We start from the raw sequence: 110747 nt of genomic DNA on the forward strand, positions 1-110747 counted from the left end.
AAGATCGTCTTCATGATCCTGCGGCGGGTGGTGAAGAACCGCGACGTCTTCTGGCGCGGCGTGGTCGAGCGGGCGCGCAAGAAGCTGCGGGTCATGATGATCCTGATCGGCATCGGCATCGGCGTGACCGTCTCGCCGATGGATCCCGCGCCGTCGGCCGACATCCGCGAAGTGCTGCGTTTCCTGTTCGTCCTGACCCTGGGCTGGCTGGCCTCGGGCCTGCTGGACATGTGGTCGGTGATGCACCTGAAGCGGTACAATATCGCCGTCGAGGACAATCTGCTCGCCCGCAAACACCTGACCCAGACCCGCATCCTGCAACGGGTGGCCAAGGTGATCCTGTTCATCGTCACCGTGGGTCTGGCCCTGATGACCATCGCCGGCTTCCGCCAGTGGGGCGTCAGCCTGCTGGCCTCGGCGGGCGTGGTCGGCATCATCGCCGGTCTGGCCCTGCAGCCGATCCTGACGAACATGGTCGCGGGCATCCAGATCGCCCTGACACAGCCGATCCGCCTGGACGACGCCGTCATCGTCGAGAATGAGTGGGGCAATGTCGAGGAGATCACCGCCACCTATGTGGTGGTCAAGCTGTGGGACTGGCGGCGGATGGTCCTGCCCCTGTCCTACTTCATCTCGACGCCGTTCCAGAACTGGACGCGAGAGAACGCCCGCCTGATCGGCTCGGCCTTCTTCTACGTCGATTACGAAGCCCCGATCGACCGGCTGCGCACGGCGTTCGAGGGGATCGTCAAGGCGTCCAAGCTGTGGGACGGCGATGTCCAGGTGATGCAGGTGACCGACATCACCGCACGAGTGCTTCAGGTCCGCTGCCTGGCCAGCGCCCGCTCCGCCGGCGTCGCCTTCGACCTGCGCTGCGAAATCCGCGAGAAACTGATGGCCTTCATGCGCGACGAATGCCGCGAAGCCCTGCCGCGCGACCGGCTGGAATGGCCGCAGGGTGAGGAGCGGGCCGTCAGTCCTTCAGCGCCGCTTGACCCTGAAGGATCGCTTCGTCCAGCCTGAGGGTCTCGCGAGCAGCAGCCTCCCCGCACGCCACGGCCATCAGTTCCGCCGCGTCTCCGCCCGGCGCGGCTTCATAGGGCGGGGCGGGGTCGGGCGTCGCCGGGCCTTCGGTTCTGTCGGCTTTCAAGGACGCGAAGTCGAGCCGGTCCGCCGTGCCGGCGCGGCAATCGAAGGCCCAGCGCGACCAGCCGCCGACATAGGTCACGTCCCCGACCTTGAACCCGGCCTCCGTGACCTGAAGCTCGCGCATATGGGCCACGTCGCCCGTGCGTTCGATGGAGGCGACATCGGCATAGACGGCGAAACGGCCGACGCCGGTCGGGACCAGTTCAGGATCTGCTCCAGTCAGCAGGAAGGCCAGCAGCAGGGGGATCATGCGACCAGTTTCTCCACCTGGTGCAGGTCCACGCTGACCAGCTGGCTCATGCCGCGCTCGGGCATGGTGACGCCGTACAGGCGGTCCATGCGGCTCATGGTGACGGGGTTGTGGGTGATGACGATGAAGCGGGTGTCCGTGCGTGACCGCATCTCGTGCAGCATCTTGCAGAACCGGTCGACGTTGGCGTCGTCCAGCGGGGCGTCCACCTCGTCCAGGACGCAGACGGGGGCGGGGTTGGCCAGGAAGACGCCGAAGATCAGGGCGGCCGCCGTCAGGGCCTGTTCGCCGCCGCTCATCAGGCTCATGACCGACAGCCGCTTGCCGGGCGGGCAGGCGTAGATCTCCAGGCCCGCCTCCAGCGGATCGTCGCTCTCGACCAGTTTCAGCTCGGCCTGGCCGCCGTCGAACAGGGCCTCGAACAGGGCCTTGAAATTGGCGTTGATGACGTCGAAGGCGGCGACCAGCCGTTCGCGGCCCTCGGCGTTCAGTTCGTCGATGCCGTCGCGCAGCTTGGCGATGGCCTGGGTCAGGTCGATCCGCTCAGACTTCATGCTGTTCAGCCGGTCGCCGTATTCGGTCGCCTCGTCCTCGGCGCGCAGGTTGACGGCGCCCAGGGCCTCGCGTTCGCGCTCCAGCCCGTACAGCAGGCTCTCGGCCCCGGCGGCGTCGGGCGGGCGGGCGATGGCTTCGTCGGTCAGCTTGCGGGCCAGGTCTTCCGGCGACATCTGGGCGGTCTCGCGGACGGTGGTCTCGGCCTCGGTCAGCTTCTCGGCGGCGGCCTCGGCGCGGGCGGCGAGACCGGCGCGGGCTTCGCGGGCCTGGGAGGCGGCGGCGTCGGCGGCGCGGGCGGCGCGGTCGGCCTCGGTCGCGGCGCTCTCGGCTACAGCCATGGCGTCTGACGAGGCCTGTTTGCGCTGTTCGGCGGCGGTCAGGGCATCCAGCAGCCTGGTGCGCTGTTCCGCAAAGCCCTGGGGCGCGACCTCGGCCTGTTTCAGCTGGGCGGAGGTTCGCTCGGCGTCCGTGGTCAGGGCGGCGACCCGGGCGCCGCTGTCCTTGGACCGGGCGATCCAGCCGTCGCGGGCGCGGGTCAGGCCGCCCAGGCGTTGTTCGCGGCCCTGGCGGTCGCGGGCCTCGGCGTCCCGGTCCGACCGGGCGGTCTGGGCGGCGATGCGAGCCGCGTCGGCGCCGGCGCGGGCGGCGGTCAGATCGTCACGCAGGCCGGACAGGGTCTCGGACGGGGCCTCGACCGTCTGTGCGGCAGCCAGAGCGGCTTCGGCCTCGGCCACTTCGGCCGCCAGACGCGCCAGGGCCTCATCCAGAGCCTGGGCGCGGGCCTCGCGGCGGGTCTGATCGCGGGTCAGGCTTTCGACGCGGTCGCGGGCGGCGGTCACGGCCTTGTCGAGGGCGAAGGGTTTGAGGCGGGCGGTCTTCACCACCTCCTCGGCGGCGCGGAAGGCCTCGGCCGCCCCCTTCTGCTGGGCCTGGGCCTGTTCGAGCGCCGGCTTGCCCTTGTCGATCTCGGTTTCCAGCTCGGCCAGGCGGGTGCGCTGGGCCAGGCGGACGGCGGCGGGGCGGGGCGCCTCGGCGCGGCTGACGAAACCGTCCCAGCGATAGAGGTCGCCCTCGGGCGTGGCCAGACGGGCGCCGACGGGCAGGGTGCGAGCGAGATCGGCCGCCTGGGCGCGAGGGGCGACGCCGCACAGAACCAGGCGGGCGGCCAACTGCTCGGGCGCCTGGACGTGGTCGGACAGGGGCTCCACCCCCGCGGGCCAGACCGGCGGGTGTGGCTCGGCCCCGCCCCAGTAGGCGGCGGCGCGGGCGTCCAGCGCCGCGTCGAGGTCTTCGCCCAGGGCGGCGGCCAGGGCGGCCTCATAACCCCGGTCGGCGCGGACCTTGTCGAGGGCGGGGGGATGATCGCGCTTCCCCCCGACCAGCAGTTGGGCCAGGCCGCGCGCCTCGGTCTGGAGCCGGCCCAGCCGGTCCTCGGCGGTGCGGGCGGCGGTGCGGGCGTCCTGTTCGGCGCGGGCCAGGTCGCCGCGTCTGGCCTCAGCGGCCTCGACGGCTTCGCGGGCGGCGGACAGTTCGGTCTGGGCCGTCTCCAGCGCCTGACGGGCGGCCTCCAGCTCGGGCGTTTCCAGCGGCCCCAGGGCGTCGCGTTCGCGCTGCGCCTGATCCCGCTGGGCGGCGACGCGGGTGAGGCGGGTCTCGGCGTCTCGGCGGCGGGCGGCCTCGGCGTTGGCGCGGGCCTCGACGGCGGCGAGGGCGGCGGCCAGGCGTTCGACCTCGGCGTCGGCGGCCTTGCGGGCCTCTTCGGCGGCGGCCAGGGCCTTGTCCAGTTCGGGGCCGCGTTCGGGGGCGGCGGCGATCTCGGCCTGGAGCCGGGTCAGTTCCTGGTCCAGCCGGTCCAGTTCGCGCCGGGCGTCGGCGGCCATATTGGTCTCGCGCTCGGCGTCGGCGGCGATGCGGGCGGCCTCGGCCTTGAGACGGTCCACCTCGGCGCGGGCGGCCTGTTCGGCCATGTCGAGCCGGTCGCGCTCCAGGCTGGCGCGGTGCAGCAGGGCGGAGGCGACGGCGTCCTCCTCCCGCGCCGGCTTCAGCGCCTCCTGGGCGGCGAGGGCGGCGGTCTGGGCGGCGGCGGCGGCGGTCGTCGTTTCCGCCACCGCGCGGTCGGCGGCGCGCAGTTCCTCGGCGGCGGTCTCGGCCGCCAGTCTGGCGTCGTTCCAGCGGACGTAGAGGAGCGCCGACTGGAGGGCGCGGATCTCGGCGGAGATCTTCTTGTACTTCTCGGCCTGGCGGGCTTCGCGCCTCAGCCGGTTCAGCGCCGTCTCCAGCTCGCGGCCGATGTCGTCAAGGCGTTCGAGGTTGGTCTCGGCCGCCTTGAGCCGCAGTTCGGCCTCGTGGCGGCGGGTGTGCAGGCCGGCGACGCCGCCCGCCTCTTCCAGGATGCGGCGGCGGTTCTGGGGTTTGGCGGCGATCAGTTCCGAGATCTGGCCCTGGCGGACCAGGGCGGGGGAGTTGGCGCCGGTCGAGGCGTCGGCGAACAGCAGCTGGACGTCGCGGGCGCGGACCTCCTTGCCGTTGATCCGGTAGGTCGAGCCCTGGCCCCGGTCGATGCGGCGCGACACCTCGAGCACCGGGCTGTCGGTGAAGGGCTGGGGGGCGCGGCGCTGGGCGTTGTCGATGGTCAGGCTGACTTCGGCGTGGCTGCGCGGCGGGCGCCCGGCGGCGCCGGCGAAGATGACGTCGTCCATGCCCTGACCGCGCATGGCCTTGGCCGAGTTGGCGCCCATGACCCAGCGCAGGCTTTCAAGGACGTTGGACTTGCCGCAGCCGTTGGGGCCGACGACGCCGGTCAGGCCGGATTCGATGTGCACTTCCGCCGGATCGACGAACGACTTGAAGCCGACGAGCCGGAGGCGCTGGAACTGCATCGGTCCTGGCGGTTACCGGCGCAGCAGCGGATCGACGGCGGCCGACAGGGCCTCCAGCGAGTGGTCGGCGACGGGCTTGCCGTTGACGAAGAAGCTGGGGGTGCCCGCCACGCCGGCTTCCTGCGCGCCTTCGATCTGGGCCTGAAGCGCAGCGCCGGTCGCGGGGTCGCCGAGGCAGGTCTCGATCTGTTCGCGCGTCTTGCCGCTGGCGGCCAGGCCGGCGTCGAACCAGGGCTTGGCGCCGGTGGTGCGCAGATTGGCCTGGTCGCGCATGAAGACCTCGGCCACGTCGAAATAGCGGCCGGGCGCGGCGCAGATGGCCACGGCCGCAGCAGCGGCGGCGACATTGGCCGGGGCGGTCGGCAGGTTGCGATGGACCAGGCGGACCTTGCCCGTGTCGATATAGCGGGCCTTGAAGGCCGGCAGGACGTCGTTGTGGAAGTCGGCGCAGTGCGAGCAGGTGAAGCTGGCGTATTCGATAACCGTCACCGGCGCGTCGGCCCGACCCAGGACATGATCCAGGGCCGTCACGGGCGGCGGGGGCTCGGCGGCGAAGGCCGGCCCCGCCAGTGTGGCGGTCAGGAGGGCGAGGGTGAGGACGGCGCGCCGGATCATGGCTTATTTCGCCAGTTCGGCGTCGATGGCCGTCGACAGGTCGGCCAGGCTGGCGCCTTCGCCGCCGGGGGTGACGACCTGGGTGTCGTTGACGTAGAAGGCCGGGGTGCCGGTCACGCCCTGGGCCTGGGCGGCCTGGACGCGCTTCTCCATGGCGGCGACGGCGTCCTTGTCGGTGACGCAATCGTTGAACTGCTGCTCGGACAGGCCGGCGGCCTGGGCGGTGCGCAGCAGCCAGTCGCGCGGCGAGGAGGTCAGCATCTCCTGCTGGGTGGCCATCAGCTGGTGGACGACGTCGAAATACTTGTCCGGGCCGGCGCAGCGGGCGACCAGGAAGCCGGCGGTGGCGGCGTCGACCGGCGGGGTCGGCAGTTCGCGGAAGACGTAGCGGACCTTGTTGGTGTCGACGTATTTGGCCTTGAACGCCGGCCAGGTGTTCTTCTGCCACAGGGCGCAGTGGGGGCAGGTGACCGAGGCGTATTCGACCACGGTGACCTTGGCGCCTTCCGGCGCGCCCAGGCCCATGTCGCCCTCGGCCGCGCCCTTGGATCCGCCGCCGCAGGCGGCCAGAGCCATGGTCGCCATGGCGGCTCCGGTGATGGCCGCACGGCGGCTCATGCGGGCGAAGCGGGTTTCGAAGTTGGCCATGGGACTTCCTTGGTCGGAGCGTTGCCGGATGATCGCGCGATTCTCTCGGAACCACGGAACCCTAGATTAGTCGAGACTGGGTGCGGCTTTTTCCGGGCCGCGACTGTCTGATAACGCGAAGTTCGCGGGGATCAAAGATCGTTGGTCGTACGTCGCTCTGGTCGTTTCCTGTCACGACTGAGCGTCAGCTCGATAAGGGTCGATCCGATCGAGACGATGAGGGCGAAGATGACGCCTGCGGGCGCCTTGTCCATCAAGGTCGTATCAAGCGGGATCAGGATCGCTGCGATGGTGAAGCCAATTCCGGCGCCCAGGAATGAGCCGACAAAAACCCTGAACCAATAGGCCTTTCGATTCTTGCCACGCCGATCCATCAGCCCATTTCCTTCGCCTGGGCCCAGAAGGTTTCCGGAGCGAAGATTTGTCAATCGCGGTCGTTTGAACGCGACAGGGTGGCGCGGCCGAGGCGAGCCAGGGCGGCGCGGAGTTCGTCGGGGACGTCGGCGATGGAGGCGGTCAGATCGGCCTCGGCTTCGGCGGCCAGGGGCGGGGGGTTGACGGCGCGTTTGGGCCGGGCGGCGGCTTCTGTCAGGGGTTTGATCGGGCCCTGGGCGATGCGGAGGCGGTCCACCGAACCGGCGCCGAGGAAGAGGTTCACGCGGGCCAGGATATCTTCGGACTGGTGCTGGACCAGCAGGGCGGCGGCGCCGGCGACGCGCAGCTCCAGCACGCCGGGCTGGCCGGCCTTGCCCTTGGTGAGCTTCTGGGGGCGGGTGACGCGGGCCAGGCGGTCGCCGACGATCTCGCGCCAGCGGGGCTCCAGCGCACCGGCGCCTCGACCGAACTTCTCGTCCAGTTTCTTGATCAGCGGCGTCAGGGCCTGGCCGGCGCGCGGGGCCGGGCGCGGCGCCGGGCGGGTGCGGCGGCGCGACAGGATCTCGCGGACCTCGGCGTCTGTGGGCAGCGGGCGGCGCATGGGGCTATATAGCGTCATCTCATGACCCCCGTCTCTCCCAACGTCTCTCTGATCCGTTCCGAATTGCTGGCCTGGTACGACGGCCATGCGCGCAGTCTGGCGTGGCGCGCGCCGCCGGGGGCGGAGAGGCGGACCGAGCCCTATCGGGTCTGGCTGTCGGAGGTGATGCTGCAGCAGACCACGACGCCGCACGCGACGCCTTATTTCCAGAGCTTCACCGCCCGCTGGCCGACGGTGTCGGATTTGGCGGCGGCCGAGGACGGGGAGGTCATGGCCGCCTGGGCGGGGCTGGGATATTACGCCCGGGCCCGCAATCTGCTGGCCTGCGCCAGGGCTGTGGCGGGCGAGCATGGCGGGGTTTTCCCGGATACGGAGGCGGGCTTGCTGGCCCTGCCGGGGGTGGGCGCCTATACGGCCGCGGCGGTGGCCGCCATCGCCTTTGATCGTGCGGCCAATGTGGTCGACGGCAATGTCGAGCGGGTCATGGCGCGGCTGTTCGCGGTCGAGACGCCGGTTCCGGCGGCGCGGCCCGAATTGAGGCGGCTGGCGGGTCTGTTCGTCACCGATGAGCGGCCGGGGGATTGGGCTCAGGCCTTGATGGATTTGGGGGCGACGGTGTGTCGGCCCAAGTCGCCGCTGTGCGGCCAGTGCCCGGCGGCGGATCAGTGTCTGGGCCTAGCGAGCGGGGCGCCGGAGCGGTTCCCGGTAAAACTGAAGAAGGCTGAGCGTCCGCATCGCCAGGGCGTGGCCTTCGTCATGATCGATCCCGACGGACAGGTGGCGCTGGAGCGGCGGCCGGACAAGGGGTTGCTGGGCGGGATGCTCGGCTTGCCGACGTCGGACTGGGGCGCCGCGCCCGATCCGACGCCGCCGGTCGCGGCCGACTGGCGCGAGGCGGGGGCGGTCGAGCATGTCTTCACCCATTTTAGCCTGACCCTGACGGTGCGGGTCGCCCATGTCGGGCCGGCCGGCGACTATCAGTGGCTGGGCTTCGAGGCGGCGCGGGCGGCCCTGCCGACCGTCTTCGCCAAGGCGCTGGATCGGGCCGGCGAACCGGCCCTGATCTGACGGCCTATTGCATCCCGGCGCGGACCTCGGCGCGGAGGGCGTCGATGGACTTCAGGCCTTGGTCGGTCTTGAAGCGCCAGTAGGTCCAGCCGTTGCAGGCGGGGGCGTTCTCGAACAGGGCGCCCAGCTTGTGGATCGAGCCGGTCATCGAGCCGGACACCAGGGAGCCGTCGGCGCGGACGCGGGCCTCGCGCTCGCCCTTGGGGCAATACAGGCGGTCGCCGGGGTGCAACAGGCCGGCCTCGACCAGGGCGCCGAAGGGCACCTTGGGCTCGGCGCGCTTGGAGCCCATGACCATCAGGTCTTCGGGATTGGCGGGAATGACCGAGGCGATGCGGGTCTCGGCGACCTCGGCATAGGTCTCATCCCGTTCGATGCCGATGTAATGACGGCCCAGACGTTTGGCGGCGGCGCCGGTGGTGCCGGTGCCGAAGAAGGGGTCCAGCACCACGTCGCCGGGGCGGGTGGCCGACAGCAGCACCCGGTGCAGCAGGGCCTCGGGCTTCTGGGTCGGATGGGCCTTCTTGCCGTCGGCGTCCTTGATCCGCTCTTCGCCGGTGCACAGGGCGAAGGTCCAGTCCGAACGCATTTGGGTGTCTTCGTTGAAGGCCTTCAGGGCGTCGTAGTTGAAGGTGTAGCGCTTCTGCTCGCGCGACCGGGCGGCCCAGATCAGGGTCTCGTGGGCGTTGGTGAACCGGGTGCCCTTGAAGTTCGGCATCGGGTTGGACTTGCGCCAGATGATGTCGTTCAGCACCCAGAAGCCCAGATCCTGGATCGCCGCGCCCAGGCGGAAGACGTTGTGATAGGAGCCGATCACCCAGATCGAACCCTCGGGCTTGAGCACCCGGCGGCATTCGGTCAGCCAGGCGCGGGTGAAGGCGTCGTATTCGGCGAAACTGTCGAACTTGTCCCAGTCGTCATCGACGGCGTCGACCTTGGAATTGTCGGGACGCAGCAGGTCGCCGCCCAGCTGGAGATTATAGGGCGGGTCGGCGAAGACCATGTCGACCGAGGCGTCGGGCAGGCTTTTCAGCACGGCGATGCAATCGCCACGGTGAATGACGTCCTTAGCCAGGGTGGGCTTATCCAGGGTGGGGAGCTTCAGATCGGACATGCAACGCGGCCTCGGAACAGTGAGACGGGCATGGTGAATCCTTACGGTTAAGGCAGTGTTGATTCCGGGGTTTTCTTTGCGCGCCGTGACGCGGGCGAGCGGAGGCGCCGACGCGCTTTCGCTGCGAAGTTTATGTAGGGCAGGACGGAGCGCCGGGCCTCGCCCGGAGTTTGATCTAGAAATACCGTTCCGACGAAGGTTTGACGCCCCGCGCGGTTGGTTGGCCTGCAAGCTCGGCGCGCCGAGCGGTGGCGGTCTTATCGCCTAACCCCATAAGCCTGCGACGGGTCGGCAGGGTCTGCGAAAGCCAGTCCCGAGTGCGATCGAGTATCCCCCTCGACCCTCCGACGGCGTTTTGAGACGCCGTCGGCGCGGAGGGATCACACCCCCGCTCCCGTTCCATCCGCTCTCGCCGCCGCAAGATCGCAGGCCAAGCGAGCCCTCCAAGCGACGAGACCGGGGCGGATTATAGGGGACGGGGAAACCCTGGCGGGGAAGTCGGGGTGAGAATCTGACAAGGGATTGGAATCGTTACGGCAGGACCAGCGTCATTGTGACAGTTGGCGCCGTTCGGGCCCCCTCCGTCTCGCCGGCTTCGCCGGCGATCCACCTCCCCCAAGGGGGGAGGATTTTGGTGTTCGCATTCCTCCCCCCTTGGGGGAGGTGGCGCGGCGCAGAGCGCCGTGACGGAGGGGGCGGTGAGGTCAGCCGCGCACCACCTTCACGCATCCCGCCGCCTCGCGCGCCCGTTCGCGGGCCTGGTCCGTGTCGGCGCCGCGGGCGGTCGCGACGCCCATGCGGCGGCGGTCGAAGGCTTCGGGTTTGCCGAAGAGACGCAGGTCGGCGGTGGGGACGGACAGGGCTTCGGCCACGCCTTCGAAGGCGGTGCCTCGCGCCTCCAGGCCGCCGTAGATGACGGCGCTGGCGGCGGGTTCGCGCAGGGTCACGTCGACCGGCAGGCCCAGGATGGCGCGGGCGTGGAGGGCGAACTCGCTCATCGTCTGGCTGGCGAGGGTGACCAGGCCGGTGTCGTGCGGACGGGGCGAGACCTCGGAGAACCAGACCTGGTCGCCCTTGACGAACAGTTCGACGCCGAAGACGCCGAGACCGCCCAAGGCGTCCGTGACCTTGCCGGCGATGTCCTGGGAGGCGGCGAGGGCGGCGGGGGTCATGGCCTGGGGCTGCCAGCTCTCGACATAGTCGCCCTTGACCTGGCGGTGACCGATGGGGGCGCAGAAGTCCGTGCGGGTCGAGCCGTCGGCGGCGCGCGAGCGGACGGTCAGAAGCGTGATCTCGAAATCGAAGTCGATCCGGCCCTCGACGATGACGCGGGCGCCGGCGACACGGCCGCTATCCTGAGCATAGGTCCAGGCGTCGGCGATTTCATCGGGGCTTTCGACGAAGGATTGCCCCTTGCCGGACGAGGACATGACCGGCTTGACGAAACAGGGGTAGCCGACGGTCTCGGCGCCGGCGGCCAGTTCCTCGGCCGAACCGGCGAAGGCGTAGGGGCTGGTGGGCAGGCCCAGTTCCTCGGCGGCGAGGCGGCGGATGCCCTCGCGGTTCATGGTCAGCTGCACGGCGCGGGCGGTGGGGATGACCACGGCCACGCCGGCGGCCTCGATATCGGCCAGGACCTCGGTGGCGATGGCCTCGATCTCGGGCACGATGATGTGCGGGGCCTCGGCCAGGATGACGCCGTTCAGGACCTGGGGGTCGGTCATCGGGATGACGTGGCTGCGGTGGGCGACCTGCATGGCGGGGGCGTTGGGATAGCGATCAACGGCGATCACCTCGACGCCGAGCCTTTGCAGCTCAATGGCGACCTCCTTGCCCAGTTCGCCCGAGCCGAGGAGCATGACGCGGATGGCGGTGTCGGAGAGGGGGGTGCCGAGATTCATCGTCTGCTCCAACGTCCCTTCTCCCCCTGCGGGAGAAGGTGGCCCGGAGGGCCGGATGAGGGGTCGGTGGATGGTAGGCGTCGAGATCGGTGTGACCCCTCGCCCGACCGCGCCAGGACGACGGCTTCGCCGCCGTGCGCGGTCTCCCTCTCCCGCAGGGGGAGAGGGAGGTGAGAGGGGTTAGAGCCGGGCCTTGACCGCCGCGACGACGGCGTCGGCGGTGATGCCGAACTTGTCGTAGAGGACTTCGGCGGGGGCGGAGGCGCCGAAGCCGGTCATGCCGATGAAGGCGCCGTCTTCGCCGATGAAGCCTTCCCAGCCCTGTTTGATGGCGGCCTCGACGGCGACGCGGATGGTGCCGCGGCCGATGACCGAGGCCCGGTAGGCGGCGTCCTGTTGCTCGAACAGTTCGAAACAGGGGACGGAGACGACGCGGGTCGGGACGCCTTCGGCCTCAAGGGTTTCGGCGGCCTTGAGGGCCAGGGCCAGTTCCGTGCCGGTGCCGAACAGGGTGGCCTTGGCCTCGCCCGAGGCGGGCTTGATCTCATAGGCGCCCTTGGCGGACAGGTTTTCCGTGCCGGCGACGGTGCGGACGGCGGGGGTCTTCTGACGCGACAGGGCCATGGCCGAGGGGGCGGTCTTGGTCTCCAGCGCGATCTTCCAGCATTCCATGGCCTCGACCGTGTCGGCGGGGCGGAAGACCAGCAGGTTGGGGATGGCGCGCAGGGCGGCCAGGTGTTCGACCGGCTGGTGGGTCGGGCCGTCCTCGCCCAGGCCGATGGAGTCGTGGGTCAGGACGTGGATGGCGCGGACCCCCATCAGGGCGCCCAAACGGATGGCCGGGCGGCTGTAGTCCGAGAAGACCATGAAGGTGCCGCCGTAGGGAATGATCCCGCCGTGCAAGGCGAGGCCGTTCATGGCCGCGGCCATGCCGAACTCGCGGATGCCCCAGTTGACGTAGCGGCCTTCATACGACGGCGCGTCCAGGATGGGGGTGCCGGCGACGAAGGTGTTGTTCGAGCCGGTCAGGTCGGCCGAGCCGCCGACCAGTTCGGGGATGGAGGCGAAGATCTGATCCAGGGCGGCGCCCGAGGACTGGCGGGTGGCCTGGGCGGGCTGGGTCTCGATCAGTTCGGCGATCTTGGCGTTCAGGGCGTCGAAGGCGCCCTCCGGCAGGTCGCCCTTCATGGCGCGGGTGAAGTCGGCGGCCTGACCGGAGGCGGCGAGGCGGGCCTCCCACTTCTTGCGGTCCTTGGACCCGCGACGACCGACCTTGGCCCAGGCGTCGGCGATGGTCGCCGGCATTTCGAAGGGGTCGTGATCCCAGGCCAGGCCCAGACGGGTGGCGGCGATCTCGGCCGCGCCCAGGGCGGCGCCGTGGGTCTTGTGGCTGCCTTCCATGGTGGCGGCGCCCTTGCCGATCTTGGTCTTGCAGGCGATCAGGGTGGGCTTGTCCTGGCGGGTCGCCCATTTGAGGGCGGACTTGATCGCGTCCATGTCATGGCCGTCGATGGCCTTGACCGCCCAGCCGGCGGCCTTGAACCGGGCCTTCTGGTCGGTCGTGTCGGACAGGGAGACCTTGCCGTCGATGGTGATCTCGTTGTCGTCCCACAGGACGGTGAGCTTGTTCAGCTTGTAGCGGCCGGCCAGGGCGATGGCTTCTTGGCTGACGCCTTCCATCAGGCAGCCGTCGCCGGCGATGCCCCAGGTGCGGTGGTCGACCAGGTCGTCGCCGTATTTGGCGGCGAGGTGACGCTCGGCCATCGCAAAGCCGACCGAGGTCGCCAGGCCCTGGCCCAGGGGGCCGGTGGTGACCTCGACGCCGGGCATGTGGCCGTATTCGGGGTGGCCGGCGGTCTTGGAGCCCCACTGGCGGAAGTTGGACAGTTCTTCCTTGGTCGCGGCCTTGTAGCCGGTCAGGTGCAGCAGGGCGTAGATCAGCATCGAGCCGTGGCCCGCCGACAGGATGAAGCGGTCGCGGTCGGCCCAGTCGGGGCGGCTGGCGTCGAACTTCAGGAATTTGGAGAACAGCACCGTGGCGACGTCGGCCATGCCCATGGGCATGCCGGGGTGGCCCGACTTGGCCTGTTCGACGCCGTCCATGGCGAGGACGCGGATGGCGTTGGCCATCTGCTGGGGCGTGGCCTTGGGGGCGGATTTGACGTCGGTCACGAGGGAAGACCTTTCGGCGGAAGCGGAAATTCAGGGGCGCGCCGCTTTACCCCGGCGCGTCCTCGGGTTCTATACGGAATTTACAAGGAGCGACCGATGGCAGACGCCACCACGGCCGCACGGGCCCGTATCGACCGGGCCCTGGCCGAACTTGAACGCAAGATCCTGGAGCTGAAGGCCCGTCCGGCCTCGGCGCCGGCGATCGCCGACGACGACCTGTTCGCGCCCCGCGTTGAAAATGGGGCGGATGCGGTGCGCGTGGCCGAGTTGGAGGCCGCCGGGCGTGAGGCGTCGCATGCCCTGGCGCGGGCGGCGGCGGCGGTGCGCGAGGTGCTGGCTCAGGACGATCTGGCTCAGGACGAGTTGCGCCAGGACGGCGAAGAGACCGAAAGCGAGGCCCGCTGATGGCGACGGTGACGGTGGAGGTGAACGGCCGACCCTATGCGGTGGGCTGCGCGGACGGGCAGGAGGAGCGGGTCCGCATCCTGGCCAAACAGTTCGACAATCAGGTGCGCCAGGTGGCCCAGGACGTGGGTCATGTGGGGGACCTGCGGCTGTTCCTGATGTCGGCCCTGATCCTGTCGGACGAACTGCACGAGGCGCGCCTGAACGGGGGCGGGGGTCCTGCGCCGCAGACAGCCGCCGCGCCGCCGACCAGCGACGGGGTGGCTGAGGCGCTGAACGCCGTGGCCGCGCGGATCGAGAAGATCGCCCAATCTATCTGATCACGGCCGATCTGATCACGGCGCTTGAGAAGGCGGGGCGCAGCGCCTATCTTGTTTGACGGCGGGTCCTGCTGCGGCCCTCGTCGAAGGCATACATTTCCTCGCGACCTTAATTCACTCAAAGGGATCTGTCCCTGTCCGGGCTCGAGGGCCTGGGCATATGGAGCCCACCTGGCTACCCAGGTTCGAGAGGATTTAAACGCCCTTCACGGTTCTTGCGGCGCCGCCAACTTCTCTCTTTTTTGTCGCTACCGCTCGCCGCGCGGCGGCTCGCTGCTTGAGCGAGTCCGGCATGCGAGGCGCATGGTCTCTGTGCGGGGCCGAATGGGGCGTGTAAGCCCGCGTCATGACCCTTGAGAAGCATGAACTCCGGTCGGCCGCCCGCGCGCGGCGCAAGGCTCTGGCCGAGGCCGATCCGATGGCCGCCCGGCGCGCCGCCGACCATGCCGAGGCCCTGCCGCCAGGACAGGTGGTGGCCCTGTACAGCGCCATGGGGTCCGAGCTGGACACCGAGGCCCTGGCCGTGGCGCTGGAGGCGGCGGGGCGCCGGCTGTGCCTGCCGGTGGTGTTGGAGCGGGACGCGCCGATGATCTTTCGCGCCTGGTCGCCGGGCGAGCCGCTGGAGATGGACGCCGCAGGCTGCCCCGCGCCCCTGCCGCTGGCCGAGGTGTTGGAGCCGGATCTGATCCTGACGCCACTGCTGGCGTTCGATGCGGCCGGCGGACGGCTGGGGCAGGGCGGCGGGTTTTATGATCGCACCTTTGCGGCGCGGCCCGAGGTGATCCGGGTCGGCTTCGCCTATGCGGGACAGGCGGTCGAGGCGCTGAGCCTGGAGGCGCACGACATGCGGCTGCACGGGGTGCTGACCGAGGCGGGGTATCGGGATTTCGGCATATCCCATTGACATATACGTTAGTCGGGCCGATAGCGAACTCATGAGCCCGCCGCTGAAAGCCACAGTCTTCAAGTCGAACCGCTCGCAGGCGGTGCGCCTGCCCAAGGCGGCCGCCTTTCCGGATGACGTGAAGGAGCTGCGCGTCATCAAAGAGGGCAAGAGCCTGCGCCTGGTGCCGGTCAACGCCCTGTGGGACGACTTCTTCGACCGGCCCGGCATTCCAGACTGGCCGGATCGGGATCAGCCTGAGATGCAGAAGCGGGAGGAGTGGTGACCGGCTTCATGCTGGACACCAGCATCTGTATCGAAATTCTGCGGGGCCGCAGCGCTGCGCTGAATGATCGTTTGAAGAGCGAACAGGCGCCGTTGCATGTTTCGACGGTGGTCGTCATGGAATTGGCGGTCGGCCCGAACAAGCTGGCCGATCCGCGACGACACGATTTGCTGGAGGCGTTTCTGGCGCGTCTGGAAATTCTTCCGTTCGATGAGGACGCCGCGCGCCACGCGGCGGAAATCCGCGCCGTGCTGGAGCGCCAAGGGCGGCCCATTGGACCCTATGATTATCAGATCGCGGGCCACGCCCGCAGCCAGGGGCTGACCGTGGTCACCCGCAACATCGGCGAATTCGAGCGTGTAGCCGGCCTCAGGGTCGAGCACTGGTCGGATCCTAGTAAAGGCGTACACGAATGAGACTGGCCTTCTTCGGCGACGTCATCGGCAAGTCCGGCCGTGACGGGATCAGCGATCATCTTCCGGGCCTGAAGCGCGACCTGAAGCTGGACTTCGTGGTGGTGAATGCGGAGAATGCTGCGGGCGGGTTCGGCATCACCGAGAACACGGCGCGCGAGCTGTTCATGGCGGGCGCCGACTGCCTGACCCTGGGCAACCACTCGTGGGATCAGCGCGAGGCCCTGACCTATATCGTGCGCGAGCCGCGCCTGATCCGGCCGGCCAACTATCCGCGCCTGATGGATGCGCCGGGCGCCGGGGCCAATCTGTTCGAGACCCATTCGGGCCGCACCGTCCTGGTGATGAATGTGCTGGGCCGGGTGCATATGGACCCGATGGACGATCCGTTCGGCGCCGTCGAACGCGAGCTGGCGGCGGCGCCCCTGGGGGCCGTGGCCGATGCGGTGATCGTGGACATGCACTGCGAGGCGACCAGCGAGAAGATGGCCATGGGCCATTTCTGCGACGGGCGAGCGTCGCTGGTGGTCGGCACCCATACCCACGTCCCGACCGCCGACTGCCAGATCCTGCCCGGCGGCACGGCCTATCAGACCGACGCCGGCGGCTGCTGCGACTATGACAGCGTCATCGGCAACGAGAAGGAAGAGCCGCTGCGCCGCTTCACCACCCGGATCTCGGGCGGGCGCTACATGCCGGCGTCCGGCCCGGCGACGGTGTGCGGCGTGTTTGTCGAAACCGACGACAAGACCGGTCTGGCGACGCGGGTCGAGCCGATCCGGGTCGGCGGGCGGTTGAGCCAGGCGGTGCCGGTTCTCTGACGTCAGGCCAGGTTGAGCGTGTTCGATCCCGCCTCGACCGCGAAGGTCTGACGGGTCGTCAGCGCGCCGGAGCGGGTCGAGACCTTGTCCAGGACCTTGAACTGGGTGGTCCAGAGGTTCGGGGTCGCCTCGCAGATCAGATAGCCGCGCTGGGTGTTGCGGAACTTCAGCTGGGGATTGGCCGACAGGAAGCGGTCGTAGTCGGAGCCGCGGTCCGAGCCGTCGCCGCCGGAGCTGATCGAGGTGCCGACGAATTCGACGGCGATGGGGGCGCCCTCGGGCTGGCTGCCGTCCAGCCAAAGGCCGCCGGCGTAGTTCTGATGCTCGTCGCCGGTCAGGACCACGACATTGTCGATGCGGCGGTCGCGGATGTGGCGCAGCAGACGGTTGCGCGGCACGCGATAGCCGGCCCAGCTGTCGGTGTTGACCCCTTGGCCGCCCGAGGTGTTGCGGTTCAGGTCCATCATCATGACCTGCTGGGCCAGGGCCTTCCAGCGCGCCTTCGAGCGGTCGAGATTGGTCAGCAGCCAGGCCTCCTGGGCGTCGCCCAGCACCTGGGCCGTCGTCGCCTCTATGCCGGGGCAGGTGGCGTTGTAGCGGTCGCCGCAGGGCTGGTCCGTGCGGTACTGGCGGGTGTCGAGGAAGGCGATGTCCAGCAGGTCGCCGTACTGGGCCCGGCGATAGGCCTGCATGCCCGCGCCGCGCGGGAAGGCCGACTTCCGCATCGGCATGAATTCGTAGAAGGCCTGCATGGCGGCGGCGCGGCGCAGCAGGAAGACTTCAGGCGGCGCGCCGTCCTGGTCGATGTCGCCGACCCAGTTGTTGTCGACCTCGTGGTCGTCATAGGTGCAGAACCAGGCCGCCGAGGCGCGCGAGGCCTGAAGATCCACATCCATCGTGTACTGGGAGTAGCGGCGGCGATAGTCGTCGAGGCTGTAGATCTCGCCGCCCAGGTGGACGCGGGTGTTGTCCTGCGGGCCTGAACCCGACTGGTAGATCGGGTTGCCCCGGCCTTCGTAGATATAGTCGCCGTAGCAGAAGATGAAATCCAGATCCTCTTCCGCCATCTTGCGGTGGGCGGTGTAGTAGCCGCTCTCATAGGCCTGGCAGCCGGCGACGCCGAAGCGGACGGCCGAGACGGCGGCGCCGGCCAGGGGGGCGGTCTTGGCGCGGCCGACGCCGCTGCGTTCGGTCCCGCACTGGAAACGGTAGAAATAGAGGCGGGCGGGCTCCAGTCCCTCGACCTCGACATGGACGGAATGGCCCAGTTCGGGCCGGGCGATCGCCTCGCCGGACCGGACGACGGTGTTGAAGCCGCGGTCGGCGGCGACTTCCCATTTCACCGCGACGGGCGCCTTGGGCATGCCCGAGCCGTAGGCGACCGGGTCGGGGGCCAGACGCGTCCAGATGACGAAGCCGTCGGGCAGGGGGTCGCCCGCCGTCACGCCCAGCCGGAAGGGGTTCACGTCGAAGACCGCCTGGGCCAGGGCGGGGCCGGTGTTCGACAGGGCCAGGCCGCCGCCGAAGGCGGCCAGCATGGACCGGCGGGAGAGGGCGAGCATGGTCATCGAAAATCCCCGAACTGAAGCCCGGCTCTATCGCGGCGATGTGACAGATTTTCCAGCCGTATCCGCATCCGCCGGGGCTCGGCACGCCGCCTTGGGCGTCAGGCGGCGAGGCGACGTCCCGACAGGACGACAGCCTTGCGGATCTGCTTCAGTTCGGCGGACCGTTGTAGGGGTGAGTGGACGTCCATCACATGACGCTGTCCGGCGCGCGCCAGGGCTGTGCGTTCGTCCGGGTTGCGGATCAGGCGCTCCATCGCCTCGGCCAGGCTTTCGGGCGTGATCTCGTCGACATAGAGGGCATGGTCGCCGCTGGCCTCGCGCAGGCCGCCCCGGCCGGACGAGATCAGGGCCGCGCCCGCCGCATGGGCCTCGACCGCCGTCAGGCCGAAGGGCTCGTCCCAGACCGAGGGGGTCAGGGCGATGGCGGCGGTCTTCATGATGTCGCGCACCTCCGACAGGGGCGCCGAATGCAGGACGACGACCCGTGCGCCGTATCGCTCAAGCGGGGCGAGGTGGGGCCCGGCCCAGGCGGCGTGCCTGTCCCAGTCGTTCAGCATCAGCACCGCACGCCAGTCGGGGTGGGCGTCGAGCACGGCGGGCAGGGCGGCGCACAGGACGTCCAGACCCTTCTCCGGCATGGCCCGACCGGCGAAGGCGATCACCCGCTGCCGGTCGTCGGGCGAGGCGAACCAGGCGGCGGCGTCGATGGGGTTGGGCAGGGCGTAGGCGCGGTCGGCCAGGCGGGGATAGGTGCGGGCGAAGGCGTTCCGCTCGGCGGCGCTGACGAAGATGAAGCCGTCCATTCGGCCATATCGGGCCGCGTAGCGCCAACGGTCGATCCGATGGCGCGCAGGCTTCAGCGCATTATGCCGATAAAGAACATGGACGGCCTGGGGGAAGCGTGACGATACGGACAGGGCCTGTTTCACCTGCTGGTGGTGTTCGATCAGATCCGGCCCGAAATCGCGCAAGGCGTCGATGAGACCTTGCTGTGTATTGCGGCGCGGGAGGGTGGTCACCATGCCCGGCGCATTATGATCCTGGGCGCCCTCCAGGCAGAAAATTCGCGTGTCTGCGTCGCCGTTGAAGAGGGCGAGAGTCCGCACGACCGTCTCCATGGAGTTGGGGCGGGCCTCGGAGAAGAGCGAGCCCGGAGGCAGCAGAATGGCGGTGCGCAGCGCGATGTCCCCGGAGATAATTAGCCAGCGAGGGCTCGCCTGATCGGCGAGACCGACTGTCGAACGCTCCAGGTCGGGAAATCCGTCGCCGAAATCGTCAGCGTCTGCGCGCTCGCAGCCGCAACCGCATCGCCTCACGGCTGCGAAGGGTGATCTGATGCACCGGCCGGGGTTCGACCGTCGTGACGGGCTCGATCTCGGCGGCGCGCAGGATGGAAGCCAGGGCGATCACCGCCTCCTGGATGGCGAAGGCGGCGCCGATGCAGACGCGGGGACCGGCGCTGAAGGGGATGTAGGCGTAGCGGTCGATGGACTTGCGGTTCTGCGGCAGGAAGCGTTCCGGCTTGAAGGCGTCGGGGTCGTCCCACAACAGGCTGTGGCGCTGCAGGATCCACGGCGAGATGATGACGGTGGCGCCGGCCTTGATCGGCTGGCCGCCGATCTCGTCGTCGGCCAGGGCCTTGCGCGCCATGGTCGGGGCGGGCGGGAACAGGCGCATGGTCTCGTCCAGCACGGCGCGGGTCCAGGGCAGGGCGTCGGCCCATTTGGGGTCGGAGACGTCGAAGGCGTCGGCCTCGGTTTGCAGGCGGGCCAGGTATTCGGGCTGGCGCGACAGCAGGTGCAGGGTCCAGCCTAGGGCGCGGGCGGTGGTCTCGTGCCCCGCCAGGATGAAGGTCAGGATGTTGGAGGCGACCTCTTCGTCAGACAGGCCGGGTCCGCCGTTCTCGTCGCGGGCCAGAAGAAGGGCGCTGAGCAGGTCGTCGGGCGGCGTATCGCCGGATTCGATGCGGGCGCGGCGGGCCTCGACCAGTGTGGTGACGCGCTGTTCGAAGAAGCGGGCCGAGCGGAAGCTGGCCAGACGGCCCAGGCGAGGGGCCCAGTCCGGCGCGCCCAGCACGTCCAGCGGATCGATACGGGCCCCATTGGCCAGGAACTGGTTCAGGGCGCGCTCGAACCCGCGCGCCTCGCCGCCCAGCTCGTCCGAGAACATGGTGGCCGACAGGATGTCGAAGGTCAGGCCGGACATCTCGCTGTCGACATCCAGCACCCGGCCGCGCGCGGACAGGGACCAGCCGGCGACGCGGGCCTGGCAGACCTCGGCCATGCGGGCGTTCAGGGTGGCCATCTTGGCGGGGGTGAAGAGCGGGGCCAGGATGCGGCGGGCGCGGCGCCAGACCTCGCCCTCGGTCAGCAGCAGGCCCTCGGCCAGCATGGGGCCCAGGACGCGGCGTTGCAGGTCGCCCTTGACGTAGTTGGCGGCGTTCTCGGTCAGGACGTGACGGACGCCTTCGGGGTGGCTGACGACCAGGATTTCGCCGAAAGCGCTGTTCCCGTGCAGCTGCGGCTCGGTGAAATGCCGCTCGGACCACATGCGGATAGGGTCGCGCCAGCTGATCCACAGGAAGGGCAGCAGGGGCAGGGGACCGCCCGTGCGACGGGGCGGGATGGCGGGGCGGAAGATGGCGTCGGCGGTGGTCGCGTCCATAAGCCGCTCCTGTTCAAATCGCCCGTCAGCCGGGCGCGTCGTCCCTAAAACGCGCGATCTGGTGCATGCGTTCATGAAGCACCGTCACTATCCCGACGGAGCCGTCAGACATCAGACGCCAGTAGACATAGTGATGTTCGCATCGAATGTAGAATCCGTCGACACCGAACTCGGCGGGGATCGAACGCCATGCGACCCGGCGCTCAGCGGCGAGCGTTGCGAGCGAACACGGCGTCGGCGTCCAGAGCCGTATAACTGGACTCAGGCGCAGCGAACGCCGTCGTCAGTTCGGCTTTGAGCCGTTCGAAAGTGGCAGCCTCGACCCGCTCGCGGTCGCGTCTAGAGTTCGGCATGACACTCTCCTCGTTCCTCAATATGAGGACTATTGAGGGTGCTGCAAGCGGGGTGTGGCCTCCCAATGAGGTCAGCGAGGGCGTGACGTCCTGCCGATGGCGCCAAGCAACCGCACCATATCCTCAGCACTCAAATCCTTCGAGCCCTGACCTGAGGTTGCGGGCTTCAAAACCGGGGGTGTCGGCGCCGCTTCACCCGATTGAGCGGCTCTGCGCTTTTCGCGTCGCTCGAACAGAAAGCGTTGAAGACCCCAGACAAGGTGAGGCGTCCACGGTTGGCCGCAGGCGGTCATCTTCCCCAATTTGTTCAGAAGGCCGGCGATCTCGTTGGGCCGGGTGAAGCCGTTCTTGAAACAGGCGCGGAGCCACGGATCGAGCTCATCCAGAAACGCCTCTTTGGATAGACCGCGAAAACTGAAGTGCTTCAGTTCGTCTCTCGTGATCTGTGAAGGCTTGGACGGCGTCCGTGCGGCAGGCCGCCCCGGCTTCCGCTCGGCAAGACGTCCCGTCGGCGCAGTTTTGGAACCGGGAGAACGCGCCCGTTTTCCGCCGCCGGGATAGGATCCTTTAGCCATGCTCAGTTCGCCGGAGCGACGGTCGGCGCCCAGGTCTTCAGCTCGCCGATCTCACGAGTCCGAGTGTCGATGACCATCTGGGCCATGCGCCGGATTTCCGGATCGCGGCTGTCGCGAAGGGCGACCCGGGCCGTGGCGACGGCGCCCTCGTGGTGGGCGATCATCTTGGCGACATAGGCCTGATCCGCAGTCTGGGCCGCTGCCTGCATTTCGGCCGTGGTGCGGGTCGCCGCCGCCTGGTTGGCGGCCGAGGTTTCACGCAGCGCCTGCTGGACCGGGTCGCCGCCGCCGTCGCAGGCTCCTAGCACGAGGAGCAGCGCGATCGGCGGGGCGGCGCGGATCATGCGGCGTCGCCGAGCCAGCCCGGCATCCACCCTTCGTGCCATTCGCGCAGGTGGGCGACGGGGATGCTGAACAGCTCGCCCTTGTCGCCCTTGGAGGCGAAGGCGTCGCCGCCGGCGTGGCCGACGACCGAGGCGTGCAGGCCGGCGGCCTGGGCCTTGGCGATCAGGGCGTCGGCGTCGGGCACGGCGACCAGGTAGCGGGCCTGGTCCTCGCCGAACAGGAAGATGTGGGCGTGGGCGGCGCTGGAGGCGTCCAGGGTTACGCCGACGTCGGAGGCCAGGACCAGGTCGGCGGCGGCGCCGATCAGGCCGCCGTCCGAGAGGTCATGGACGACGGTCAGGTCGCCGGCCTCGATCAGGTCGCGCACGAAGTCGCCGGTCTTCCTTTCCAGCTTCAGATCGACGGGCGGCGGGGCGCCGTCCTCGCGGCCCAGGACCTCGCGCAGATAGATGGAGGCGCCCAGTTCACCGACGGTCTGGCCGATCAGGACCAGGGTGTCGCCCGCCGCCATGGTCGAGAAGTTGGTCACGACGTCATAGTTGGGCAGCAGGCCCACGGCGCCCACGGTCGGGGTGGGCGGAATGGCGACGCCGTTGGTCTCGTTGTACAGCGACACATTGCCCGAGACGACGGGGAAGGACAGCTCGCGGCAGGCCTCGGCCATGCCGTCGATGGCGCGGACGATCTGGCCCATGATCTCGGGGCGCTGCGGGTTGCCGAAGTTGAGGTTGTCGGTGATGGCGATGGGGCGCGAGCCGACGGCGGTCAGGTTGCGCCAGGCCTCGGCCACGGCTTGCTTGCCGCCTTCGTAGGGGTCGTTCTGGACGTAGCGGGGGGTGCAGTCGCTGGTCACGGCCAGACCCTTGTCCGTGCCGTGGACGCGGACCACGCCGGCGTCGGCGCCGGTGGCCGAGTCCTGCAGGGTGTCGGCCATGACGTGGCGGTCGTACTGTTCCCAGATCCAGCGCTTGGAGGCCATGTCGGGGCAGGCGATCACCTTCATCACCGCATCGGCCCAGTTTTCGGGCGCGGGAATGTCGGAAGGGTTCAGCCTGGGCTGCAGCTCGGGCTGGACCCAGGGGCGGTCGTACAGGGGGGCGTCGTCGAACAGGGGCGCAAGGGGCACGTCGCAGACGGTCTCGCCGTGATGCTTCAGCACCAGACGGCCGGTGTCGGTGGTGACGCCGATGGTGGCGGCGTCCAGGCCCCATTTCTTGAAGATGCGTTCGCCGTCGGCCTCGCGGCCGGGCTTCAGGACCGCCAGCATCCGCTCCTGGCTTTCCGACAGCATCATCTCATAGGCGGTCATGCCCTCTTCGCGCTGAGGCACGGCGTCCATGTTCAGCTCGATGCCGACGCCGCCCTTGCCGGCCATCTCGACCGAGGAGGAGGTCAGGCCCGCCGCGCCCATGTCCTGGATGGCGGCGACGGCGCCCGAGGCCATCAGTTCGAGGGTGGCTTCGATCAGCAGCTTTTCGGCGAAGGGGTCGCCGACCTGGACGGTGGGGCGTTTGGATTCCGACTCATCGTCGAACTCGGCCGAGGACATGGTGGCGCCGTGGATGCCGTCGCGACCGGTCTTGGAACCGAAATAGACGACCGACAGGCCCGCTGAGGGGGCGGCCGAATAGAAGATGCTGTCGGCCTTGGCCAGGCCGACGCACATGGCGTTGACCAGGATGTTGCCGTTGTAGCCGGCGTGGAAATTGGTCTCGCCCGCCACGGTCGGCACGCCGACGCAGTTGCCGTAGCCGCCGATGCCCGAAACGACGCCCTTGACCAGGCGCCTGGTCTTCTCGTGGCTGGGGTCGCCGAAGCGCAGGGCGTTCAGCAGGGCCACCGGGCGGGCGCCCATGGTGAAGACGTCGCGCATGATGCCGCCCACGCCCGTCGCCGCACCCTGATAGGGTTCGATGTAGGAGGGGTGGTTGTGGCTCTCCATCTTGAAGATGCAGGCGTCGCCGTCGTCGATGTCGATCACCCCGGCGTTCTCGCCCGGCCCGCAGATGACGCGGTCGCCGGTGGTCGGGAACTTGCCCAGGTGGATCTTGGAGGATTTGTACGAGCAGTGCTCGGACCACATGACCGAGAAGACGCCCAGTTCGACATGGTTGGGCTCTCGGCCCAGCCGGTCGAGGACGACCTGATATTCGTTCGGGGCCAGGCCGTATTCGGCGGCCAATTCAGCCATCGACTTGGCGGGGGTCTTTTGCGGAGCGGTCATGGGCGGGGCTTCTAGCCGCAGATGGGCCGATAGGCTATATTCTAGACAGTATTTTGGGAGTTCTAGAATGGGCCTCAGCATCAAGCGCGCCGAGACGGAGCGCAAGGCGCGCGCCGTCGCCGAGCGCCTGGGGGTCAGCCTGACCGAGGCCATCGACATCGCCCTGGACAAGACCTGGAAGGAACTGACCGCCGAGGAGGCGGCGGCGGAGCGGGCGAGGAAGCGCGAGGCGCTGTTCGCGCGTATCCAACAAAGAGGCCCAGGCGACGGCCGGAGCCTGGCTGAGATCGAGGCTGAAATGTACGGCGACGCCGGCGAGCCCATCTGATGGTGATCGACACCTCCGTCCTGTTCGCGATCGAGATGATGGAGCCCGAGGCGGCGCGTTTCGACGAGATGATCCGGGGCGCGCCGCGTCGGCTGATGAGTGTGGCGAACGTGCTGGAGCTCGTTACCGGGCTGACCGCGCGGCGGGGCCGCGACCAGCGGCCGACCGTGGACGATCTGGTCGCCGACTATGACCTCGACCTGGTCCCCGTCGATCAGGCGCAGATGCGGATCGCCTGCGAGGCCATGGTGCGGTTCGGCAAGGGGCGGCATCCGGCGCGGCTGAACTATGGCGACTGTTTCGCCTATGCGCTGAGCCGGAACAGCGGCGAACCGCTGCTGTTCAAGGGCGACGACTTTTCGAAGACGGACGTGGCGATCACGATCTGAGCGAGGGGAACGTCTGGGGCTTGGGTGTCATTTCGTGTGTAGCCAACACGGAGTTTTCGTCATGACCGACACCCCTATCGACCCCGCCGCAACGCCTGAAGATGAAGACCTGCCCGAGATTGCGGCCGACGACGCCGGCGCCTCGGCCATGGCCGAGCAGGCGCAGAACGAAGCCGAAGTCAAAGACGAGGGGGAGGGCATCTGATGCGCTCCACACCCTCCACAAAGGTCACGCCGGCCACCGGCCAGCAGATGGACCGGTCCAATGATCCTGAGACCACACGAGAAATGGACAAGGCCGCGCCCGACCAGGCGATGATCAGCCGTCGGCAGCGGCTGACCGGACAGGCGACCGGGATCGGCAGCGTCGGATTTCAGGAGACCGGCGCCTTTGACGTCGGCGCCGGGGAAGGCGCGGCGATCGATACGCCCGTGACGCCGACCAAGGACTCCTAGCGCTCGACCCCCGGCTTCAGCCGGAAGGCCAGAAGCACGCCCCCGACCAAAAGGACGATAGCCCCGGCCAGGGCAGTGAAGGCCACCGCAGGCTTGTCGGTTTGTTCGGCGACGAAGGCGCCGAGCAGGCCCCAGGCCGTCGGCAGGGGATAGGCGATGGTCCGGAGGCTGGCGGTCACCGCCAGGGCGACGCCGGTGGTCACGACCACGGCCAGGATGGCCCAGGCGGCGGGCGACAGAGCCGTCGGCAGGGCCTCGAAGGCGGTGAGGGTGGTGATCAGGTTCAGCGGCGCCGCGACTGTCAGCCAGCCCGCGAGCGCCGCCAGAGGCCAGACCAGCAGCAGCCGGTCGCGATCCGTCCGGCTCAGGGCCCGGACGGTGCCGGAATAGGCCAGCAGGGGCGCCAGCAGGGCGATCAGGGAGGCGAAGATGACGATGACGCTGGCCGCCTTCAGGTTCAGGGCGGCGACGACGATCCACATCCCGATGCCGAAGAAGGCGACGGCCGACGGCCAGCCCATGCGATTGATCAGGGTGCTCTCGCCGGTCTGGGGCAGCACCTGGCGGACGGCGTAGGCCAGCAGGCCCAGATAGATGAGGCCCCAGATCGAGAAGGCGTAGCCGGCGACGCGCAGGGTGCTGTTTCCATCGGCAGCGAACTCGGCCTGGGTCAGGCCCAGGCCCGCCAGGTTCTGGACCAGCGGGACCACGATGGCGAAGACGGCGGCGGCCAGCACCACCAGTCGGCGGGTGCGCTGGGCGGGCGTGGGACGAAGGATCGAGGACATGCGGATTCCGATACGACGGTGTTCAGGTGGAATGTACGCGCCGGACGGCGGTAAGGTTCACCGTTGCAACGTGAAAAGTGAAGCTTGCCTGCGCCACGCCCTCTGTGCTGCTTGTCATCGGGCATGACGAACGCCGCCGGACGCTGGATTTTCTGCCTGACCGCCATGGCCGCATCGGCCGTCGCAGGCGTGGGCCACGCCCAGACAAGTGGAGCGACCGTCGTTCTCACCCAGCCGTCGCAGGACGCTTGGGCGCGTGTTCGCCAGGCGCTGACGCCCGAGCAGCAGGCGTTGGAGGTGCGCCGCTTTCTGTCGGCCCTGGCCGCGGCGAACGGCAGACCGATCACGCCCGCCCTGGACGCGCGACATATTGCTTCGGGTCGCGCCGTGTCGCTGGACGATCCGGCGCTGCTGCAGCGGCCGCAGGCGCACGAGGTGACCCTGACGGTCGATGGGCGGTTCCTGGTCTTTCGTCCCTTGTCGCGCGCCAGTCTGGACCCCTTCCTGGGGCGTTAGAGGAACCGCCTGTCGTGTGGTCGGTTGTTCAAGCCCACACGAACTGGAGATGACCATGGCTGACCGCGACGACGAAACACCCGTCTTCGAAACCAACGAGGTCGAAGCCAACCTCGCCATCGAACACGGTCAGGGCGTCGGCGCCCGCGAACTGGCCGCCCAACGCGATCCGGGCGGCGTGGTCACGGCCGACGAGGACGAAGACCTGGAGAACGGACAGGCGGCGCGTCCGGAGTGAACGCGCCCCTGTTTGCTTGACGGAGGTTCGATGATCGTCGTTCATGCAGCGCATGAACGCAGACGCCCCTGTCGCTCTGGAGACCCTTCTTCAGCACGCCCTGTCCGCTAGAGCGGGCGGAGATTCCGACGCGGCGCTCGCGGCGGCGGAGCGGGTGCTGGGTGTCGATGGACGCAACGTCCTGGGGGCCATTCTCAAGGGCGACGCCCTGGCCGTTCGGGGCGATGCGCGGTCCGCCTCGAGTTTTTATGGCGCGGCCTTGGCGAGTGCGCAACAGCGCGGCGCAGATCCCGAACTGAAGGGCGAGTTGCGGCGGGTGCAACAGGCGCTGGCGGACATGAGGCGCCGGTTCGAGGAGGAGCTTCTGGCCGGAATCAAGGCGCGCGGATTTGACGAAGCCCAGTCCAGCGCGCGGTTCGCCCTGTCGCTCGACCTGCTGACCGGGCGCAAGTCGCTGTATCACCAGCAGCCGAAATTCTATCTTTTTCCAGGCCTGCCCCAGGTCCAGTTCCAGCCCCGCGCCGACACGCCCTGGCTGGCGGCGATCGAGGCGGCGGCGCCCGCCATCCGCGCCGAGCTGGAGGCGGTGCTGGCCGAACCCGATCTGTTCGCCCCCTACGTGGAGGATCGATCCAACCGGCCGCGCAGCGGCCAGGCGGGGATGCTGGAAAACCCCACCTGGAGCGCGGTCTTCCTGTGGAAGGACGGCGTGGTCGCGCCCGAGATCGCCGCGCGGTGCCCGCAGACCCTGAAGGCGCTGGAGGCCGCGCCGCTGAGCATAATTCCCGGGCGGTCGCCGTCGATCCTCTTTTCGAAACTGGCGGCGGGCGCGCGGATTCCGCCGCATCACGGCCTGATCAACACCCGCCTGATCTGCCACCTGCCGCTGGTGGCGCCGCCGGGGTCCTGGTTCCGGGTGGGGTCGGACCTGCGTCAGTGGGAGGAAGGCAAGGCCTGGGCGTTCGACGACACGATCGAGCATGAGGCCTGGAACGACAGCGGACAGGACCGGACGATATTGATCTTCGACGTCTGGAAGCCCGAGATCACCGAGGAAGAGCGAGGGCTGATCCGCGCCCTGTTCGACGCCATCGACGCCGGGGGCGGGGCGACGCCGAAGCTGGGGACCTGAGCGGGCCGAAGATCCGTCAGTTTTCCATTCTGAAGTTCACGCTGAACACGATCAGGCGGCCTGCCAAAGGCCGCCCGCTGGCCGCGGCTTCGTCCGTCAGCTTAAGGCGCGCGCGCGGAAGAGATCTTTGAACCGCCAAGCCCAGATGGTAGCCGGGCGGTTGCTCGCTCTCCGTCACGCACTCGGTCAGGCCGCCGTCGTCCTCGGCGACGCACGAAAGCACGACATAGCCCATGCGGGGGCTTCGGCCCCTGACCGATTCCGGAAAGGTGGGGCGAGGCATGGTCCGCCACATCACGGCGGCGGGCAGCCCGTCCTGGCCGTTGCCTTCGATCTGATCTGCACGCTCCTCGCGCGGGTCGATGACAGGGCGGCCGCAGGCCGTCAGGGTTTCGGCGATGGCCTGGCTGGAGGGCTCAACATCCATGACGTAGCGGGTGCGCGGACCACCCGGGCGGTCAGCCGGAATCACCACCTGCAGCTTTCCGCCTTCCGCCAGGTCCCGCGCGACCAGGGCGGGGATGCGACTGAACGCCATCGTTCGCTGCGATCCTACCGTCCAGACTGTCGTTTTTGATTCGCCTTCATCGCCGACCTGAATCCCCAGCTCTCGTGTCGGCTGATTCTTGGGCGCTTCCGGCAAGCCGCTGATCATCAGATCGTACACGCCGCCCTGACACCTGGCGATGAGGTTGAGGCCGGACGTAAAACCAATGGTAGCCACTACGGCGTCGTGCTCGGGAAGACGCGCCAGGGTCCAATCCTCCCGTGCGGAATCAACCGGCGCGGGGGGCTGCGAGGCCTCTTGAGCCAAAGCTGCAGAGGATGACAGGCAAAGGAACAGGACGGCGGAGATGAAGCGAAGCATTGCGCTACTTCGCCTCAACGACAGATTGCCGTCAAGCTGCGGCGTAGATGCTCTGGAACAGCACGGCGCCGTCGGCGGAGCCCAGTTCGGCCTCAAAGGCGCGGTCGGGGTGGGGCATCATGCCGAGCACATTGCCGCGCGCATTCTGGATGCCGGCGATGTCGTTGACCGAGCCGTTCGGGTTCTCGACGTAGCGGAAGACCACCTGGCCCTCGCCCTCGATCCGGGCCAGGGTCTCGGCGTCTGCGAAGAAGTTTCCGTCGCCGTTGCCCTGGGTCATGACCACCTCGCGCTGGCCCTGATAGCCGGCGGTGAAGCGGGTCTGGCCGTTGGAGACAGTAAGGGCGATGGGCTTGCAGACGTATTTCAGCCCCTTGTTGCGCAGCAGGGCGCCGGGCAGCATTCCGGCCTCGCACAGGATCTGGAAGCCGTTGCAGATGCCGACCACGGCGACGCCGTCGTCTGCGGCCTTCTTGACCGCCTGCATCACCGGGGACTGGGCCGCCATGGCGCCGCAGCGCAGATAGTCGCCGTAGGAGAAGCCGCCGGGAATGACGATCAGGTCCAGGCCCGAAGGCAGTTCGGTCTCGGCGTGCCAGACCATGGAGACGGGCTCGCCAGTGGAGCGTTCGACGGCGACCTTGCAGTCGCGATCACAGTTGGAACCGGGGAAGACGATGACGGCTGCGCTCATGGCGCGGGCCTCTAGCACCGTTTTCGGGAAATGTCAGTGCGCGGGTTCAAGAAGTCCGAGGCGGGTCTCGATCCGGCCGAGGCGGGCGTCCTGACGATCGACAATCTGATACAGGTTGGAGACGTCCTGGTTCAGGCCGTTGAGGTGGAGGGGCATGGCCTGAAGTTCGCCTCTCACGCCGGCGACATTGCCGTCGATCCGGTCCAGGCGTGTCTGCATGGACTTCAGCACTTCGTAGATGAGGTCGTTGGTGACGTCGGCCATGAGTTCATACTACCATAAACTGTGGTTACGCCAAACGCTTGGACGCGGCGCGTCTCCGTCCCTCCGCCCACGCCGCCACGAAGATCGCGAAGCCGCCCAGCGACAGCCCGACGCCGACCCAGCCGGTCGAGGTCCGGCCGTAGCCGGCCGCGATGGCCATGCCGCCCAGCAGGGGGCCGATGGCGTTGGCGGTGTTGAAGGCCGAGTGGTTCAGGGCGGCGGCCAGGGTCTGGGCGTCGCCGGCGACGTCCATCAGCCGGGTCTGCAGCACCGAGCCCAGGCCGCCGCCGCCGCCGATCAGGAAGACGACGATCATGACGGCCCACAGGTGCGGGGCGGCGAAGGGATAGAGGGCCAGGGCCGCGGCGCTCCACAGCAGAAGGCCGCCCGCCGCCGGGAAGCCGACCCGGTCGGCGGCCCAGGCCCCCAGTATATTGCCCAGGAACATGCCGACGCCGAAGACGGCGAAGACCCAGGGCATGATTTCCGGCCCCACGCCGGTCACGGCCTGAAGGGTCGAGGCCAGATAGGCGTAGACGGCGAACATGCCGCCGAAGCCGACCGCGCCGACGCCCAGGGTCAGCCAGACCTGGCTTCGCTTCAGGGCGCCCAGTTCGCGCACGGGACTGGCGTTCGGATGGGCCGGGTCGCGCGGGGCGAACAGGGCGACCAGACCCATGGTGGTCACCGCCAGGACGCTGACGATGGCGAAGGTCCAGCGCCAGCCGAAAGCGTGGCTGATCATATTGGCGAAGGGCACGCCGATGACCGTGGCGACCGTCAGACCCATCAGGACGGTCGAGACGGCCCGGGTGCGGAGATGCAGCGGCACGACCGACGCTGCGACCAGGGCCGCCACGCCGAAATAGGCGCCGTGCGGCACGCCGCTGAGGAAGCGGAAGACCAGCATCCATTCATAGGTCGGAGCCAGGGCCGACAGGCCGTTGCCGATGGCGAACAGGGCCATGAAGCCGATCAGCAGCAGCCAGCGCGGGCTGCGAGCGCCCAGCACCGCCAGGATCGGCGCGCCGACCACGACGCCGGCGGCGTAGGCGCTGATGACATGGCCGGCGGCCGGGGCGTCGACGCTCAGGCCGGCGGCGAAGTCGGGCAGGATGCTCATGGCCGCGAACTCGGTCACGCCGATGGCGAAACCGCCCATGGCCAAGGCGATCAGCACCAGGGCCACCCGTCCGGCGGTCATGGGTTCGTTGGTGACGTCGGAATCGACGACGGCGCCGCCAGCGGCCATGAAAGCTATCCGTAAAGGGGGAGGGGGATGTTGCGATGCAACATAAGGAGCCTCCTCCTTGGATCAACGCCTCAGCCGCGGTTTTCGTAGGTCGCCGTGATCGAGGTCTTGGCCAGGGTGTGGAAATGCAGGTTGAAACCGAAGACGGCGCCGGAATCGTCGGCGGTGACGTCCAGCCGGTCCACGTCCACGGCGAAGACGGTGAAGATGTAGCGGTGCGGGCCGTGGCCGGGGGGCGGGGCGGCGCCGCCGAAGCCGGCCTGGCCGAAATCGGTGCGCCCCTGGACCGCGCCGGAGGGCAGGTCGCCGCCGGGCGAACCGGCGCCGGTCGCCAGCTCGGTCACGTCGGCGGGGATGTTGGCGACGGTCCAGTGCCAGAAGCCTGAACCCGTCGGGGCGTCGGGATCATAGCAGGTGACGGCGTAGCTCTTCGTGCCTTCGGGCGCGCCGGACCAGGCGAGGTGGGGCGAGGTGTTTCCCTTGGCGTGGACCTGGGCGTCGGGAAGGACGCCGCCGTCCTGAATATCGGTTGAGGTGAGGGTGAGGGTCATGGGCGCTCCGTCAATCAAGCCGTCAGCTTAACTGGGGGGCCGCAGAAGGGATGCAACCGCCTCTTCCCCATCATTGTGAGGAAGAGGCTTGATGCGTCAGGCCGCCTCGATGCGGTAGCCTTCGATCACCGTGTTGGCTAGCAGTTGCTCGCACATCTTCTTGGCCTCGGCCTGGGGGTCTGCAACGCCGTCGAGGTCGAACTCGATCAGCTTGCCGACGCGGGCGTTCGACACGCCGGTCCAGCCCAGACCCTGCAGGGCGCCTTCGACGGCCTTGCCCTGGACGTCCAGGACGCCGGGCTTGAGGAAGACGTGAACCTTGACCTTAGCCACTAGTGCAGCCCTCCCTGAATCACCGTCGGCATGCCCTTCATGATGCCCAGTCGACGCGCGACTTCGGTGTAGCTTTCGATGACATTGCCCAGATCGCGGCGGAAGCGGTCCTTGTCCATCTTCTCACCGGTCGTGGCGTCCCACAGGCGGCAGCTGTCCGGGCTGATCTCGTCGGCCAGGATGACGCGGCTGAAGTCGTTTTCCCAGATGCGGCCGAACTCGATCTTGAAGTCGACCAGGGTGATGCCGACGGCGCCGAACATGCCCGACAGATAGTCGTTGACCCGCACCGTCATGGCCAGGATGTCGTCCAGTTCCTGGGTCGAGGCCCAGTTGAAGGCGGTGATATGCTCTTCGGTGACCATCGGGTCGTTGAGCTCGTCCTTCTTGTAGTAGAATTCGATGATCGAGCGGGGCAGGGGGGTGCCTTCCTCGATGCCCAGACGCTGGCTCATCGAGCCGGCGACGATGTTGCGGCACACCACTTCCAGCGGAATGATCTCGACTTCGCGGATCAGCTGCTCGCGCAGGTTCAGGCGCTTGATGAAGTGGTTGGTCACGCCGATGCCGTTCAGGCGCGACATGATGAATTCGCTGATCTGGTTGTTGACCACGCCCTTGCCTTCGAGGACGGCCTTCTTCTGCGCGTTGAACGCGGTGGCGTCGTCCTTGAAGTACTGGATCAGGGTGCCGGGCTCGGGTCCTTCGTACAGGATCTTGGCCTTGCCTTCGTAAATCTTCTTGCGCTTGCTGTTCATATTCCGGTCCCGGCCTACGGGCGCCCTCCAAAAACAAAAATCGCGCGGCCATGATGGAAAGGGGGAAGACCCGGTCCTGGCGGCGCGTTTCTGAATCGTTCGGGCAGTCAATCTCGTTCGGCGACTCCTTAGCCGAACGCGGCCTCCGATACAAATGAGGCGAAACCGGAATGCGGGAGGGAAGAGGAGAGGATGCGACGGAAGTCATGTTGCGTTCAGGCGCGGTCGGGCTATAGACGGCGCTTGCCCCGAGGTTAGCGGGGCGTTCGGAGCTATGCTGAGCGACATGACGACCTTCGACGATCGGGAAAGAGGCTACGAGGCCAAGTTCGCCCTCGATCAGGAGCAGGAATTCAAGGCCATCGCCCGGCGCAACAAGATGTTGGGCCTGTGGGCGGCCGAGAAGATGGGCCTGTCGGCTGAAAGCAGCGACCAGTACGCGGCGGCCATCGTGCGCGCGGACATGGAGCAGCCCGGCGACGAGGACGTGTTCCGCAAGGTCGCAGGCGACTTCAAGGCCTCGGGCCTGTCGGTGTCGGAAGGCGAGATTCGCTCCAAGATCGACGAACTGGCCTCCATCGCGCGCGAGCAGATTCGCGCGGGGGAGTAGACGCCCGGCCTACGGCCGGGTTTGAGAATTCGAAAGGGCCGCACCCGGGGGAAGTGCGGCCCTTTCTATTTGCCGGGGACGTTGGGGGATGTCTCACCCGGCATACTGTGCGTCTCGCGCCCCTGAAGAACACGGCGCGCGAGATTTGGTTTCAGTCCGTTCCGACCGGACTGTAATTATTTTTACGGCATCAGAACCGCATCGACGACGTGGACCACGCCATTCGACTGGGCCACGTCGGCCTGGGTGATGGTGGACTTGCCGCCCTTGGCGTCGGTGATGACCCAGGTGTCGTTCGGACCGGCCGCGACCTTCAGTTCCTCGCCCTGAACCGTCTCCAGGGTCGCGGTCCCGCCGTTGGCCTGGGCCTGGCTGGCGATGTCGGCGGCGGTCAGACGGCCGGCGACCACGTGATAGGTCAGGATCTTGGTCAGATCGGCCTTCATGGCCGGTTGCATCAGGGCGGTGCGGGCGGCCTCGGGAATCTTGTCAAAGGCGGCGTTGTCGGGGGCGAAGACGGTGAAGGGGCCTGGACCCTGAAGCGTCTCGACCAGGCCGGCGGCCTGAACGGCGGCGACCAGGGTCGACAGGTTCGAGGCCTTGGACGCATTGGCGACGATGGTCTCGTTCGGGCTCATGGCTGCGCCGCCGACCATCGGGTCAGCCGCCATGGGAGCCATGGCGGCACCTTCGGCCGGGGCCATGGCGGTGGATTCGGCGGGCGCCGCCGCTTCGTTGTTGTTGCAGGCGCCGAGCGCCATCAGCGCGCCGCCGGATACGGCGACGAGCATGAGCGTGCGAAGATTGGTCATGGTGTTTCGTTCCCTGTTGGTCCGCGCTGTGGCGGTCACGACAAGGTTACGTTCGAGTTCACCTAAAGGATGCGTGCGGCGTGACAAGAGGACGCAGCTTGGCCGTTCAGTCTTCGAACACCACCGTCTTTGTGCCGTGCAGCAAAACGCGATCTTCCAGGTGCCGTCTTACAGCGCGCGCGAGAACGCGACGCTCGATATCACGACCCTTACGGATCAAGTCTTCCGGCGTGTCGCGGTGGCTGATCCGTTCCACGTCCTGTTCGATGATCGGGCCTTCATCCAGGTCGGGGGTGACATAGTGGGCGGTGGCGCCGATGACCTTCACCCCGCGCGCATGAGCCTGGTGATAGGGGCGGGCGCCCTTGAAGCCGGGCAGGAAGGAATGGTGGATGTTAATGCACCGCCCCGCCAGCCGGCGGCTGAGGTCGTCCGACAGGATCTGCATATAGCGGGCCAGAACGACCAGTTCCGTGCCGGTGTCCTCGATCAGGCGCAGCAGCTCCACCTCCTGCGCCGGCTTGTCGACGGCGCTGACGGGCAGATGATGGAAGGGCAGGTCGCCCAGATCGACGTGTCCGATCATTTCGCGGGGGTGGTTGGAGACGACGGCCGTCACTTCCATGGGCAGTTCGTCGATCCGCCAGCGGTACAGCAGGTCCGCCAGACAATGATCGAATTTGGACGTCAGGATCATCACCCGGCGCGGCTCGGGCCCGCGCAGGGTCCAGTCCATCGCGAACCGGTCGGCCAGGGGGGCGAAGGCCTCACGGATCGCCGCCTCCGGATCGCCGTCGGCAGGTTCGAACACCACGCGCATGAAGAAGGTGGCGCTGGAGGCGTCCCCGAACTGCTGGGCGTCCGAGATATTGGCGTCCCGCTCCAGCAGGAAGGCGGAAACGGCCGCGACGATGCCGTGGCGGTCGGGGCAGGAAAGGGTCAGGATCATCAGGCGGCAGGCTTATCCGGGAGAAAGTCGCCCAGTATGGCCCAGCTCGCCGCCTTTGCCGACAAGGATATTGCATGGGCGGGGCTGGAGGACGGCAGATCGATCAGGGTCACCCCGTCGAGGTCGGCGAGGATGCGTCGGCCCAACTTGCCCGCAAGGCCGCCGTTGAAGGCCACGGCGCGCAGTTGCGGCAGGCTTTCGATCAGCCCGCGCAGGTCGGCCGCCTCGGGCGACCGGATCGCCGCGTCCAGACTGCCGGATCGCTGCGCCGAGGCGATCACGTCCCACAGGCCGACCCCGCGCGCCTTCAACCGGTCCAGGCGGTCGGCATAGGGCAGGGCGGCCAGGGGCTCGTCCAGCACGCCGCCGATCAACGGCCAGAAGCCGTTGCGCGGGTGGGCATAGTACTGGGCGGCCCTCAGGGAGGCGTCGCCGGGCAGGCTGCCGAGGATCAGCAGGCGGGTGGCGGCGTCGACGACGGGGGGAAACTGGCTCTTGGTCATTCCCGACGCGCCGCGTCCCGATAGACCTGGCTGCGGTCGCGTCTGCCCACCGCGACGACGGTCACCGTGACGATTGCGTCCTCGACCCGATAGACCAGCCGATATCCGACGTCGCGCAGCTTGATCTTGTAGTGATCGCGCATCCCGTGGAGCGCATCCTTCGGAACACGCGGACTCTCCAGTCGTTCGGCCAGCTTCTTCTTGAACTGGCTGCGGACGGGCGCGCCCAGTTTCTCCCACTCCTTCAGCGCGGAGGGGAGGAACTGAAGATCAAAGGGCATCGAGCGAGACGCGCACCGGCGTCTCGTCCTGCCGCTGGCGGATGGTCTCAATCAGGGCCAGATCGTCCAGGCGTTCGACCATCGCCTCATAGGCGGCGGCGGGGACCATATAGGCCATGACCCGATTGTGGTTCAGCACGGCCACGGTCTGGCCCGCCGCGTCGTCCATGACGGCGCTGGGGCTCTTCTTCAGGTCAGAGACGCTGACCGCGACAGAGGCTTCGACCCGTTGCATGGGGATAGAGTACGAAAATCGGTGCGATTTTCAATACTGAAGATCACCCCTCGCCGAACACCCGCTTGAACACCACGTCCACATTCTTGGTGTGATAGCCCAGGTCGAACAGGGCTTCGAGCTGTTCGGCGGGCAGGGTGACGCGTTCGTCGGCCTTGAGGAAGTCCAGGAAGGCGCCTTCGCCGCGCCAGACCTTCATGGCGTTCTCCTGGACGGCGGCATAGGCGGCCTCGCGCGAGATCCCGGCCTGGGTAAGGGCCAGCATGACCCGTTGCGAATGCACCAGACCGCCCAGGCGGTCGATGTTGGCCTGCATGTTCTCGGGATAGACGTTCAGACGCTCGACCACATTGGCCAGGCGCTGGAGGGCGAAGTCCAGGTGGATGGTGGCGTCGGGACCGATGCCGCGCTCGACCGACGAGTGGCTGATGTCCCGCTCGTGCCACAGGGCGACGTTCTCCATCGCCGGGGTCACGGCCGAGCGGACCAGACGGGCCAGGCCGGTCAGGTTCTCGGTCAGGATCGGGTTGCGCTTGTGCGGCATGGCCGACGAGCCCTTCTGGCCCTTGTCGAAGAATTCCTCGGCCTCCAACACCTCGGTGCGTTGCAGGTGGCGGATCTCGACGGCGAGGCGTTCGACCGAGCTGGCGACGACGCCCAGGGCGGCGAAGAAGGCGGCGTGGCGGTCGCGCGGGATGACCTGGGTCGAGACCGGCTCGACCTGAAGCCCCATCTTGTCGGCGACGTACTGTTCGACGCCCGGATCGACATTGGCGAAGGTGCCGACGGCGCCGGAGATGGCGCAGGTGGCGATCTCTTCCTTGGCGGTGATCAGGCGGCGTTTGGCGCGCTGGAACTCGGCGTGATAGCCGGCCAGCTTCAGGCCGAAGGTCACGGGCTCGGCATGGATGCCGTGCGAGCGGCCGACGGTCGGGGTGTATTTATGCTCCTTGGCGCGGGTCTCCAGCGCCGCCAGGACGCGGTCCACGCCGTCGATCAGCAGGTCCGAGGAGCGGGCCAGCTGGACCGCGAAACAGGTGTCCAGCACGTCGGACGAGGTCATGCCCTGGTGCAGGAAGCGGGCCTCGTCACCGACGATCTCGGCGACGTGGGTCAGGAAGGCGATGACGTCGTGCTTGGTGGTGCGTTCGATCTCGTCGATGCGGTCGGCGTCGAAGGTCGCGTCCTTGCCCTTGGCCCAGATGGCGTCCGCCGCGTCCTGGGGGATGACGCCCAGTTCGGCCATCTTGGTCGCCGCATGGGCCTCGATCTCGAACCAGATCTTGTACTTGGTCTCTTGCGACCAGATGGCGGCGGCGGCGGGGCGGGAATAGCGGGTGATCATGGGGCGGTCGTGTCGGTCCGGCCGCCGCCGGAGTCAAGGTTTGCGGCGACCTAAAGCTGACCCATCGTATTGTCGTGATCGACCGCCTGCCGTTTCAGCCAGGCGACGAAGGCGGTGGCGCTGGGCGAGGGGGGGCGGTCGCGGGGCTGGACGACGGAATAGGCGAAGCCGACCGCTTCCGAGCCGTCCGGGAAGGGGGCGACTAGACGGCCCGAGGCCAGGTCCGCCTGGGCCAGGGTGCGTTTGGCCAGGGCGACGCCGCGGCCGGAGACGGCGGCCTCGATCAGCAGGCTGGACTGGTTGAAGCGCGAACCGCGGCGCGGGTCGGGGTGGCGCACGCCGCGCGCCTTCAGCCACATGGCCCAGTCGGGGCGGCTGGGGTCGCCGTCGTTGGACATGTCGTGCAGCAGAATGTGGCGCACCAGGTCGGCGGGTTTGCGGATCGCATGTTCGCCGTCCATCAGCGACGGGGCGCAGACGGGCAGGACCGTCTCGGTCATCAGCCGGTCCACGGTCAGGCCGGGATAGTCGCCGGGGCCGTAGCGGACGGCGAGGTCGACCTTGCCCTCGGTCAGGTCGGCCGGCTCCATGTCGGCGGAGATCCACAGCTCGATCTCGGGATGGGCGGCGTGGAAGTCGTCCATCCGCGGCATCAGCCATTTGGAGGCGAAGCCGGGGGCGACGCTGATCGACACCTGTTTACGGCGCGGCGGTTCGCGCAGCAGGGCCGAGGCGTCCATCAGCCGCTCGAATCCCTCGCGCAGCAGGGGGACGGAGGATCGGCCGAGATCGGTCAGCTGGAGGCCGCGCGCCTCACGCACGAACAAGGGCCCGCCGACGATGTCTTCCAGCAAGCGGATCTGCTGGCTGACGGCGCCCGGCGTGACCGACAGTTCGTCGGCGGCGCGCGAGAAGTTCAGGTGACGTGCGGCGGCCTCGAAGGCGCGAAGGGCGTTGAGCGGGAGCAGGGAACGGGCCATCGCCGTTAGAAATCCTATCAGCGTGCCAAAGGCAATCTGGTTTGCGGGTCTGGACGGGGAAGCCGATGGTTCGCGCTCTGCCGTCGTCCCCTCCTTCCCCTGATGACGGCCCTGAAAGCAAGATGATGCGTGTATTTCTCGCCTCCATTCCGCTTGAGGCCGCCAGGATCGTGATCATAGGCGGCGGCGAGCCCGCGCTGGCGAAGCTGCGACTGTTTCTGAACACGCCGGCCGAGCTGCTGTGGTTCGCGCCGGACGGCGCGCCGCCCCGGATGGAGACGCCCCTGACCGCGCCGACGCCGCTGCTGCGGTCGCCGGACGCCGGCGACTTGGCGGGCGCGCGTCTGGTCTTCATGGCGCTGGACGACGCCGACGAGCTGACGCGGCTTGGCGCCCTGGCGCGGGCGGCGGGGGCTCAGGTCAATGTGGTGGACAAGCCCCATCTGAGCGACTTCCAGACCCCCGCCCTGATCGACCGGGACGAGGTGGTGATCGGGGTCGCCACCGGTGGATCGGCCCCCATACTGGCGCGGGACGTGCGCTCGCGGATCGAGGGCGTGCTGCCGGCCGGTCTGGCCAATGTGGCCCGGCTGGCGCGCGAGCTGCGCGACACGGTCAAGGCCAATGTGCCCGACTTCATGGCTAGGCGTCGGTTCTGGGAGAAGGCCTTCCGGGGACCGGCGGCCGATCTGGCGGCGGCGGGCCGCACAGCCGAGGCGCGGCGCGAGATGCTGCGGCTGCTGAATTCGGCCGCGCCGGAACAGGGCGTGGTCCATATCGTCGGGGCGGGGCCGGGGGATCCGGAACTGCTGACCCTGAAGGCGCTGCGGGTGTTGCAGGACGCCGACGTCATTATTCACGACCGGCTGGTGCCGGACGCCGTGCTGGAGCGGGCGCGGCGCGACGCCAAACGCCTGTATGTCGGCAAGGCGCGTGGCGAACATTCGGTGCCCCAGGACCAGATCGAGGCCCTGATGATCGAGGAGGCCAAGGCGGGCCATCGGGTCGTGCGGCTGAAGGGCGGCGATCCCTTCGTCTTCGGGCGCGGCGGCGAGGAGCTGGAGGCGATGCGGGCGGCGGGCGTGCCGGTCTTCGTCGTGCCGGGCGTGACGGCGGCCCTGGCCTGTGCGGCCTCGGCGGGGATTCCGCTGACCCACCGCGACTACGCCCAGGCGGTGACCTTTGTGACGGCCCAGGCCAAGCCGGGCGGGGGCGACGCCGACTGGGCCAGGCTGGCCGCGCCCAATCATACCCTGGCCATCTATATGGGGGTGGACCGGGCCGAGGAGACGGCGGCCAAGCTGATGGCGGCGGGCCGTCTGGGCTCGACGCCGGTGGCCGTCGTCGAGAACGGCAGCCGGCCGGACGAGCGGGTCCTGACCGGCCGTCTGGACGGGCTGGGCGCCCTGGTGCGCGGCGCCGACCTGACCGGTCCGGCTCTGCTTTTCGTCGGCGAGACGGCGGCGTTTTCGGCGGCCCAGCTGGATGTGCGGGCGGAGGTGGCGGCGTGAAGATCGTCACTGCAAACCGCCTGTCGGACGGCCGCGTCATCTATGCGGGCGTGGACAATCAGCCGGTGGAGGGCCTCGACCAGGCCTCGACCCTGGATGACGCCACGGCCGAGATCGTGCTGGCCGAGGTCACAGGGCGACCGGACGTCTTCGTCAATCCCTATCTGGTCGAGGTTCAGGAGCGCACGCCCTCGGGCCGGGACCGGCTGAAGGAGCGGATCCGCGCGACCGGGCCGACCGTGGGCAGCAGCCTGGTGCGGGAGTCCGCCTGATGTATCGTTATGACGAGTTCGACCACGCCCTGGTGCGTGAGCGGGTCGAGGAGTTTTCCGACCAGGTGGCGCGCCGCGCGTCCGGCGCCCTGACCGAGGACGAGTTCAAGCCGCTGCGGCTGATGAACGGGGTCTATCTGCAACTGCACGCCTATATGCTGCGGGTCGCCATTCCCTATGGGACGTTCAACAGCCGGCAGATGCGCCAGCTGGCCCATATCGCCCGCACCTATGACAAGGGCTACGGCCATTTCACCACGCGGACGAACATCCAGTACAACTGGCCGGCCCTGACCGACCTGCCGGCGATCCTGAGCGACCTGGCCGATGTCGAAATGCACGCCATCCAGACCTCGGGGAACTGCATCCGCAACACCACGACCGACGTCTTCGCCGGGGCGGCCGACGACGAGATCGAGGATCCGCGCCCCTGGTGCGAGATCATCCGCCAGTGGTCGACGATCCACCCGGAGTTCAGCTTCCTGCCGCGCAAGTTCAAGATCGCGGTGATCGGGGCCGAGAAGGACCGGGCGGCGATCCGCACCCATGACGTGGGCCTCCAGATCGTGAAGGGTGAGGACGGCGGGACCGCCTTCCGCGTCTTCGTCGGCGGCGGCCAGGGGCGTCTGCCGCATATCGGGCAGGAGATTGCTTCGGCCGTGCCGGCGGCGGACCTGCTGGCCTATCTGACCGCCATCCTGCGCGCGTGGAACCTGCTGGGGCGGCGCGACAATATCCATAAGGCGCGGATCAAGATCCTGGTCGCCTCGGTCGGGCTGGAGGCCTTCCGCGAGGAGGTGGACATGCACTACGCCACCCTGCGCCTGGAAGACCTGCGGATCCCCGAGGAAGAGGCCGAGCGGATCAAGGCCTATTTCGCCCCGCCGCCGTTCGAGGACCTGCCCAAGGCCAGCGCGCCGTTCGACCGCGCCCTGCTGGCCGATCCGGACTTTGCCCGGTTTGCTAGGAACAATGTGCGGCGTCACCGCCAGGCGGGCTACGCCTCGGTGGTGGTGTCGCTGAAGCCGGTCGGCGGGGTGCCGGGCGACATCACGGCGGACCAGATGGACACGGTGGCGGATCTTGCCGAGCGGTACGCCTTCGACGAACTGCGCGCCGCCTATGAGCAGAATCTGGTCCTGCCGCATGTGAAGCTGGACGATGTGCCGGCGCTCTGGCGGGCGCTGCTGGAGGTGGGGCTGGCGACGGCCAACGCTGATCTGGCGACGGATGTCATCGCCTGTCCGGGACTGGATTACTGCAGCCTGGCCAACGCCCGGTCGATCCCGGTGGCCCAGGCCCTGTCGAAGCGGCTGGCCGACATGGACTATCAGGAGCGGCTGGGGCCGGTCCGGATCAATATGAGCGGCTGCATCAACGCCTGCGGCCACCACCACGTCGGCCACATCGGCGTGCTGGGCGTCGATCGGAAGGGCGAGGAATACTACCAGATCACGGTCGGCGGTTCGCCCGACGAACAGGCGGCCCTGGGCGACATCGTCGGCAAGAGCCTGCCGGCGGACGAGGTGGCGCCCGCCATCCAGCGGACCCTGGACCGCTATATGCAAATCCGCGCCGAGGGCGAGCGGTTCATCGACACGGTGCGCCGCGTCGGTCCCGACCCCTTCCGTGACGCCATTTATGAGACGCTCGATGCTGCAAATGCTTGAGGGGGTTCAGAACGGGCCGCGCCTGTCGGTGACGACGCCGCTGGACGAGGTCGAGGCGGCCGCCGCCGCGACCGACGTCCTGGTGCTGGAGTTCGACGCCTTTCGCGACGGGCGCGGCTTCTCGCTGGCGGCGGTGCTGCGCGAGCGAGGTTACGCCGGGCGGCTGATCGCGGCGGGCAAGGTCCTGCCGGATCAGGCGCGGCATCTGCGGCGCTCGGGCTTTGACGCGGTCGAACTGGCGCCGGGCGCGGACACGGCGGCGTGGGCGCGGATGGATCAGGCGTTCAGCGGGTCGTATCAGCCGGCCGTCGATCCGGCGCCGACCATCTGGCAAAGGCGGCGGGCGGCGTCGAACGACCCGGATCTGCAAGCGCTGGCCGACCGGCTGAACCGCGAGACCGAGGGCAAGGACGCTTCGGAAATCTTGAAGGCGGCCCTGGACCCGGCCCTGGGCCTGCGCGTCGGGGCCATCTCTTCGTTCGGGGCGGAATCGGCGGCCCTGCTGCACATCGTCGCCGAGACGGACCGGGACGTGCCGGTGGTGTTTCTGGAGACGGGCCAGCATTTCCTCCAGACCCTGTCCTATCGCACCCAGCTGACCAAGGCCCTGGGGCTGACCGACGTGCGGCTGGTGACGCCGGATGCGAATGAGAAGGCGAGCCTGGACGCCCGCGACGACCTGTGGCGGACCGACGCCGACGCCTGCTGCGATCTGAGGAAGGTGCGGCCGCTGGCCCGCGCCACGGTGGGTTTCAACGCCGTCATCACCGGGCGCAAACGCTATCAGGCCGCGACGCGCGCCGAGCTGAAGCCGTTCGAGGTGCTGGACGGGGTGCTGCGGATCAATCCGCTGGCGGACTGGGACGCCGACGCCGTCGAGGCCTGGCTGGAGGCGCACGACCTGCCGCGCCACCCCCTGGTCGAGCAGGGCTATCGCTCCATCGGCTGCTGGCCCTGCACCCGCGCCGTCGAAGACGACGAAGAGGCGCGGGCCGGACGCTGGTCGGGGATGGACAAGGTCGAATGCGGCATCCACCTAGGCAGGCGTCAGGTCGCCGCCTGATCCCCCTCCCGTTCGACCTCGCCTGAAAGCTGAAACGTGTCCGTCACACCGTCTGTCATCGACCTGATCGGTCATACGCCGCTGGTCCGCCTGAATCGCCTGTCCGACGAGACGGGCTGCGAAATCCTGGGCAAGGCCGAGTTCATGAACCCCGGCGGCTCGATCAAGGACCGCGCCGCCCTGTCCATCGTCCAGACCGCGCGGGCGTCGGGCGCGCTCAAGCCCGGCGGGACCATCGTCGAGGGCACGGCGGGCAATACCGGCATCGGCCTGGCCCTGGTCGGGGCGGCCCTGGGCCATCCGGTGGTCATCGTCATGCCCCGCACCCAGTCGGAAGAGAAGAAGTCGGCCATCCGGTCGCTGGGCGCGCGCCTGGTCGAGGTGGACGCGGCCCCCTTCTCCAGCCCCAATCATTTCGTCCACTATTCCGGGCGCCTGGCGGCCGAGTTGAACGAGAGCGAAGAGGCGGGCGCCATCTGGGCCAACCAGTTCGACAACACCGCCAACCGCGACGCCCACTACACGACCACGGCCCCGGAGATTTGGGAACAGACGGGCGGCAAGATCGACGCCTTCGTCTCGGCCGTGGGGTCGGGCGGCACCATCTCGGGCGTCGCCGCCTATCTGCGCGAAAAGAAGCCCGAGGTGACCATCGCCCTCGCCGACCCCGCCGGCGCGGCCCTGTTCAACTGGTACACCTTGGGCGAGATGACGGGCGAGGGCTCGTCGATCACCGAGGGGATCGGGGTGGCGCGGATCACCGGCAATCTGGAGGGGTTCAAACCCGACCACGCCTATCGGATCGAAGACGCCGAGTTCCTGCCGATCCTGTTCGATCTGGTGAAGTACGAAGGCCTGTCGCTGGGCGGATCGGCCGGGGTCAATATCGCCGGCGCCGTGCGGCTGGCGCGCGAGATCGGGCCGGGCAAGACCATCGTCACCTGCCTGTGCGATCCGGGGTCGCGCTATGCGTCCAAGCTGTTCAACCCGGAATTCCTGACGTCGAAGGGACTGCCGGTTCCAGGGTGGGCTTGAGACCCTCTCCCGCTTGCGGGAGAGGTGGCCCGGCGTCCGCGCAGCGGACTAGGGTCGGAGAGGGGAGTCTCGTTTGAACAGAAGACTTCCCCCATCGTCAGGCGTGTCGCTGCGCGCCACGGCCTGACACTTCCCCCGCGAGCGGGGGAAGGTCCTATTTCTCCGCCGCGATCCACGCATCCATCCGCCGGTCCAGCAGGGCCAGCGGCAGCGGGCCCTCCGTCAGCAGCGCGTCGTGGAAGGTGCGGATGTTGAACTTCGGTCCCAACTCGCGCTCGGCGCGGGCGCGGATCTCGCGCAGGCGGATTTCGCCGATCTTGTAGGCCGTGGCCTGGCCCGGCCAGCCGATATAGCGCTGAAGCTCGGTCTCGATATTGTGGGGCGCCAGGGCCGAGTTGTCGCGGAAACAGGCGCGGGCTTGCTCTTCGGTCCAGCCCATCCAGTGCAGGCCGGTGTCCGCGACCAGACGACAGGCGCGCCACATCTCGTAGGACAACCGGCCGAACCGCTCATACGGCGTGCGATAGAAGCCCATCTCCTCGCCCAGATATTCGGCGTACAGGCCCCAGCCCTCGGTGAAGGCGCTGACATTGGCCTGACGACGGAAATAGGGCTGGCCCTCCGCCTCCTGTTGCAGGGCGATCTGGATATGGTGGCCGGGGACCGCCTCGTGCAGGGTCAGGGCCGGCAGTTCGTACAGGGGGCGCTGGTTCAGCTTCGACGTATTGACCACATAATGGCCGGCGACGCCGTTCTGCATCGAGCCGCCGTTGTAGCGGCCGGTGGTGTAGTTTTCCTCGATCTGCGGCGGCACCGGCTGCACGTCGTAGGGCAGGCGGGGCAGGGTGGCGAACAGGGCGGGCAGGCCGCCGTCCGCGCGCTTGGCCATCTCCGACGCCTTCTCGATCAGGGCCTCGCGCGTCTGGGCGTAGAACTGGGGATCGGTGCGCAGGAAGTTCAGGAAGCCGGCGAAGTCGCCGGTCCAGCCGGCGGCCTTCATTTCCACATCCATTCGGGCGCGGATGCGGGCGACCTCGGACAGGCCGATCTGGTGGATCTGGTCCGGCGTCAGGTCGGTGGTGGTGTGGCCCCGCACCAGATAGGCGTACATTGCCTTGCCGCCGGGGCGGTTTCCCAGACCCGGTTCGACCGGGGCCTTGGGCAGGTATTCGGTCTCGAGGAAGCTCAGCCAGGCCTGGCGAGCCGGGACGATGGCCTGTCCCACGGCCGCCGCCGCCTGGGCCGTCAGACGATCCCTGTCCGCCTGGGACACGGTCGGGGGCAGGGTGGACAAGGGTTTCAGCAGGGGCTCGGCGTCGGGCGTGATCGCCACGTCGTTGCGCGCCCCGGCCAGGGCGCTCTCGGTCACGGAACGGGCCTGGACCAGGCCTGTGGCCAGGCCGCGCCGGGCGTTGTCGGTGGTCTGGGCGTAGATGTGTCCGAAGCCCCGGATGCGGCGGATATAGGCCTCGGCCTCGGCGACGGAGTTCAGGCGGGTGCTTCCGCCGATATAGAGGGCCCAGGTTCCAGGGCCGCCCTCGCTGTCGAAGGCCAGGCGCGAGGTGTCGTAATCAAGCCCCTCGAGGCTGCGGTTCAGCGTGTAGAGCAGGAAGGCGTGGTTGACGCCGCCGGCGTGGGAAAGACTTGCCGGGTCGATGGCCCCGAGCCGGGCGACGAAGGCCTCCAGCGGCGCGCGCTGGGCCAGTTCGAAGCTGCGCGACAGGTCGGGAACCCGGCCCATGGCCTCGACGTCGCCCTCGCTGCTGGCGGCGAAGGGGTCGATCGACTTCAGATAGGCCTCGTAATCGACGATCAGGGCGTCGAGGGCGGCGTCAGCCGGACTGGGGGTGAGGGCGGCTGGGGCCGGCGTCGCCGAGGCTTGCGCCATGGCCGCCGCCGGCGACCCCGCGGCGAGCAGGGCCGCGACGGCCAGGTAAGAGATCTTCATGACGCCCTCCAGAACAGCCCGTACAGGCAAGCCGAGCCGGCGGGGCGCGTCAAGCCGTCGGGATCAGTCGCAGGCGACGAAGAAGCGTTCGATGTCGGCGCGTGTCTGGGGGTGGGCGGCGTAGGTCCGCCGCCGGTCGCCGTCCCAGACCGCGATCCAGCCCAGGCGGCGAAAGCGCTGGAAGACCGGATCGCGCGTGCGGGCCTTGGCCTCGGCGTAGTGGCCGTCGGTGACGCCGGCGTCTTCGGAGGTGGCCGGATAGTTTTCGGTGTCGCCGCCGGATTCCAGATGAAGCTGCCGCGACGGCTTCTCCAGGACGGCGGCCAGCTCCAGCGCGCCCGAGCCGGAGCCGCAGAACAGTTTCAGCTTCACCTCGTCGCTGTTGGCGACGCCGTAGGCCAGGGTGTTTTCCCGGGCCTCCTGGTTGAGGAACCAATCATAGTTCGGCGTCGGCGCCGGGGCGCCGGCGTCCGCCATGGAGGTCGAGACCGGCGCCGGCGTGGCGCAGGCGGCCAGGGCCGACAGGGCGAGCAGGGACGACAAGGGCTTCAGCAGACGCATGATCGGTGTTCCTATCCGGCGCAACGATCCGCGAAGCGGCGAAGCTTGGCAAGATGGGGGCGTTCGACCTTTACCGCCCCGGTCCGGTCGCCCGTCATGATCGCCATGTCGCCGGAGCCGACAAAGGCCGCGAACAGGGGATGATCGGTGCGCAGCGTGACCTCCAGCCTTCCGCCGCGCCCGATTCGCGCCGCGCTGGTGGTCGAAGCCGCGCCGGACGTCAGTCGGGCGAAGCCGGGCTGGGTCTCCGGCGCGGACCTGGCGTCGGTGTCGTAGAGGGTGACGGTCGCGACGTTGGATCGGGGCGCACACTGCAGCGTGGCCCTGAGCGCCGGGGTGTCGGTCACCTCATTGGCCAGGACGACAGGGCCTTCGCTCTCGTAAAGGGTCCAGGTCCAGGCCAAGGGGGGCGAAGGCGGCTGGGCGGCCGCCTGCAGGCCCGCCGCCAGAGCGACCGCGAGAACAAGGTTCATGGATCAGCCCCCGCTGATGGCGACGCGAAATGGCGTCTCCACCCATTTCGTCAAGCGCGCGACGATCCGCAATAGGAAAGGAAGCCCGCGATCATCCGGCGCTCATCCGGGCCGGCCTTCAGGACGAACCGGCCGGAATCGCCCTGCACGCGCATCGCCCCGCGCGAAGCCAGCCCCGTCAGGCTGGCGTCCTGCAGGGAGAGGCGGGCTTCCGTCGCGTCTCCGCCGCTCATGGGATCCAGGGGCGCAGGGCCGTGAGAGGCCGCGATCAGACGCGGCGTATCCGGCTGGACGTCGCCATAGACCACGGCGGCGGCGTCGCCGGGGGAACAGGTGACCATCAGGGCCAGCTGGTCCGAGTTCTCGACCCCGTAGGCCAGCTTGGCCATCGCGCCTTCATGGCTCAGATGCCAGCTCATCGTCGGCGTCTCGACGGGTGGGAAGGCGTCGAGCGGTTGCGTCCTGGCGGCGAAGGCGACCAGGGCGACAGCGGCGGCGGCGGGGATCAGAACCTTGAACATGTGAATACTCGCGTCTGACGAACAAACGCGGTTACGCATCAAGGGTTCACGGCTCCGCTTGAGCCGCCGTCGTCCTGTGGCCAAGCGGCATCAGTGGATCAGAACGGGCTGAACCGCTCCACCAGGCTCTGGGCGGCAGGCGTCGCCTGCATCCGGCTGATGTCGCCACGACCGCCGTAAGAGATGCGGGCCTCGGCGATCTGGGTGTGATTGATCGAATTGGCCGACGAGATGTCCTCGGGTCGCACGATGCCGGCGACGGTCAGTTCGCGGACTTCGCGATTGGTGCGCACTTCCTGCCGACCCTGGATCACCATGTTGCCATTGGCCAGGACGTCGGTGACCACGGCGGCGACGGTCAGGGAGACCTTTTCCGAGCGGTTGACCGAACCAGAACCGGCGGCGTTGGTCTTTCCCTCCAGTCCGACCATGTTGGCCGGGTCGAAGCCGCCGGGGAAGACGCGGCCCAGGCTGCTCTCCAGGCCGAAGAAGTTGGAGACGCCGGTCGAGGAGTCGTTCGACCGCGCCCTCTGGGTCGAGTTCTGGGTCTGGGCCCGGTCGTCGATATCGATCCTGACCGTCAGGATGTCGCCGATGTGACGCGCGCGCTGATCGCCGAAGAAGGTGCGGGCGCCGACGCGCCACAGGCTGTTGGCGCTGGCGGGGGTCGCTTCCTGACGCAGGCCAGGGCCGGCCATATAGGCCTGTTGCGCCGGCACAAGCGCGGCCGGATAGCCGATGGGGGCCAGTTCCGGGCCACGCACGGCCTCGATGGCGGTGGAGCAGGCGCCGAGCGAGGCGACGGCGGAGACGGCGGCGACGATCAGGATCTTGCGCATGACGGATTCCCCTAGCGGGCGGCGAACTGTTGAGGATTGGCGCGGACCATGTCGGCGGCGGGGCCGGCGACAGCCTGGCCCGGACCGGACGCGACGGCGTCGATGACGCGGTTGGAGGCGGTGTTGAGGACGGCGACGGGCTCGCCCAGCGCGGCGTTGCGCATGGCCTTGCCCATGATGCTCAGGTTCACGCCGCCGACCTGATAGGTGACGCGCACCATGTCGTTGCGGGCGATGACCTGCTGTCCGCCGCCGGCCGGACGATAGACGGGACGGTTCTGGGGCGCAGAGGCCTGCAGGTCTGTTTGGGCGGCGGCCGAAACCGGACCGGTCGATCGGCGGACGGCGACGCGCCGCAGACCATTGGGATTGGTCCAGTCCAGACCGGCCTGGCGGGCCTGGGCCTGAAGCTGGCCGGCCTCGATCACCACCGACGGGCCGACCCGCTGGGCCACGACCACTTCGGCGGCGGCGCCGGCGCCGTCGAAGATATCGCCCAGGGTGACGCGACCGTCGTCATCGACAGGATTGGACTTCAGCGAAACCGGTCCGGCCCATGCGGCGCTGGAAACGGCGGCGAGGGCGGCGGCGAGAACCAGGGCGCGACGGATACGGGTCATGGCTTAGCTCTTCACCTGAGCGGTCACCGACAGCATGTTGTCGGCGGTCGAGATGACCTTGGAGTTCATCTCGTAGGCCCGTTGAGCGATGATCAGGGCGCTGATCTCGGCCACGGAGTCGACGTTGGAGGCTTCAGTGTAGCCTTGCAGGATCTTTCCGAAGCCCGGGCTGCCCGGCGTGCCGATGTTGGCGGCGCCCGAAGCGGCCGTTTCCAGCAGCAGGTTGTCGCCGATGGCCTCGAGACCGGCTTCGTTGAAGAAGGTCGCCAGTTCGATCTGGCCGACCGTCGTCGGCGCGGTCTGGCCGGCCTGGGTCACCTGGACCAGACCCGATTTGGAGATGGTGACGTCGGTCGCGTCCTGCGGGATGGTGACGGCCGGTTGCAGCGCATAGCCGTCGTCGGTGACGATCTGGCCTTCCTGGTTGACCTGCAGGTTGCCGGCGCGGGTGTAGCCGATCTCGCCCGAGGGCAGGGTGATCTGGAAATAGCCCTTTCCGTCGATGGCCATGTCATAATCGTTGCCGGTCTGGGCCGGCGTGCCCTGTTCGGTGACGCGATAGACGGCGCCGGCCTTGACGCCCGCGCCGATCTGGATGCCGGTCGGAACGACGGTGCCCTGGCTGGACGACTGCGCGCCCATCCGTTCGACGTTCTGGTACAGCAGGTCCTGGAACTCGGCGCGCTGCTTCTTGAAGCCCACCGTGTTCATGTTGGCGATGTTGTTGGAGATGACCTCCACGTTCAGCTGTTGGGCGGCCATGCCCGAGGCTGCGGTTCTGAGCGCTTGCATTGTCCGGCTCTCCCTTAAGCGGCCTTGCCGAGGCGCTCGACGGCGCGACGGCTCAGGTCATTGGTGTTCTCGATCATTCGGGTGATGCTTTCGTAGGCCCGGCTGATCTCGATGAGATTGGTGATTTCGGTCAGCGAATTGACGTTCGACGCTTCCAGAGATCCCTGATGGATCTGGACGTCGTTGGCCTCGACCGGCTGGACGTTCGAGCCGTTGCGATAGAGGCCGTCACCGCCCTTTTCGAGCACGCCGAGCGTGTCGAAGCGGACGACCGACAGGCGCCCTGTGATCTGGCCGCTCTGGGTGATGGTGCCGTCTGCGCCGACGGAGGGGGCGCCGAGGGCGGGATCCAGCACGATCTCCGCCCCGCCGCCCAGCACGGCCTGACCCTGTTTGGTGGTCAGCCGGCCTTCCGGATCCATGGTGAAGGCGCCGTCGCGGGTGTAGGCCTCGCCGGCCGCGCCGTCTCGAACGGTGAAGAAGGCGCCCTCGCCGGCGATGGCGAAGTCGAGGGGGCGGCCGGTCTCGGACATCGAGCCCTGGCCGAAGTCGCGGCCCACGCCGTTGTCCAGCACGAAACTGGCCGAGGGGCGGATGGAGTCGTTGCGGGCGCGCTGGCCCACTTCCGTCCCGACCATCAGCTGCTCGACCTTGAATCCGGTAGTGTCGGCGTTGGCGACGTTGTTGGCCACGATGTCGAGTTCGCGACGCAGCGTCATCTGACGGGACAATCCGATATAGGCGGCGTTTTCCACGAGTGGCGTGCTCCTTCGATTTCTCCCTCGCAACGACCGTGCCAACAGAGTTAATCCAGCAGGAATGGCGGTTTGAGGGGGCGGGAGGCCGGTGACGCCCGGCAAAAACTGCCGTTTGTAAACGTCGCGTTAACCAAGCCGGGCCGATCCTCCCCATGAGATTCTCCGGGGCGAGCGCATGTTCAAGTTTGGCAAGAAGAAGGGCGACCCGAACGCCGATGCGCCCGCCGACAAGTCGGTCGATGCGGACGCGGCCGAGGGCGAAGAGGGCGCGCCCAAGAAAAAGAAGCTGCCGATCCTGTTCATCATCGCGCCCGTGGCCCTGCTGGTCCTGGGCGGCGGCGGCGCGGCGGCCTTCTTCCTGATGAAGCCCAAGCCGGCCGAGGCCCATGGCGAGGAAGCCGCCGCCGCAGGTCACGGCGAGGAAAAGGCTGAGGAAAAGGGCGGTCACGGCAAGGAAGAGAAGAAGGCCGAAGGCGGCGGACACGGCGCGCCCGCCGAAGGCGGCGAAGCCGATCCTGCTCTGGGCAAGATCAGCGAAGGGCCTGACGGCGTCACCTTCTACACCCTGCCGGACATGGTCATGAACATTCAGTCGGCCGACGGCCGGCCGACCTTCCTGAAGCTGAAGCTGACGCTGGAGATGCACGACGCCGAGGTGGCGACGCATCTTCAGTCCGAGATGCCGCGCCTGCAGGACATGTTCACCGGCTTCGTGCGCGAACTGCGTCCCGAGGATCTGAGCGGCTCGGCCGGCACCTATCAGCTTCGGGCGGAGATCCTGCGCCGCGTCAATCTGGTCGCCGCCCCCGGCAAGGTGGACGCGGTCCTGATCGAAGAAATGCTGGTGCAGTAGGCATGACCGATACGGCGCTCGATTCCTTCGGCGGCATGGGCGATCCGGCGGACGCCCTGTCCGAACGCGTCCTGAACCAGGACGAGATCGACAGCCTGCTGGGCTTCGACCTGGGCGACGACGACGGTTCGGAAAAGTCCGGCATACGCGCCATCATCAATTCGGCGCTCGTCTCCTACGAACGCCTGCCGATGCTAGAGATCGTGTTCGACCGCCTGGTGCGGTTGATGACGACCTCGCTGCGGAACTTCACCTCGGACAACGTCGAGGTGTCGCTGGACAATATTTCGTCGATCCGCTTCGGCGACTATCTGAACTCGATCCCGCTGCCGGCGATCCTGGCGGTCTTCCGGGCCGAGGAGCTGGACAACTATGGTCTGCTGACGGTCGATTCCAATCTGATCTATTCGATCGTCGACGTGCTGCTGGGCGGGCGTCGCGGCACGGCGGCCCTGCGGATCGAGGGGCGCCCCTACACCACGATCGAACGGGTGCTGGTGCAGCGGATGGTGGAGGTGGTGCTGAACGACGCCCGCCTGGCCTTCGAACCCCTGACGCCCGTCACCTTCAACCTGGACCGGCTGGAGACCAATCCGCGTTTCGCCGCCATCGCCCGGCCGGCCAACGCCGCCATCCTGATCAAGCTTCGCATCGACATGGAAGACCGCGGCGGGCGAATCGAGCTTCTTCTGCCCTATGCGACGCTGGAACCGATCCGGAAAATGCTGCTGCAGCAGTTCATGGGCGAGAAGTTCGGCCGCGACAACATCTGGGAAGGCCACTTGGCCACCGAGCTCTGGACGACCGAGACCGAGGTGCGCGCCGTGCTGGACGAGCAGATGATGCCCCTGTCCACCGTGCTGAACCTGAAGGTCGGCGATACGATGATGCTGAACGCCACGCCGGATTCGGAAGTCTCGATCCGCGCCGGCGCCATCCCCCTGACGACGGGGCGAATGGGCCGCAAGGGTCAGCATATCGCCGTCCGCATCGAAGGCCCGGTGAACCCGGAAATCGCCGCCCGCATAAGAGGACCCCGCTGATGACCGGCATGATCATGGATGCGGTGCTGATGCTGCTGCTCGTCGCGGCGGTGGGCTACGGGATCAAGCTGGAACGCAAGCTGTCGGCCCTGCGCACCGGGCAGGTCGCCTTCGCCCAGGCGGTGACGGAACTGAACGCCGCCGCCGGCCGCGCCGAGGCCGCCCTGGCGACCCTGCGCGCCTCGGGCCAGGAGACGGACCTGCTGCACGACCGCATCATCAAGGCGCGCGAGGTGAAGCAACAGCTGGAAGCCCTGATCGCCCGCGCCCCCGTCGCGGCGCCGCTGCGGCTGCAACAGGAAGAGACGCCCCCGCGCCCCGAAATCGTTCGGCCGGTCGCGTCCGCGCCTTCGCCCGCCGCCGTGGTCAATGATGATGACGAACGCGCCCGGCGCATGGCCGCCCTCGCCCAGCGCATTCAGGGCATGTCCGGCCCCGCCGCGACGTCGCGAGCCGGGGCGCCGGCGGGTCGCGACAACGTCGCCGCCATCGTCCAGGCCCTGACCTCCGTCGGCTCCGCTAACCATTCCGCCAAACAAAGCCTCAACGCCGCGCGTCGTAATCTCGACGACGATCTGTTCGCCGCCTGAGTTCGGAACCCCATTTCATGGCTCGCATACCCCGCCTTCTGCCCCTGATCGCCGTCGCCATTGGCGGGGTTGTCGCGGTGCGCGCCGTCGGCGTCGCGCCCGGCCTGTTCGAGGGCGCCAAGGCCTGGGCGGAAGAGGCGCCGGCCGCCGCCGGCGCCCCGGCCAAGCCGGCCCTGCCCGGCACCTGCGCCCTGTCGCCCGAACAACTGGCCCAGCAGGCGGGCATTTCGCCGGCCGAATTGAAAATCATCCAGTCGCTGTCGCAGCGCCGCACCGAATTGGACGCGCGCGACCAGGATTTCGCGACCACCCTGCCGCTGATGGTCGCCGCCGAGCAGAAACTGGACGCCAAGGTTCAGGCCCTGGCGGCGCTGAAGGCCGAGATGAAACAGATGCTGGGCCAGGTCGATGAGCGCGAGAAGGCCGAGATCGATCGGCTGGTCCAGGTCTATTCCGCCATGCGCCCCAAGGAGGCCGCGCCGGTCATGGCCAGCCTGGAGGATCGGGTCCGCCTGCCCGTCGCCGCCGCCATGCGTCCGCGCACCCTGGCCGCCATCATGGCCCAGATGACGGCGCCCCAGGCCAAGGAACTAACCGAGAAACTGGCCGCCCGGTTCCAGGCTCAGCAGATGGCCGCCCGCGCCGCCGCCGCCGAAGCCGCGACGCCGCCGCCCGCCGCGACCCCGGCCGCACAGCCTGTGGCCCAGCCCGCCGCCGCAACGCCTTCGCCCACGCCCGCCGTCGCGACAGCGCCCCAGGCGCGGCCCACGCCTCGTCCCGCCGCCCGCCAGCCGGCCCGTCGGCCTGCCAGCCGACCTGCGGCGAGCCCGGCGGCCGCGCCCGCCGCCGCCGGCCCGCAGCCTTACAAGCCTGCCGCTGCAGACGCCCAGCCGCGCCAGACGGTGCAGTAGGCGCATCCGCATTCCTCCGTAGCGGCGACAGGCCAGTATAATAACCATTCCAGCGCATCATCGCCTCACGCTCCATCAAGGAGCGAGGCACAGAGGATGATACGCCGTGGTCGGCGAACTTCTTTATATCGCGCATCGTCTTCGGCGCGTCCTGATCCTGGGCGTGATCGTCACGCCGCTGGCGGTCTTGGCCCTGATGGTGCAGCGAAGTCTGAGCTTCTGATCGGCCGGTTTCGGTTGGCATGAGGGCCGGGCGCGGCTATCACCGCGCCTTCCCGATATCCGAGCCGCCGAACGATCATGTCCGACACGCCCCCCGACCGCCTCTCCGTCGATCCCTCCAGCCCGTTCCATGATGCGGACGTGCTGCAACGCGGCGTCGGCATTCGCTTCAAGGGCGAGGAAAAGACCAATGTCGAGGAATATTGCGTCTCCGAGGGCTGGGTGCGGCTGGCGCTGGGCAATCGGGTGGACCGCAAGGGCAAGGCCCTGACGGTCAAACTGCAGGGCTTGGTCGAACCCTATTTCCAGAACGGCTGAGTCTTTCTAGGCTGCGGCTCTTCCCCGAGTCTGGAGCCTGCCGATGTCCTTCCGTCTGCTGACCGTCAGCGCGCTCGCGCTCGGCCTCGTCGCCGCCGCTGCTCCGCTGGCCAGGGCCCAGGACGCAGTCACGGTGGAGCGCGCCATCGCCGTTCGTGACGCGGCGCTGACGTCCAACATCGCCCTGGACTATGTCACCCAGCTGACCACCCGCTTCGGCGCGCGGCCGGCCGGGTCGAAGTCCGAGCAGGACGCCGCCGCCTGGGCCGCCGACTATCTGCGCGCCCACGGCTTCCAGAACGTCCGCATCGAAGAATTCCCGCTGGTCGGCTGGGAGCGGGGCGAAGGCTCGGCCGCCATCGTCGGCAGGAACGCCCAGGCTCTGGTCGCCGCCGCCCTGGGCCATTCGCCCGCGACGCCGCGCGGCGGGGTCGAGGCGGACGTGGTGCGATTCTCCAGTTTTGAAGACCTGCAGGCGGCCGATCCGGCGACCGTTCGCGGCAAGATCGTCTATGTCGATCTGGGTCAGATGCACCCGATGCAGGACGGCTCGGGATACGGACCCCAGACCCGGGTGCGCGGCGCCGGTCCCGGCGTGGCGGCGGCCAAGGGGGCGGGGGCCTTCGTCATGCGCTCGGTCGGGTCGGACGAGGACCGGATGCCCCACACGGGCACGACCCGCTATGTCGACGGCAAGCCGACCATCCCGTCCTTCGCCCTGTCAGCCCCCGACGCCGACCAGGTCAGCCGGTTGATCGCCCTGGGGGAGCCGGTGCGGATGCGCCTGACCTCGACCGCCCGCACCTATGAGACCCACAGCCAGAACGTCATCGGCGACCTGCCCGGCGCGACCCGGCCGAACGAGGTGATCGTGCTGGGCTCGCATATGGACAGTTGGGATCTGGGCACCGGCGCCATCGACGACGGGGCGGGCGGCGCCATCACCGTCGCGGCGGCCAAGGCCATAGCCGACAGCGGCCGACGCCCCGCGCGCACCCTGCGGGTGATCTTCTACGGCTCCGAGGAAGTGGCCCAGCCGACGCCCCAGACCGGCAACGGCGGCGGCGTCTACGCCCGCAACCAGGGCGCCGCCCTGGAGAAACACGTGATCGCCGGCGAAAGCGACTTCGGCGCGGACCGGGTCTATGCGCTGCGCCTGCCGGCCGGCGCCCAGGGCTCGGACTTCCAGAAGGCGGCGACCCGCGTCCTCTATCCGATCGGCGTCCTGGCGTCGGACCAGGTCGAGACCGACGGCGGGGTCGATGTCGGTCCCATGGGACCGTTGGGCGTGCCCTTCTTCGGTCTGGCGCAGGACGGGACGCGCTATTTCGACCTGCACCACACCGCCAACGACACCCTGGACAAGATCGACCCGGCGCAGTTGAACCAGAACGTCGCCGCCTGGGCGGGCTTGCTCTGGCTGATCGCCGATTCCGACGTCGATTTCCGCGCCATGCGACCGGCGACGACAGCGACGCCGGCCGCACACTAGGTCGCTTGGCCACACGGTCCGGTTCTGGCTATAGAGCCGGACCGGCTCGCGGGCGTGGCGAAACTGGTAGACGCAGCAGACTTAAAAGCCACATAAAACAACGACTTATCTAAAATATCGTTGCAAAAACAAGCCCTTCTGGTATAGTGAAGCTAAGGTCGTGCTGACACACCTTTGGCACACTGACACACGCAGCGGGGGCTTGCGTTATGGGGACGATCCACGAGTTAGTTGGCGGTAAGGTTCAGCTCTATCAGCGCGCAAACAGCCCATATTGGTGGTGCGCGGCGACGACGGGCGGCACCCGCCACCGCGTGAGCACCAAGAAGGAGAGCCTCGCCGAGGCTCAGGCGTTTGCGGAGGATTGGCTTTTAGAGCTGCGCGGTAAAAACCGCTGGGGTGGCGGCGTCGCCACCGGAAAGACCTTCAAGTTTGCCGCCGACCGGTTCTTGGCGGAATTCGAGGTTCTTACGGCTGGTGAGCGTAGCCCGCTCTATGTGCAGGGGCACAAGGATCGGGTGAAGAACCACCTCATCCCATTCTTCGGCGACAAGCCACTCCCCGAAATCACATCGGGGCTGATCCAGGACTATCGCCTTCACCGCCTGCGGACCGGCAACCTGAAAGGTGGACGGAAGCATAAATCGGACGATCCCAAAGCGGTGGCGCGGGCCGAAGCCAAGCGAAAAAAGAGGGGAGTGGAGGGCATTGTCGAGGAGAAGCTCAGAACGCCTGCTCGAAGCACTCTCCACCAAGAAATGGTGTGCCTTCGGCAAATCCTGAAATCGGCCCACCGCCACGGCTGGCTGGCCGCGTTGCCGGATATGACGGTGCCTTACAAGGCGTCGGGCAAAATCCGGCATCGAGGCTGGTTCTCACCTGAAGAGTATACGGCGCTGCGGACGGAGACGGCTGATCGGGCGAAAAATCCGCTCAAGGAAAGATGGCGGATCGCGTCCGAGACGCTGCATGATTTTGTGATCTTCATGGTCAACACGGGGCTGCGTCCTGATGAAGCGCTCCGCCTGGAGTTCCGCGATATCGCAATCATCACCGACCGCGCCACGAAGAAGAAGATTCTTGAAATCGAAGTCCGAGGTAAGCGCGGGGTTGGCTACTGCAAAAGCATGCCCGGCGCAGTCTATGCGTTCCAATGTATCGTGGAACGCAGAAAGCGCCTGCTGAAGGCGGAAATGGGATCCGTCGAGGGCGATGCAGACGCTCAGCAGGCGACGCTTGATCCCACCGCCAAGGTCTTTCCAGCGCTTCAGCGGGAGCTTTTCAACGCGGTCCTGAAAAAGCTGAACATGAAGACGGACCGGGAAGGCCAGCCCCGCACCTTCTATAGTCTCCGGCATACCTACATATGCCTGCGCTTGATGCAGGGAGCCGATATCTATCAGATCGCCAAAAATTGCAGAACCAGCGTGGAGATGATTGAGACCTATTATGCCTCTCACCTGAAGAACGTCCTTGATACGTCTACAATCAACATAAGAAAGTCGAAACAATACGCCGATCTTCAAGAGGAGTATGCGCTTTAGCAAGCACATGCACATAACCGCGCAAATCTCTTGGCTACTCGGTTGTCCCCGACTATAGGTTCAGGCGGTCAAGCGGGCGTGGCGAAACTGGTAGACGCAACGGACTTGAACCAAGCTTGAGTGCCCAGGGGGAAACTTCCGGTGCAGAACTGCTCAAATTCGGGGAACCCTGTGAAATGGCGATCCCGAGCCAAGCCCCCTCGGGGGAAGGTGTAGAGACTAGACGGGCAGCACCTACCCTTCGGTTCGCCGAAGCATGGTGAAGGGATAGTCCAGACCACGAACGCCTTTAGGCGGCGGTGAAAACCGAAGTGGTAAGAAAATCCGTCGGGCGTAAGCCCTTGCCGGTTCGACCCCGGCCGCCCGCACCACCACCTCCTCCTGAAGCGCTGGGAGCCAGGCCGGAACCGGCCGCCCCAGCGCGCGCGAAGGCCCGAACTGAACAGGTCGGGCCGGTGGCGTCCAGCGACCGAACGGGCGCAGCCATCGCCTTTGCGATCCGGCGAACGCCGAGGAGCAATCCTTCCCTGAAGCAATGACGATGGGCTTCCTTTCCACTTCAACGCCCCTTCTCCTGGCCCTCAACCGTTCTGCCGCGATTTGGACGGGCGGCGCGGCCCTCGCCGGCGCAGCGTCCACGGTCGCGGGCGCTCTCCTCTAAAGGCTCGCCATTATGGCGAGCCTCGGATCACCCCGATCAGGGTGGCCAGCGCCGCGATCAGTTGCGCTACGGCGGTGATGGTCAGTGCGATTTCGGTCCAGTTCATCGAAGTCTCCTCTTGATCCTCCGCGCGGGATTGCGCGTCGGTGAGGAGCTCTCGCCAGCCGCTTGCCTCGGCTGGGCACAGGTCGCATCGCGCCGCTCTGCGGGACGATCTGCACACGCGCAGCACGGAAGAGAGTCGCCTTGCCCCGCCGCAAAGGCTGGCACCCTTGCTCCCCGACGCACACACCCGCCGGAGGCTTTGGAGGACTTCGCTCTTGGGCCGAAACGCTGGCCAGCACAGGCAGAGCTTGGAGCATTTGGCATCGCGGACATGCCGACCATCGCCGGGCCATCCCCAGCATCGTGATCCGCACGAGCAACCTCTCATCACGCGCAACCTGGAGCCTTGGGCGGCGGCTTCAACGCCAATCTTCCCCTGGCTGACGCCATTCCTCGCGAGGCAAGATTCCCGTCCGCCTTCGGCTTGAGGCCGCCGCCCGGCGGCTCCGACCGGTGCGCATCGAGGCCGCACGGTGCGGCTTCACAACGCAAGGAGGCCACCATGGCGAACATCGGCACTTTCACCCGCGAAGGCGACAACTTTACCGGCGCAATCTCCACCCTGGCCCTGAAGGCCAAAGCGTCCCTTCACCCCAACACCAAAACCAGCGACCAAGCCCCCGACTACCGGGTCTATGCAGGGGGAGCCGAGATCGGAGCCGCCTGGCTGAAGACGAGCAAGGGCGAGCGTCCCTACCTCTCGGTCAAGCTGGACGATCCGAGCTTTCCCAGCGCCATCTTCTGCCGCCTCGTGGAAAGCCATGATGGCCAGCACCGCCTCCTATGGAGCCGGTGATCCCCCAGGCCGGGCGGGACCGTCCGCCCGGCCTGGCCACAAAGATTAACGCAAACTTAACCGTAAGGTCGTATCGTTTATCAATATGCCCGACCAGTTCACTAACCCAGACGAGCGTTTGCGCCCTCTCCTTGTTCAAGGTGAGCGCAGGCGTTCGGGGCCGATAGAATATCAAGTGAACCCGACTACCTATCCGGAACTGGCGCAAGCATTTGACGAGTTGCAGACGCGAGCTGGGACAGCGGGGTATCAACTTCTGATCCTCGGCGATGATTTCGGCGGCGCAGGTGTGGATTACGACCGAAAACGGATCGGCGTCGGCATCGGTAAACTCAACCGGCTCACCTTCGACGAAGTGCTTGCCGTGATTGGGCACGAACTCGGTCATGTCCAACGCCATGAACATTCGCAGTTGCCAATGGCGACGCAACCAATCCCCGGTCTAACCTCAGGGCAAATGGAAGAAATTGAAGCAGATCGCTTAGGGGTGCTGCTGACGGGCAATTTTGCCGCCGCCGCAAGCGCCTTGCAGAATGGCGGCGTCACCATGGACCCAGTTCTGACCGTAGAGGTCCGGGTGCAAGCGCTCCAGACGAAGCCCCATGTCGATGAACGCATTTCTCTCGGTCAAAATCCATAACTCCCGATTGCGCAATCAGCCTTTATATGGAACGTTGATCGTCGAACAAAGTAGCGCTGATCGGGGGATGCAGCATGAGGTTCGCCACCATACTCAGCATAGCGGCCTTGATCCTCTCATCGGTGGTTTCGCCAGCCGAAGCGCAATCGACGAACAGCTCCACCCTACGCTACCTCACAGGGGTGCAAACGCTCCCGCAACATGGCACCGTTACTGGCATAACGTATGAGCGGCAACCTTACCTTTGGAACGGACTAAACGTCTTTAAAGTCATTTCAGTGAGCCGGTACAGCCAATTCGGAGCTATCTCTGCGGGTGATTACATCTATAGAATCAACGGGTATTATATCCGTGATGTGAACGACTTGATCTATTACACAGGCGCGCACCGACTTGGCAGTAACGTCACGCTGTCGTTCGTGGATGTATCGCAGGGCAATCAGGCTATGGTCGTTACTGCGCCCGTCCTCCTCTACTCAACTGCGTTTCCGAGCACCTCATCTCAACAGACAGTACGGCAACAAGAGGAGCCGTGGTGCATGCAATCCGGTGGGAAAATGGCGCTTTGCGCTGGCGGCGTTATCATCGGAGCGGCAATTTTAGGGGCGCTGCTTGGAGGTTCATCGAGTAGCAGCGGATCTTCGAGCGGAAGTTCCTCCAGATCGCGCAACAACGATGATAGCTACCGGCCCCAACGTCCCGCCCCACAACAAAACGAGGAGCGGGAACGCGACAACGGCGTGGGCTGCTATTGGGGTTACACGAGCTATGGCACCTGCGTGAAGTAGTTAACGCAATCTTAATTTTAACTCGCTATAGTTGTACGATATTAGAGGTAGCCTATCGCACTTAATCCTACAGATGCTGTGACCGATGCTCGACGGGGTCTCCCCGGCGAGCCGGAGGGTGCCCTCCGCGCGGAACTGCTGGAGCAGATCGGTGCGGCGCAGGCGGCGTTGGAAGCGCAGCTCGACCAGTTGCAGCATGCCGCCAACCAGGGCGGCAGCACGGCCGCGCTGGTGATCGCGCAGAACCAGCTCAGCCGCTTGGGCGGATTGGGCCAAGCCATCGAACATGCCAGGGGCGTCAGCCTCGCCAGCATCCGGGCCGAGGTCACGGCCGTGGTCGCCGCCACCCTGGCGACGGTGCAGCAGGCCCGCGCCGCCGCCGCTGGCGGACAGGCCGCCGAACTCGCGCTGCACGAAGCCCAGGCCGAAGCGCACCGTACTACCGGCGACTTTCTGCGCGACTTCTACGAGCGCAAGATATTCGACAAACACCTGCACTTCGCCTCCCCCGAGGACGAGCGCGCCTATCGCGAGCGCGAGGAAGCTTACCAGCGCGCCATCGAGGCAGCCCACGCCGAAGGAACGCCGGAAGGCGATCTACGCGCCGCCGAACTCGCATTGGCGCAGTTGGATGACGCGGGCCAGCATGGCGCAAAGGACAGCCCTGAGTTTGCGCGGCATCGCGACCGGATTGCTGCGAGCATCAGTCCGTTGCGCGGCGCTATCGAACGACAGCCATCGCAAGAGGAGGCCCGCGCCACAAAGGCGGCTGCTGCTGAGGCAGACAAGGCCTCTGAGTTGGACGACCTCGACCTCAGCGAAATCAGCGCGTCCCTGAAGGCCGCTGGCATCGTCTCCGCCCCGGCGGCGGCCGACGTGCATCATGGCCTGTCTGTTCAGCAGGCCGCCACGCAAGCCCAGGGGCGAAGCGCGTAGCTACATCAACCCCAATCGCTGACACACGCCGTTGACCGTGGAGCGATAGGCCGGATCACGAACCAGCTTCGGCAACTCCCGCGCCTCCGCCGCGTCGAGGTCGGCCGTCATCTGTGCATTGGTTTTTCCGATGATCGCGCCGAGTCGTTTCGCGCCGTCGAATGCTCGCTGACCTTGGCGTTCGGAACGCTCGGCCTGGGCCTGCTCGCCGCGTTCCTGGGCTTCACCGGCCAGATAGAGGTTGGCGATAAAGCATCGAATGGAGTGATCGTAGGCGAGCCGGTTGCCACGCTCCGAGGCCGGTGGCGACTGCGCTGCCCCGGTATTGGGTGCCGCGAGCAACGCGGTCGCGATGACAACCATGTGGAGACTTCGACGCGTGAAGTTCTGGCACGGCATCAGCGCCGCCCCTTGAGCGTGAAATGCAGGATGTAGCCGGAGATCAGGGCTCCGGCTGCGCTTCCCGCTGTGCGGTCGATGATCTGGAGCAGATGGTCTTTGAAATCGCTCTCGTGATGATTGTCGTGGTGCTTGTCGGTCGTGACGTCATACGTCGTGCCGTTGCTGTGTTTGACTTCGTAGAGATTGGCCATGTCCGCCCCCGCCGCTCACCATGAGCGGTAGGGAAAGCGTAACATTAGTGGGAATTCGGTTGCGGATAGCACGTTGTTTTGACAAGCCTATTGTCCATATGAAGCCAAACGGAACAGCGCTGAACCGCCCTGCCAAAAAACCGCGCAAACCCAGCGTCCGCGCCGGTTTTTCGCAGCGTTGGGGTTGCGACGTTATTCCCACAACGGTTGCAGCCGTCCGGCCCCGGCGGCGGGCATGAGGGCCGCGCCCGACGCAGGATCGCTGCGCGATCATCACGGCCAGCGCAAATACCTGTGCGGGAGTGAGCCGCGCCGGTTCCTCGCCGCCGCCGCCCGGATGGATGCAGAAAGCGGCGCGCTTTGCCGGTTGCTCGCCTTCACCGGTTGCCGTGTCAGCGAGGCCTTGCAACTCTGCCCCGAGCGGCTCGATGCCGAGGCGGGCCGCATCGTGTTCCGCACCCTGAAGCGGCGCAAGCTGGCCTTCCGCGCCGTGCCGGTGCCTGCCGAGCTGATGCGCGAACTGCGCCGCCTGGCGCGCGGCAAGCGCCCCGACGAACCGCTTTGGCCCTGGTGCCGCCAGACCGCCTGGCGTCGGGTGCGCCGAGCCATGGCCGAGGCCGGGATCACCGGCGTGCATGCCAGCCCCAAGGGCCTGCGCCACACGTTCGGCGTTCAGAACGCCGAGCACAACATCCCGATGCCGCTCACCCGCGACTGGATGGGCCATGCCCGCATCGATACCACTGCCATCTACCAGCACGCGGTGGGGCGAGAGGAGCGCAGTTTCGCTCGGCGGCTGTGGCGGGGGTATGTGGAGAGAGATTAGCCGCGACTGCGCACCAGCGACACCGCCGACCGTGCGGCCCAGCGCGCGACGCGATACATCGCGACGCCGCCTCCAGCGATGATCACCAGCCCAGTCGGGGCTTCCGCGACGGGATAATGGTATGCCAGCAGACATAGGATCGGCAGCGCCGCCATAAGCCACGTCGTGATGGCTGGCTTAGTGAACTGATCGCTATCCATGATGCTCCTCCTTCGTGGAATGTTTCCGGCTCGCCGCGATGGCGATCAGCGTGTTCGTCGGGATGAACCCGTCCAACTGCTCGGTGATATCGACGGCCTCGAAGATCGCCAGCAGTCCAATCGGCCCCCACAGCACAAACATGATCGCCGCTGTGCCGATCTCGGTGAGCAGGCTGACGCCCAGCAGCAGCCGACCGATGGTGAAATCGAACAAGTCGAACACCACGCAGATCGTGAACTTCGCCCACACCGGAATGGGCAATCCCGTATAGTTCATTGCATCCCCCATGCGTGACGGCCGCCGCCGGGATGGCGGCTCCCCGCACGCCATCGCTGGCTATCGGTCCAGCTCCGCCCCCTTGTCTTGCCTCGCCTGCGTCTCCCCCGGCTCGCGCACCGCCCAATCCTGAGCGAACTGGTCGTCGGTCTTGACGCCCCACAGGTTTGCCAGCGCGTCACCCGGCCGGTCGGGCGTTCGCCGCCCGAACCATCCCTCGTCGATCAGCTTGGCGCGCATATCGGCGACCACCTCGCCGAAAACCCCGCCCCCCGGTCGTTCGCCCATCGCCTGTATCCCCACAGCCAAAGACTCTTCTGGGTAGTAATCGCTCGCGCCCAGGACGCGCGCCACTCCATAAGCGTCACGGTTGAACGACGTTCGCGGAATGGGGGATTCCGAATGAGTTTTGTGCGCGATCTCGATACGCGGCTGCTGCGCCTGTCGCAGGGCGACTACTTCACCCTGCGCGACGCCTGCCAGGGCGTGCAGGTGTTCGGCGGCATCGGCAGCGGCAAAACCTCCGGCAGCGGCAAGGCGCTGGCCTCCGCCTATTTGCGCGCAGGCATGGGTGGGCTCGTCCTGGCCGCCAAGCCCGACGAAATCGAACTCTGGCAGCGCTATGCCCGCGAGAACGGCCGCGCCAACTCCGTCCTGCTGTTCGGCGACCGAGGCGGCTGTTTCAATTTCCTCACCTACGAGCTGAACCGCCACGGGGCCGACGGCATCGGCTCCGTCGTCGAATGCCTCATGCGCATTCTGGAAGCCGCCCGCCTCTCGAAAGGCGACGGCGGCAAGGGCGAGCCCTTTTGGGAGGACGCCACGCGCCAACTGCTGCGCAACTCCATCCCCATCCTCTACGCCGCCACCGGCACGGTCAGCATCCCCGACATCATCCGTTTCGTCAGCTCCGCGCCGATCAGCACCGAGCAGTTGCAGACCGCCGACTGGCAATCCTCCTCCTTCATGTTCCAGGCCATGCTGGCGGCGAAAGACCGCCCCGTTGCGCACTTAAGCGCCGACGACTTCATGAAGACCTCGAACTACTGGCGCTACGAGTTCGCCCAGCTCGACGGGAAGACGCGCGGCAACATCGCCATCAGCCTGTCCACCGCGCTCGACCGCTTCAATCGCGGGCGGCTGCATCGCGCCTTCTGTGGCGAAACCAACCTGGTCCCCGAGCTGACGCTGCATGGGGCGATCATCATCATGGACATGTCGGCCCTCACCTGGAACGAGGACGGCATCATCGGCCAGCAGCTCTTCAAGTACATGTGGCAGCGCGCCGTGCTGGCCCGCAACGCGCTGGAACCGCGCCACCGCGAGCGCCCCGTCTTTCTCTGGGCCGACGAGGCGCAGTATTTCGTCAACGGCTTCGACGCCGAGTATCAATCGACCTGCCGCAGCTCGCGCGCCTGCACCGTCTATCTCACCCAATCCCTGCCGACCTACTACGCCCGCATGGGCGGCCCCCAGCCGCAGCACGCCGCCGACATGCTGCTGGCCAACTTCCAGACGCGGATCTTCCACAACAACGCCTGCGCCGTCACCAACCGCTGGGCGTCCGACACCATCGGCCGCTCCATGCAGGTGCGCTACAACGAGAGCAGCGGCAGTTCGTCCGGCTATTCGACCGGCATGAACGCCGGCGAAAACGCCAGTTGGGGCAGCAGCCAGGGTTCGGGCGGCTCGTCCGATAGCCGGGGCGGCAGTTCCAGCAGTTGGAACAGCGGCAGCAACCACGGAGGCGGCGACAATTGGGGCCGCAACCGGGGCCGCAATTCCGGCCAGAGCAACAGCACCGGTTTCAGCGAAACCATGGACGTCGAGATCGAGCCCGCCGTTTTCGCCCGCGACCTGGCGACCGGCGGCCCCGCCAATGGCGGGCGCGTCACCGGCCTATGGCTCAGCGCGGGCCGTCGCTTCACCGAAAGCCGCCGCAACTACCTCCACGTCACCTTCCAGCAATAGGCCCGCCATGCGCCCGCCCAGCACCTTTCAATGGCTCATCGGCAATCCCATCGTCGGTTGCCTGCTTTCTATCGTGGCGCTCGCCAGCCTCGCCGGTTGGTTCACCGGCGACGTCCCCGGCCTGCTGACCTTGCTGGCGATCTGGATCGGCGCGATGGCGGGCCGCGCCATGGAGCGCGTCAACGCCTACACGCGCTGGCAGCGCGAATGGAACGGCATGGGCGGGGGTGGCGGCGGCGGCATGCGCCTGCCGAGCCTGAATGCCCTCCGCATCCTGGCGGCGCTCATCATCTGGTTGATCTTCGCCGTGTGGTCGCTGGAAGCACCGGCGGAGGATCCGTGGATGCAAACCGCAGCGGTGCTGTTCTGGATCGGAACGGCGGTGATGGGGTTTGCGGCGGTGGCGCGAATGCTAGGCGGTGGTGGGCAGAACCGCCGCGCCAATGCCGTAACGGTTAGCGTCTGCCTCGCCGCTCCCCGTCGCTCGCCTACGGTGCAGGACTGCTACGGATCTCTGCCCGAGCATTGGACGCCACGCCGATAGTGGGGGCAGCGGCAATCACAGTTTGGTTAACCCGTCTGCATCTCACCACACCCACCCTGTTGGAGGGCTCATCGGCAACATTCCTTCCATGCAGACCATATTGGCGCATCGAAGAGAGGGGTGAAGCTCACCCGATTCAATATTCATCAAATTGTAACAGTAAAGAAATTTACAAATGTTACATTAAGCGCATGAAAATCGAAGACTCCCAAAAAACGCCGACCGATAACTCATGGCTAATAGATTTAGCTGCAGGAGGGGCTACTGGCGTATATATATCGAATCTTCTGAAGCGCGAATTAATGGATAAGCTTCCTGGAGCTAGCCCAACGGTTCGGATAGCTTGCGGCTACGGCTCCATAACCGCCTCAATCATTGCTGGCATTAGCGTTGGGGTCGCATCGCATTGGCTTCGTTACTTGGCAGATCAGCACTCCATTCGGACCCCTGCCCCAGCGCGCCTCTAGACGAGAACGCGGGTATGTGTAAGCTTCAACCTCCGGGCGATTTTGGGGGAAATTATGTCCTACACATTCAAGCTGACCCACGCGCAAGGCCAGCAATACACTTGGACAATTGATCGTAGCGACATTGCCGTGGACCGACATGGCCACGTTCTGGCTTTTACCGTTCGCTTTGAAGATGGGAATACTGCCTCGTTCGCCTTAGGTAACGGCGGTGCCTTTGTTCAATCGCTGCTGTCAACGCCGCTGGATGAAGCAGCAGGGATGGGTGGAGGCGCTGCATTGGGGCGCCGCTTTGGTGTTGTTGGGTCTGCGATAGGCGCTGTCGCCGGATGGATCGCAGCGGAAATCGCCGAAGGTGTCATAATGCAGCATGCGAACTATTATGATGAGAGGGGAAATCTCGCCTTTCATGGCCTGATAACGATTAAACGATGAAGCCACAACTGAAGATAAGGCGCGGCTCCGAATGGTATGGGGCGGGTCTATCGATGGCCATTATTGTAAACGGAAAAGAAATTGGACGCCTTCCAGGCGGCGCTCCGAACGAAAAGACATTTGACCTCAGCAGCGCGGGCGATTTTGAAATCCGTTTTCGTATAGATGGGTGCCTAAGTTCACCGTATTCTACGCAAATATCTAACAACGAGCGAGTCACGCTAAGGGCTGTTCTTCCTGAAAATCCCATCCTTTCTCAGGTGTTTCGTCGATCAAGTTTCGGAATGCTAATTACAGAGCGTCAGCTACCTGAGAAGATTTCATAAATAACCTTTACGAAATGCTAGACGTAGAACTGGCCAATCATAATCAACCACATGGCAGGCGTTGGCCCTCTCATCTAGCCACAACAATATACTCAATTAATGCATTTTCGGCGGGCTTGTTCAGCCACATCAAGGGTGTCCACTGCTGAAGGAACGTCACTTGCTGGCGCATGAGCGCCTGCCGCAACGGCTCCAGCCGCCTTCCGGTGATCTCGATCACCTTGTCCGGCAGTCGCAGCCGTAGCGTGTCCTCGCCGGAGAAGCCGACCTCCATGAGCAGGCGGTAGGGGAAGGCTAAGCCTTCCGGCACAATCGTGCCCTCCATCCACCAGCGCACCTCGCAGGAGAGGTTGACGTTGCCCGCGGGCATGAAGCCGAAGGCACGGTATTCGCCAAGAGCTGGGCGAGACTGACATTGCCAGTCACGCGGACCAAATCCCAGAAAGAGATAGGAGAGAGGCCGAAGTATCTGGAGAACCTGCATATGCATGGATCATCAAAAACGAGTCAGCATGCCAACCCCTGCGTGATTATATAAGAGAGAATCCGAATGGGCAGCTCAGCTATCTTGTTAATGCGGCCTTACAAAATCGCGAAGGTAGAAAGGTCAAGAAAAAGGTGACGTACATCGCCGAGCACGGTCCCTACATTTATACTGACCGAACTCAGCCAACCACTATAAGTCAATGGAACGCTTGTAGCGCAATATCGGCGCGATTCAATATCGAGATGACAGAAAGGCCTGGAAAACCGGGCATTTGCTATCAACAACACGGCGGCATGTTTGGCACATCATTCCCTGAGGACGGATCAGTCAATATTTCTCCTTCAAGGTGCAGATGCCGACCTATGATTTTCGATGGAGGTCGATATATTTGTGAAATTGAAGTCGCCTACAACTGCGTCTATACAAAAACCATCACGTCCGAGTATGAACGCTGTCCTGCTCCATAATTTAACATAACAGTAACATTTACGACAGTGCTGTTGTGATAAAATACTTTGAATGGAGATTCACATGAGCGATATTCGAAACGTTTTAATTAATCTTGATAAAGATAGCGACAACCGCCTCTCATCGGAAGAATATATGAATGCCGCGAGGCGGGCATTGAGAAACGAGCACCTGAGCCGAGCTGTAGAATGCTCCTCTCCAGGCCCTTCGTACTCTCAATCCGAGCTGGTAGAAAAATTTAATGATTTCAAAGCGCGTTATGGAGATGCGTTCTCGAATGGTATAGAAACGCCGTCACCACAGATGTTCGGCGAAATCGCTGCGTACAGCGAGCGACTTCGGCAAGCTTATCAGCAATGTCACGAAGGCGCATTTGACCTCAATCGCTTGTCCGCCGAAATTCAGCTTTTTGCTACACACGTTTCCATCGGTATGGAGAATGAATATCAGAATGTTAGGCGCGCATCTGAAAATATGATCGATCTACTGCTTAGAAAGCGCTGAACCAAATACTTCGATATTGTATACTAATCACCCATTGGATTCAACGAGCCACTAATATTGATTCTATCACGGCGCTTTGGCGGGGCTTTTCTTTCCATATCAGTAGCGACCATTGCTGTAGGAATGTCGCTTGTTGGCGCATCAGCGCTTGACGCAGTGGATCCAGCCGATGCCCCGTGATCTCGATCACTTTGTCTGGGAGCAGAAGGCGTAGGGTGTCCTCGCCCGAAAAGCCGACTTCCATCAGCAAGCGATACGGGAACGCCAATCCTTCCGGCACAATCGTACCCTCCATCCACCAGCGCACCTCGCAGGAGAGGTTGACGTTGCCTGCGGGCAGGAAGCCGAAGGCGCGGTATTCGCCAGGCGCGGGCGCGACACTGGCGGCTTCCACCGCCATGGCATGGCGGGGGTCGATCTGTCCGCCGAAGGCTTCGCCCCGCGCCACCTTTTCGGTGAAGCTCGGCCGACGCGGCGTACTGCCGAATACCCGGTCAAATGGATCATCGGTCATGGTCGGCCTCATGGTTGGGCGTGGCGTTGATCGGGCGGAATTGGGCGGCGAAGCTCTCGGCCAGGTCGCCGAGGCGCAGCACGAACTCCGCCAGCTTCGCCGGGTCGCGCTGCTTGAGGGCGTCGGCCTCGCGCTCGAAGGCGCCCCGCTTCTTCACCGCCACCCATTGGGTCACGCGGTCCTTCAGGTAGTCGTAGGCCTTCTCGATATGCCGCGCCAAACCCAGGTTCGGCAGCGGCAGGCGGAAGATGCCCTGCGCCTCCAGCGTCCGGTGATCGATCCGCGCCGCCGATCCGGCGTCGGCCAGGGCGGCATTGGCATGTGCTGCCCATGCCCGCCGCCAGATATTCACGTTCCGCAGCGCTTCGGCCTGCTCCAGCGCCTCCTTGTTCTCCGGCGTCGGCGCGTTGTTGAAGCCCTTGCGGGCCTCCGCCACGAGCCGGGCGATATCCTCCCGCTCGTTCCAGTCACGCTCCTTAGTCGCCGCGAACCCCGTCGGCGTCGCCGCATCGAGCCGCCGAAGCGTCAGCATCACATGCGCATGGGGCTGCTCCTGGCCATCCGCCGCATCCGGGCAGTGAATGCCGATATCCGCCACCATGCCCTGCTGCACGAAATGCGATCGCACGAACCGGCGCACGAGATCGATCTGCTCCGCCCGATCCAGTTCGCGCGGCAGGGTGATCTCGATCTCACGGGCCAGCTGCGCATCCACGCGCTTCTCCGCCCGCTCCACGACGTTCCAGAGCGTCTGGCGGTCGAACACCCAGCCGGGCGCCCCCGCCGGCGCGAGGATCTCGGTATGCACGACGTCGGGTTTGTCAAAATCGAACCAGCGCCCCTGAGAATCGTCGTACAGACGTTCCCCGGAACGGTACGCCGCAGCGGCGATGGCAGAGCGCCGAGTGGCCCCACCGGGCCTGGGTGCCCTCCCAAGCGCTCGCGAGATCACCTTCAGGCGAAGGTGGTAGATAGCCATACCCAACCCCCAACATCACTGACACCTGCCGAGCGACAGTAAGGAAGAAAGGCGAGATGGGTGCACTTATACATCCTGGCGGATGTGCCCCAAGAAAAGAACTCGCCCTTTGGTTGCGGTGATGGCCGATTTGATGCGTTGGTGCAGCGCAGCAACACGGCCGGTTGGGCATGGCAGGGGGCGCGCTGCCCCCAATTACACCCCCGTCATCGTCGGCTTAAGCAGGCTCCCAGCCGCCGGGCGGGACCAGTCCCGCACCCAGGTCAGAACCGCTTGCCGCGTCCCGACACCCTTGGGCGGAGGTCATACGTTGCGATGTATGGGGCTTCCCACGTCTTTTAGCTCGGGTGAGCCAAATCTTGGTGGCCCTATGACTTAGCTTCCGCCACACTGCTGGCGCATGTCAGAGGAAACATTCAACGAGAGCTTAGCCGAAGCACTTGATCTCATTGATCGGTGGTTAGGCGAGTTGAACGTTCCGCTTCGCCAACGGCCCTTACAAGCCGCGCTTGAATTTGTCCGGCACTTCATCATCGAAATCAAGGTAGGCGACCAGGAGCCTCAAGCGCCTGGAGACATCGCAGAGGTCATTCTTGCGGAATGGTTCAAGCCTATCATGCAAGACGTGAACGCTTGGTATGTCGAGCGGTACGGCAAACGTATGGATCCTGACTCGGGCAGTCCCGTCATTGGCACCGTCAGAATCTTTGGCACGCCATTTGAGATACGCGTCCCTACCTCGACCCATTCACCCGGCGTTCCAGGCGAAACCATCTGGGTTGAGTTTCCCGACCGGGTCCTTGAACGCGAAGAAGCATTAGATTGGCTTGTCGATGGCCCAAACACTGCCAAACTCGCTCGCGCCGATTACTTCAAGGCGAAGCGCCACGCACACGACGTCGCGACTGCGCTTCGCTTCATCACTATCGCGATCAATGGAATTTCGAACAAAGACCTAAGGGCTCACCAACTCGCTAAGGGCGTCGTACCTCACTTGGAGCGAGCTGCGGCTCAGCTCATCCAGGCGGATCAAGGCTCGTTGAAAAGAGCCCACTGGGACATGCAAATGGCTGTCGAGCTGGCTTTCAAAGCTTTGACACAGCAGCGCTCCGATACCTTTACCGAAACGCACGACCTGTTTGTCTTATTTGATCGTCTGCCGAATCCTGAATTGGATCTGCCACGTCGCCTACTATCAATGCTTCCCAACTGGGAAGTGATGGCCCAGCTCCGCTATGGTGAGGGGCCTGACGTTTCGCTTGATGACGCCTTTGTTCGTTACAGAACTTGCCTAAAAATCGTGGCTGGTATTGCCGATGGATTCAAACGATGGCGACTGGGCCAAGCCCGGTTCGAAATCAAGAAGGCTCCTTGGCTTGGTGACGGTCTTCCCTCAGCAAATTTGCCCCCAGAAGAGTAGCAACTCTCAATGCAGGCATCGCCTGACGCCGCATATATTTGAATAGGCCCCAGTCGGTCTCACACGCGGCACAGGCGCTGATGACCAAAAATCTCGCGCCCGAATGGAATTGTAGGGCTGTGCACAAGGATACGTTCGCAATTTGTTCGCCAAGCGAACTGTGCTAGCCACAAGGGCAGCAATCATGTGAGCACTCATCAATATGGGTTCGGTCGAAGCAAAACTTCCCCGTGACGTAATTTTCATCAGCAAGGGTACGCCAAATGACGATGAGTTCGTGTTGTGGCTTGCCCCTCGATTGGAAGCCGCCGGGTACAAGGTCTTCGCCGACATTCTCTGCCTAGAGCCAGGAGATCGCTGGCGACGCGTACTCACGAGCACCCTACAGGAACGCGCAGCAAAGATGCTTTTGTGCTGCAACGACGTGACCCTGAAAAAGGACGGCGTTGGCGAAGAGATTGGGATCGCATCCGATCTTGTGCGGGAACTTTCCGATCCCAACTTTATCATTCCCCTTCGGTTGGAACCCTTCAAGAAGGTCTTTGGTATCGGCGAGCTACAATGGGTCGATTTCTCCGACCGCTGGGCTGATGGCTTGAACCGGCTTCTGGAGGCTTTGCAGAAGCAGAAGGCTCCCTGCGACCCGGAGAATGCCGTCATTAGCCCGCACTGGGAACAGTACCGGAAACGCGCCTCCATCGAGGTTACGAACGCCCCCGAAACACTGACGAGCAACTGGCTCCGTCTAATCGAAGGCCCCACTTTTATCCGCTACTACAAGGCATCGGGCGTTATCAGCCGCGATGCCCTTCGAGCTGCAGTTAAGAAGTTCAGCTATCCCGCCGAAGTCCACAACCAAGGCTTCTTTACCTTCGCCAATCCGCTTGACGTTCAGAAACATTTCGGCGGCACGGGCAAGTTTGCCATCGCCTTCGAAACCGGCCTGATGGAGTTCGTTCAGGAGGGTTTGGAAGAGTACGATATCCGGCGGCGGGAGGCCTCAAACATAGTCATGTCCATGCTTCGGGTGGCGTGGAATCGGAAATGCAAGTCGCTGGGACTGGCAGAGTATCAGTGGTCCAAAGCAAGCGGCTTTCATGCGACCAAAGACTTGGCACCGGTCGGCAAGCGCTTCGGTTGGGGACGCCAAGGTGACAAGCGGTCATCAATGCTGCGTAACATCGCGAAGGGACATGTTTGGCAATATGGCATCAGTGCGCAGCCATCATTCTGGCCCTATCCGCACATGAAGTTGAAGGCCCGCGTTCTGTTTGCCGAAGAGGTGAACGGGGAAGCCGGCGCGGCAATCGACGATAAGAAGAAGCAACACCGGCTTCGTCGCCGAGTATGCAAAGGGTGGCGTAATAAGCAGTGGCACGGCCGCCAGATGGCGATGCTCGAACTTATGGCGGGAGACTCTGCTTACATCGTCCTGGAGGTGGGATCAGATGCATCATTCATGCTCGATGCGACACCGATTCCTTTCACGATGCCGGTGACTACGGTGTTGCCCGATGTCCTGGGAGACGAGGACGAAGAAACCGACGAGTCGACCATCTACGCGTCGCGGCCGGAGATGGAGGATGTCGAATGAAATTTCCCGAAAAATCCCTGCCGACTATTTTCATCGACGAGCCGCCATTGGAGTTCGCTTACGGGCAATCATGCCCGAACCCGAAGGACGGACTTTTTCTCTACGGCCCTCATCGCAGACCGAAGCGCACCAAAGAAATCCGCATCGGCGTCATCGGGACAGATGCCGGAATTGGCTACTTTAAGACCTGGGCCGAGGGCCTCAAGCGACGCGTGAACGTCCCGCCACCAGGCAAGACAGACAAGGCGAACCGGCTTCATCTGGCAAACTTTCCGGGGATCGAGGAGGCGTTCTCCATCTCCTATGTTGTCGATGATTTTGTCTCTTACTCGCTCGAAAAATCCAAAATTATCGACGCGACAAGCCTACTCAACCAGCACGAGGCGGTTGCGAAGACGGTCGCGCTGTACGCCGACCGCGTTAAACGCCACGACAGGGATGAAGAACAGGCAGTCGATGTCTGGGTATTTGTACTTCCGGAAGAAATCTTCGAACGCTGCAAGCCCGAAGCAAAGCGGACCGGGGTTCCTAAGCTCAAAGGGGAGTTCGCCGGACGCCAGCGCGAACGCTTCGACGCGCCTCTGTTCGCCGGTGTGCTCGACCAAACGGAAGAGGCCGTTTTTGATGACGTCCCCGATTTCCACCGCCAGGTTAAAGCGCAGTTTTTGAAGCTGGGCCACACAACCCAGCTTCTGCGCGAAACGACTCTTGCTCCGGAGGCCTTCACAAACGCCGCTGGTTATCCCACTCGAAAAACCCAAGATCCGGCGACTATCGCGTGGAACCTTGCCACTGGGCTCTATTACAAAACTCAACCTTCGCCGCCCTGGAAACTGTCCGGAATACGACCGGGCGTCTGCTATGTCGGGCTCGTTTACAAAGTTATCCCGAACGATAAGCGTGATTTCGTCTGCTGCGCTGCTCAGATGTTCCTGAGCGAGGGCGACGGCGTCGTATTCCGTGGAGCGAACGGTCCTTGGAAGACAAGCGACTACGAATTCCACCTAGGTGCAGAGGCTGCCAAATCTCTCATGGAAATGGTCGTTGAGGCGTACCGAGAAAAGCACGGCGAGGCACCTCGCGAAGTTTTCATTCACGGCCGCACCTTCTTCGACAACAAGGAGTGGGAAGCATTCGCGGCAGCCGTTCCCGAAGGCACCAACGTGGTAGGAGTTCGCATCCAATCGACCGATGGCGATGTTAAGCTCTATCGCGACGGCGACTACCCAGTGCTGCGTGGCTCAGCGATCATTCTAGACGATCAGAATGCGTATCTTTGGACCAATGGCTATGCGCCCCAGCTCGACACCTATATCGGTCCAGAAACACCAAACCCTCTCTTCATTTCAGTTCTCCGAAGCAAAGAGGCATTTCCAAAAATCGATGGCGTACTTCGAGACATTATGGGCCTGACCAAAATCAACTATAATGCTTGCAACTTCAACGACAGCTTGCCCGTAACAGTTCGGTTTGCTGACAAGGTTGGCGACGTGTTGGTGATGGGGTCGGCGAAAGACGCAGAACGCCAGCCGTTCAAGTTCTATGTGTGATCCATCCAAGCTAGCCAAAGCCTCCACCACAGAACCAGGCTGAATCCGCGAGCGCCTCATAGGTGGCTCGCCGCCAAGAATTAACGTGCGCTGCTGCGCGGCTTGCTGCCACGCGTCGCAAATGGATGCTGATCGCTTCAGGCGAGTTCCGCTCGGCCATTTCTTGAAGGCCAAACTTGATATCGTTCAGCTCCACGGCAGCATGAGACGCGTACAACTCCGCCAATTTGTAGGTTGCAAAATGCCAGCCAATTCGCTCGGCCTTTATTGCTTCCCAATGAGCTGGCGGTTGCGGAAAGAAGTACACTGAGGCTGGCGTCGTTTCTTTGACGACCGCAAACAGCCATCGGTCATCGTCCGCATCCTCAAAGTATGGATGGAATGTTTGCTCGCCAGCACGAACAGCCTGTTGAGCTAGTTTGGTTTTGTTACACTCGCTGCAAGCGGGAACCAGATTGATCGGGGTAACAGTCAAAGCAGGATGCGCAGACTGGGGCAGATGGTGGTCCAGTTGCGAGACCGTGCGCTGAGAGCAAAGGGGGCAAATATCGTTTTCAGGAGCGGATTTAAGTGCTCCGTACAACTCGCGGGTCCCCTTGCTCTTAACAAAGGTGCCTTTATATACTCGCTCCATTTCGGCAGTGCTTACTGGCCCGCTTAGCCCGTCAGTGCCTGGGATAAGGTAGAGTGTCGAGTTTTCCCCATGCTGCGCGTATGCAGCTTCAGCGGCAATCACGCTAGGCATCGCTACTGCGAGGCGCGCTGTTAGGTCATTATCTCGGATGCTTTCAATGCATTGTGTCAAAGCGTAGTGTGACGAAATCGCTGGACGGGGTAGCCGACGCATTAGAGTTCGTCCCGTTCGGCAATGAGAGCTTGAACGATAGCTCGAGCTTCCACACCTAACTGATCGTTAAAATGTTCGACTACGCCGTCGAATGACCGCCCCTCTGCAACTGCCTTTCTCAGCAGTTGGTGGAACCCGGCACGCGTGACTTCCAGTCCAAATACCTCTCGGGTAAGCAGCCCGACGTTCTCGCCGAACGTCTCAAGAGTGGGCCGCTCAACAACTGAAACGCCGCGGCTACGGCGCAACTTCCATGCGCAAGATTGTGGCACTTCCTGAAGCACGACAGGCGAATGCGAGGCGATAATCGCGACACCGTTGCGTTTAACCAGGAGATCAGAAAGACAGCGAATGAAGGCCGAAAGCAGAGGAGGATGAAGGTGGCCTTCAGGCTCATCTAGCAAAACCAGCGTCTTTTCATCGACCAACTCGACCAGTCTGGTCACAGTCAGCAAAATTATCGCATGTCCTGAACTCAGGCGTTCGAACAATGCCTGTGCCCGCTCGTTCCAGTCCGGCCCCGGTCCTTGATCTAGTAGCGCCGTAACATCGGCTTCCGCGAAAAGGTCGTCGGTTTCAAGCGTTCTCACAGCGTCACGCCAGCGAGTGGCTTTTAAGCCATTCCGGCATCTAGCCAAGCTTCTCCGAAAATCGATAGCCAGCTCGGCTGGCGATTTCATGCTGAATTGATCCTGGCCATCGACAGTAATCTTGTGGCGTAGGCCGACTTGGGTGGACCCCATGTTGTCGGTCGCTGCGGGGTCGAGATCGTAATTGTCGAATGCGCTGAAGGAGATGAGCACAAGACCGGCAAACGACCAGTCACTTTCCATGATTCCTCTGACAAGTTCGATGGTGCCAGGAGGCTGATCCTCATCACCAGCTCGCCCCAGCAACGCCTCGGTGAGCCCCCGGATGCATCTCGACTTACCCACTCCATTACGTCCGATCAGAACGTGCACATTTGTCGGAGGGACCGAATCTGGACGTACGACAAAGTTCAGATTTGCGGGCGGCACGCCCTCCGGATTTGGCAGCGTATATCGGAAATGGAATTTCGTGAGCGCAGCGTCGCCTTGGGTGATGCGATGCAGGCGGTTGCGAACGTTCTCCGCACGGACGTCTCGCAACAGAGAATTGCCCATGACGTCTTCGCTTGAGCGAGCGTCGAACAAATCTAAGTTTGAGGCCACATCGCGCAGGCCTGCCAAAACCTTATCCTTAAGCTCGGGCAAGTGCTCATTGAGCGTGACGTAGTAGTCCTCTCCCTGCCCGAGAGAAAAGAAACGTTCATCCAGAACCTCAAATTCATCGGGAATCTCGGGTGATCGCTGTCCTGGTTCAGTAGTACTTGCTGGTCGTAAACCCACTTGGCCAATTTTTACGGAACCGACGTCATGGATGATACCGTCCGCATTGGCGACGCGGAGATAGAACATCGTCCGGTACTTTCCCCAATCGTCCCAATTGTCTCGGGAGAGGAAAGCTTGGTTACGCGCATGGGCGGGAACACGTCCGCCGACCCCCAGAACTGTAAAAAACATTATCACTTCCCCCACCCGCTCATTGGCGGCTTTCAGTGAAGCTTACGGTTGCGGAAGGCATCTTGTCACGCGATGAGTGAGGTAACAGACGTGCCCACAGGTCCAATGCAATCCGAAGTATTGCGTCCGCTGAGCGATAACCGGACAGGTTATCACTCACTATTTCCGTGACAAATGATCGATAAATAGGGTATTTATCGATCATGAGGTGGAACTGGCAACAGAATGACTGGCCGAAATTTCGCTGGGATGCGCGCAAGCTTGTCCGGGCGGAGGCGCTGTTTGCCGAAGGCGCAGGCGTGGTAATCGGCGCGTCCAAACACCTAAGCCCCGAGGAGCAGAGCAGCCTCTCGATTGAGCTGATGAGCCACGAAGCCGTGGATACGTCGGCCATCGAAGGCGAGCCGCTCGACCGCGACAGCGTCCAATCCTCCATCCGCAGGCATCTGGGCCTCCATGGCGATCATCGCCGGGCGTCGCCGGCGGAGGCCGGGATCGCCGAAATGATGGTCGATCTCTACGCGCAAGCCGGGGCGCCGTTGAACGAGGCCACCTTGTTCCGCTGGCACCAGCTCATCACCAATGGCCGCACCGATCTGAAAGACATCGGCCGCTACCGCACCCATGCCGATCCGATGCAGATCGTCTCCGGCCCGCTCCATACGCCCAGGGTGCATTTTGAAGCGCCGCCTTCGCAGGAGGTCGCCAAAGAAATGGGCCGGTTCTGGGAATGGCTGGATCGCAGCGCGCCCAACGGGCTCGCGGCTTTGCCGCCGGTCACACGGGCGGGCCTGGCGCATCTTTGGTTCGAGAGCATTCACCCGTTCGAGGATGGCAACGGCCGCGTCGGCCGCGCCATCAGCGAGAAGATCCTCGCCCAGGGACTAAGCTCGCCCGCCATCACCGGCATGGCAGGCACCCTGCTGAAACATCGCAAGACCTATTACGCCGAACTGGAACGCGCCCACCGCGAGCTGGAAATCACCGACTGGCTTCTGTGGTTCGCCGCCAAATCGCTTGAAGCGCAGCAGCACACGCTGCGCCAGGTCGAGTTCGTTCTGGAGAAATCGCGCTTGCTGGGCCGTATCGGCAGCCAGCTCAATGCCCGTCAGGAAAAGGCGCTGCTGCGGATGTTCGCGGCCGGGCCGCAAGGATTCCTCGGCGGCATGAGCGCCGCCAACTACATGACCATCACCGGCGCGCCGCCCGCGACCGCCACGCGCGATCTAGCGGCGCTGGCAAGTATGGGGGCGTTGCGTCGAACGGGTGAGAAGAAGTCCACACGCTATCACTTGAACGTGGGGACCCTGCCACTCACAACCATCGAGATTGCCGACATTAGCCCCCTCACTATGTGACAAGGGATGTTACCGGAATAGGCGGCGCACTTGTTCCCAGAAGCTCTGCTTGGGCAGCGGCATTTTCGGCTGCGGGGCAGGAATGACGGGCGGCATCTGTACGCTTGGGGGCGGTTCGAGACCCAAATGACGGCGCAGGTCACGCTGATCTCGCCGCTTAACGGCTTCGATTTCCGCGTCAGATATGAGACCTGCCCACACTATCGTATCTTTCCGAATTATGTAGTGCGACTTGCAGGGAAGGCTCCAACTGCCGACCGACGGTGTCAACGAAACGGTTTCGCCGTCGAATGTCAGTTGCCATCCCGCCGGACTGAGCGGGGTGACAACTTCAGAGCCGCAACCGCAAAAGCAGCGGTGAGACGCCGTGGCAAACTCAATAGCGATATAAAGTTTGTCTTCCTCCATCTCCCGAGGAATGAAGTCGACAAATTCATGCTCAATCTTACGGTTCGGCGTCATTCGCTGTCTTCGTTCGTGATTTCGTTTACGTCCACCGTATAGGTGCTATGCCGTTCACGTTCGAGATCGACGTAGAAGCCCCAAAGCTTCTTCCAGCGGATCACTGCCATGATGGCGTTTAACGCATTCAGGTCAGCAACCTGGATGTTACGATTGTAGTCGTTGTCATCGTCAGGTTTGGCAAATGAAATCAGTTTCTTATCCCAAACATGCGCCCGCTGTCCTGGCGTGCTGGTCGTGGTGCGCAATGCCCCGCCGAGTGCGCCGTCACGCAGGTAGATACCCATGCCGACGTCGATGAACGATAAGCCAAACTCTTCAAGCTTTCGGACAATGATGGATTTGGCTTCTCCATCGTCGATGCACAGAAAAACGAAATCCGCATCCTGAAGATCGCTGATGTTGTCCGCCGTCAGGTAGACGGCATGGGGAACGATCCCCTTACGCATCCGGCTGTAGATCGCCGCGAAATAATCGACCTTGGTGAGTTTCGCTTCCAAGTCAGCGCCCGAGGCAGCGCCGGGCGCGCGGAACGCATTATGCTGCTCGAACCTGTCGCCATCGTAGAGGTGGATTTCCTCGACCGGCGTCTTTGCGACCTGATCCAGGACATACCCGCCGGTGCCGCCCAAACCGACGATAGCTACCTTCCGGCGCTCAAGCTTCGCCGTTACAGCCGTGATCTCAGCACGGGGAGATGCCGTATCAAGATAATGGAAAACCGAGTCCTCTTCGTCGCTTGAAGCTACGAAGTTGCCAGGGTTTGGCGTCGCGGCCGGGTCAACCTGCTTCGCCGGGCCGCCAAGCAACGCGGCATAAGTGACCACCTTCTCGTAGTAGTCGTCGTAGTTGCCTTTTGGCGGCTTGGCGGAAAAGTAGTGCTGCGCTTGTAGCCTAGGCGCCAACTCGATGGGATTGGAGTTGTTGCGAATGGACTCCATGGCACGGCCGTCGCTGTGGCACGGATATTCCCCATCGAAATACATCGTGTGATCGAACGGCTGGTTCGTCACATTATTCGAAAGGTTCAGCGGCGTGATGAGGGTCCCGTAGAGAACCTGCCTTTCAGCGTTCACATACGGGATCCCCTTCACGACCAGATGCGCAGCACGGATCGAGATGTCATATCCGTCCGCCAGAAGACGAGACAGATCGGAGCTATGAGCGATTGGTCTGCGTGACAACGAAGATCATCCTGTTTTTGATGTGAATGGATTCGCCTTCCGGCAGTGTGCCCTTCGGGTTGCTCGCGGGGCCCTTGCTGTAGGTGATGGTGAACGCGACATCGGTTCCCGTAGGGACGGGTTGAAAAGCGAGCGCCACCAACTGGGCATAAGAGACCTGGTCGGACGTCACCGTTTCTTCGCGGGCGTTGACGATGATCGTGTACCGCTTGCGCTCAGTACGGATGCGTTCAGCGCCGCGCGCAGCAAGGTCCACCGAAGAGCCCGGCTCAATCAGCAAATCGGCTTCGTCAGTGCGTTCGAGTTTCAGAACGTGGTCGCTGGGCGTGCCGGAAATATCCCGCAGATCGGTTTCGCCGATCGTCGGTGATCCCCATTCGTAGCCGCGCTCATCAAGCGTGAAATTGAACGTCCGATCCGAGAGGAAGGAGCGGAATTCTTCCCGTCCCGGCTCGCCAAGATCGACTTCTTCATCCAGTCCGACCGAGCGGGACCCAGGCCGGGTCAGTTCAATGAGCACATAGTCGCTGGCCGGATTTCGGCCCGCCTTCTGAAGCAGGTCGCGCCCTTCTTCAACCTGATCCTTGGTTTCGTACGCCACGCCATCGAGCGTGAAGCGATACGGCTTCTCGTTTTTCTCGGCCATCAGGCCCTCCATCACCACCAAGCTTCATTGCCTGTTACGCTTAGGATATGTTGCGCGCTAAATATGTCAAGCACTCACTTTGCATGCTTGCTGTTTTTAGCGCTTGGAGTAGAATCTGGCTGCGCCATGCTCCCCTGGCGCAGCCAACTCAGGCAGAGGAGGATCGATGAGTGATGAAATTGACACCCGAAAACCCGGAGAAGCTCTCGGGCTTTATCTGAAGACGCTCAGAGCTGGTACGACCCTGAGCCTCAGGGACGTTGAAGAGGCGACAAGCAAAGAAGTATCAAATGCTTATCTAAGCCAGCTCGAAAACGGAAAAATCGCAAAGCCTTCGCCGAATGTTCTTCATAGTTTGGCAGCTGTGTACAACGTTCCCTACGCCAAGCTGATGGAACGTGCGGGATATATATCTCCCAGCGGCCCGAAGGCGGATCACGTCAAACACGGACGTGCGGCGACTTTCGCCATTGAGAATCTAACTGACGAAGAAGAAAAAGAGCTTTTAAAGTACCTGTCGTTCTACCGGACTCAGAAAGCCAAACCGTGAGAAAACCAGACGACAGCAGCTTGACCGCTGGTCAGTATGCTCAAGTTCGATCTGCAGCCGAACGCGCGCTCAACGAGGCGGGCGCGTTCGGCCGTTTTCCCACCGCTATCGACGACGTTATGGCTGCCGCCAATGTCGAGGAGGTGAAGGAAGATGTCCTGAACGAAAGCTTCATCACGAAGATGCGTCGTCAGGCCTCCGGCGCACTCAAGTCCGCTCTCAGCAAGGTCATGGGATTGTTTGATGCCCGAGCGAGGCTGATCTTCATTGATCGATCCCTCCACATCGTAAAGCAGACGTTCATCCGGCTTCATGAAACCGGCCACGCCTTTTTACCCTGGCAACGCGACCTCTATGCGGTGGTGGAGGATTGCGAGCAGACTATCGATCCGGCACTTGCCGACCAGTTTGATCGTGAAGCCAATGTCTTTGCATCCGAAGTGCTCTTTCAACTCGACGGCTTCACAAATGAGGCTGAGCAAAAGCCCTTTGGTATATTGGTGCCGGTCAACCTAAGCAAAAAATACGGCGCATCGATCTATTCGTCCGTGCGCCGTTACGTCACCCAAAATTGGCGGGCATGTTCCGTCGTGGTGCTTAATCCGCCTGAACTCATTGAAGGCGATGGATTCCGTGCAAGCCTTCGGAGATCCTGCGCTTCACCATCGTTCGTGGAGATTTTCGGGGAGATCGCATGGCCCGACACGTTCACACCGGGCGACTCTATTGGCGCGATGGTGCCGATTGGGGGAAGAAAGATGTCCGGCAAACGGAACATCACGCTCGTGGACCGCAACGGCGATGTCCATGAATGCCTTGCGGAGGCCTTTACGCAGTCACATCAAGTCTTCGTCCTCATACACGCGGTCAAGACGCTGACGGCCCGCTCCATCATCCTTCCGGCCCACGTTCCGGCTTGATCGGAAAAACTGTCAAATTAGGCTTAGGGCTCTGCCCTCAGCGCGCTTCGAACTGCTTTCGCCCAGCCTCACTCCGTTGCGGCCGGTTCCCCGCAAACCAGTCACGCCGCTTGCGCACCCGCTGTTCGCCACGAGGCAGGGGTTCAGGCCTGAACCCTTCTTTCTAAAGACAAATTCGTGCCCATTCGGCTAAGCTGTTCCGCCTATGCAGTTGCAGTATCCGACACGGGAAGACGTCTACGAGCGCATTTGGCGGGCGACATTGAGGGCCACCGCCGAGGAAATCGGTATTTCTTCCCACGAGCTGGCCGCGCAGGCGCAGGCCATGGCCATACCCCGTCCTACGAGCGGCTATTGGGCGAAGCTACGCGCAGGTAAATCCGTCACGCGCCCGCCCTTGCCTCCGCGCCCACCAGGGGCGGCGTGCTGCGTTGAAATCGGTTGGGTCGTAACCTCCGGGCGGTCGGCGGCAGAAATCCTCACTGATCCCGTGCCGCCCGAGCCGGTATTCACGGAAAGCCTAGAAGATCTGCGGGAGCGCTTGGCATTGCAGGCAGAGGCTGCCGGTCGAGCTCTACCGGGGGCAGTGATCCTCCTCAGTGAGCCGCCAAGCCAGCCCGCGTCGCGGGGGCGTCGTGTCTCTCGTCCAGCGTCATCCGACCCTCGGCATGCTTTTCTCGTACAGCTTAGCGCCTTCCTGGCCCGTTTCGTCGCGGCCCCCGAAATCTGGGAGACGGAGCCTGGTCGCTTCATTATCTGCATTTACGCGACCCGCATCGAGTTTCGGCTTTCACCAGCGGAGCGGGATGGGAATCCCGTTGGGGTGCTGTGGCTCTCACGCGACAGCGCCGCTGGCGGCAAGACGCACTTCATGGGCTCGAATGTTCAGGGGCTCGACGCCCAGATTCCCGAAATCGGCATAGCGATCTTGCTGGCTGCCGAAGCTTCCTACCGTGAGCGAGCCCAGCACCTGTACCGGCTCCACATGGAGAAGCGACGCGATGCGGAAGAAGGAGTGCGTCGGCAAAAGGCCGCAGTGAAGCAGCAGCGAGAGGATCAGCAGCGCGAGCAGGCCGAACGGCGGCGGGACCGGCTACTTGACCAGGCGGATGATTGGCGGACAGCGCGCGATATACGCGGCTTTGTCGCCGAGGTGATGTCCGGCACTCACGGAAAGCGGAAAACGCGACGCCTTCAAGTGTGGGCGGATTGGGCGTTGAGCGAAGCGGACCTGATTGATCCGGTGAAGCAGGGCGGCCTCATTCCACCTGCGGACGTGAGAAAAGCGATGCGGGAAAGACTCGCTCGACGGCCAGCGGATGACACACGCACCGTTTCTTCACGAAATCGCTTCACAGAATCGGGGGATTAGGGTTTGTCGAAAGGGCCTCTCATCCGCTGCGCTTACCGTGCCGGATGTAAAATTTTGGCACATTTTTTGACACACGGCATTGGCAAAATTGCCAATTTATACATTTAAAACAGCATGTTATGCCTAGTTTATTCTCGACTTAAAATCTGCCGGGCGCAAGCCCTTGCCGGTTCGACCCCGGCCGCCCGCACCAGATCAGCGATGATCTGTATCTGACGCGAAACCGATCTTCGGAAGGCCTGCTTCTAGAGGATGACCGCCTCATCCGAGGGGCCGGGGTTCATTCGACCGACCCTCCGGTCGGAGTGCAGAGGCAGGAGTCTGCGAATGTCGGGCTCTTGGGAGACGCTCGCCACGATCTGAACGTCGTCCGCTGTCGGCGTTTTTTTTTGAGGCTGGGCGCGAAGGCTAAGGGCGTTTTCGGTCGCCTACGGGTGGTCGATAAATCGGATATTCGGCTGCCCGTCCCAAAAACAAGAGCATCGCCGATTTTCGAACCCTGCTGAACAGTCGGGGGAGTTATTGAACAAAATCAGTGCGCGGTACGCATTCGCGACAGGAAAGACGGCGGGCGTCGAGTGGGGGCGGCGGGCCGCATCCGTCGCTTGAGCGGTTTGGCGGTGTTGGGACAAGGGACGGCCCGAGAGAGGGGAGCGATGCTCTCAGCGCGCCAGATTTCAGAGAACGTGGGCTTGCAGCCTTCTCAAGCCGCGTGCCAGTCTCTGTATCCATGGGGGTTTCGGACGAAACAGCGCTCTGGCTCGCGCGAAGCGTGATGCCTCATGAGCCTGCGCTGCGCGCATGGCTGAGACGGGGGGCTTCGCCTGCCGACGTCGATGATATCGTTCAGGAAACATACGCCAAACTGATCTCCATCGAGAATTTCGCCGCCATCCAGAATGTTCGGGCCTATCTGTTCCGCACCGCACATTCGGCCGCGGTAGATCGCCTGAGGCGCCAGAGCGTGGTGCAACTTGAGGCCGTCGCCGACCTCGACAGGCTCCAGGTGGCGTCCGATGCAGTCACCCCCGAAGATGAAGTCGTGGATCGCAACGAACTCCGCCTTCTGGCGAGGATGATCGAACGTCTTCCCGAAAAGACACGTCGCATATTCGTCCTGAGCCGGGTGTCCGAACGTTCCCAGAAGCAGATCGCTCAGGAGACGGGATATCCTGAGAGCACCGTCGAAAAGCACATCGCCAAGGCCTTCGCTCTATTGATGGCCGCCTATGCTGATGGAGGATATGATGCTCCAGATGCGTCTAGGTTGCGGAACGCACGTATCGGACGAAGGGCGAATGACCGGGACGGAAACGGCTGAAGACATCGATCGGCGAGCGGCCGCGTGGGCCGCGCGGCTGGATCGTGGGCCGTTTTCAGGCGCGGACCAGCTTGCGTTCGACGCCTGGGTTTCCAAGGACACCCGCCATCTCGGCGCCTTTGCCCGCGCGCGCGCCGTGGCGCTCCATACGCGACAGGCGGCGGCCTTACAGGGCACGACTCTCGTCGAAAGGCCAGAGCTGGCGCGACGGTCTCTGCTGGCGGCTGGGGTCGCCGTAGGAATGCTGAGCGGCGTCGGGTTGGCGGCCGCCTACTGGCGACGGTCTCAACGCCTCGATACGGCCAGGGGGGAGGTCCGCGCGGAGACTCTGGACGACGGCAGCGTGGTTACGCTCAATACCCAATCGCGCGTCAGCGTTCGCTATACGAGGTCGGTTCGGGAAGTGTTCCTTATGTATGGCGAGGCCCTGTTCGAGGTCGCCGTCGATCCGGTGCGGCCGTTCGTCATGCGCTCGGCCGGCGCTGTACTCACGACTTACGACGGTTCTTTCCTTCTGAAGCGCTTGAACCAGGCGCCGCTCGAGGTGGTCGCGCTCGCCGGTTCGCTCCATATGCGGATGGGGCGGGACCAGGCGCAGATGCTGGCCGCGAACCAACTGGTCCGCTTTGGCGGCAACGAAACTTCGAGCCCACGACCGCTAGGCCTGGCCACCGACCGGATTCTCGCCTGGCGTGACGGCAAGGTGGAGTTCCACGACGCCAGTCTGGAGCGCGCCGCGGCCGAGTTCGCCCGATTCAGCGGCGCCCCGATCGAACTCGCGGATCGTCAGGTGGCGGAAATGAAGATCACGGGCCTGTTTGAAGCCAACGATTCCGCCGCCTTCGCGCGCGCGGCGGCTCGCAGTCTGAATCTTCGCGCCGAAATCGGCTCGACCAGGATCCTGCTCAGTCGCGGTTAAATATTTTCCGAACGCTGGAGGATTCCCGTTACGCCATCCGTCTTGTCTATGTCCGGTTCGCCGGAGGGGACATAGTCAGCAGGATCGGGGGATCTCATGGTGTCGTGGAAACGACGATTGGCGGCGGGGGCCGCAGGGGCGACGCTGCTTTTCGCGGCTTTTGGCGCGGCGGCGCAGGTTCGGCAGTTCGAACTGCCGGCGCAGCCGCTGGCGCAATCCATTCCAGAGCTGGCGCGGCAAGCCGGCGTGACGATCTCGGCGCCGACCGCACACCTCGGCGGCCGGACCGGGCCGTCGATCTCGGGCTATATGGACGTCGAGGATGCGCTGGCCCGACTGCTCGAAGGGACGGATCTCTATATCGCCTCTCATGAGGGCCTGACGATCGTGCTCCAGCAGCGGGGCCCCGGCGACATCCGAGCAACGGAGGTGCAGGAGGTCGTGGTCGTCGGTTCGCGAATCGGGGGGACGCGACTGAACGAGGCCCTGCCGGTCACCGTCGTCGATCAGGCCGATCTGGACGCCATCGGCGCTGCGGACGGGGACGATCTCTATCGCGCCATCGCCCAGATCGGCGACGTCGGCTTCAACGACGCCGACACCGACAACGGCGGCATCAACAACGCCCGCGGCGATGTCGCTTCGATCGACCTGCGCTCCATCGGCACCGGCAATACGCTGGTGCTTCTGAACGGTCGCCGGATGGTGCCGCATCCCGGCACCCAGGTTGAAAGCTTCGTGCCGGTCCAGACCGTCAACACCAACGCCATTCCGACCTTCGGCTTGCGCCGGGTCGAGGTTCTGGCCGACGGCGCTGCGGCCCTCTATGGCACCGACGCCGTCGCCGGGGTCGTCAACAACGTCCTTCGCGACAATTTCGAGGGCTTCACGGCCCAGGCGGCCATGGGTCATGACGAAGGCGGGATGGAGGAGTATTCCTTCGACTTCCAGGCTGGCAAGGACTTCAACAACGGCAAGACCAACGTCTCGATCATGGGGGGGTATCTGACCCGTGATCCGCTCTACGTGTGGGAAAGGGACTATGCGACGGTCGCCGGACGGGTGGAGGCCTTCAATGGCCGGGCTTCCGGTCTCGACTACGGGACCTACAGCACAATCACCGCCTGGGCCGAAGGCATCCGCCTGAATCCGACGACCTATCTTCCGGCGGGCGCGACGACGCGCGTGAACGGGCAGACGCTGACCTCCAGCGCGGGCTCGTTCCACGTCCAGCCCACCACCAATGTGGGTTGCCTGGCGAACGGCTTCACCACGGGGACTTGTTTCGACAACTCGACGCTGGCGACGACGAGCGACGACAACAATCTTCGGTATGACCTCGACACGATGCGGACGATCACCTCGGCTGTCGACCGCGCCAACCTCTTCACCTTCGTCAACCATGAGTTCGACAACGGCGTCGAGTTCTTCGGCGAGCTCGGCTATTACTGGGGCGAAACCTGGTCGCAGCGCCAGCAGGACACCCCGATCGACTCTCAGCGCGTCCTGATGTCGCCGACCGCCTACTGGAATCCGCTGGGCGCCGTCGGGGTGACGGCCCGGTTGCCGGGTCTGACGACGGGCACGGGCTCTGCGGCCTTCCCGGCGGGCGGGGCCGCCGTCCAGATCCAGGATTTCCGTTTTTCGGATCTGGGGTACCGCACCATCGAGGTCGAGAACGTCACGACCCGCTACCTCGGCGGACTGCGCGGCGACTGGCGCGGCTTCGATTGGGAGACCGCCGTGCTCTACAGCAAGGCGAAGACCGACGACACGATGGACGCCGTCAGCATGACCGGCTTGCAGGCCGCGCTCAATCTGACCACGCCTGCGGCCTACAATCCCTTCGTCGGCGGGGACCTCGCCAATCCGCAGAACGGCGCGGTCGGACTGAACGACCAGGCGACGATCGACTCCATGATGGTCAAGGCGTACCGGGTGGCCGAGACCGAACTGATGCTGTGGGACTTCAAGGTCTCAAAGGGCGATTTCTACGCCGTGCCGGGCGGCCATATCGGCGTCGCCGCCGGGCTGGAGGCGCGACGCGAGACCTTCTCGGAAAATCGCGACGAGCATCTGGACGGGACGATCACCTTCACCGACCTGGGCGGACAGACCTCCCAGAGCGACATCATGGGCGTCTCCTATACGCCCGACAGCTCGGGGGCGAGGAACGTCTATTCCGCCTTTGTGGAAGTCGCCATTCCCGTCGTGTCGCCGGAGATGAACATCCCGTTCGTCCAGTCGATCGATCTGCAGTTGGCGGGCCGCGTCGAGAACTACTCCCTATTCGGCACGGTCGGCGCGCCCAAGGCCGCCTTGGCCTATCGGCCGAATGACTGGCTGATGTTCCGCGGCGCCTGGTCCCAGGGCTTCCGCGCCCCGAACCTCCTGCAACTGCACCAGTCGGACTTCGAAAGGGTCAACGCGCGGCGGGACTATGCCGCGTGCGCCGTTCAGCTGGCGATCGGCGCGATCCCGACCCTGACGACCTCTAACGACTACTGCACCAGCGAAGATCGGATCGAGCAACGTTCGGGCAACAAGGCACTGAAAGCTGAGGATTCCGAAAATCTCAGCTTCGGTCTGGTGCTGGAGCCCCAGCTCTGGCCCGAGCGGTTCGGAGATCTCACCTTCACCGTGGACTACTGGAAGATCCGTCAGGAAAACCTGGTGGGCATCTTCGGAGGCACGAACCAGCTGATCATGGACTACTACCTGCGTCAGATCGGCAGCTCGAACCCCAATGTGATCCGCGACGACCCCGACGCCCAGCAGATCGCCGACGCGACGGCGGCCGGCCTGGCGCCCGTGGGCGATCTGCTGTCCATCAACGATGAGTACCTGAACCTTCAGCCGCGGGAATCCGAAGGGCTGGATTTCCGTCTTTTCTACAGTCTTCGGGACACGCCAGTCGGCGACTGGCGTTTCAGCCTTAACGCCAGCCAGAAGCTGAAGCTCTTTCAGGAGGCCAGCGAGCAGCATCAGATTCTGCTGAATGCGCTCGCAGACGGAACGATCGCCGGCGTGACGGTCGGCGGCGTTGAAGACCTGATCCGGCGCAACGGCCGTCCGGAATGGAAGGTGAGCGCGTCCCTGACCTGGAACCTCGGTCCGTGGTCCTCCGGCTGGTACTCCAGCTACGTCTCCGACTTCTACGACACCAGCGCCACCTATGTGGATTCCGACGAAAACTGGATCGTGGACGAGTGGCTGACCCACAACCTCTACATCCAGTATGAATTCGACGAAGGCGGGCCGCTGGATGGAACGCGTGTCCGTATCGGCGCACGCAATCTGTTCGACGAGGATCCGCCGCTGGCTGACGATCGGTTCGGCTATTCCGGCAGCGTCCACTCCAATCGTGGCCGCTGGTGGTACGCCAGCATCCGCAAGTCCTTCTGACGACGGAGTTCGGGCGACGCCTCTGCGCCGCCCGAACATCCGGGGAGTTCGACATGTCTTCTCTCGCACCTTCGGTCGGGCTGTCCCGACCGGTGCGGACGCTCGTGCGTCTTTGGTTCGCCGCGCCTCTATGGCGGCGCATTCTCCTCGGCCTCGTACTGGGCGCCTTCGCCGGCGTCGTTCTCGGGGCGCAGGCCCAGGATCTGAAATGGATCGGCGATCTGTTCGTGCGTCTGATCCGGATGCTGGTCACGCCTCTGGTGTTCGTCACCGTCGCCGCCGGCGTGGCCTCGATGTCCGATCCGGCGCGGTTGGGATCGGTAGGACTTAAGACGGTCCTTCTCTACTTCGGCCTGATGCTGCTTGGGGCGGCGATCGGGCTCGGCATAGGAGGGCTGATCCAGCCCGGTGTCGGGATCAGCCTTTCCGGCGTCGTGCCCGCCTCGGTGGCGGGGGGACAGGATATCGGCGCCGCCTTGATGGACATCGTGCCGGTCAACCCGATCGCGGCCATGGCCGAGGGCGACATCCTCGCCGTCATCTTCTTCGCCCTGCTGGTCGGCGGCGCCTTGCTGACGACGGGCGAAGAAGGGAGACCTTTGCGCGGCGTCCTCGAGTCGGCCGCCGCCGTACTCCTGCGGGTGGTCCAGTTCGTCATGGAGCTGGCGCCGTTCGGCGTCTTCGCTCTGATCTCCTGGGTCATGGGAACCAGCGGCCCGTCGGCCTTCGTCAGCGTGTTCCGGCTGGCCTGCTGCGTCCTTCTGGGCGCCGCGATCCAGACGCTTGTCGTCCACGGCGCCGTTTTGCGGCTGATCGCTCGTGTGCCCGTTCTGCCCTTCTATCGCGACATCGCGGACGCGATCGTGGTCGCCTTCTCGACCTCGTCCAGCGCGGCGACCCTGCCGGTGGCCATGCGGGTCGCCCAGCGCAATCTCGGGGTCAGTCCGGCCATCGCATCGACGGTGCTGCCGCTGGGGGTGACGCTCAGCATGGACGGCACCGCGCTCTACGTCGCCTTGCTGGCGACCTTTTCGGCCCAGGTGTTCGGCGTCGCCCTCGGGCCGGCTGACTATCTGGCCATCATGGCGGTGACCGCGCTGGTGGCGCTGGGCACGGCGCCAGTGCCGTCGGCCTCGCTCTTCCTGCTGGCGGCGGTCTTGTCGGTGATCGGTCTCGGACCCGAGCAGACTGCTCTGATCGTGGGCTTCATCCTGCCGTTCGACCGGCCGCTGGATATGATCCGCACCGTACCGAACTGCACCAGCGACCTGTCCGTGGCGGTGACCGTGGCCCGGATGGAAGGCGAACTGAACCTGACAACTTACAAGGAAAGGCCGTTCGAATGAGCCGTCGTCAACGTCTTCTCCCGGCGGTCTTCGCCGCTTTCCTGGCCCTGGCGCCGAGCGTTCGGGCGCAGGACCGACCCCAGGCGCTGCTGAACTACGAGGCGGTCCACCATCCGGTGATCTCGACCACCAGTCTGGTGGTCAGCCAGAACGACATCGCCAGCCGGGTCGGGGCCGAAATCCTCGCAAAAGGCGGCAACGCGGTGGATGCGGCGGTGGCGACGGGGTTCGCGCTGGCCGTCACTCTGCCGCGCGCCGGGAACCTGGGCGGCGACGGCTTCATGCTGGTCTATGTGGCGGCCGAGGATCGGACCTATGCGATCGACTATCGCTCCACAGCCCCCCTGGCGGCCCGCCCCGCCCTGTATGATCAAGCGCCGCAGGACGCCCGCTACGGCTATCGCGCGCCCGGCGTGCCGGGCACGGTGGCCGGACTGGCGCACGCCCATGCGCGCTGGGGGCGACTGCCGTGGGCCGAACTGATCGAGCCGGCGCGGAAGCTGGCGGCTGAAGGCGTGACGCTGAGCCATGACTCGGCCTACGCCCTGTCCTGGTCGAAGGACGTTATCGGTCGGTGGGAGGCGGGGCGGGGCGTCTTCCTCCAGCCGGACGGGTCGTCCTGGCGCCCGGGCGACACCCTGGTGCAGAGCGACCTGGCCTGGACCCTGGGCGAGATCCAGCGGGACGGCGCCGACGCCTTCTACAAGGGGGCGGTGGCCGACCGGATCGTGGCTTCGATGCAGGCGCACGGCGGCCTGATCACCCGTGAGGATCTGGCGCGCTACCGGCCCGCTGAGCGGACGCCGATCGAGACCGACTACCGCGGCCATCGCGTCGTCACCATGCCGCCCTCCAGCGCCGGCGGCGTCATGTTGCTGGAGCTGCTGAACCTTGTCGAACGCTTCGACCTGCAGGCCATGGGGGCGGACACCGCCGCCAGTCTGCATGTCATGTCCGAGGCGATGAAACTGGCCCAGCTGGATCGCACCCGCTACATCGGCGACCCCGACTTCAGCCGCCTGCCGACGGCGCAGCTGACGTCCCAGGCCTATGCCGACGGCCGCTCCGCCCTGATCTCCACCGACCGCGTCCTGACCGCGCCCAGACTGGTTCCAGGCGATCCGTGGGAAGTCGAAGGGATCGACACCACCCATTTCTCGGTCGTGGACGGCGAAGGCAATGCGGTGTCCAACACCTATACCCTCGGCTCATCCTTTGGATCGGGCGCGGTGGTCGACGGCGCGGGCTTCCTGCTGAACGACCAGATGAAGAACTTCAACCGTCGCATGGGGCCGGACGGCCGCCCCGTCACCGCGAACGGGATGGAGCCGGGCAAGCGGATGATCTCCACCATGGCCCCGACCATCGTGTTCAAGGACGGTCGCCCCTGGCTGGTCACCGGCACGCCCGGCGGCTCGACCATCCCCAACAGCCTGTTTCAGCTGATCGTCAATGTCGTCGACCATGGAATGAACATCGCCGAGGCGACCACGACGCCGCGCGTGCATCAGGACGGGGCGACCGGCGATCTTCAGGTCGAGTCAGGCCTGAGCCGCGACACGATCCGGCTGCTTGAGGCCCTGGGCCACGAGGTCGAGGTCGGACAGACGATCGGCAGCAGCCAGTCGATCCTGATCGGGAACGGCCTGCTGATGGGCGCGGCCGATCCCCGCCGGCCGGATTCAGCGGCGGTCGTCCCGTGAGAGGAACGACAGGTCCGTCCTTATGGAGAACAGGATGATGAACCGACTGATGATGGCGACCGCCGCCGCGGCGATTGTGGTCGCATCCACGCCCGCCTCTGCCCGACAGGACGCAGCGACGCTTCCGGCGACCGAACAGACCGTCGGCGAGCGGATCGTGTTTCGCAGCATGGACGAGCCGCGCACCGAACTGGTCGGCTATATGTTTCGGCCGGCGGGGCCTACGCCGGAAGGCGGAGCACCGGCCGTCGTGCTGATGCACGGCCGGGGCGGCGTCTATTCGTCCCTGGCTGACGGAGTCTATGAGGCGCGGACTCTGACTTTGCGGCTGAAGTTCTGGGCCGACTATTGGACTGACCGAGGCTATTACGCGCTTGTGGTCGACAGCTTCGGGCCGCGTGGCTATCCGACCGGGTTCGCGGCTGGGACCTACAGTTCCCGGCCGCCAGAGATCAACGAGGTGACGATTCGGCCGCTGGACGCCTATGGCGCGCTCCGGTTCCTGCGCGGCGTGGACGGAGTGGCGGATGATCGTGTCGGCCTGATGGGCTTCTCCAACGGCGCCAGCACCGTCCTGGCGGCTCTGGCGGACGACAAGCCCGGCGACATGCGGCGGATCGGCTTCCGGGCGGCTGTCGCCCTATACCCGGGCTGCGGGCTGCAGGGCCGGTTCCGACAAGCCTACAAGACCTATGCGCCCGTCGAAGTCTTCATGGGCACGGCCGACAAGGAGGTGTCGCCGGAGAGCTGCCGGACGCTGGTTGATCGCGCGCAGGCGGCGGGCGCTCCGGTGAACCTGACCCTCTATCCGGACGCGGCCCACGGCTTCGACGATCCCAGCCGCAGTCGGCAGGCGGTCGCCGCCAACGCCGCCGCCACCCGAGACGTGCGCGACCGGCTGGACGACTTCTTTGAGGCTCAGCTGGCCCCGCGCTGAAGCCCGGTCCGAGAGCGGCAAGAGGGCGACGACTGCACGACGCTCTCTTGCCGGCCTGTCAGGGCGCCGTCGCCGGCCCGTAGAACAGGGCGTTGAACAGCAGGCGGACCGAGGCCCGCGCCTGGGCGCGATTGATCACATCCGGCCCCAGGATGATCAGGCGGCCCTGGCCCAGCGGCGCGTCTATCGCCGCGGCGGCGCCGGTCAGCCTCTCCGGACCGATGGCCCAGCCGCTGGACACCACGGTCGGCGAGGGATAGCGCCCCGCGATCCGGGCGTCTCCGCGCACCGCGAAGGCGGCGTTCTCGTCGAAGAAGACGTCCAGACGGGGCGGCGATCCATAGGCCAGCGGATCGGACGGATCGACGTCCACGGCCAGCAGGGCGCCCGGAATGAACAGTTGGGTGGAGGGCAGGGGGCTGCGACGTCCTTCGCTTTCGGTCGACAGGACGTCGTCGACGGGCGCGCCCAGAGCCAAGGCCAGTCTGTGCGACGAACCGGCGGTGACCACGGTTCCACCCGCCTCGGCGAAGGCGGCGATCTGGGGCAGGGTGCGTTCGCGGGTGATGTCGCCCAGCCAGGGACGGAAGGCTTCGGGAATCGTCTCCGGCGCGGGCTGCCTGCGGCCGTCGCCGTTCGGGAAGTCGGCGGGCAGCAGGTCGGGCGCGAAGACGAGGACGTCGAAATCCGTCTTCAGGTCGCCGGCGTCGAGACGCTGGGGATAGACGACCTCGAAGGGAAACTCGAACTGCTCCAGCAGCCAGCGGGTCCAGCCGGCGGACATGGAGCCGCCATAGCGATCCACCAGGCCGATCCGCACCGGTTTCAGCGCGATGGACTGGCCGCCGGGGGCGCGCGACACGGCCTCGGCGTTCAGGCCCAGTTCGGCGGCGGCCTGTTCGACCAGGGCGCGGGACGTGTCGGTTGCGGGAATCCACAGCGCGCCCGGCGCCAGGGTCCGGCCGCCGGACCGCACCTCGGCCTTCTGCCAGAAGACCGGCTGGCCCGCCTTGAGCAGCCGGTTGGTCAGGATGAAGCCGTTGACCTGCGCATGGTCGACGATGAAGCCCGCGTCTCCCCGTCCCGAGATAAGACCGGGCGGGGGGGCGATCAGGTCGGGCACGCGTTCGAGCGGGGCCTCGAACGGGGCGAGGATCCGGTCGAATTTCACCCCCATCTGCAGCGCCAGCGTATAGCCGGTGGCGTCATAGGGCAGGGCCGGGGGGCCGCCAGGATACTGCAGGTCGTGCGGATGGTCCTGCGGCTCGAACATGTCCAGCACATGGGGTCGATAGGCCTGGTTCGTCCGCACGACGAAGGAGCCGGCCGGATAGGACTTCCCGGCGACGGCGAAGCTGCGGGTGGCGCGATCGACGTCCACCCCGGTCTTGATCAGGCTGTTGAGGAAGGCGACTGCGGTCGGCAGGTCGGCCTGGTCCGCCGGGATGACATAGGCGCGCGGATCGCGCAGCGCCGGGTCGTGCAACACCCTGTCGTACAGGGCGGGATCGACGGTGCGGCCGGTCTGGCCCGCCGCGGCCTTCAGGGCTTCGATGCGGGACGGGGTGACGCGCCAGGTGTCGGTCTCGCCCCGGGCGATGGCGTTGGCGCCCATGCGCCAGATGTTGAACAGCAGCCGGTCGCGATTGCGCGATGCATAGTCCAGCACCGCGCGATTGATCGACAGCGAATAGTCGATCGATTGCCGGAAGCGCCAGGTCTGCGGCGCGATGGGGGCCGGCAGATCGTTGCGCGGCAACTGGTTGTCCGGAACCAGGGCGATGCGGCTGGGCGTGGGGTGCCCGGTGATCTCCGTCAGCAGGCCGATCGAATTATGGAAATAGGTGATCGACCGCTCCATCCCGTTGTTCCAGGTGGAGTATCGGGCGCCGCTGCGCATGGTCGCGCCGGGCTTGCCCTCGGCGACCAGCCGGTTGTGCATGGCGGCGGCCACCTCCGACAGCGTCGTCATCGCCAGGGGGTCGTAGTTGTAGTTGAACGGGTCCCGGAACGGCGGCATGAACACGACCGTCCCCGCCGGCGCCGGCTGGTGGTGATTGTAGACGATCTGGGGGAACCACTCCCGGAAAAGCATGCGGTTGACGTTGGTCGTCTCCGGCATCGCCGACAGGTAATAGTCGCGGTTGTTGTCGTGGCCGACATAGGCTTGATACAGGCGCGGCAAGCTGGCGAACTCGCGCTTCTCCGGGTCCGCCTCGCGCATGTACCAGTCGGCCACCAGATCCCAGCCGTCCGGATTCAGCGGCGCGAACAGGATGATGACGTCGTCCAGCACCCGCAGGGCCTCGGGATCTTCAGCGGTCACCCATTCATGGACGGCGGCGATCAGGGCCTGGGGCGGCACGGTCTCGGTCGCGTGCAGGCCGCCGTCGATCCAGACCACAGCCTTGCCTTCGGCCGCCAGCGCCCGGGCTTCGGCCTCGTCTACGTCCTCGGCCTTGGCCAGGCGCCGGGCGATATCGCGATAATGATCCAGGCGGGCGATATTGGCGGGCGAGGAGACCGCGGCGACATACTGGGTCCGCCCCTCGGAGGTCTTGCCGATCTCCATCAGCTTCATACGGTCCGTTTCGCCGGCGAGCGTATGGAGATAGGTTTCGAACTGCCGATAATTGATCAGCTGATAGTCAGCGCCGACGTCGTGCCCAAACGCGTCCTGCGGCGATGTGATCCGATCAGGCTGGGCCGCTGCAGACCCTCCCGACATTGCGGCGACGATCGCGATCACAGTGCAAATTCGGTTGAGCATTCTCTGTCTCCCCATTCCCCGTCTAGTGATCTAGACGCGCGGCGCCTCGCGTTTCCTCCAACAAGCCGCCGCTCGGCGCATTGTGGGCGGCGCATCGCAGAAGTCAGCAGAATTTGCTGATTGGCGGGGATAACCCGAACTATGCGTCGTGCCCGCCAGACCGGCGCCGAAGCGCGTTGGTCGGGTCAGAACGGAAAGAAGACCGGGATGGCGATCATCGCGGCGACCCAGGTGACCAGGTTCAACGGCAGGCCGACACGGACGAAGTCCATGTAGCTGTAGCCGCCCATGTTGAAGACCAGCACATTGGTCTGATAGCCGAACGGGGTCGCGAAAGCGGCTGAGGCGGCCATCATCACGCCCACCAGGAACGGGCGGGGATCGACGCCCAGGCTTTCGGCCAGGGCCACGGCGATGGGGGTGATCAACACGGCGACGGTGGCGTTGGACAGGAGCTCCGTTGCAAACAGCGTCACGCCGTAAAGCACGATCAGCGCGCCAAGAGGCCCCATAGGCCGGATCACGTCGATCAGCCGGTCGGCGCCGGCGGAGGCCAGGCCGGTCACCTCGATGGCGGTGCCGACCACCACCATGCCCGCGATCAGAAGCAGGATCTCGGGGCGAAGCCCGGCATAGGCCTCTTCGGGGGTGATGACCCTGAGCAGGATCAGCGCCACCGCCCCGGCGAAGGCCGAGGCCGCGATCGGGGCCCAGCCGAGCGCGGCAGAGGCGATCACCAGAGCGAAGATCGCCAGGGAGATCAGCGCGGGCCGAAGCCGGAAGGGGCGATCCGCCGCGCCGAACAGGGCGACGTCGCCCAGATGGGCGTCGCCCGAGCCGTCCGACTGGTTGCGCGATTCCCCCAGGCGCGGCAGGCCGAAGGGCAGGGCGCGACGGCGTCGTCCGGCCGCCTCCGCCTCGGCGCGGCGGCGCGCGCCTTCCATCTCGGCCAGACGGGCGGCCTGGGCCTCGTCCTTGGCCACCGACCGGCCCAGCTGTCGCGCACCGACGAAATAGAGCCACAGGCCGCCGATCACCGCGATGAACAGACCCACGGGCGTGATCTCGAACAGGCCGAACACCGGCTGGCCCGCATTGCGCGCCATGTCGTTGACCAGCAGATTGGTCGAGGTGCCGATCAGGGTCAGCAGGCCGCCCATCACCGTCACATGGCTGAGGGGCATCAGGAACCGCTTGGGCGACAGCTGCAGGGACTGGGCCACGTCGCGGATCACGGGCGCCGCCAGCACCACGACCGGCGTATTGTTCAGGAAACCGCCGACGCCCCCACACAGGCCGATGACGATCCAGATGCCCATGGCCCCGATCCGGGCCGCCAGTCGGGTGGCCTGGCGGATCAGCAGGCCCAACAGGCCCGACAGTTCGATGGCGTAGGCGATGACGAACAGGCCGGCCAGGGCGATGACAGCGGGGCTGGCGAAGGCGCTCTGCACCTCGACCGGCCGCACCACCCCCAGCAGCAGCAGGACGGCGGCTCCAGTCAGGGCGACGACATCGGCGCGAAGCTTGCCGTGGATCAGCACGCCGACCACGCCGATGAGCACCGCCAGGGCGGCGATCTGATCGAAGGTCATGACCCTGTGCAGACCGGTCTCCGTAGCTTTCGTCAACCTTTTTCGCACGATGGCCCCCGAAAGCGCGAACCCATGCTAGGGTGGATTCATGCTGGAACCGACCGTGTCGCCTCGCCCGTCGGTCGTCGCGCTTGCGGCGTCCCTTGTTTTCCTCGCCGCCTGCCAGCGCGAGGAGGCCGCCCCCGCTCCGCCGCCGGCCCCGGCCCCTGCCGTCAGCGCGCCGCCGGTCGTCGCCATCGGTCCCGCGCCGGTGCTGGATCGGACCGGGCTCTTGCAGGCCATGGATGTCGCGGCCTCGGCCTATGCCGCCGGCAAGGACCCGGGCGGGGCCACCCTGGCCGGTCGCCGCTTCGTCATCCGTCAGGCCTTCGGCTGCGCCGGGCCCGCGCCCGCGGGTCGGTCGACGGCTGGGGCGACGGGGGGCGACGGGCTGGCCGCCTGGTCGTGGGGCGACAAGGGCAAGAGCCTGAAACTGACCCTGGCGCCGGCCGATTGGACGGGTTCGCCGATGGTCGCGGGCGGCGCCGACAGCTGGGAAGCGGCCGAGGGGTTTTGGCTGCCTCGCCCTTGGTTGCGCGCCGACGGCTGTCCGGGCGTTCCGAGCGATCCGGCGGCGGACGGCGCGACGGCGGCCTCGCCCCAGACCTTTGGTCTGGCGGCCGTGTTCGAGGAAGACGGTTCGCGCCTCGGCCGCCGCAACGGCCGGGCCTATGAATTCACCGTCCGCGCCGAGGGCGACCAGGCCCCGGTCGCGCCGACGAACGGGTATCGACTGGTGCTGGAGGGGCGGATGACGGCCTTTGCGGACGGCCGCGCCATTCGTTGTCGCGCCGCCGGACCGGATCAGCGCCCGGTCTGTATCGGCGCGGTCCAACTGGACCGGGTCGCCTTCGAGGACGCCCAAGGCCAAGGGCTCAGCGAGTGGCGGCCGGGGTAAGGCCGGGGCTCGCCATTCGGCGGGGCCGGGTCAGGTCGAGGATGGATCCTCGGGGGCGGCGCTACGGACGGACATCATCGTGGCGAGGCGATCCGCTGCGGCGGTCATCGTCTCTCGATCCATGCGCGAAAGGCCGTCGAACCGGGTCGTGAAATTCTGGCCCAGCAGGCCCGGCGACGCCGCCAACGCCTGGCGGCCGGACTCGGTTAGGCGCGCGTGAACCACGCGTCGGTCGATGCTGGACCGATAGCGGACGACCATCTCCTTGGCCTCCAGCTTGTCGAGAACGGCCACCACGGTGGGCGCCGACATGGAGACGTCGCGTGAAATGGCGCTGGTGCTCACCTCGCCCATCGCGCGGATCGATTGAAGCACCAGAAGTTGCGGCAGGGTCAGGCCCGTCAGACGGGCGATCTCGCGCGACCGGACGTCGATCGCCTGGGCGATCCGCCGCACCGACCGGAGCAGGGACGTGGACAGGTCTTCGGCCGCGTCGGGAGAAATATCGCTCATCCGGTTGAACTCTTTCGTGTGCGAACTATTTGTACACGCTGCTTCCACAAATCAAGGAGGACCCATGTGCGGTCTTAGCGGCGAGATCAATTTCGACGGACGACCGGCCGACGCCGGCGCCGTTCAACGCATGACAGATGCGCTCTCGCCCCGTGGACCGGACGGGTCCGGCATAGTGATGCGTGGCCCGGTAGGCCTGGGGCATCGACGGCTGAAGATCATCGACCTGTCTGAGGCGGCGCAGCAGCCGATGGTGGACGCCGACCTGGGCGTGACCCTGGCTTTCAACGGCTGCATCTACAACTATCCCGAACTGCGCGAAGAGCTGCAGGGGATGGGGTTCCGTTTCTTCTCGCACGGCGACACCGAGGTCATCATCAAGGCCTGGAAGGCCTGGGGCGAGGCCTGCGTCGAGCGGTTCAAGGGCATGTTCGCCTTCGTCCTGCATGAACGCGACACCGGCCGCACCGTGATCGCCCGCGACCGTTTCGGCATCAAGCCGCTGTATCTGGCCGAGAGCGGCAAGCGCGTGCGCTTCGCCTCGACCTTGCCGGCTCTGCTGGCGGCGGGCGACGTGGACAAGACCATCGATCCGGTCGGCCTGCACCACTACATGACCTTCCACGCCGTCGTTCCGCCGCCGCACACCATACTGAAGGGCGTGAAGAAGTTTCCGCCGGCGACGATCCGGGTGATCGAGGCGGACGGGACGGCCAAGGACCGGCTGTACTGGCGGCCGGACATGACCCGCCATGCCGAGGACGCGGCCCTGACGGCCGAGGACTGGCGCGACCGGGTGCTGGACAGTCTGCGCGAGGCGGTGAAGCGCCGCATGGTCGCGGACGTGCCGGTCGGCGTGCTGCTGTCGGGCGGGGTCGACTCCAGCCTGATCGTCGGCCTGCTGGCGGAACTGGGCCAGAAGGATCTGATGACCTTCTCGGTCGGCTTCGAGGAAGCCAATGGCGAGAAGGGCGACGAGTTCGTCTATTCCGACCTGATCGCCAAACACTATGGGACCAAGCACCACCAGATCTTCGTGCCCCATGCCCGCCTGTTGGAGGCCCTGCCGGGCACCATCGGGGCCATGTCGGAGCCGATGGTCTCCTACGACAATGTCGGCTTCTACCTGTTGAGCCAGGAAGTCTCCAAACATATCAAGGTGGTGCAGTCGGGGCAGGGGGCAGACGAGGTGTTCGCCGGCTATCACTGGTACCCGCCGATGCTGGAGACGACCGACCCGGTCGAGACCTACGCCAAGGCCTTCTTCGACCGCAGCCATGCGACGCTGAAGACCCAGCTGAACGGCGCATACATGGCCGACACCGACGTCAGCCGCGCCCTGGTCGAGGCCCATTTCGCGCAAGGGCGGGCGGCGACGCCGGTGGACCAGGCCCTGCGTCTGGACAGCCAGGTGATGCTGGTCGACGACCCGGTGAAGCGGGTCGACAATATGACCATGGCCTGGGGTCTGGAGGCGCGGGTGCCCTTCCTCGACCACGAGCTGGTCGAGCTGGCCGGCCGGATCCCGCCCGAACACAAGCTGGCCCAGGGCGGCAAGGGGGTGCTGAAGGAGGCGGCGCGTCTGGTGATCCCGTCCGAGGTGATCGACCGCAAGAAGGGCTATTTCCCCGTCCCCGCGCTGAAATACATCCAGGGCCCCTATCTGGAGATGGTGCGCGAAGCCCTGACCAATTCGGCGGCGCGAGACCGGGGCCTGTTCGACAAGGCCTATCTGGACACCCTGTTCGCCAATCCGACCGAACATATCACGCCGCTGCGCGGGTCGGAGCTGTGGCAGGTCGCCGTGCTCGAGATGTGGATGCAACAGCATGGCGTCTGACGTCCGACCTGAACGGTCCAAGGCGCACCGGCTCAAGCGGCTGCGTCATGAGGGGCTGAAGCCGCCGGTGCGGACGGGGGAGGGGCCCAGCCCCAACGCCGTGCTGGACTGCGGCTGGGGCCGGCTGCTGTTCGCCCAGACCTTTGACACGGCCGAGCCGCTGGTCGACGCCCTGCGCGCCGAGGGGCCGGACCGCCGCGACATCGCCTTCTATGTCCGCAATCCGCATGTCTTGCTGGCCCAGGCGCCGCAGGAGCTGTTTCTGGATCCGTCGCACACCTATCGGCTGGACCTGGCCACCTATCGCGCCAGCCGTCGCCAGCCGAGGGGGTTCACCGTCCGGCGCCTGACGTCCGAGATGGACGCCCAGGCGGTCAACGACATCTACGCCAAGCGCAAGATGGTGCCGGTGCCGCCCGACTTCTTCTGGTCGCATCGCGACGACCGGACCCTGACCTATTTCGTCGCCGAGGATACGACCACCGGAGCGGTGATCGGCACGGTGACGGGGGTCAATCATGTCCGCGCCTTCGACGATCCCGAATGCGGTTCGTCCCTATGGTGTCTGGCGGTCGATCCCCAGGCGACCCAGCCAGGCGTCGGCGAGGCCCTGGTCCGGCGTCTGGCCGAGCATTTCAAGACCCAGGGCCTGGCCCACATGGACCTGTCGGTCATGCACGACAACGATCAGGCCATCGCCCTGTACGAGAAGTTGGGGTTTCGCCGCGTGTCCTTCTTCGGGGTCAAGCGCAAGAATCCGATCAACGAGGCCCTGTTCGTCGGTCCGACCGACGACCATGACCTGAACCCTTATGCCCGGATCATCGTCAACGAGGCGCGGCGGCGCGGCATCCATACCGAGATCATCGACGCCGAGGGCGGGCTGTTCCGCCTGAACTGGGGCGGCCGGTCGGTGCGGTGCCGCGAGAGCCTGTCGGAGCTGACCTCGGCCGTAGCGCTCAGCATCTGCGACGACAAGCGGATGACGCGGCGCATCGTCGAGGCGGCCGGGGTGCGCGTGCCCGAACGGATCGACCCCGGCGACCCGTCCGCCATCGACACCGCCCTGGCCAGGTTCGGCGCCCTGGTGGTCAAGCCCGCGCGGGGCGAGCAGGGCCAGGGCGTCGCCGTCGGCCTGACGACGATGAACGAGGTCCAGACGGCCCTGGTCCGCGCGCGTCGCATCTGTTCGGAGGTGCTGATCGAGGAACAGGTCCAGGGCGAGGACCTGCGTCTGGTGGTGATCGACTACAAGGTCGTGGCCTGCGCCCTGCGTCGCCCGCCGCGCGTCGTCGGCGACGGTCGCTCCACCCTGCGCGCTCTGATCGAGCACCAGAGCCGTCGCCGCGCCGCCGCCACAGGCGGGGAATCGACCATTCCCATCGACGGCGAGACCGAGCGGACGCTGGCCGAGGCCGGCTATCGGCTGGACGACGTCGCGCCGGAGGGGGCGGAGGTGCTGGTGCGCAAGGCGGCCAATCTGCACCTGGGCGGCACCATCCACGACGTGACGGAGGAGGTGCACCCGACCCTGATCCGCGCCGCCGTCGCCGCCGCTCGCGCCATCGACATCCCGGTCACCGGCGTCGACCTGATGGTGAAGTCGCCGCGCGAGGCCGACTACGCCTTCATCGAGGCCAACGAACGCCCCGGCCTGGCCAATCACGAACCCCAGCCGACGGCCGAGCGTTTCATCGATCTGCTGTTCCCCCTGTCAGCCCCGACCTCGGCGCGCGCCGTGGTCCGGGCCGACGTCTGAAGGAGGCCCCTTGGCCCGTCCTGCGATAGACCTAGACTACCTCAAGTCCCGCCTCGCCGACCTGCTGAACACGCCCAGCCCCACCGGCTATACGGACGAGGCGGTGTGGCAGTTGTGCCGCGAGCTGGAGCGGCTCGGGCTCGACTATGAGCTGACCCGGCGCGGCGCCATCCGGGCCCGGCTGCCGGGCCGGACCGCCAAGCCCGCCCGCGCCATCGTCGCCCACGTCGACACCCTGGGCGCCCAGGTCAAACAGGTGAAGGACAATGGCCGGCTGGAGCTGGTGGCCATCGGTCACTGGTCGTCCCGCTTCGCCGAGGGCGCGCGGGCCACGATCTTCTCCGAAGGCGGCGCCTGGCGGGGGACCATCCTGCCGCTGAAGGCCTCGGGTCACACGTTCAACGAGGAGGTGGACACCCAGCCGGTCAGCTGGCGCCAGATCGAGCTGCGCATCGACGCCGTGACCCATGGTCGGGACGACACCCTGGCGCTTGGCGTGGACGTCGGCGACATCGTCGCCATCGACCCCCAGCCCGAGTTCATGGACACCGGCTTCATCGTCTCGCGCCATCTGGACGACAAGGCGGGGGTCGCCACCCTGCTGGCCGCGCTGGAATGCATGATCCGGGAAGAGCGCACCCCGACCGTCGACACCTGGTGGCTATTCACCATCGCGGAGGAGGTGGGGCTGGGCGCTTCGTCCGTGCTGATCCCGGACGTGGCGGCCATGGTCACGGTCGATAACGGCACGACCGCGCCGGGCCAGAACTCGTCCGAGTTCGGCGTCACCATCGCCATGGCCGACCAGACGGGCCCGTTCGACTGGCACCTGTCGCGCAAACTGGTTCAGCTGGCGCGCGAGCATGACATCCCGCACCAGAAGGACGTCTTTCGATATTACCGCTCGGACTCGGCCTCTGCACTGGAGTCCGGCGCGGACATCCGGACGGCCCTGGTCACCTTCGGCGTGGACGCCAGCCACGGTTATGAACGCATCCACGAAAGCGCGTTGACGGACCTGGCGCGCCTTCTGGTCGCCTATGCCGAAAGCGACGTCGAGATCGGCCGCGACGCCAAACCACTGAGCGGCGTCAAAGGCTTCACTCACCAGCCGATGGATGAAGACCACGACTAGTCTAACCGCCGTCGCCCTCAGGGGCGCTCTTGGCCCTCCGAGACCTTGGGAGAGGGAGATACATCTCCACGTCCTCGCAGGAACAGGATTGCGGCGCCTCCGACCAATATGAGGCCGGCCAGGCTGGTGGCGTAGGCGGCGCCCACGAAAAAGGGCAGCCAAGGCAGATCGACAGCGCCGAAATTCTTGAACAGCAGCAGCGCCACGCTGCCCAGATAGCCGGTGGAGTCGGCCACATAGATCAGGAAACCGGCGGTCGCGACCGTGCCCGAATAGGCGATCATCCGGTCGAACAGCATGGCGTTGAAGGGGGTGTAGGCGAGGTACAGGCCCGCGCCGCCGGCGATCATCCAGACGATCGGCGACAGCAGGCCCTGCTGAAAGGCGAGAGTCGAGGCGCCCAGGATGGCGAACCCGGCCAGAATGACGCCGTGCATGAACAGCAGGGCCCGGCCGTTGTTCTTCACCGCGATCAACACGCCCATCGCCACCAGCGACAGGGCCGCCACCGGCCCTTCGCTGGCGGTGAAGACCGAGGCGGCGTCGCCGTAGCCCAGCGCCTGCCAGATTTCGGCGGCGAAGTTGTCGCGCAGGTCGCGGAAGGCCGTCAGCATCACATAGGCGGCGACCAGCAGAAGCAGCACCGGCCAGTGCGCGGCCAGGAAGGCGGCGCGCTCTCTGGCCATCATCGGCCGACGCGCCACGCGCTCGGCTTCGTCAGCGGGACTGGGCGCGGGCAGGGTGGCGAGGGCCAGCACCGAAACGGCCAGCAGAGGCATGAAGACCACCCCGACGGCCGCCGGCATCCAGAACTCGCTGACCTGCCAGTTCTCCATCAAGGCCTTGCCGACCGATTTCACGACGCCGGAAGACAGAATGAAGCTGGCGCACAGGATCGCCCCCAGCACCTCGCTGGTGCGTCGCCCCTCCATGAAACCGAACACGAGGCCCCAGATCAGACCGAGCGGCAGACCGTTGAGGAACAGGGCCGCGACATTCCATGGCGCTGGCACGACCGCGAACAGGACCAAAGCGATCCAGGAGACGCCGATCAGCAGGATGATCGCGGCCGCTCGGCGTTCGGGCCGCATCTCCGCGATCACCTTGATCCCGATCAGCTTGGACAGGGCGTAGCCGGCCACCTGCGCGATCACGAGGGCGATCTTGTAGTCCAGGGCGAAATCCCAACCGGCCACGACATCGAAGGTCGCGGCGGTGAAGGGTTTGCGGAAGGCGTACATGGAGAAATAGGCGCAGAATCCCGCCAGGCCCGCGAACGCCACAAAGACAACGGGGTTGGCCTTCGCCAGCCAGAGCCGCATCCGGTTCATCGTTTGACATCATCCTGTTGCACCCACGTGGTCTAGACCACTGCTGCGACGCTTGAATGACGAGGATGATGGGATGATGGGACGGTACGACGTCGCTGTGGTGGGGGCGGGAATCGTCGGCCTGGCCTGCGCCCTGGCCGCTGCACGGCGCGGCCTTTCGGTGGTGGTGTTCGACCGTGACGCCCAGGCGAACGGCGCCTCGATCCGGAACTTCGGGTTCGTCACCGTCACCGGCCAGCCGCGCGGCCGGGTGTGGCGCCGCGCCCATCGCAGCCGCGCCGTCTGGGGCGAGGTCGCGGGCGAGGCGGGCGTGCCGATCCTGCAACACGGCCTCTGGCTGCCCGTGCGCAGGCCCGAGGCCGCAGCCGTGCTGGAAGCCTTCATGGCCACCGAGATGGGTGAAGGCTGTCGGCTGATGACGCCGGACGAGGCGCGGGCCCGATCGCCGGAGACGACCGGACCTGACACGGTCGCCGCCCTCTGGAGTCCCCATGAATTGCGTGTCGACTCCCGCACGGCCATCCCGCGACTGGCGGCGTGGCTGGAGGGGCGTTTCGGGGTCGAGTTTCTGCGTCAGACCGTCGTCCAGGCGGTCGAGCCGCCGCGCGTCGTCACGGGGCGGGGCGTCGTGGAGGCCGCGCGGGTGGTGGTCTGTCCCGGAGACGATCTGGTCAGCCTGTTCCCTGATTGCCTGGCTGACGCCGGCCTGGCGCGCTGCAAGTTGCAGATGATGCGGCTGGCGTCGCCCGGCTTTGACTTGCCGGCGCCGGTCATGTCCGACCTCGGTCTGGTTCGCTACGGCGGCTACGCCGACTTGCCGGAGGCCGCCGCCCTGCGCGCGCGGCTGGAGGCGGAGCAGGGCCGGGCCCTGGCCGAGGGGGTCCACCTGATCGCGGTGCAGGACGCCGACGGCGCCCTGGTCGTGGGCGACAGCCATCACGACGCCGCCACGCCCGATCCGTTCGCCGACGAGGCGGTCGATCAACTGATCCTGGATGAATGGCGCGCCGCCACCGGCCGGCCCGCGCCGCCCGTCCTGCAACGCTGGACGGGGACCTATGCCCGTGGTCCGCACGCCGACCTGGTCGCCGCGCCGCACCCCTGCGTTCGCCTCGCCCTCATCACCGCCGGCAACGGCGCCTCCACCGCCTTCGCCTTTGGCGAAGAGGTGATCGCAGACCTGTTTCAGGAGACGTTCGAACCATGACCTCCATCCGCGACAGCTTCGACATGGTCGTTTTCGACTGGGCCGGCACCATGGTCGATTTCGGCAGCCGCGCCCCGGTGCTGGCCCTGATGGAGGCCTTCGCCGTCCTCGGCGCGCCCGTCAGTGAAGAGGAGGCCCGCCGCGACATGGGCCGGGCCAAGGCCGACCACGTCCGCGCCCTGTTCGAACAGCCCCGGATCAACCAGGCCTGGCAGGCGGTCCACGCCGCGGCGCCGGACCAGCAGGCTGTCGATCAGGTCATGGCCGAACTCCAGGCCCCGATGATCCGTCTGGCCGAGGAGACGGCGGATCTGATCCCCGGCGCCGCGGACGCCGTGGCGCATCTGCGCAGCCTGGGTCTGAAGATCGCCTCCTGCACCGGCTACACCCGCGAGATGATGCAGGCGATCCTGCCGCGCGCCGCCGCTCAGGGGTACGCACCCGACCTGGTGGTCTGCGCCCACGAGACGCCGGAGGGGCGACCCTCGCCGCTGATGATCTACAAGGCCTGCGCCGATCTGGGCGTCTGGCCCCTGTCGCGCGTGGTCAAGGTGGACGATGCGGAGGTGGGCGTCGCCGAGGGGCGCAATGCCGGCTGTTTCACCATCGGCGTGGCCGCCTCAGGCAATATGGTCGGTCTGACCGCCCAGGCCCTGGCCGATCTGGACGGCGATGAACGCGTCGTTCTGTTGAAGGCCGCCGCCGACCGGCTGCATGACGCCGGGGCCGATCTGGTCATCGACACGGTGGCCGATCTGATCCCCGCCCTGGAGGCCGAGGCGACCCGGCGCGCCGGCCTTTCCTAACGCACCCGGATATCGACGCTGATCTTCAGGGCGTCGTGGCGCCAGTATTCGCGGTCGAACTCGACCACGCGACCCTGGGCGTCATAACTGGTGCGGACCACATTCAGCCCCGGCAGTCCCGACTTGACCTGAAGCGCCTCGGCCTCGCCGCGGGTCAGGGCGCACGGCTGCATGTCCACCCGGTTGCGGGCCACGGCGATATTATAGGCGGACTTCAGGACGCTGGTCAGCGAACCGTCCAGCGGGTGGCTGAGCAGGTCCGGGGCCAGGGCCGCGTCGACGACGATGGTCTCCACCAGTACGGCGCGGCCATCGACTGAACGCCGTCTGCGAATGCGATACATCGGCGCGCCGACCGGGCGGCCGAAGATGGGGGCCAGGGCGGGGGTGCAGGCGATTTCCGTCTTGCTGAGGGTCTCGGTCTCCGGGCGGCGGCCCTGGGCCTCGACATAGGACATGAAGCCTTCCCATCGGGTCGGATCATAGACCACCGGCGGGGGCGAGACGTACCAGCCGCTGCGGTCCTTGCGATAGATGATCCCTTCGGCCTCCAGCTGGAACAGGGCCTCCCGGATCGTGCCGCGCGCCACCCCGCCGCCCACTTGCAACTGACGTTCGGAGGGCAGGCGTTCGCCGGGCTTCAACTCTCCTCCCGCGATCCGTGTGGCGATGGCGTCGCGCACCCCGAGATAGTGAAGGCTGTCCGGCTGAGTCATGGGATCGCTCGATCGACGGTCGATTCCCGCCCCACCGGAGGATGAGAAGTCGTGTCTGTGGGGTCAAGTGAACCGGATCAGCCCCCTGACGGTTCAGACATTCGCCGCTCAAGCTTCACGAAAACTTCGCCGAAGATCTCCCTTCATCTGGTCTATACCAAAATTGAAGAGGGGGATTTGATCCATGTCAAATGATCGGCGGTCTTTCCTGCGGGGCGCTCTGGGCGGCGTGGCGGCTGGAGCGGCGTTGAACATGTTGCCGGCGACGGTGCGCAAGGCGATGGCCATTCCCGCCAACAACGCCACGGGCACGATCATGGATGTCGAGCATGTGGTCATCTTCATGCAGGAGAACCGCGCCTTCGATCACTATCTCGGCGCCCTGAACGGGGTGCGGGGCTTCGGCGATCCCCGGCCGCAGCGCCTGCCGGGCGGAGCCTCTGTCTGGCGTCAGCCCAGCGCCGAGCATCCGGACGGATTCGTCGCCCCCTTCCACGGCGATTCCCGCACCACCAACGCCTATACGGTCGATGGCGCGGATCAGGGCCATACGGCGGCGATCACCATCGTCAACGGCGGCCGCTATGACCAGTGGGGCCATTCGCGCGAGCTGCACAAGCGGATGGCCTATTACAAGGCCTCCGACCTGCCCTTCTACTACGCCCTGGCCGGCGCCTTCACCGTCTGCGACGCCTACCACTGCTCGACCCTGACCCAGACCTATCCGAACCGCCTGCACCTCTGGACCGGCTGCAACGGCGGCGGAAAGGTCGGCGGCGATCCCGAGATGAGCAACTACGGCGAGGACGAGACGCCCAGCGCCGACATGGCCGAGGACAGGCCGATGGCCCGCGGTCCGCACGACTGGACCACCTACGCCGAACGGCTCCAGGCGGCGGGCGTCAGTTGGAAGGTCTATCAGGAATACGACAATTTCGGCGACAACATCCTGTCGGTTTTCAAGCCGTTCCGGCCCTGCCCGAAGGATTCGCCCCTGTATCAGCGCGGTCGCGCCTGGGTGTCGGAAGACAAGACCGGCGCGGATCGCACCCGCTCGGACGGCCAACAGCTGGTGGAGGCCTTCCGCGCGGACATCGCCGGCGGGCGGTTGCCCCAGGTGTCGTGGATCGTCACGGCGGCGGATCTGTCCGAACATCCATCGGCCGAGCCGTCCAAGGGCGAGCATGTCTGCGCCAAGTTGATCGAGGCCCTGGTCGATCATCCCGAGGTGTTTTCCAAGACGGTCTTCATCGTCAACTACGACGAGGCCGGCGGCTTCTACGACCATGTCCAGCCGCCCATGCCGCCGCTGACGCCCGACCAGGGGTACAGCACCGTGTCCGTCGCCGGCGAGGCCAAGGACTATGGGCAGGATGCGGAACGGCCCCACCACGGCGCCCATCCGCTGGGCCTCGGCATCCGGGTGCCGGCCATCGTGGTTTCGCCCTGGAGCCGCGGCGGCTTTGTCTGTTCGGAGGTGTTCGATCACACCTCCACGCTTCAGTTCCTGGAAAAACGCTTCGGCGTCAGGGAAGAGAACATCAGCGACTGGCGTCGGACCGTCTGCGGCGACTTGACCTCGGCCTTCGACTTCGCGCGTCCGAACCAGGACTGGTCGGCCCTGTCCCTGCCGGCCACGGCTGATTACATGCAGCGCGTCGCCCGTTCCAAGGCCGCGCCCAGTCTGCGGATTCCGGAGCGCCAGACGCCGGCCTTCCAGGACGGACCCCAGCGCGGCGCACGTCCCTTGCCCTATGACCTGGCCGCTGCGGCCCGCGTCGCGGATGGGGCGGTCCTGATCGATCTGGTCAACAGCGGGCGGACGGGCGCGGTCTTCCAGGTGTTCGACAATACCGACCGCGCGGGACCGTGGCGCTTCACCCTGGGATCCGGGGAGACCTATGCGGCCGGACATTGGAACGACGGCCGGCCCGGCGTCTATGATCTGACGGTTCACGGTCCCAACGGCTTCTATCGTCGGTTCGCCGGCGACGCCACGCGGCCCCAACCCCAGGTGACGATCTCCACCGACGCCAAGGGTCTTCTCACCGTCGAGTTGGCCGGTGCGCAGGAGGGGACGGCGCAGGCGGTGCTGGACATGGACGCTGCCTACCCCCTGTCCGAAGGGGAGGCGCGCCGCCGCTTGACCCTTCATCCCGGAACGGCGGCGCATTCGGTCTGGGATCTGCGCGGCAGCGACCATTGGTACGATCTGACCGTGACCTTGGCGGACGATCCGACCTTCATCCAGCGCCTGGCCGGTCATGTGGAGACCGGTCGTCCCAGCCGCACCGACCCGGCCATCGGACGCATGCGCCTGTGACCGACGCCACGCCCGCCCACCCGATTTCGACCCAGCTTACAGACGGACTTTCGATGACTTCTCCCGTGGATGCCGACGCCTTCTTCACCGAACTGTCGGACCTGTTCAGCCGACTGGGCGCGCTGCATTACGGCGAAGACGTCAGCCAACTGGAGCATGCGCTGCAGACCGCGCATCACGCGCGCGTCGATGGGGCGCCGCCGGCCCTGGTGGCGGCGGCCCTGCTGCACGACGTCGGCCATATGATGCAGAAGGCGGGCGAGGACGCCGCCGACCGCGGCATCGACACCCGCCACGAACATATCAGCGCCGGCTACCTGTCGCGCGCCTTTGGCCCGGAGGTGACCGAGCCGGTCCGGCTGCACGTCGCGGCCAAACGCTGTCTGGCCGCCACCGCGCCCGGCTATGTGGATCGGCTCAGCGCGGCCTCGCTTCAGAGCCTGGCCTTGCAGGGCGGGCCGATGAGCCCGGCCGAGGTGGACGAATTCATGGCCCTGCCGGCGGCCGAGGCCGCGCTGCGGCTGCGGCGCTACGACGAACTGGGCAAGGCCCAGGGCGTCGAGGTCGACGGCTTCGAGGCCTATCGCGAGCTTCTCTGCGACCTGATCAACCGCAGGGCGGAAGCCTAGTTTTCATTTCAACTATGGGGGTTGTTGAATGAGTAAGCGTTTCCATCGTCGCCGGTCCGGATAGCCGGGCCAGCGAGAGAATGACCGAC

Annotated in this window: 115 protein-coding genes and 1 other RNA gene (1 of these 116 only partly in view); 59 read left to right on the forward strand and 57 right to left on the reverse strand. The window is 65.8% G+C overall.

Annotated features, from left to right (window positions below):
• Positions 1–1023: the 3' portion of a mechanosensitive ion channel family protein gene (locus ACW18C_RS03990; RefSeq protein WP_492072920.1), read on the forward strand. 129 nt of this gene lie to the left of the window's left edge; the window shows 1023 of its 1152 coding nt (coding positions 130–1152); its start codon lies beyond the left edge, outside the window; the stop codon is at positions 1021–1023.
• Here ACW18C_RS03990 and ACW18C_RS03995 read toward each other — a convergent pair.
• The 6 genes from ACW18C_RS03995 to ACW18C_RS04020 all read right to left on the reverse strand — a co-directional run bounded on the left by ACW18C_RS03995 (position 974) and on the right by ACW18C_RS04020 (position 7072).
• On the reverse strand, positions 974–1399 hold the full coding sequence (locus ACW18C_RS03995) for a surface-adhesin E family protein (RefSeq protein ID WP_008260344.1): 426 nt from the start codon (positions 1397–1399) through the stop codon (positions 974–976). The genes ACW18C_RS03990 and ACW18C_RS03995 overlap by 50 nt on opposite strands.
• A complete protein-coding gene (locus ACW18C_RS04000) occupies positions 1396–4833 on the reverse strand; it encodes an AAA family ATPase (RefSeq protein WP_492072922.1) in 3438 nt (1145 codons plus the stop codon). Before ACW18C_RS04000 ends, ACW18C_RS03995 begins: the two co-directional genes overlap by 4 nt.
• 12 nt (positions 4834–4845) lie before the next feature.
• On the reverse strand, positions 4846–5448 hold the full coding sequence (locus tag ACW18C_RS04005; RefSeq protein ID WP_492072923.1) for a thioredoxin domain-containing protein: 603 nt from the start codon (positions 5446–5448) through the stop codon (positions 4846–4848).
• Between the two features lie 3 nt (positions 5449–5451).
• The gene (locus ACW18C_RS04010) at positions 5452–6096 is read right to left on the reverse strand and encodes a DsbA family protein (protein WP_492072925.1); all 645 of its coding nucleotides are present in this window, start codon (positions 6094–6096) and stop codon (positions 5452–5454) included.
• A gap of 131 nt (positions 6097–6227) precedes the next feature.
• Complete coding sequence (locus ACW18C_RS04015) at positions 6228–6470, reverse strand: hypothetical protein (RefSeq protein WP_492072926.1); 243 nt, start codon at positions 6468–6470, stop codon at positions 6228–6230.
• 50 nt (positions 6471–6520) lie between these two features.
• Complete coding sequence (locus tag ACW18C_RS04020) at positions 6521–7072, reverse strand: DUF721 domain-containing protein (protein ID WP_492073965.1); 552 nt, start codon at positions 7070–7072, stop codon at positions 6521–6523.
• A gap of 21 nt (positions 7073–7093) precedes the next feature.
• Between ACW18C_RS04020 and mutY the strand changes: the two genes are divergently transcribed.
• The gene (gene mutY / locus ACW18C_RS04025; protein ID WP_492072928.1) at positions 7094–8140 is read left to right on the forward strand and encodes an A/G-specific adenine glycosylase; all 1047 of its coding nucleotides are present in this window, start codon (positions 7094–7096) and stop codon (positions 8138–8140) included.
• A 4-nt stretch (positions 8141–8144) separates the two neighbouring features.
• Here the strand turns inward: mutY and ACW18C_RS04030 are convergent, their stop codons facing one another.
• The 3 genes from ACW18C_RS04030 to tkt form a co-directional block, all read right to left on the reverse strand.
• A complete protein-coding gene (locus ACW18C_RS04030; RefSeq protein ID WP_426026665.1) occupies positions 8145–9254 on the reverse strand; it encodes a site-specific DNA-methyltransferase in 1110 nt (369 codons plus the stop codon).
• A gap of 704 nt (positions 9255–9958) precedes the next feature.
• The gene (gene purT, locus ACW18C_RS04035; RefSeq protein WP_492072930.1) at positions 9959–11155 is read right to left on the reverse strand and encodes a formate-dependent phosphoribosylglycinamide formyltransferase; all 1197 of its coding nucleotides are present in this window, start codon (positions 11153–11155) and stop codon (positions 9959–9961) included.
• A gap of 180 nt (positions 11156–11335) precedes the next feature.
• Positions 11336–13327, reverse strand: a complete 1992-nt coding sequence (gene tkt, locus ACW18C_RS04040) for a transketolase (protein ID WP_492072932.1) — start codon at positions 13325–13327, stop codon at positions 11336–11338.
• A 96-nt stretch (positions 13328–13423) separates the two neighbouring features.
• Here tkt and ACW18C_RS04045 point away from each other — a divergent pair, with 96 nt between their 5' ends.
• From ACW18C_RS04045 to ACW18C_RS04075, 7 genes are all read left to right on the forward strand, one after another.
• Entirely contained in the window at positions 13424–13732 is a 309-nt protein-coding gene (locus ACW18C_RS04045; protein ID WP_492072933.1) for a hypothetical protein, read from the forward strand.
• Positions 13732–14052, forward strand: coding sequence for a cell division protein ZapA (locus ACW18C_RS04050; protein ID WP_008263136.1), 321 nt, complete (start codon positions 13732–13734; stop codon positions 14050–14052). The genes ACW18C_RS04045 and ACW18C_RS04050 overlap by 1 nt, the downstream gene beginning before the upstream one ends.
• Before the next feature lie 65 nt (positions 14053–14117).
• A non-coding RNA gene (ssrS, locus tag ACW18C_RS04055) (6S RNA) lies at positions 14118–14280 on the forward strand.
• 118 nt (positions 14281–14398) lie between these two features.
• Entirely contained in the window at positions 14399–14956 is a 558-nt protein-coding gene (locus ACW18C_RS04060) for a 5-formyltetrahydrofolate cyclo-ligase (protein WP_492072935.1), read from the forward strand.
• A 31-nt stretch (positions 14957–14987) separates the two neighbouring features.
• Positions 14988–15221: a type II toxin-antitoxin system VapB family antitoxin gene (vapB, locus tag ACW18C_RS04065; protein WP_008264254.1), complete on the forward strand. Its 234-nt coding sequence runs from the start codon at positions 14988–14990 to the stop codon at positions 15219–15221.
• Positions 15218–15637, forward strand: coding sequence for a type II toxin-antitoxin system VapC family toxin (locus tag ACW18C_RS04070; protein ID WP_492072937.1), 420 nt, complete (start codon positions 15218–15220; stop codon positions 15635–15637). The genes vapB and ACW18C_RS04070 overlap by 4 nt, the downstream gene beginning before the upstream one ends.
• Positions 15634–16455, forward strand: coding sequence for a TIGR00282 family metallophosphoesterase (locus ACW18C_RS04075; protein ID WP_008261349.1), 822 nt, complete (start codon positions 15634–15636; stop codon positions 16453–16455). The genes ACW18C_RS04070 and ACW18C_RS04075 overlap by 4 nt, the downstream gene beginning before the upstream one ends.
• A gap of 2 nt (positions 16456–16457) precedes the next feature.
• Here ACW18C_RS04075 and ACW18C_RS04080 read toward each other — a convergent pair whose 3' ends face one another.
• The 7 genes from ACW18C_RS04080 to purL form a co-directional block, all read right to left on the reverse strand.
• A complete protein-coding gene (locus ACW18C_RS04080; protein WP_492072939.1) occupies positions 16458–18023 on the reverse strand; it encodes an alkaline phosphatase D family protein in 1566 nt (521 codons plus the stop codon).
• A 98-nt stretch (positions 18024–18121) separates the two neighbouring features.
• Positions 18122–19129, reverse strand: coding sequence for a glycosyltransferase family 4 protein (locus ACW18C_RS04085; protein ID WP_492072941.1), 1008 nt, complete (start codon positions 19127–19129; stop codon positions 18122–18124).
• Between the two features lie 169 nt (positions 19130–19298).
• A complete protein-coding gene (locus ACW18C_RS04090; RefSeq protein WP_492072943.1) occupies positions 19299–20687 on the reverse strand; it encodes a cytochrome P450 in 1389 nt (462 codons plus the stop codon).
• Positions 20688–20890: 203 nt separating this feature from the next.
• Entirely contained in the window at positions 20891–21040 is a 150-nt protein-coding gene (locus tag ACW18C_RS04095) for a hypothetical protein (protein ID WP_292147826.1), read from the reverse strand.
• Positions 21041–21111: 71 nt separating this feature from the next.
• A complete protein-coding gene (locus ACW18C_RS04100) occupies positions 21112–21615 on the reverse strand; it encodes a hypothetical protein (protein WP_492072945.1) in 504 nt (167 codons plus the stop codon).
• Positions 21616–21617: 2 nt separating this feature from the next.
• Positions 21618–21959 (reverse strand): DUF305 domain-containing protein, encoded by a 342-nt coding sequence (locus tag ACW18C_RS04105; protein WP_492072946.1) that lies wholly within the window; start codon positions 21957–21959, stop codon positions 21618–21620.
• Entirely contained in the window at positions 21956–24184 is a 2229-nt protein-coding gene (gene purL / locus ACW18C_RS04110) for a phosphoribosylformylglycinamidine synthase subunit PurL (protein WP_492072948.1), read from the reverse strand. Before purL ends, ACW18C_RS04105 begins: the two co-directional genes overlap by 4 nt.
• A 67-nt stretch (positions 24185–24251) precedes the next feature.
• Between purL and ACW18C_RS04115 the strand changes: the two genes are divergently transcribed.
• The 4 genes from ACW18C_RS04115 to ACW18C_RS04130 all read left to right on the forward strand — a co-directional run bounded on the left by ACW18C_RS04115 (position 24252) and on the right by ACW18C_RS04130 (position 25357).
• A complete protein-coding gene (locus ACW18C_RS04115) occupies positions 24252–24512 on the forward strand; it encodes a type II toxin-antitoxin system VapB family antitoxin (protein ID WP_492072949.1) in 261 nt (86 codons plus the stop codon).
• On the forward strand, positions 24512–24901 hold the full coding sequence (locus ACW18C_RS04120) for a type II toxin-antitoxin system VapC family toxin (protein ID WP_492072951.1): 390 nt from the start codon (positions 24512–24514) through the stop codon (positions 24899–24901). Before ACW18C_RS04115 ends, ACW18C_RS04120 begins: the two co-directional genes overlap by 1 nt.
• A gap of 61 nt (positions 24902–24962) precedes the next feature.
• Entirely contained in the window at positions 24963–25106 is a 144-nt protein-coding gene (locus ACW18C_RS04125; protein WP_008260671.1) for a hypothetical protein, read from the forward strand.
• Positions 25106–25357 carry a Tat pathway signal protein gene (locus ACW18C_RS04130; protein WP_492072953.1) on the forward strand — a complete coding sequence of 84 codons (252 nt, stop codon included), beginning with the start codon at positions 25106–25108 and terminating at the stop codon, positions 25355–25357. The genes ACW18C_RS04125 and ACW18C_RS04130 overlap by 1 nt, the downstream gene beginning before the upstream one ends.
• Here the strand turns inward: ACW18C_RS04130 and ACW18C_RS04135 are convergent.
• Entirely contained in the window at positions 25354–26145 is a 792-nt protein-coding gene (locus ACW18C_RS04135; protein ID WP_492072954.1) for a TspO-related membrane protein, read from the reverse strand. The genes ACW18C_RS04130 and ACW18C_RS04135 overlap by 4 nt on opposite strands.
• Positions 26146–26268: 123 nt before the next feature.
• On the opposite strand from ACW18C_RS04135, the gene ACW18C_RS04140 reads away from it, so the two are divergent.
• Genes ACW18C_RS04140 through ACW18C_RS04150 form a run of 3 tightly spaced genes read left to right on the forward strand, consistent with a single transcriptional unit; the run spans position 26269 to position 28031 of the window.
• Positions 26269–26661: a hypothetical protein gene (locus tag ACW18C_RS04140; protein WP_008263920.1), complete on the forward strand. Its 393-nt coding sequence runs from the start codon at positions 26269–26271 to the stop codon at positions 26659–26661.
• Between the two features lie 55 nt (positions 26662–26716).
• On the forward strand, positions 26717–26899 hold the full coding sequence (locus ACW18C_RS04145; protein ID WP_492072955.1) for a hypothetical protein: 183 nt from the start codon (positions 26717–26719) through the stop codon (positions 26897–26899).
• Positions 26900–26942: 43 nt separating this feature from the next.
• Positions 26943–28031 (forward strand): aspartyl/asparaginyl beta-hydroxylase domain-containing protein, encoded by a 1089-nt coding sequence (locus ACW18C_RS04150; RefSeq protein WP_492072956.1) that lies wholly within the window; start codon positions 26943–26945, stop codon positions 28029–28031.
• A 16-nt stretch (positions 28032–28047) separates the two neighbouring features.
• On the opposite strand, the gene ACW18C_RS04155 is transcribed toward ACW18C_RS04150, so the two are convergent.
• From ACW18C_RS04155 to purC, 7 genes are all read right to left on the reverse strand, one after another.
• A complete protein-coding gene (locus ACW18C_RS04155; RefSeq protein ID WP_492072957.1) occupies positions 28048–28899 on the reverse strand; it encodes a hypothetical protein in 852 nt (283 codons plus the stop codon).
• Between the two features lie 31 nt (positions 28900–28930).
• Positions 28931–29593: a phosphoribosylformylglycinamidine synthase subunit PurQ gene (gene purQ / locus ACW18C_RS04160; protein ID WP_492072959.1), complete on the reverse strand. Its 663-nt coding sequence runs from the start codon at positions 29591–29593 to the stop codon at positions 28931–28933.
• A 33-nt stretch (positions 29594–29626) separates the two neighbouring features.
• Positions 29627–29857 carry a hypothetical protein gene (locus tag ACW18C_RS04165; RefSeq protein ID WP_492072961.1) on the reverse strand — a complete coding sequence of 77 codons (231 nt, stop codon included), beginning with the start codon at positions 29855–29857 and terminating at the stop codon, positions 29627–29629.
• 25 nt (positions 29858–29882) lie between these two features.
• Positions 29883–31109: an MFS transporter gene (locus ACW18C_RS04170; protein ID WP_492072962.1), complete on the reverse strand. Its 1227-nt coding sequence runs from the start codon at positions 31107–31109 to the stop codon at positions 29883–29885.
• A gap of 71 nt (positions 31110–31180) precedes the next feature.
• Positions 31181–31660 carry a YbhB/YbcL family Raf kinase inhibitor-like protein gene (locus tag ACW18C_RS04175; RefSeq protein ID WP_492072963.1) on the reverse strand — a complete coding sequence of 160 codons (480 nt, stop codon included), beginning with the start codon at positions 31658–31660 and terminating at the stop codon, positions 31181–31183.
• Positions 31661–31756: 96 nt separating this feature from the next.
• Positions 31757–31993 (reverse strand): phosphoribosylformylglycinamidine synthase subunit PurS, encoded by a 237-nt coding sequence (gene purS, locus ACW18C_RS04180; protein ID WP_008260221.1) that lies wholly within the window; start codon positions 31991–31993, stop codon positions 31757–31759.
• Positions 31993–32751 carry a phosphoribosylaminoimidazolesuccinocarboxamide synthase gene (purC, locus tag ACW18C_RS04185; protein WP_008263270.1) on the reverse strand — a complete coding sequence of 253 codons (759 nt, stop codon included), beginning with the start codon at positions 32749–32751 and terminating at the stop codon, positions 31993–31995. The genes purS and purC overlap by 1 nt, the downstream gene beginning before the upstream one ends.
• 286 nt (positions 32752–33037) lie before the next feature.
• Between purC and ACW18C_RS04190 the strand changes: the two genes are divergently transcribed.
• Positions 33038–33361: a DUF1476 domain-containing protein gene (locus tag ACW18C_RS04190; protein WP_183196007.1), complete on the forward strand. Its 324-nt coding sequence runs from the start codon at positions 33038–33040 to the stop codon at positions 33359–33361.
• 182 nt (positions 33362–33543) lie between these two features.
• Here ACW18C_RS04190 and ACW18C_RS04195 read toward each other — a convergent pair whose 3' ends face one another.
• The 7 genes from ACW18C_RS04195 to gcvA all read right to left on the reverse strand — a co-directional run bounded on the left by ACW18C_RS04195 (position 33544) and on the right by gcvA (position 38466).
• Complete coding sequence (locus ACW18C_RS04195; RefSeq protein WP_492072965.1) at positions 33544–34173, reverse strand: fasciclin domain-containing protein; 630 nt, start codon at positions 34171–34173, stop codon at positions 33544–33546.
• A 106-nt stretch (positions 34174–34279) separates the two neighbouring features.
• Entirely contained in the window at positions 34280–35122 is an 843-nt protein-coding gene (gene purU / locus ACW18C_RS04200; protein WP_492072967.1) for a formyltetrahydrofolate deformylase, read from the reverse strand.
• Entirely contained in the window at positions 35122–35625 is a 504-nt protein-coding gene (locus tag ACW18C_RS04205; RefSeq protein WP_492072968.1) for a DNA-deoxyinosine glycosylase, read from the reverse strand. Before ACW18C_RS04205 ends, purU begins: the two co-directional genes overlap by 1 nt.
• Complete coding sequence (locus ACW18C_RS04210) at positions 35622–35906, reverse strand: type II toxin-antitoxin system RelE family toxin (RefSeq protein WP_492072970.1); 285 nt, start codon at positions 35904–35906, stop codon at positions 35622–35624. Before ACW18C_RS04210 ends, ACW18C_RS04205 begins: the two co-directional genes overlap by 4 nt.
• Positions 35896–36141, reverse strand: coding sequence for a type II toxin-antitoxin system Phd/YefM family antitoxin (locus ACW18C_RS04215; RefSeq protein ID WP_008261500.1), 246 nt, complete (start codon positions 36139–36141; stop codon positions 35896–35898). Before ACW18C_RS04215 ends, ACW18C_RS04210 begins: the two co-directional genes overlap by 11 nt.
• 43 nt (positions 36142–36184) lie before the next feature.
• Entirely contained in the window at positions 36185–37486 is a 1302-nt protein-coding gene (gene purB, locus ACW18C_RS04220) for an adenylosuccinate lyase (RefSeq protein ID WP_492072972.1), read from the reverse strand.
• 50 nt (positions 37487–37536) lie between these two features.
• The gene (gene gcvA, locus ACW18C_RS04225) at positions 37537–38466 is read right to left on the reverse strand and encodes a transcriptional regulator GcvA (RefSeq protein ID WP_492072973.1); all 930 of its coding nucleotides are present in this window, start codon (positions 38464–38466) and stop codon (positions 37537–37539) included.
• Between the two features lie 122 nt (positions 38467–38588).
• On the opposite strand from gcvA, the gene cysG reads away from it, so the two are divergent.
• From cysG to ACW18C_RS04250, 5 genes are read left to right on the forward strand one after another with little or no spacing between them, the layout of a single operon-like run.
• Positions 38589–39977 carry a siroheme synthase CysG gene (gene cysG, locus ACW18C_RS04230; RefSeq protein WP_492072974.1) on the forward strand — a complete coding sequence of 463 codons (1389 nt, stop codon included), beginning with the start codon at positions 38589–38591 and terminating at the stop codon, positions 39975–39977.
• Entirely contained in the window at positions 39974–40249 is a 276-nt protein-coding gene (locus ACW18C_RS04235; protein ID WP_492072975.1) for a DUF2849 domain-containing protein, read from the forward strand. Before cysG ends, ACW18C_RS04235 begins: the two co-directional genes overlap by 4 nt.
• The gene (locus ACW18C_RS04240) at positions 40249–41919 is read left to right on the forward strand and encodes a nitrite/sulfite reductase (protein WP_492072977.1); all 1671 of its coding nucleotides are present in this window, start codon (positions 40249–40251) and stop codon (positions 41917–41919) included. Before ACW18C_RS04235 ends, ACW18C_RS04240 begins: the two co-directional genes overlap by 1 nt.
• Positions 41903–42982: a phosphoadenylyl-sulfate reductase gene (locus tag ACW18C_RS04245; protein ID WP_492072979.1), complete on the forward strand. Its 1080-nt coding sequence runs from the start codon at positions 41903–41905 to the stop codon at positions 42980–42982. The genes ACW18C_RS04240 and ACW18C_RS04245 overlap by 17 nt, the downstream gene beginning before the upstream one ends.
• A 36-nt stretch (positions 42983–43018) precedes the next feature.
• Positions 43019–44017, forward strand: a complete 999-nt coding sequence (locus ACW18C_RS04250) for a cysteine synthase A (protein WP_492072980.1) — start codon at positions 43019–43021, stop codon at positions 44015–44017.
• 154 nt (positions 44018–44171) lie between these two features.
• Here ACW18C_RS04250 and ACW18C_RS04255 read toward each other — a convergent pair whose 3' ends face one another.
• From ACW18C_RS04255 to flgF, 8 genes are all read right to left on the reverse strand, one after another.
• Complete coding sequence (locus ACW18C_RS04255) at positions 44172–45965, reverse strand: DUF885 domain-containing protein (RefSeq protein ID WP_492072982.1); 1794 nt, start codon at positions 45963–45965, stop codon at positions 44172–44174.
• 63 nt (positions 45966–46028) lie between these two features.
• Positions 46029–46526, reverse strand: coding sequence for a hypothetical protein (locus ACW18C_RS04260; RefSeq protein ID WP_154726121.1), 498 nt, complete (start codon positions 46524–46526; stop codon positions 46029–46031).
• 11 nt (positions 46527–46537) lie between these two features.
• On the reverse strand, positions 46538–46999 hold the full coding sequence (locus tag ACW18C_RS04265) for a hypothetical protein (RefSeq protein WP_008261582.1): 462 nt from the start codon (positions 46997–46999) through the stop codon (positions 46538–46540).
• Positions 47000–47049: 50 nt separating this feature from the next.
• Positions 47050–47520, reverse strand: a complete 471-nt coding sequence (locus ACW18C_RS04270) for a hypothetical protein (protein WP_035309195.1) — start codon at positions 47518–47520, stop codon at positions 47050–47052.
• Between the two features lie 98 nt (positions 47521–47618).
• Positions 47619–48359 carry a flagellar basal body L-ring protein FlgH gene (flgH, locus tag ACW18C_RS04275; protein ID WP_492072984.1) on the reverse strand — a complete coding sequence of 247 codons (741 nt, stop codon included), beginning with the start codon at positions 48357–48359 and terminating at the stop codon, positions 47619–47621.
• An 11-nt stretch (positions 48360–48370) separates the two neighbouring features.
• Positions 48371–48979: a flagella basal body P-ring formation protein FlgA gene (locus tag ACW18C_RS04280; protein ID WP_492072986.1), complete on the reverse strand. Its 609-nt coding sequence runs from the start codon at positions 48977–48979 to the stop codon at positions 48371–48373.
• A gap of 3 nt (positions 48980–48982) precedes the next feature.
• Positions 48983–49771, reverse strand: coding sequence for a flagellar basal-body rod protein FlgG (gene flgG / locus ACW18C_RS04285; protein WP_008264364.1), 789 nt, complete (start codon positions 49769–49771; stop codon positions 48983–48985).
• 14 nt (positions 49772–49785) lie between these two features.
• Positions 49786–50526: a flagellar basal-body rod protein FlgF gene (flgF, locus tag ACW18C_RS04290; protein WP_008262304.1), complete on the reverse strand. Its 741-nt coding sequence runs from the start codon at positions 50524–50526 to the stop codon at positions 49786–49788.
• Between the two features lie 178 nt (positions 50527–50704).
• Between flgF and ACW18C_RS04295 the strand changes: the two genes are divergently transcribed.
• From ACW18C_RS04295 to ACW18C_RS04345, 11 genes are all read left to right on the forward strand, one after another.
• On the forward strand, positions 50705–51382 hold the full coding sequence (locus ACW18C_RS04295) for a flagellar basal body-associated FliL family protein (protein ID WP_035309203.1): 678 nt from the start codon (positions 50705–50707) through the stop codon (positions 51380–51382).
• A gap of 2 nt (positions 51383–51384) precedes the next feature.
• Positions 51385–52425: a flagellar motor switch protein FliM gene (gene fliM / locus ACW18C_RS04300; RefSeq protein ID WP_008260695.1), complete on the forward strand. Its 1041-nt coding sequence runs from the start codon at positions 51385–51387 to the stop codon at positions 52423–52425.
• Entirely contained in the window at positions 52425–53015 is a 591-nt protein-coding gene (locus tag ACW18C_RS04305) for a DUF6468 domain-containing protein (RefSeq protein ID WP_492072989.1), read from the forward strand. Before fliM ends, ACW18C_RS04305 begins: the two co-directional genes overlap by 1 nt.
• Positions 53016–53032: 17 nt before the next feature.
• Positions 53033–53926 carry a MotE family protein gene (locus tag ACW18C_RS04310; protein WP_492072990.1) on the forward strand — a complete coding sequence of 298 codons (894 nt, stop codon included), beginning with the start codon at positions 53033–53035 and terminating at the stop codon, positions 53924–53926.
• A gap of 300 nt (positions 53927–54226) precedes the next feature.
• Positions 54227–54466 carry a DUF3297 family protein gene (locus ACW18C_RS04315; protein ID WP_008263719.1) on the forward strand — a complete coding sequence of 80 codons (240 nt, stop codon included), beginning with the start codon at positions 54227–54229 and terminating at the stop codon, positions 54464–54466.
• Between the two features lie 43 nt (positions 54467–54509).
• Positions 54510–55958 (forward strand): M20/M25/M40 family metallo-hydrolase, encoded by a 1449-nt coding sequence (locus ACW18C_RS04320; RefSeq protein ID WP_492072992.1) that lies wholly within the window; start codon positions 54510–54512, stop codon positions 55956–55958.
• A gap of 209 nt (positions 55959–56167) precedes the next feature.
• A complete protein-coding gene (locus ACW18C_RS04325; RefSeq protein WP_492072993.1) occupies positions 56168–57502 on the forward strand; it encodes a site-specific integrase in 1335 nt (444 codons plus the stop codon).
• Between the two features lie 1268 nt (positions 57503–58770).
• Positions 58771–59064 (forward strand): DUF736 domain-containing protein, encoded by a 294-nt coding sequence (locus ACW18C_RS04330; RefSeq protein WP_492072995.1) that lies wholly within the window; start codon positions 58771–58773, stop codon positions 59062–59064.
• Positions 59065–59239: 175 nt separating this feature from the next.
• Positions 59240–59704 carry a M48 family metalloprotease gene (locus ACW18C_RS04335; RefSeq protein WP_492072997.1) on the forward strand — a complete coding sequence of 155 codons (465 nt, stop codon included), beginning with the start codon at positions 59240–59242 and terminating at the stop codon, positions 59702–59704.
• A gap of 74 nt (positions 59705–59778) precedes the next feature.
• A complete protein-coding gene (locus ACW18C_RS04340; RefSeq protein ID WP_492072998.1) occupies positions 59779–60492 on the forward strand; it encodes a hypothetical protein in 714 nt (237 codons plus the stop codon).
• Positions 60493–60570: 78 nt separating this feature from the next.
• Positions 60571–61428: a hypothetical protein gene (locus tag ACW18C_RS04345; protein ID WP_492073000.1), complete on the forward strand. Its 858-nt coding sequence runs from the start codon at positions 60571–60573 to the stop codon at positions 61426–61428.
• Here ACW18C_RS04345 and ACW18C_RS04350 read toward each other — a convergent pair whose 3' ends face one another.
• On the reverse strand, positions 61429–61791 hold the full coding sequence (locus tag ACW18C_RS04350; protein ID WP_492073002.1) for a hypothetical protein: 363 nt from the start codon (positions 61789–61791) through the stop codon (positions 61429–61431).
• Positions 61792–61826: 35 nt separating this feature from the next.
• Positions 61827–62021, reverse strand: coding sequence for a hypothetical protein (locus ACW18C_RS04355; protein WP_492073003.1), 195 nt, complete (start codon positions 62019–62021; stop codon positions 61827–61829).
• A 235-nt stretch (positions 62022–62256) separates the two neighbouring features.
• Here ACW18C_RS04355 and ACW18C_RS04360 point away from each other — a divergent pair, with 235 nt between their 5' ends.
• Positions 62257–62847: a tyrosine-type recombinase/integrase gene (locus ACW18C_RS04360; RefSeq protein WP_492073005.1), complete on the forward strand. Its 591-nt coding sequence runs from the start codon at positions 62257–62259 to the stop codon at positions 62845–62847.
• Here the strand turns inward: ACW18C_RS04360 and ACW18C_RS04365 are convergent.
• From ACW18C_RS04365 to ACW18C_RS04375, 3 genes are read right to left on the reverse strand one after another with little or no spacing between them, the layout of a single operon-like run.
• Positions 62844–63047, reverse strand: coding sequence for a hypothetical protein (locus ACW18C_RS04365; protein ID WP_492073006.1), 204 nt, complete (start codon positions 63045–63047; stop codon positions 62844–62846). The two genes, ACW18C_RS04360 and ACW18C_RS04365, sit on opposite strands and share 4 nt — an antisense overlap.
• Positions 63040–63324, reverse strand: a complete 285-nt coding sequence (locus tag ACW18C_RS04370; RefSeq protein WP_035306718.1) for a hypothetical protein — start codon at positions 63322–63324, stop codon at positions 63040–63042. The genes ACW18C_RS04365 and ACW18C_RS04370 overlap by 8 nt, the downstream gene beginning before the upstream one ends.
• Before the next feature lie 60 nt (positions 63325–63384).
• Positions 63385–63612, reverse strand: a complete 228-nt coding sequence (locus ACW18C_RS04375) for a hypothetical protein (protein WP_492073008.1) — start codon at positions 63610–63612, stop codon at positions 63385–63387.
• Positions 63613–63726: 114 nt separating this feature from the next.
• On the opposite strand from ACW18C_RS04375, the gene ACW18C_RS04380 reads away from it, so the two are divergent.
• From ACW18C_RS04380 to ACW18C_RS04390, 3 genes are all read left to right on the forward strand, one after another.
• The gene (locus tag ACW18C_RS04380; RefSeq protein WP_492073009.1) at positions 63727–65295 is read left to right on the forward strand and encodes a type IV secretory system conjugative DNA transfer family protein; all 1569 of its coding nucleotides are present in this window, start codon (positions 63727–63729) and stop codon (positions 65293–65295) included.
• A gap of 7 nt (positions 65296–65302) precedes the next feature.
• Positions 65303–65839, forward strand: a complete 537-nt coding sequence (locus ACW18C_RS04385; protein ID WP_492073010.1) for a hypothetical protein — start codon at positions 65303–65305, stop codon at positions 65837–65839.
• Positions 65840–66360: 521 nt separating this feature from the next.
• Positions 66361–66741 carry a hypothetical protein gene (locus ACW18C_RS04390; protein ID WP_492073011.1) on the forward strand — a complete coding sequence of 127 codons (381 nt, stop codon included), beginning with the start codon at positions 66361–66363 and terminating at the stop codon, positions 66739–66741.
• Positions 66742–67137: 396 nt separating this feature from the next.
• On the opposite strand, the gene ACW18C_RS04395 is transcribed toward ACW18C_RS04390, so the two are convergent.
• A complete protein-coding gene (locus ACW18C_RS04395) occupies positions 67138–67551 on the reverse strand; it encodes a hypothetical protein (protein WP_492073012.1) in 414 nt (137 codons plus the stop codon).
• A gap of 534 nt (positions 67552–68085) precedes the next feature.
• Between ACW18C_RS04395 and ACW18C_RS04400 the strand changes: the two genes are divergently transcribed.
• The gene (locus ACW18C_RS04400; RefSeq protein ID WP_492073014.1) at positions 68086–68526 is read left to right on the forward strand and encodes a hypothetical protein; all 441 of its coding nucleotides are present in this window, start codon (positions 68086–68088) and stop codon (positions 68524–68526) included.
• A 40-nt stretch (positions 68527–68566) separates the two neighbouring features.
• Here the strand turns inward: ACW18C_RS04400 and ACW18C_RS04405 are convergent, their stop codons facing one another.
• Together ACW18C_RS04405 and mobQ are read right to left on the reverse strand one after the other, a co-directional pair.
• Complete coding sequence (locus ACW18C_RS04405; protein WP_492073015.1) at positions 68567–69040, reverse strand: hypothetical protein; 474 nt, start codon at positions 69038–69040, stop codon at positions 68567–68569.
• The gene (gene mobQ, locus ACW18C_RS04410; RefSeq protein WP_492073016.1) at positions 69030–70019 is read right to left on the reverse strand and encodes a MobQ family relaxase; all 990 of its coding nucleotides are present in this window, start codon (positions 70017–70019) and stop codon (positions 69030–69032) included. Before mobQ ends, ACW18C_RS04405 begins: the two co-directional genes overlap by 11 nt.
• 400 nt (positions 70020–70419) lie before the next feature.
• On the opposite strand from mobQ, the gene ACW18C_RS04415 reads away from it, so the two are divergent.
• From ACW18C_RS04415 to ACW18C_RS04425, 3 genes are all read left to right on the forward strand, one after another.
• Complete coding sequence (locus tag ACW18C_RS04415) at positions 70420–71439, forward strand: HEPN domain-containing protein (protein ID WP_492073017.1); 1020 nt, start codon at positions 70420–70422, stop codon at positions 71437–71439.
• 202 nt (positions 71440–71641) lie between these two features.
• On the forward strand, positions 71642–73033 hold the full coding sequence (locus tag ACW18C_RS04420; RefSeq protein ID WP_492073018.1) for a toll/interleukin-1 receptor domain-containing protein: 1392 nt from the start codon (positions 71642–71644) through the stop codon (positions 73031–73033).
• Entirely contained in the window at positions 73030–74583 is a 1554-nt protein-coding gene (locus ACW18C_RS04425; RefSeq protein ID WP_292149220.1) for an argonaute/piwi family protein, read from the forward strand. The genes ACW18C_RS04420 and ACW18C_RS04425 overlap by 4 nt, the downstream gene beginning before the upstream one ends.
• A 10-nt stretch (positions 74584–74593) precedes the next feature.
• On the opposite strand, the gene ACW18C_RS04430 is transcribed toward ACW18C_RS04425, so the two are convergent.
• Both ACW18C_RS04430 and ACW18C_RS04435 read right to left on the reverse strand, forming a co-directional pair.
• On the reverse strand, positions 74594–75319 hold the full coding sequence (locus ACW18C_RS04430) for a hypothetical protein (RefSeq protein ID WP_492073019.1): 726 nt from the start codon (positions 75317–75319) through the stop codon (positions 74594–74596).
• A 110-nt stretch (positions 75320–75429) separates the two neighbouring features.
• Positions 75430–76974: an AAA family ATPase gene (locus ACW18C_RS04435; RefSeq protein WP_492073020.1), complete on the reverse strand. Its 1545-nt coding sequence runs from the start codon at positions 76972–76974 to the stop codon at positions 75430–75432.
• Between the two features lie 203 nt (positions 76975–77177).
• On the opposite strand from ACW18C_RS04435, the gene ACW18C_RS04440 reads away from it, so the two are divergent.
• On the forward strand, positions 77178–78332 hold the full coding sequence (locus tag ACW18C_RS04440) for a Fic family protein (RefSeq protein ID WP_492073022.1): 1155 nt from the start codon (positions 77178–77180) through the stop codon (positions 78330–78332).
• A gap of 9 nt (positions 78333–78341) precedes the next feature.
• Here ACW18C_RS04440 and ACW18C_RS04445 read toward each other — a convergent pair whose 3' ends face one another.
• The 3 genes from ACW18C_RS04445 to ACW18C_RS04455 are packed head-to-tail and all read right to left on the reverse strand — an operon-like array spanning position 78342 to position 80624.
• Entirely contained in the window at positions 78342–78794 is a 453-nt protein-coding gene (locus ACW18C_RS04445) for a ubiquitination-like system serine protease family protein (RefSeq protein WP_492073023.1), read from the reverse strand.
• Complete coding sequence (locus tag ACW18C_RS04450; protein ID WP_492073025.1) at positions 78791–79978, reverse strand: ThiF family adenylyltransferase; 1188 nt, start codon at positions 79976–79978, stop codon at positions 78791–78793. Before ACW18C_RS04450 ends, ACW18C_RS04445 begins: the two co-directional genes overlap by 4 nt.
• Positions 79953–80624, reverse strand: coding sequence for a multiubiquitin domain-containing protein (locus ACW18C_RS04455; RefSeq protein ID WP_492073026.1), 672 nt, complete (start codon positions 80622–80624; stop codon positions 79953–79955). Before ACW18C_RS04455 ends, ACW18C_RS04450 begins: the two co-directional genes overlap by 26 nt.
• 166 nt (positions 80625–80790) lie before the next feature.
• Between ACW18C_RS04455 and ACW18C_RS04460 the strand changes: the two genes are divergently transcribed.
• The 9 genes from ACW18C_RS04460 to ACW18C_RS04500 all read left to right on the forward strand — a co-directional run bounded on the left by ACW18C_RS04460 (position 80791) and on the right by ACW18C_RS04500 (position 93097).
• The gene (locus tag ACW18C_RS04460; protein ID WP_492073027.1) at positions 80791–81174 is read left to right on the forward strand and encodes a helix-turn-helix domain-containing protein; all 384 of its coding nucleotides are present in this window, start codon (positions 80791–80793) and stop codon (positions 81172–81174) included.
• Positions 81175–81194: 20 nt separating this feature from the next.
• Positions 81195–82094 (forward strand): ImmA/IrrE family metallo-endopeptidase, encoded by a 900-nt coding sequence (locus ACW18C_RS04465; RefSeq protein WP_492073029.1) that lies wholly within the window; start codon positions 81195–81197, stop codon positions 82092–82094.
• Between the two features lie 205 nt (positions 82095–82299).
• Entirely contained in the window at positions 82300–83466 is a 1167-nt protein-coding gene (locus ACW18C_RS04470; RefSeq protein ID WP_492073030.1) for a hypothetical protein, read from the forward strand.
• Between the two features lie 730 nt (positions 83467–84196).
• Complete coding sequence (locus tag ACW18C_RS04475) at positions 84197–84787, forward strand: RNA polymerase sigma factor (RefSeq protein WP_372705965.1); 591 nt, start codon at positions 84197–84199, stop codon at positions 84785–84787.
• A complete protein-coding gene (locus ACW18C_RS04480) occupies positions 84765–85706 on the forward strand; it encodes a FecR family protein (protein ID WP_492073031.1) in 942 nt (313 codons plus the stop codon). The genes ACW18C_RS04475 and ACW18C_RS04480 overlap by 23 nt, the downstream gene beginning before the upstream one ends.
• A gap of 96 nt (positions 85707–85802) precedes the next feature.
• The gene (locus tag ACW18C_RS04485; RefSeq protein WP_492073032.1) at positions 85803–89111 is read left to right on the forward strand and encodes a TonB-dependent receptor; all 3309 of its coding nucleotides are present in this window, start codon (positions 85803–85805) and stop codon (positions 89109–89111) included.
• A gap of 53 nt (positions 89112–89164) precedes the next feature.
• Complete coding sequence (locus ACW18C_RS04490; RefSeq protein ID WP_492073033.1) at positions 89165–90457, forward strand: dicarboxylate/amino acid:cation symporter; 1293 nt, start codon at positions 89165–89167, stop codon at positions 90455–90457.
• Complete coding sequence (ggt, locus tag ACW18C_RS04495) at positions 90454–92160, forward strand: gamma-glutamyltransferase (RefSeq protein WP_492073035.1); 1707 nt, start codon at positions 90454–90456, stop codon at positions 92158–92160. Before ACW18C_RS04490 ends, ggt begins: the two co-directional genes overlap by 4 nt.
• A 34-nt stretch (positions 92161–92194) precedes the next feature.
• Positions 92195–93097 (forward strand): dienelactone hydrolase family protein, encoded by a 903-nt coding sequence (locus ACW18C_RS04500; protein ID WP_492073037.1) that lies wholly within the window; start codon positions 92195–92197, stop codon positions 93095–93097.
• A 58-nt stretch (positions 93098–93155) separates the two neighbouring features.
• Here ACW18C_RS04500 and ACW18C_RS04505 read toward each other — a convergent pair whose 3' ends face one another.
• Positions 93156–95867 (reverse strand): M14 family metallopeptidase, encoded by a 2712-nt coding sequence (locus ACW18C_RS04505; protein WP_492073039.1) that lies wholly within the window; start codon positions 95865–95867, stop codon positions 93156–93158.
• Positions 95868–96052: 185 nt separating this feature from the next.
• Positions 96053–97462, reverse strand: coding sequence for an SLC13 family permease (locus ACW18C_RS04510; protein ID WP_492073967.1), 1410 nt, complete (start codon positions 97460–97462; stop codon positions 96053–96055).
• A gap of 88 nt (positions 97463–97550) precedes the next feature.
• Here ACW18C_RS04510 and ACW18C_RS04515 point away from each other — a divergent pair, with 88 nt between their 5' ends.
• Positions 97551–98399: a hypothetical protein gene (locus ACW18C_RS04515; RefSeq protein WP_492073040.1), complete on the forward strand. Its 849-nt coding sequence runs from the start codon at positions 97551–97553 to the stop codon at positions 98397–98399.
• Positions 98400–98429: 30 nt separating this feature from the next.
• On the opposite strand, the gene ACW18C_RS04520 is transcribed toward ACW18C_RS04515, so the two are convergent.
• The gene (locus tag ACW18C_RS04520) at positions 98430–98912 is read right to left on the reverse strand and encodes a MarR family winged helix-turn-helix transcriptional regulator (RefSeq protein ID WP_492073041.1); all 483 of its coding nucleotides are present in this window, start codon (positions 98910–98912) and stop codon (positions 98430–98432) included.
• A gap of 64 nt (positions 98913–98976) precedes the next feature.
• On the opposite strand from ACW18C_RS04520, the gene ACW18C_RS04525 reads away from it, so the two are divergent.
• Genes ACW18C_RS04525 through ACW18C_RS04535 form a run of 3 tightly spaced genes read left to right on the forward strand, consistent with a single transcriptional unit; the run spans position 98977 to position 103646 of the window.
• Complete coding sequence (locus ACW18C_RS04525) at positions 98977–100752, forward strand: N-acetylglutaminylglutamine amidotransferase (protein ID WP_492073042.1); 1776 nt, start codon at positions 98977–98979, stop codon at positions 100750–100752.
• Positions 100742–102511: an N-acetylglutaminylglutamine synthetase gene (ngg, locus tag ACW18C_RS04530; protein ID WP_492073043.1), complete on the forward strand. Its 1770-nt coding sequence runs from the start codon at positions 100742–100744 to the stop codon at positions 102509–102511. The genes ACW18C_RS04525 and ngg overlap by 11 nt, the downstream gene beginning before the upstream one ends.
• Before the next feature lie 10 nt (positions 102512–102521).
• Entirely contained in the window at positions 102522–103646 is a 1125-nt protein-coding gene (locus tag ACW18C_RS04535) for an osmoprotectant NAGGN system M42 family peptidase (protein WP_492073044.1), read from the forward strand.
• Positions 103647–103663: 17 nt separating this feature from the next.
• Here ACW18C_RS04535 and ACW18C_RS04540 read toward each other — a convergent pair whose 3' ends face one another.
• Entirely contained in the window at positions 103664–104977 is a 1314-nt protein-coding gene (locus tag ACW18C_RS04540) for a DUF5690 family protein (protein WP_492073046.1), read from the reverse strand.
• A gap of 73 nt (positions 104978–105050) precedes the next feature.
• Here ACW18C_RS04540 and ACW18C_RS04545 point away from each other — a divergent pair, with 73 nt between their 5' ends.
• Together ACW18C_RS04545 and phnX are read left to right on the forward strand one after the other, a co-directional pair.
• On the forward strand, positions 105051–106184 hold the full coding sequence (locus ACW18C_RS04545) for a TIGR03364 family FAD-dependent oxidoreductase (protein WP_492073047.1): 1134 nt from the start codon (positions 105051–105053) through the stop codon (positions 106182–106184).
• A complete protein-coding gene (gene phnX / locus ACW18C_RS04550; protein ID WP_492073049.1) occupies positions 106181–106990 on the forward strand; it encodes a phosphonoacetaldehyde hydrolase in 810 nt (269 codons plus the stop codon). Before ACW18C_RS04545 ends, phnX begins: the two co-directional genes overlap by 4 nt.
• On the opposite strand, the gene ACW18C_RS04555 is transcribed toward phnX, so the two are convergent.
• Entirely contained in the window at positions 106987–107706 is a 720-nt protein-coding gene (locus ACW18C_RS04555) for a UTRA domain-containing protein (protein ID WP_008264036.1), read from the reverse strand. The two genes, phnX and ACW18C_RS04555, sit on opposite strands and share 4 nt — an antisense overlap.
• 184 nt (positions 107707–107890) lie before the next feature.
• On the opposite strand from ACW18C_RS04555, the gene ACW18C_RS04560 reads away from it, so the two are divergent.
• A complete protein-coding gene (locus tag ACW18C_RS04560) occupies positions 107891–110029 on the forward strand; it encodes a phosphocholine-specific phospholipase C (RefSeq protein ID WP_492073050.1) in 2139 nt (712 codons plus the stop codon).
• Positions 110030–110082: 53 nt separating this feature from the next.
• Positions 110083–110658: an HD domain-containing protein gene (locus tag ACW18C_RS04565; protein ID WP_040349281.1), complete on the forward strand. Its 576-nt coding sequence runs from the start codon at positions 110083–110085 to the stop codon at positions 110656–110658.
• The last annotated feature ends 89 nt before the right edge of the window (positions 110659–110747 follow it).

Source organism: Brevundimonas sp. FV1ye7S, from assembly GCF_058680995.1.

Coding starts and splice junctions, on each gene's coding strand:
- ACW18C_RS04120 (WP_492072951.1), top strand. CDS start 24,512: ATGGTGATCGACACCTCCGTCCTGTTCGCGATCGAGATGATGGAGCCC.
- ACW18C_RS04490 (WP_492073033.1), top strand. CDS start 89,165: ATGTCTTCTCTCGCACCTTCGGTCGGGCTGTCCCGACCGGTGCGGACG.
- ACW18C_RS04405 (WP_492073015.1), bottom strand. CDS start 69,040: ATGACCGATGATCCATTTGACCGGGTATTCGGCAGTACGCCGCGTCGG.
- ACW18C_RS04340 (WP_492072998.1), top strand. CDS start 59,779: ATGAGGTTCGCCACCATACTCAGCATAGCGGCCTTGATCCTCTCATCG.
- ACW18C_RS04060 (WP_492072935.1), top strand. CDS start 14,399: ATGACCCTTGAGAAGCATGAACTCCGGTCGGCCGCCCGCGCGCGGCGC.
- ACW18C_RS04145 (WP_492072955.1), top strand. CDS start 26,717: ATGGCTGACCGCGACGACGAAACACCCGTCTTCGAAACCAACGAGGTC.
- ACW18C_RS04525 (WP_492073042.1), top strand. CDS start 98,977: ATGTGCGGTCTTAGCGGCGAGATCAATTTCGACGGACGACCGGCCGAC.
- ACW18C_RS04170 (WP_492072962.1), bottom strand. CDS start 31,109: ATGGCCGCTGGCGGCGCCGTCGTCGATTCCGACGTCACCAACGAACCC.
- ACW18C_RS04175 (WP_492072963.1), bottom strand. CDS start 31,660: ATGACCCTCACCCTCACCTCAACCGATATTCAGGACGGCGGCGTCCTT.
- ACW18C_RS04205 (WP_492072968.1), bottom strand. CDS start 35,625: ATGACCAAGAGCCAGTTTCCCCCCGTCGTCGACGCCGCCACCCGCCTG.
- ACW18C_RS04280 (WP_492072986.1), bottom strand. CDS start 48,979: ATGACCCGTATCCGTCGCGCCCTGGTTCTCGCCGCCGCCCTCGCCGCC.
- ACW18C_RS04395 (WP_492073012.1), bottom strand. CDS start 67,551: ATGCAGGTTCTCCAGATACTTCGGCCTCTCTCCTATCTCTTTCTGGGA.
- ACW18C_RS04140 (WP_008263920.1), top strand. CDS start 26,269: ATGACGAACGCCGCCGGACGCTGGATTTTCTGCCTGACCGCCATGGCC.
- ACW18C_RS04125 (WP_008260671.1), top strand. CDS start 24,963: ATGACCGACACCCCTATCGACCCCGCCGCAACGCCTGAAGATGAAGAC.
- ngg (WP_492073043.1), top strand. CDS start 100,742: ATGGCGTCTGACGTCCGACCTGAACGGTCCAAGGCGCACCGGCTCAAG.
- ACW18C_RS04310 (WP_492072990.1), top strand. CDS start 53,033: ATGGCTCGCATACCCCGCCTTCTGCCCCTGATCGCCGTCGCCATTGGC.
- ACW18C_RS04095 (WP_292147826.1), bottom strand. CDS start 21,040: ATGCCGAACTCTAGACGCGACCGCGAGCGGGTCGAGGCTGCCACTTTC.
- ACW18C_RS04440 (WP_492073022.1), top strand. CDS start 77,178: ATGAGGTGGAACTGGCAACAGAATGACTGGCCGAAATTTCGCTGGGAT.
- ACW18C_RS04555 (WP_008264036.1), bottom strand. CDS start 107,706: ATGACTCAGCCGGACAGCCTTCACTATCTCGGGGTGCGCGACGCCATC.
- ACW18C_RS04480 (WP_492073031.1), top strand. CDS start 84,765: ATGACCGGGACGGAAACGGCTGAAGACATCGATCGGCGAGCGGCCGCG.
- ACW18C_RS04260 (WP_154726121.1), bottom strand. CDS start 46,526: ATGCGTCTGCTGAAGCCCTTGTCGTCCCTGCTCGCCCTGTCGGCCCTG.
- ACW18C_RS04080 (WP_492072939.1), bottom strand. CDS start 18,023: ATGACCATGCTCGCCCTCTCCCGCCGGTCCATGCTGGCCGCCTTCGGC.
- ACW18C_RS04050 (WP_008263136.1), top strand. CDS start 13,732: ATGGCGACGGTGACGGTGGAGGTGAACGGCCGACCCTATGCGGTGGGC.
- ACW18C_RS04380 (WP_492073009.1), top strand. CDS start 63,727: ATGAGTTTTGTGCGCGATCTCGATACGCGGCTGCTGCGCCTGTCGCAG.
- ACW18C_RS04400 (WP_492073014.1), top strand. CDS start 68,086: ATGAGCGATATTCGAAACGTTTTAATTAATCTTGATAAAGATAGCGAC.
- purQ (WP_492072959.1), bottom strand. CDS start 29,593: ATGAGCGCAGCCGTCATCGTCTTCCCCGGTTCCAACTGTGATCGCGAC.
- vapB (WP_008264254.1), top strand. CDS start 14,988: ATGAGCCCGCCGCTGAAAGCCACAGTCTTCAAGTCGAACCGCTCGCAG.
- flgG (WP_008264364.1), bottom strand. CDS start 49,771: ATGCAAGCGCTCAGAACCGCAGCCTCGGGCATGGCCGCCCAACAGCTG.
- ACW18C_RS04360 (WP_492073005.1), top strand. CDS start 62,257: ATGAGGGCCGCGCCCGACGCAGGATCGCTGCGCGATCATCACGGCCAG.
- ACW18C_RS04455 (WP_492073026.1), bottom strand. CDS start 80,624: ATGGCCGAGAAAAACGAGAAGCCGTATCGCTTCACGCTCGATGGCGTG.
- ACW18C_RS04445 (WP_492073023.1), bottom strand. CDS start 78,794: ATGACGCCGAACCGTAAGATTGAGCATGAATTTGTCGACTTCATTCCT.
- ACW18C_RS04325 (WP_492072993.1), top strand. CDS start 56,168: ATGGGGACGATCCACGAGTTAGTTGGCGGTAAGGTTCAGCTCTATCAG.
- ACW18C_RS04105 (WP_492072946.1), bottom strand. CDS start 21,959: ATGATCCGCGCCGCCCCGCCGATCGCGCTGCTCCTCGTGCTAGGAGCC.
- purU (WP_492072967.1), bottom strand. CDS start 35,122: ATGATCCTGACCCTTTCCTGCCCCGACCGCCACGGCATCGTCGCGGCC.
- ACW18C_RS04375 (WP_492073008.1), bottom strand. CDS start 63,612: ATGGGCGAACGACCGGGGGGCGGGGTTTTCGGCGAGGTGGTCGCCGAT.
- ACW18C_RS04540 (WP_492073046.1), bottom strand. CDS start 104,977: ATGAACCGGATGCGGCTCTGGCTGGCGAAGGCCAACCCCGTTGTCTTT.
- ACW18C_RS04390 (WP_492073011.1), top strand. CDS start 66,361: ATGTCCTACACATTCAAGCTGACCCACGCGCAAGGCCAGCAATACACT.
- ACW18C_RS04420 (WP_492073018.1), top strand. CDS start 71,642: ATGGGTTCGGTCGAAGCAAAACTTCCCCGTGACGTAATTTTCATCAGC.
- ACW18C_RS04315 (WP_008263719.1), top strand. CDS start 54,227: ATGTCCGACACGCCCCCCGACCGCCTCTCCGTCGATCCCTCCAGCCCG.
- flgH (WP_492072984.1), bottom strand. CDS start 48,359: ATGCGCAAGATCCTGATCGTCGCCGCCGTCTCCGCCGTCGCCTCGCTC.
- ACW18C_RS04020 (WP_492073965.1), bottom strand. CDS start 7,072: ATGCGCCGCCCGCTGCCCACAGACGCCGAGGTCCGCGAGATCCTGTCG.
- ACW18C_RS04165 (WP_492072961.1), bottom strand. CDS start 29,857: ATGGCCGACGTCACCAACGACCTCATCTACGAAGTGCTGAAGTCCATG.
- purC (WP_008263270.1), bottom strand. CDS start 32,751: ATGAACAGCAAGCGCAAGAAGATTTACGAAGGCAAGGCCAAGATCCTG.
- ACW18C_RS04045 (WP_492072933.1), top strand. CDS start 13,424: ATGGCAGACGCCACCACGGCCGCACGGGCCCGTATCGACCGGGCCCTG.
- ACW18C_RS04520 (WP_492073041.1), bottom strand. CDS start 98,912: ATGAGCGATATTTCTCCCGACGCGGCCGAAGACCTGTCCACGTCCCTG.
- phnX (WP_492073049.1), top strand. CDS start 106,181: ATGACCTCCATCCGCGACAGCTTCGACATGGTCGTTTTCGACTGGGCC.
- ACW18C_RS04295 (WP_035309203.1), top strand. CDS start 50,705: ATGTTCAAGTTTGGCAAGAAGAAGGGCGACCCGAACGCCGATGCGCCC.
- ACW18C_RS04510 (WP_492073967.1), bottom strand. CDS start 97,462: ATGACCTTCGATCAGATCGCCGCCCTGGCGGTGCTCATCGGCGTGGTC.
- purL (WP_492072948.1), bottom strand. CDS start 24,184: ATGACCGCTCCGCAAAAGACCCCCGCCAAGTCGATGGCTGAATTGGCC.
- ACW18C_RS04500 (WP_492073037.1), top strand. CDS start 92,195: ATGATGAACCGACTGATGATGGCGACCGCCGCCGCGGCGATTGTGGTC.
- ACW18C_RS04370 (WP_035306718.1), bottom strand. CDS start 63,324: ATGAACTATACGGGATTGCCCATTCCGGTGTGGGCGAAGTTCACGATC.
- ACW18C_RS04485 (WP_492073032.1), top strand. CDS start 85,803: ATGGTGTCGTGGAAACGACGATTGGCGGCGGGGGCCGCAGGGGCGACG.
- ACW18C_RS04215 (WP_008261500.1), bottom strand. CDS start 36,141: ATGCAACGGGTCGAAGCCTCTGTCGCGGTCAGCGTCTCTGACCTGAAG.
- gcvA (WP_492072973.1), bottom strand. CDS start 38,466: ATGGCCCGTTCCCTGCTCCCGCTCAACGCCCTTCGCGCCTTCGAGGCC.
- ACW18C_RS04115 (WP_492072949.1), top strand. CDS start 24,252: ATGGGCCTCAGCATCAAGCGCGCCGAGACGGAGCGCAAGGCGCGCGCC.
- ACW18C_RS04015 (WP_492072926.1), bottom strand. CDS start 6,470: ATGGATCGGCGTGGCAAGAATCGAAAGGCCTATTGGTTCAGGGTTTTT.
- purT (WP_492072930.1), bottom strand. CDS start 11,155: ATGAATCTCGGCACCCCCCTCTCCGACACCGCCATCCGCGTCATGCTC.
- ACW18C_RS04090 (WP_492072943.1), bottom strand. CDS start 20,687: ATGGACGCGACCACCGCCGACGCCATCTTCCGCCCCGCCATCCCGCCC.
- ACW18C_RS04365 (WP_492073006.1), bottom strand. CDS start 63,047: ATGGATAGCGATCAGTTCACTAAGCCAGCCATCACGACGTGGCTTATG.
- ACW18C_RS04505 (WP_492073039.1), bottom strand. CDS start 95,867: ATGCTCAACCGAATTTGCACTGTGATCGCGATCGTCGCCGCAATGTCG.
- purB (WP_492072972.1), bottom strand. CDS start 37,486: ATGATCACCCGCTATTCCCGCCCCGCCGCCGCCGCCATCTGGTCGCAA.
- ACW18C_RS03995 (WP_008260344.1), bottom strand. CDS start 1,399: ATGATCCCCCTGCTGCTGGCCTTCCTGCTGACTGGAGCAGATCCTGAA.
- ACW18C_RS04305 (WP_492072989.1), top strand. CDS start 52,425: ATGACCGGCATGATCATGGATGCGGTGCTGATGCTGCTGCTCGTCGCG.
- ACW18C_RS04210 (WP_492072970.1), bottom strand. CDS start 35,906: ATGCCCTTTGATCTTCAGTTCCTCCCCTCCGCGCTGAAGGAGTGGGAG.
- ACW18C_RS04100 (WP_492072945.1), bottom strand. CDS start 21,615: ATGGCTAAAGGATCCTATCCCGGCGGCGGAAAACGGGCGCGTTCTCCC.
- ACW18C_RS04000 (WP_492072922.1), bottom strand. CDS start 4,833: ATGCAGTTCCAGCGCCTCCGGCTCGTCGGCTTCAAGTCGTTCGTCGAT.
- ACW18C_RS04195 (WP_492072965.1), bottom strand. CDS start 34,173: ATGACCAATCTTCGCACGCTCATGCTCGTCGCCGTATCCGGCGGCGCG.
- ACW18C_RS04565 (WP_040349281.1), top strand. CDS start 110,083: ATGACTTCTCCCGTGGATGCCGACGCCTTCTTCACCGAACTGTCGGAC.
- ACW18C_RS04475 (WP_372705965.1), top strand. CDS start 84,197: ATGGGGGTTTCGGACGAAACAGCGCTCTGGCTCGCGCGAAGCGTGATG.
- ACW18C_RS04385 (WP_492073010.1), top strand. CDS start 65,303: ATGCGCCCGCCCAGCACCTTTCAATGGCTCATCGGCAATCCCATCGTC.
- ACW18C_RS04415 (WP_492073017.1), top strand. CDS start 70,420: ATGTCAGAGGAAACATTCAACGAGAGCTTAGCCGAAGCACTTGATCTC.
- mutY (WP_492072928.1), top strand. CDS start 7,094: ATGACCCCCGTCTCTCCCAACGTCTCTCTGATCCGTTCCGAATTGCTG.
- ACW18C_RS04545 (WP_492073047.1), top strand. CDS start 105,051: ATGATGGGACGGTACGACGTCGCTGTGGTGGGGGCGGGAATCGTCGGC.
- cysG (WP_492072974.1), top strand. CDS start 38,589: ATGATGCGTGTATTTCTCGCCTCCATTCCGCTTGAGGCCGCCAGGATC.
- ACW18C_RS04005 (WP_492072923.1), bottom strand. CDS start 5,448: ATGATCCGGCGCGCCGTCCTCACCCTCGCCCTCCTGACCGCCACACTG.
- ACW18C_RS04425 (WP_292149220.1), top strand. CDS start 73,030: ATGAAATTTCCCGAAAAATCCCTGCCGACTATTTTCATCGACGAGCCG.
- ACW18C_RS04265 (WP_008261582.1), bottom strand. CDS start 46,999: ATGAACCTTGTTCTCGCGGTCGCTCTGGCGGCGGGCCTGCAGGCGGCC.
- fliM (WP_008260695.1), top strand. CDS start 51,385: ATGACCGATACGGCGCTCGATTCCTTCGGCGGCATGGGCGATCCGGCG.
- ACW18C_RS04010 (WP_492072925.1), bottom strand. CDS start 6,096: ATGGCCAACTTCGAAACCCGCTTCGCCCGCATGAGCCGCCGTGCGGCC.
- ggt (WP_492073035.1), top strand. CDS start 90,454: ATGAGCCGTCGTCAACGTCTTCTCCCGGCGGTCTTCGCCGCTTTCCTG.
- ACW18C_RS04515 (WP_492073040.1), top strand. CDS start 97,551: ATGCTGGAACCGACCGTGTCGCCTCGCCCGTCGGTCGTCGCGCTTGCG.
- ACW18C_RS04130 (WP_492072953.1), top strand. CDS start 25,106: ATGCGCTCCACACCCTCCACAAAGGTCACGCCGGCCACCGGCCAGCAG.
- ACW18C_RS04270 (WP_035309195.1), bottom strand. CDS start 47,520: ATGTTCAAGGTTCTGATCCCCGCCGCCGCCGCTGTCGCCCTGGTCGCC.
- ACW18C_RS04150 (WP_492072956.1), top strand. CDS start 26,943: ATGCAGCGCATGAACGCAGACGCCCCTGTCGCTCTGGAGACCCTTCTT.
- ACW18C_RS04255 (WP_492072982.1), bottom strand. CDS start 45,965: ATGAAGATCTCTTACCTGGCCGTCGCGGCCCTGCTCGCCGCGGGGTCG.
- ACW18C_RS04245 (WP_492072979.1), top strand. CDS start 41,903: ATGCTGCAAATGCTTGAGGGGGTTCAGAACGGGCCGCGCCTGTCGGTG.
- ACW18C_RS04135 (WP_492072954.1), bottom strand. CDS start 26,145: ATGTCCTCGATCCTTCGTCCCACGCCCGCCCAGCGCACCCGCCGACTG.
- ACW18C_RS04030 (WP_426026665.1), bottom strand. CDS start 9,254: ATGTCCGATCTGAAGCTCCCCACCCTGGATAAGCCCACCCTGGCTAAG.
- ACW18C_RS04320 (WP_492072992.1), top strand. CDS start 54,510: ATGTCCTTCCGTCTGCTGACCGTCAGCGCGCTCGCGCTCGGCCTCGTC.
- ACW18C_RS04470 (WP_492073030.1), top strand. CDS start 82,300: ATGCAGTTGCAGTATCCGACACGGGAAGACGTCTACGAGCGCATTTGG.
- ACW18C_RS04355 (WP_492073003.1), bottom strand. CDS start 62,021: ATGGCCAATCTCTACGAAGTCAAACACAGCAACGGCACGACGTATGAC.
- ACW18C_RS04155 (WP_492072957.1), bottom strand. CDS start 28,899: ATGCTTCGCTTCATCTCCGCCGTCCTGTTCCTTTGCCTGTCATCCTCT.
- ACW18C_RS04560 (WP_492073050.1), top strand. CDS start 107,891: ATGTCAAATGATCGGCGGTCTTTCCTGCGGGGCGCTCTGGGCGGCGTG.
- ACW18C_RS04075 (WP_008261349.1), top strand. CDS start 15,634: ATGAGACTGGCCTTCTTCGGCGACGTCATCGGCAAGTCCGGCCGTGAC.
- ACW18C_RS04350 (WP_492073002.1), bottom strand. CDS start 61,791: ATGGTTGTCATCGCGACCGCGTTGCTCGCGGCACCCAATACCGGGGCA.
- ACW18C_RS04190 (WP_183196007.1), top strand. CDS start 33,038: ATGACGACCTTCGACGATCGGGAAAGAGGCTACGAGGCCAAGTTCGCC.
- ACW18C_RS04435 (WP_492073020.1), bottom strand. CDS start 76,974: ATGTTTTTTACAGTTCTGGGGGTCGGCGGACGTGTTCCCGCCCATGCG.
- mobQ (WP_492073016.1), bottom strand. CDS start 70,019: ATGGCTATCTACCACCTTCGCCTGAAGGTGATCTCGCGAGCGCTTGGG.
- ACW18C_RS04460 (WP_492073027.1), top strand. CDS start 80,791: ATGAGTGATGAAATTGACACCCGAAAACCCGGAGAAGCTCTCGGGCTT.
- ACW18C_RS04330 (WP_492072995.1), top strand. CDS start 58,771: ATGGCGAACATCGGCACTTTCACCCGCGAAGGCGACAACTTTACCGGC.
- ACW18C_RS04240 (WP_492072977.1), top strand. CDS start 40,249: ATGTATCGTTATGACGAGTTCGACCACGCCCTGGTGCGTGAGCGGGTC.